The organism is Chromohalobacter sp. 48-RD10, from assembly GCF_029889785.1.
Taxonomy (GTDB): domain Bacteria; phylum Pseudomonadota; class Gammaproteobacteria; order Pseudomonadales; family Halomonadaceae; genus Chromohalobacter.
Genome location: NZ_JARANX010000001.1, coordinates 230,686 through 346,028 on the forward strand (window position 1 = coordinate 230,686; position 115,343 = coordinate 346,028).

Sequence of the window (115,343 nt, forward strand, 5' to 3'; positions counted from 1 at the left end):
ACGGCACCCATCGATCACGGCTGGCAACGCTTGATGCAGTGGCGTGCGCCCTTGCTCAGTGGCTTCGGCCTGCTCGCGGCGCAGGGCGTACGACGGCCAAGGTCCACACGCGCCTGGATGCGTCGCGGACTCTCGACCCTCTTGTTGGTCAATCGAGCGCGCGCCTTGTACCGCCTCGCACGCCGTTAGCCCCGCGATAGCCATGAAGCCCCCATTTGGGGGCTTTTTCATATTCAATGGGTCAGCCAGCCAGTCAGCTCGGCATCGATATCCTCATCGTCCGGCGACAGCCGTACACAGGGCACGCCCCACGTCGCCAACCGCTCACGCGTTTCATCGGCGAAGACAGCCAGCTCGCCCTCATGGCAATAAACCACCGCCGTCACGCCATGACGTTCCACCAGTGACGGCACCTCGCTGGGATAGTAGATGCGTATGCCCTCCACTTGCGTACCGTGATGCCAGGGGTAATCGTCAACCACCGCCAACGCCCTATAGCGTGTCGAACGTGCGAAATGCGTCAGCAATCGATAATGCGCGTATTCCAGCCCGCACACGACCACCGGTAAGCGCTCCCGCGTCGTTTTCTTGGCACGAAGCCACTGGCCTACGGCCTGCCAGAGCGCTTGCGATGCACGTCGCAGCATGGACGACTCCTCTACCTTGCTCATCGCTTGCTAGGCTATACTACATGGCCTGCCCGCAGGCCACGCCCGAGGCCCAAGCCCATTGAAAATTGAAGCCGCCCAACTGACCGGTGACATCCAACGCCTCGCCGATGAAACGCAGCGCCGGTAGCCCTTCCACGGCAAAGGTCTTGGAAGAAATCGCCTGTGTCTCGACGCCACCTAGCGTCACCTCGGCGGTCCGCCAGCCCTCGGTCCCTGCGGGTTTGAGCTGCCAGCGTTTCAGATCGTCCTCCAGGCGTGACACCTCACGATTGGAAAGCGCTCCCAGCGGCTGTTCCGTCATTCCTTGCCATTCGCACCAGGCCTGCGCCAGGCGCTTGGGAAGCCGCTCGCCCAGCCACGTGGACACATGCCGCTTGGGCACTTCGTGACGCATGGCGGTCAGTTCCCCGGCAACGTCAGTATCCGGCAGCAAGTCGATGGACAATGCCATGCCCGGTTGCCAATGGCTGGAAGCCTGCAGCATGGCCGGCCCCGAGACACCGCGATGCGTGAACAGCATGGGTTCACGATAGCGTCCTTCGCCGACCTCGACCGTCACCGGGCAGCTTATCCCCGCCAGCGACGCGGCTCTTTCCCGCCATTGCGAGGTCAATGTGAACGGCACCAACGCGGCACGCGTCTCGGTGACGCCCAAGCCAAACTGACGGGCGATGTCATAGCCGAAACCGGTGGCACCCATGGTGGGAATCGACAATCCGCCGGTGGCGATGACCACCGTACCGGCGTCGATGACACCACTCGAGGTCTTGAGACGCATGCCTTCACCGCGTCGCTCGAGGGATGTGATACATGTCTTGAGGCGTACTTCCGCGCCTGCCCACTCGCATTCGGTGAGCAACATGGACACTATCGGCTTGGCCGAATCGGCACAGAAAAGCTGCCCCGGCGCCTTCTCGACATGCTCGATGCCGTGGCGCTCGACGAGCTCGACGAAATGGCCCGGCGTATAGCGTTTGAGTGCAGAGATGCAGAAATGCGGGTTGGCGGAGAAGAAATGCTCCGGCCCCGTCGCCAGATTGGTAAAATTGCAGCGCCCGCCCCCGGACATCAAGATCTTCTTGCCCGCCTTGTTGGCATGGTCGAGCACCAGCACACGCCGCCCCTCGTAACCGGCGGTCAGTGCGCACATCAGTCCCGCCGCGCCGGCACCGATCACCACTACATCATAGGTCTGTGCCATCGTCGCGTCTCATTGCTGGCAAAGGCGAACATTCTAAGCGTTAAGCGTCACAGCGACGAACCTGTATATTCTGTATGCTCGTCATCGTCACCGACAGCACAACAACGAGACACTATGCCCGTATTCTCTCTCCCAGCCGGGAGCGCACTCGGTCGGTATACCCTCGGGCTGGCGGCATTGAGCCTGCTGGCACTGACAGGCGCAAAGGCACAGGAAGACACCGACCGCACGCAGGTCATCGCCGTGAAGGCCTCCACCGCGAGGTGGAGCGACCCTCTGGAAGCACTGGGCACGCTGCGTGCCGACGAAAGCGTGACGCTTTCCGCGACCGTGACCGAGGCCGTGGCCGAAATCAATTTCGATGACGCCCAACGCGTCACCGAGGGCGAGTTACTGATTCGCCTCGACGATAGTGCGGTACAGGCCGAACTGCGCGCCGCCCGCGCATTGCGTCAAGAACGCGAGAATGCCGTGCGGCGCGCCCGACAACTGCAGGACCGCAATGTCGGTACCCGCGCCGACTTTGAGGATGCCCGGGCTCAACTCGCCCAGGCCGACGCCCAGATCGACGAGATACAAACACGCCTCGCCGATCACCGCTTGCGCGCGCCGTTCGACGGCACCGTCGGCCAGCGCAATCTCAGCGTCGGTGCACTGGTCACACCCGGCACCGAGCTGGTCACGCTCGACAAGCTCGATTACATGAAGCTCGACTTCACTGTCCCCGCGACGGCGCTCGACATGCTCGCACCAGGGCTGCCGATCAGCGCCACCACGCCCAGCTATCCCACACGTACCTTTCATGGCGAAGTGACCAGCATCGGCACGCGTATCGACCCTGTCTCGCGCAGCGTCAGTGTACGCGCGCGCCTGCCCAATCCCGAGCGCACGCTGCGCCCCGGCATGCTGATGGTGGTCACGCTGGAACGCAATTCACGCCAGACACTGGTGGTGCCGGAGTCCGTCCTCGTGCCCAGCGGCGAGCGCCAATACGTCATGCGTATCATCCGTGATGCGGACAACCGCATCCAACGCCATCAGGTGGAGATCGGCAAACGCCACGTCGGTAGCGTCGAAATCCTCGACGGCCTCGCACCGGGCGACTGGGTCGTCAGCCACGGCACGAATAAGGTACGCGATGGCGATCACGTGGATATCCTGGCGCTCGACGATGGCAACCGCACGATCAGCGAGATTCTCAAGGCCGCGCGTGACGGCGAAGTACGCGGCGAGCAAGAACGTGACGGAGAAGATGGCTGATGCGTCTTTCCGATACCGCCATTCAGCGTCCGGTGCTGGCGACCGTCTTCGCCCTGTTGTTGATCGCCTTCGGCATCCTCGCGCTCGAACGCTTGCCGGTGCAGGAATACCCCGCCATCGACCCACCGGTGGTCAGCGTGGAAACGAACTATCCCGGCGCGTCGGCGAATATCGTGGAAACTCGCATCACCCAGGTGATCGAAGACCGCATCGCCGGTATCGAAGGCATCGATCTCATCGAGTCGACCAGCAGCGATGGCGAATCCGAGATCGACATCACCTTCAGCCTCGACCGTGATATCGAAGCGGCGGCCAACGACATTCGCGACCGGGTTTCCGGGGTCAGCGACAACCTGCCCGAGGAAGCCGATCCACCCGAAGTGGAAAAGTCCGATAGCAGCGACGACGTCATCATGTGGCTGAGCCTCACGGCAGAAGGCTACTCGGTTCCCGAACTGACCGATTACGCCAATCGCTACCTGGTCGACCGCTTCTCCACGCAAACCGGCGTCTCGCGCGTGCGCGTCGGCGGCGGCAAGGAATACTCCATGCGCGTGTGGCTGAAGCGCAACGCGCTGGCCGCCCGCGACCTGACCGTCAGTGATGTGGAAGGCGCATTGCGCGCCGAAAACGTCGAACTCCCGGCGGGCTTTCTGGAGTCCGACTCACGCCAATTCACTCTGCGACTGCCGCGCAGCTTCGAGACCGCCAGCGACTTCCGCGACCTGGTCATCGACCAGGGCAATGACGGCTACCTCACGCGACTGAGCGACGTGGCACGTGTCGAAGTGGGCTCGGTGGAGGAACGTTCTCTGTTTCGCGGCAACGGCGTACCCATGGTCGGCCTGGGCGTCATGAAGCAATCCACCGCCAACATTCTCGAGGTCTCCCAAGGCATCAAGGCAGAGATGGAACGCCTGAAATCGACCCTGCCGGATGGCATGCAACTGCGCCTCAACTTCGATTCCTCGGTATTCGTCTCCGGCGCCCTGAAGGAAGTCGTCGCCACGCTGTTCATCGCCATGGGCCTGGTCGTCATCGTGATTTTCCTGTTTCTAGGCAATGTGCGGACCACACTGGTGCCCGCGGTCACCGTGCCGATCTCGATCATCGGTACCTTCATCGCCCTGAACGCCTTCGGCTTTACACTGAACCTGCTCACGCTGCTTGCCCTGGTGCTGGCCATAGGTTTGGTCGTCGACGACGCCATCGTGGTACTCGAAAACGTCCATCGCCGCATGCAGCTCTATGGTGAAACACCGTTGGTAGCCGCCTTTCATGGCACCCGCCAGATCGGCTTCGCGGTCATCGCTACCACCCTGGTGTTGATCGCGGTGTTCGTGCCGTTGAGCTTTCTGCGTGGCGACATCGGTCGATTGTTTTCCGAATTCGCGTTGACCCTGGCCGCCGCCGTGGCGATCTCCTGCCTGCTGGCGCTGTCGTTGGCCCCCATGATGTGCTCCAAGATCCTCGACCCGAGTATGCACGAAAGCCGCATCAGCCATGCCGTACATACCTTGCTCGACGCCACCCAGCGCCTCTATCGCTACGTACTCTTCACTTTGTTACGCGTGCGCTGGCTATGCCTGGTCGTGTTCGTCGCACTGCTCGGCGCCACGGCCTGGCTGTTCACCGAGCTACCCAACGAGTACACCCCGAAGGAAGATCGTGGCAATTTCTTCATCCTCGTCAACGGCCCCGAAGGCGCCACCTTCGACTACATGCAGGACTATATGGACGAGATAGAGGCGCGCCTGCTGCCACTGGTCGACGAAGGCGAGATCCGCAACATCTCGGTGCGCGCACCGCGCGGCTACGGCAATATCGAGAACTTCAACGACGGCATGGTAATTGCCAGTCTCGCTGATTGGGGTGAGCGGCGCTCGGCCTGGGACATCATGGCCGACGTGCGACAGCGACTCGCGGGCCTCCCCGGCGTCGAGGCCGCCCCGGTGATGCGACAAGGCTTCGGCGGGCGCATTCAGAAACCGGTGCAATTCGTGATCGGCGGCGGTACCTACGAATCGCTGGTCACCTGGCGCGACCGACTGTTCGAGCGCATCCGCGAGGATGATTCAGGACTCACCGCCGTGGAGAGCGACTACAAGGAAACCCAGCCCCAACTGCGCATCGAGATCGACTACCAGCGCGCCGCCGCCCTCGGCGTAACCGTCAATACCATCGGCCGCACCCTGCAAACGTTACTCGGTGGGCGCAGTGTGACCAGCTACGTGGATGACGGCGAGGAATACGACGTGATGCTCGAAGGCGAGCGCGACACACAGCGCAGTCCCAACGCACTGGACAACATCCAGGTGCGCTCCGAACGCAGCGGCGAGTTGATTCCGCTGGCGAGTCTGGTCACTCTCAGCAACTATGCCGACGCCAGCGAGCTCAATCGCTTCAATCGCGTCCGCGCGATCACCCTGGAAGCCAATCTCGAGGACGGCACTTCCATGGGCGAGGCGCTGGGATATCTCAACGCCATCGCCGACGAGGAACTGCCCGCCGACGCCATGATCGACTACAAGGGCCCATCGCGGGACTATCAGGAATCCAGTGGCGCTACCGCCTTCCTGATGCTCATGGGTCTGCTGGTGGTCTTTCTGGTACTCGCAGCGCAGTTCGAGAGCTTCGTGCATCCGCTGGTCATCATGCTGACGGTGCCCCTGGCGATAAGCGGCGCTCTGCTCGGCCTGTGGCTGACCGGTCAGTCGCTGAATATCTACAGCCAGGTAGGCATGGTGATGCTTGTCGGGCTGGCCGCCAAGAATGGCATCCTCATTGTCGAGTTCGCCAATCAGCTCCGCGACGAAGGGCGCGCCTTCCGCGACGCCCTGATCGATGCCTCGGTGACGCGCCTACGCCCGATCCTGATGACCGCAGTGACTACCATGGCCGGCGCCGTGCCGTTGATTCTCGCCAGCGGCCCTGGCGCTGAAACACGCCTGGTCATCGGCACGGTCATCTTCAGTGGCGTGGCCGCTGCCACATTGTTCACGCTACTGGTGGTGCCCGTCGCCTACGATATCCTGGCCCGGCATACCGGCTCGCCCAGCGATGTCAGACGGCGTCTGACGCGCGAGATGGAAGGAGCGTCGTGATAAGAGGAACGTCGTGATAAAAAAGCGCCGCCGACAACATCGGCGGCATAACCAGCAGACAACGGTAAAATTCGGACGCGGCGGGTAAATAAAAACCCCGGCCGTCCTGGCCGGGAGTTTGCACGGCGTGTCCTTTGCCGCACTTTTATATTAGAGCCTGGGCAAAAATTTGCCTGTCAGATATTACTGACACGACTTGTGCGCTAAACGCATCGCGTGGGACGCCTCGTCATCAGGCGAATTCCTCAGTATCGATATCCGCCTGCTGCGCATCGCTGTAGCGTCCGCCACGCACTTGATCGGGCGTCATCATCGCGCCCAACTTTTCGAGCGAGGCAGCATCCAATCGCAACGTCTCCGCTGCCAGGTTCTCACGCATGTGTGCGACATCACGCGTGCCTGGAATGGGCACGATATCGCTCCCCTGCGCCTTTACCCACGCCAGCGCCAACTGTCCTGGCGTTATCTCCAGCTCATCGGCCAGCGCAGTGAAATCCGCCAACAGACGCTGATTGTGCGGGTAGTACTCGTCACTGAAACGGGGCATGCCACGGCGCATGTCGTTTTCTTCCAGACGCGTCGGATCCGGCACTGCATCCGCCAGAAAACCCCGGCCCAGCGGGCTGAACGCCACCAGCGTGGTACCCCGTTCGCGACATGCCTCGAGCAAGGCGATCTCGGGGTTACGCGTCCATAGCGAATATTCCGACTGCACCGCCGCCACCGGATACTCGGCATGAGCACGGCGCAGCGTCTCGGCAGAGATCTCAGACAGGCCCACCGCACGCAGCTTGCCCTCCTCGACCAACCGCCCCAATGCCCCGACACTCTCCTCGATGGGCACCTGGCGATCCATACGATGCAGGTAATAGAGATCCAGCCGGTCGGTTCGCAGGCGCTGCAAGCTCGCCTCGCACTGGCGACGCAGCGTCTCGGGGCGCCCATCGATCACCTTACGGCCCAGCGCCGGATCGATCGCCATGCCGCACTTGCTAGCCAGCAGCACCTGATCGCGCCGCCCCTCGAGCGCCTTGCCCACCAGCGACTCATTCGCCGTCGCGCCATAAAGCGTCGCAGTATCGAAATGGCGATAGCCCATCTCGAATGCCGCCTGCAACGCCCGCACGCCCTCGGCATCCGGCACCGGCGTCCCGTAGCCATGGGACAGGTTCATGCAGCCAAGTCCGACGCTCGGCGACGCAACCTCTGCAAGAAGAGACAATACATTCGGCATGGGAGAATCCTTGTAAAACGGGTAAAAGACTGAGTAGCAGCCTGGATGACAGACACACAGCTTAGCAATATAACGGCGAAAAGGGCTTCGTTATTCTTCGAACTCAGGACTCAAAGCGCCGGACGCCCCCACCTTCTGAAGCGCAGAACCTAAGAAAACTACTGGACTCAACCCCTCGGCAAAAGAAGCAGGATTTTCCCTCGAGAAGCCGCCCTCGAACACTTGCGAGGCTTTGGTCAAATAGTCATACAACGCCAATTCGCGTAAGGTGCTAATGGCTATCATGCTATTTAATTCTCGCAGACTCTCATTTCATCTTCACGAGGCGCTTCGTGACCGACCCTGCCACTTCGACATCTAACTCCGCCGAACAAACCACTTCTGCACGTGCAGTGCCAGCGCTATGGATGCTGGTGCTCATCACGCTGGCCGGCACATTGGCCATGCATATCTTCGTGCCGTCGCTACCTGTCGCCGGTGAAGCCTTGCACGCTGACAACGCCCAGATGCAGTTGACGATCAGTCTCTACATTCTAGGGCTGGCGCTCGGCCAGCTCTTCTACGGGCCGCTTTCCGATGCGCTAGGTAGAAGACCCGCGCTGATGCTGGGCATGTTGATCTATAGCGTCGCTGGCATCATCGCCTGGCAGGCTCAGAGCGTCGAAACGCTGATAACGGCCCGGTTCTTTCAAGCATTCGGCGGATGCGCAGGCCTGGCTTTAGGGCGCGCCATGATCCGCGATACTGCCGCCCCGGACCGCGCCGTACAACGGCTAGCGGTGCTCAATCTGGTGGTGGCCATCGGCCCAGCGTTGGCGCCGCTGATCGGGAGCATGCTAACCATCACGCTGGGCTGGCGTAGTGTACTCCTGGCGCTGTGTCTGATGGGGATCGGTAACCTGCTATTCGTATGGCGATTGATGCCGGAAACTGCACAAGCTACAGGTCGCGTTAACCTGCCCGGTCTAGCCCATGAGTATCACACCTTGATTCGCTCTCCCGCTTTCATCGGCTATGCAATAGGAGGCGGCTGCGCCACCACGGCCATGTTTGCCTTTGTGGCCTCGGCGCCATTCATCTTCGTCGAACAACTGGGAAAGCCAGCGAGTCACGTGGCGTATTATCTCTCGCTGCTGATTCTGAGTATCTCGTTGGGCAATTTCATCACTAATCGCACCACTCATCGTATCGGGCTGTCTCGACTGATGCTGTCGGCGAGCCTGCTGAGCCTGGCCGGAGGCATTTCGATGCTGGTCATAGTGTTCGCCGGCTGGGCATCCGTCATTACCCTCGAAGCTTCGATGCTACTTTTCACGCTGGGCGTGGGCATGACCGGACCGACGGCACTGACACTGGCTGTCAGCATCAACCCCAAGGTCGTGGGCTCGGCCGCTGGCCTCTACGGGTTTGCCCAGATGGGTATCGGTGCTCTGTGTACCGCGCTCGCCGGGCTGGGTGACAATCCGGCTCAGGCAGCGGCCATGGTGCTGGCCACAGCTGCCATTATCGGGCAGATAGCGCTGAGAGCCGCATTGCGTTTCGATCGCCAAGCAAAGAGTTGAGTCACGAACAGTGTAGGGAGACACAAGGGCTGTTCATGGTATGAGAGCAGACCAGTGAAAAAACTTTAAAATCTCTATCACTCCTGTGAGTCAAGCCCTCCCCGGGCTTCTTCACCGTCACAGGAGATATGATATGCCCCACCCTACAGGCATTATCACTCACAGCACCGCATCAATCTCGAGACGGCAGGCAAGATGGCTACAGTGAATCCAAGGTTTGGTGGCAAAATCCCAGCGCCATGGAGCTTTTCGGTACTTGAATATCGACACTGTTTCGTGACTGCTGCTACAACGGGAGAGATTAAAAAAGGAACATGGACTGGAGATCGGTCTACTGGCTAACGCCTGTCCTGACACGCACCCGCCAACGACAAAAGTGATAGATCGAATGGATGCTCTAATATCGCTCGCTCCGCCCATCGCCGCCGTCGTGCTGGCCCTGCTTACCCGCCGGGTCAACATCTCGCTCTTCTTGAGCATTTTGCTGGGCGCCTGGATCGTCGCAGGCAACCCGATTGCCGCCGTCGGCCAGACGTTCGACTGGTTCGCGGAGGTGATGACCGATGAATGGAACGCACGATTCCTCGTCCTTGTCTCCTTGCTCGGCGCTGGTGCTGCCTTCATGCATACCACCGGTGGTTCCCAGGCCTTGGCCAAGTGGCTTGCCGGCAAGGTTTCCTCCTCGAGAGGTTCTCTCCTTCTCACCTGGCTGCTGGGTGTCGTGATCTTTTTCAACGACTACGTCAATTCGGTCATCGTGGGGAATGCCTCGCGCGACCTGACGGCCAGGCACAACATCTCGAGGGAAAAGCTGGCCTGGACCATCGACGCAACGTCCGCGCCGATGGCGACCCTAGGTCCCGTCTCCGACTGGATCGGTTACCAGGTCTCGCTCATCGCTGGCGCGTTCGCCGTGCTCAGCTTGACTAGCGAACAACCTTACTGGACCTTTCTGCAATCGATTCCCTGGAATTTTTACGCCCTGCTTTGCCTCGCCTCGGTGCCCATGATCCTCATCATGGGCGACTTTGGCCCCATGAAGCGCGCCGAGCATCGCGCGCAAAAAACCGGCGAACTCGTCGCCCCCGGCGACAACCCGCTATCTAGCGTCGAAGAAGACCTGGGGGATGTACCCGAAGGCCGGGGGCGCGTCTGGAATTTCTTGATCCCGCTTGTGGTACTCATCGGCGTCGCTTGCTGGGCACTCTGGTACACAGGCGGCGGCAGCGAAGGCAAGCCGCTGATGGAGGCGATCGCGGATACCGATGTCAGTGTCTCACTCAGTTGGGCCGCTTTCGCGATGGTCGTCGTCGGGATCGTCATGGCGCTGCTTCAGCGCCAATCGCTGGAGGCCTGCGAAAACACCTTGCTGGCTGGCTTCAAGACCATGCTGCCGGCACTGGTCATCATGGTGTTGGCCTGGTCGATCGGCACCGTCACCGGCGCGCTCGAAACCGGTGATCATGTCATAGCAGCGACGGAGAGCTGGCTATCGCCGACGCTATTGCCGATCCTCATTTTCGCCATCGCCATGGTAATATCCTTCTCGACCGGCAGTTCCTGGGGTGCCATGGCGATTCTGACGCCGATCGGTGTCCCCCTGGCATACAACATCGGCGACATGACGCTCGTGAGCATGGCGATCGGCGCCATCTTCTCCGGCTCGATCTTCGGCGATCACTGCTCTCCCATCTCGGACACGACCGTGATGGCCTCGATCTTCTCCGGCTCCGACCACGTTGCACACGTCAAGACCCAGATCCCCTATGCGCTCGTTCCGGCTTCCGTGAGCGCACTGCTCTACCTGGGGACGATCATCATCGCGTCTCCCTATATCTTGTTGGCTATAGGCCTGGTCCTCCAGGCCGTGGTCATCAAGTTCTTGGCCTCGAGACGCACCTAACGCGAGCGGGCCGCCCCTGGGGCGGCCCGCCAGGCAGGCATGACGTCGATATCAAGAGCCTGATAGACTCGATTATATCGTTGCGTGACACAGGCCATTGCGTGATGCTTTGGTCTATAAACCTGTACGTCGCGCTGTAAGGTATGGCGACGACCCACATCGCACCATCGATCCGTGAAAAGCGTTGCCGGCAAGGTGGGCGAGGCGCAATACCCTCCCGCTAATTTCCGCGCGCACACAAACACAACAAGACGCTTACGAGGAACACTTCCTTGATTCGAATCGACAACGTCTCCAAGGCGTTCGGCGGCCTGCAGGCCGTGCGGGGCGTTTCCTTCGAGGTGACGCAGGGCAGTATCACCGGGCTGATCGGCCCCAACGGGGCCGGCAAGAGTACTCTGTTCAATATCGTCGCTGGACTCTTTCCCCCTTCCAGCGGCCGCGTACTGCTCGACGGCCAGGACATCACCGGCCTGCCGCCGCACACGCTATTTCACCGCGGCGTGGTACGCACGTTTCAGATCCCCCATGAATTTTCGCGCATGACGGTGCGCGAAAATCTGATGGTGGTGCCGACCGGCCAGAGCGGCGAGAACCTGTTCAAGACCTGGCTGCGCTGGGGCAAGGTCAAACAACAGGACAGTGAGGTGCTGGACCGCGTCGACGACGTACTCAAGTTTCTCGAGATCACCCACGTCGCCGACGAGCTGGCAGGCAATCTGTCGGGCGGTCAGAAGAAGCTTCTCGATCTGGGCCGCACGATGATGACCGACGCCAAGGTGGTACTTCTCGACGAACCCGGTGCCGGCGTCAACCGCACCCTGCTCGGCAAGATTCGCGAGGCGATCCTGCGCCTCAACCGCGAACGCGGCTACACCTTCTGCGTCATCGAGCACGACATGGATCTGATCTCGGCACTCTGCGAGCCGGTTCACGTGATGGCCAATGCCGAGCTTATCGCCTCCGGCTCGATGGAGGTGCTGCGCCAGGACGAGGAGGTCCGCGAAGCCTACCTCGGCGGCGGTGCCAGCGGCCGGATGGGCGAAACGACCAGCAAGCCTGCAACGGATCAAGGAGAGCCCTCATGAGCAGTCTGCTCGCAGCCAAGGGCCTCTACGGCGGCTATGGCAGTGCCGACATCCTCCAGGGCACCAATCTGCGCGTGGAGACCGACGAAATCGTGGTCATCGTCGGCCCCAACGGCGCCGGCAAGTCCACCGCCATGAAAGCGGTGTTCGGCCTGCTGCGCATCCGCGCAGGCGAAGTCCGCTACCGCGGCGAGACCATCACTAATGCCAAGCCCGAACAAATGGTACGCCGCGGTATCGCCTATGTCCCCCAGGAGAAGAACGTCTTTCCGTCGCTTACCGTGCGCGAGAATCTCGAGATGGGCGCCTACCTGATGAAAGGCGATCTGTCCAAACGTCTCGACAAGGTCTATACGCTGTTCCCCAAACTCGCCGAGCGGCGCCGCCAGCAAGCAGGGCTGATGTCCGGCGGCGAACGCCAGATGGTCGCCATGGGCCGCGCGCTGATGATCGACCCGCAGCTTTTGATGCTCGACGAACCCACCGCCGGCCTCTCGCCGCTGCTGATCGACGAGACCTTCGAACGCATCAAGGAGATCAATGCCCAGGGCATCGGTGTGCTGATGGTCGAACAGAATGCCAAACAGGCACTGTCCATCGCCAGCCGAGGCTACGTGCTGGCCACCGGTAGTAACCGCCACGAAGACACCGGTCCCAACCTGTTGGCCAACCCGGAAGTCGCCGAAATGTTCCTGGGAGGCTGAACCATGATCGATATTCTGCAACTGCTCGTCTACGGCCTGGTGCTGGGCAGTGTCCTGACCATGGGCGCGATCGGCGTGTCGATGATCTTCGGCATCCTGCGCTTCGCACATTTCGCGCATGGCGATTTCATGACCCTCGGCGCCTATCTGGGGCTGGCATTCATATCGGCGTTCGGGCTGAGTGCATGGTGGGCGCTGCCCGCGGCAATGGTCGGCATGGCCGTGGTCGCGGTATTCATCGACCAGGTGCTCTACCGGCGCATTCGCCGTACCCAGCCGGTCATCTTGCTGATCGCCTCGTTCGGCATGGCGTTGATCCTGCGCAGCCTGGTACAGCTGATCTGGGGGTCCGACAACCAGACCTACACCTCGGGCATCCAGTTTCCGTGGCAGCTCGACTGGCTGGGCGGACTGCGGCTCAAGCCCGATCATCTGTGGATCATGCTGATCTCGCTGGGCCTGGTCGCCAGCGTGCATCTGTTCCTCACACGTACTCGGCTGGGCAAGGCAATGCGCGCGATGTCCGACAACATGGATCTGGCGCTGATTTCGGGCATTCCCGCCGAGCGCGTCATCGTGGTCACCTGGGTGATCGGCGGCGCACTGGCGGCTGCGGCCGGCGTGTTCCTGGGCATCGACACACGCCTGCACCCAATGATGGGCTGGACCACGCTACTATCGGTGTTCGCAGCGGCGATTCTCGGCGGCATCGGCCGACCCTACGGCGCCATCGCCGGCGGCATGATCATCGGTGTGTCGATGGAGATGTCGACGCTGCTGATTCCCGCCGCCTATAAACCCGCCGTGGCCTTCGCGATCATGGTCGGCATGTTGATCTTGCGTCCACAGGGCATCTTCAAGGGGACCGTGTGATGGAACTCACAAACATCGCCTCATACCTGACCTCGTTTCTGACCTTCGCTGGTGTCTACGCTGTACTTGCGCTGGGCCTCAACATGCAGTGGGGATTTACCGGCCAGTTCAACATCGGTATCGCCGGCTTCTTTGCAGTCGGCGCTTATACCAGCGCGATCCTCACCACGCCGTCGAGCCCCGCCTACCTAGGCGGCTTCGGCATGCCGTTTCTGGTCGGCCTGCTCGGCGCCATCATCGCCTCGACCGTGCTCGGCTTGATCGTCGGTCTTATCACCGCGCGGCTGCGTACCGACTACCTGGCCATCGCCTCGATCGGCATCGCCGAAATGGTTCGCCTGTTCGTCAAGAACGAGGATTGGCTAACCAACGGCGTACGCGGCATCGCCGGTATCGACCGACCTCTGGCCGGCACCGTACTGGACAGTGGGTTCGCCTATTTGGTGATCGTCGCGCTATTCGTCGCCGGGGTATATTTCCTGGTCGAGCGCGCCTACGCCTCGCCCTGGGGTCGTGTGCTACGCGCCATTCGCGAGAACGAGCCAGCCACCGCGGCGGCGGGTAAATCCATCGCCGGCTTCCGGTTGCAGGCGTTCGTCCTAGGTTCGGCGATCATGGGGCTGGGCGGCGGGCTCTATGCCCACTTCTTTGGCTTCTTGAGTCCTGAGGCGTTCATGCCGCTCTACGGCACCTTCCTGGTCTGGGTGATGCTGATCGCCGGCGGCAGCGGCAACAACCGCGGCGCGATCCTCGGTGCCATCGTGGTGTGGGGCGTATGGTCGGGTACTGACCTGCTCACCGGGTTGCTACCCTCCGAGCACGCCACTCAGGCTGCGGCCCTGCGCGTCCTATTGATCGGAGTACTATTGCAGGTGATTCTGGTGCTGCGCCCCGAGGGTATCCTGCCCGAGAAGCCGCCCAAGTTGATCGCCAGAAAGCGCTGAATACCAGCGCGCCGGCGACGCACTACCGGCTTTTGCGCTGTAACGACTGCTCTGTAAAGACAACGCCCGGCATAGGCCGGGCGTTGCATGAGTACTGCTGGAAAGACCGTCACGTCACCGACCACTTAACGAGCGATCACATCTTGGGTTCGAAAATCCTGTTAGTAACCACTTCGCCATCTTTGAAGGTCCACTCGCCGAAGGTCCCCGGTACGTCGCCGTTGTCGTCGAAGTTGACCGAACCGGCAGCGCCCTCGTAATCGATCTTCTGGCCTTCCTCGAGCAAGTTGACGGCTTTCTCGAATTCACCCGGACCGACCTGCTCGCCCGGCGGATTGGCAACCGCGCGCAGCTGATCGCGAATCGCCACGCTGTCGGTGGAGCCAGCCGCCTGAGCCGCCAGCGACAACAGATAGAAGGCGTCATAAGCGGTATCCAGATAAGGCTTGGGCGGTAGCGAGCCGTATTCGCTCTCGTAGGCGCTGTTGAAGTGCTGCGCCCCCGGCGAGTCGTCGCGGGCCTGCGGCACCGTGCCCACCGAACCCTCGAGGTATTGCGCGCCCAGGTTGTCGACCAGCTCGGGAGCCTTCATGCCGTCGGTGAACACGAAGTTCTTGAAGAACCCGCCTTCCAGCGACTGACGCAGGATGGTCTGGCCGTTCTCAGGGTAGCCGACCAATACCAGCGCCTCCGCGTCGTCGCTGGCCGCCTGCTGCAGTTCACCGCGATAGGCCGCCTGGCCCTGCTCGTAGGCTACCGTCGCAGAAACGGTACCGCCCGCTTTTTCGAAAGCGCCGGTGAAGGCGTCGGCAAGCCCTTTGCCATAGTCGTTGTTGATATAGATGATGCTTACGTTGTCGTAGCCTTTCTCTTTAGTCACCTCAGAGAGCGCTACGCCCTGAAAGGCATCCGACGGCACGGTACGAAAGAGAAAATCATCGTCGTCCAGCGAAGTGATCACCGGCGAGGTCGAGGCACTGCTGATCTGCGGTATCTGCTCGGTCTTGGAGACGCTTTGTGCCACAGGAATAGTGACACCGCTTGAAAGCGCGCCGAAGATCGCATCGACACCTTCGATATTAACCAGCTTCTGAGCCGCAGCGACACCTGGCTGCGGTGAGGTCTGGGTGTCGCCACTGCTGAGCGCAACGTCTTCGCCGAGCACGCCGCCAGCGGCATTGATCTCCTTGGCGGCAAGTTGCGCTGCCTTGAGCGCGGGTTCGCCATAGCTTTGCAAATCGCCGGTCAGCGGCACCAGCACACCGATCTTGAGCGGTTCGGCAAAAGCGGAAATGCTGGTGGCCAAGGCCACGGCGGAAATGGCACCGATAAGCGGTTTCTTGACGGTCATTGCAGAGGACTCCTTTTGCAGACCTTGATTGTTCATTGTTCGGCGGGTATGACCCTGCATGCTGCTATCAACCCGACGTCCAGCATAAGCGGATCGCTGACATTAGACAAAGCACCGAGAAGAGAGAACATCGATGAGGAAATCCGAACCCAAAGATGAGAAAATGAAACATTATCGTTAATAAGAGCTTGCGCCATGTTGAGTGACTCACCCAGCCACTACGGCAGCATCACGCGATGCCTGCACTGGCTCATCGCGATTCTGGTCATCCTTCAACTGACCAGCGTGTTCTTCAATATCCTGTGGGAGGGGAACGTCTACAGTCAGGGTGTCGTGCAGTGGCATACGACCATTGGCGTCGGCATTCTCGCCTTGATGGCCATACGTACGCTATGGGCCATCTCGCAACTCAGGCACCGGCCAGAGCACCGTGGCGCACTGCAAAAGGTGGCGATATGGGGTCACGCGCTGATGTATCTGGTGCTGTTGCTAATGCCGCTGTCGGGTATGGCATCCACTTGGGGATCGGGCTACGGCATCTCTGTATTCGATACGGCGTATTGGACCGACGCCGATGTGCCCTGGGCCGCCGCATTCGGCCAAATCCATGTGCCTCTTTCCTGGTTCCTCTCCACGCTGGTGACCGGACATATCGTCATGGCGGGTTATCACCGGTTGATTAGGCGCGACGACACGCTACACCGGATGATCGGGCGCTAAACGTTCACGGTATCGTACCGTTCTATTCTCCCCTGACGGACCACCTCCCTGCCGATGCCAAATCAGCGGCCGTGCTTGGCCATCCAAATAAAAGCAAGGAAATAGCCAAAACGAGGCTCTTATTTGACTTTGGTCTTTTGGTAAGGGCAGGAAAAGTCGAGTAGTGTAAGATTGCTTATACACCAAAAACTAAACGCAGGGAGGCATCATGGACTTTAGCGAAAAGCTGTACGGCATTGCACGTCGTGGTGAGGAACAGGTCGAACACATCAAGAACGAGGAAGCGACCAAGACGGCTTTAGTGCTTCCCTTCATCAGCTCGCTTGGGTATGACCCCTTTGACACCCGAGAGGTAGTGCCAGAATTCACAGCAGATGTAGGCACCAAGAAGGGTGAAAAGGTAGATTACGCCATCCGCGCAGATGGCAACATTTCGATTCTCATGGAATGTAAGCCCTTAGGCACCAACCTCGCCAACGTTCAGTACAACCAACTCTACCGCTACTTTGCTTGCACGGATGCCAAATTCGCCATCTTGACGAACGGCTTTGAGTACCGTTTCTATTCTGATCTGGACTCCGAGAACAAGCTGGACACCCGCCCCTTTTTCACTTTCAACTTGGAAGACTTTAACGAACAGGATATCGACGAGCTTCAGAAATTCACCAAGCCCAATTTTGATGTTGATGCCATTCTGAGTACGGCCAACCGGCTCAAGTACACCAACCTTGCCAAACAGGCCATTGGTGAAGTTTTCCGAGACACCCCGGAAGAATTCGTCAAGTTCGTAGTGGGCAAGATCTACGAGGGCCGCCAGACACGGCAAGTGGTCGAAGAATTCACGCCGATAATCAAGGAAGCGGGCAAGCTCTATATCAAAGAGCAAGTCGCCCAACGACTACGTGGCGCTCTGGCCAGCAACGATACTGATGCGCCCCACCCTACCTCGACTCCCGAAAGTGCATCGCAAGAGCCCGAGCCTGATGATGATGGGATCATTACCACCCAAGAAGAGATCGACGCCTATAATATTGTTCGATCACTGCTCGCAGAACAGGTCGATGTCAGCCGTATCGCCATGCGCGATGCGAAGTCCTACTGCGCAGTGCTCCTCGACGACAACAACCGCAAGCCCATCTGCCGCTTTCACTTCAACGCGAAGTCCGTCAAACGGGTGGGCTTCTTCAGCGACAAACAAGAAAGCCGCATCGAGATAGACTCCGTCAGCGACCTCTTTCAGTACAAGGACCAACTGAAAAAGACTGTGAGCGAATATCTCGAATAAAAGGCCCATAGCCTTTCCAAAAGTCAGGCACAAAAAAGCCGCTGATGGCTCAGCGGCTTTTTAAATTCTGGCGGAGGGGGAGGGATTCGAACCCTCGAAGCCTTTCGACTTACACGCTTTCCAGGCGCGCTCCTTCGACCACTCGGACACCCCTCCGCAAATTGTCGTTCCGCCGAATGGCGTCGGCCTTGTCCGTCAGAACGGCGCACATACTATCGAGCTAAGTGCTGTTTTGCAAGCGATTTTCCGTCTCGGCGGGGAATCACTTGAGTACCGCGTAGCGGCCTTGAGCTTCCATGCAGAGGGTGTCACCACAGTAGACACGCTGTACGAGCTTGATCCGCCCTCGCCCCTTCTCGGTGAGCGCGGTATCAAGCCTGGCAATGCCGTCGGCTTCGAGGGGAAAGCACTGCATATAGTAGTCAGTCGTCACGGGGGCGAGAAATCGTTGCTGGCCTTCGGCGATCACCACGTCTTGCACCCTGCCCCGGGTACGTAGCCATAGTGTGGTCCAGCACCAGCCAAGCAAGGTGGTTTCGCCGGCAAGCGCGCCGCCGAAGCCGGTGCCTTTATCGTTGAGGTTGTCAGCCAGCGCTACCCGCCAACTGAGTGTTGAATCATTCCAGGCGGGCTGTTGGATGCCGTAATGCGCGACTTGGGGAATCGCCTCGCGCAACCAGGCGAAAAAAGTTTCGAGGTCTTCCCCGTCGCTTGCCTCAGGCAACGGCAAGCGGGGATGCATTACCCCCGGCTGACGCACTGTCTCGCTCACGACCAACGCTCGACGAACTCTTCGGGATCGCGCTCGGGCAGTGGCTTGTGGCGTCCACCCATCTGGCCGAGGTACAGAAAGCCGACCAGTTCGTCGTCATCGGCGAGACCGAGGCCTTCACGTACGGTGGGATCGAAGGCGTAGTGGCCGGTGCGCCACATGGCGCCCAGGCCTTGCGCCTGCGCGGCAAGCAGGATGCCATACGCCGCACAGCCTGCGGAAAGCACCTGTTCGATACGCGGCACCTTGGGGTGATCGGGCATGACCTTGGCGATCACCGCGATCAACAACGGCGCACGTTTGGGCTTCTTGCGCGCGGCGTCGAGATGTCCGTCGTCGATGTGCGGATTGAGACGCTGCTCGGCCTTGGCGTAAAGCTCGCCCAGCCGGTCGAGTCCTTCACCGGAGAATTCGATGAACCGCCAAGGCGTCAAGGTGTCATGGTCGGGCGCTCGCAAGGCGGCGCGATACAGTGCGTCCAGTTGATCGCGATCAGGGGCAGGCGCGGCCAGTTTTCCCATCGAGCTGCGCTCGTGCAGTAAGGTCATGGCATCCATGAGCATCTCCTTGGCCGTCTGAATAGGGTAATAATGTGCGGTCGAAGCCGCCTGTGTTCAATGCATGGCGTCGGGTTGCATGCTCACTGACGAGCCAGTCGGAGTGGCAAGGGCGGCCGCTCGCCGGGCGTACCCCGCCAGGGGCTGATATCCAGCCCACCGCGCCTCACGTAGCGCGCCATGACCAGCAGTCGTTCCGGGTTGGCCCGCGCCATCAGATCGACGAACAGGTGCTCGACGCAGTGCTCGTGAAAGTCCTGATGCTGTCGATAGGAGATCAAATACTTGAGCAAGGCCTGGCGCTCCAGCCTGGGGCCACGATACCGAATCAGCACGCTTCCCCAGTCGGGCTGGCCCGTCACCGGGCAGTTGGACTTGAGCAAATGCGAGTGCAGCGTTTCTTCGACGATCTCTTCGCCCGCTTCGATCAGATCAGGCGTCGGCGTGTAGTGCTCGATGCTCACGTCGAGATCGTCCAGGCACTCGCCGGGCAGCGCACGCGGGATCAGCGCCTCGTCTTCGACGCCGAACAAGGCCACCGAGACCGGCGCGCCCGCCGCCTGCGCCAGGTCACGCTCGAGCGTGTCGGCCACCGCCGCGCGACTGTCAAAACGTGTCTGGTTGAAGCTGTTGAGATACAGCTTCCAGGACTTCGATTCGATCAGCGAGGGCGAATCGGCGGGCAGTCGAAACCGGGCCACGGCGACATGCGGCTTGCCCTTTGCATCCAACCAGGACAGCTCGAAGGCGTGCCATTCATCCGCGCCCTCGAACGGCAGCGCGGCATCATCGAGCCCCAGCGGCGTACGATTAGCCTGCCGGGGAATCGGAAACAGAAAGCCGGCATCGTAGTGCTCGGGATACGCGGACTCACGCCCCAGCGGTGCATGCTCGAGAGTATCGGCGCATTCGCTCATGTCAGCTACGAATCCCCTTGCCGCGATCGAGCATCCATAGACCCGCCATGAAAAACACGACGATGAACACGGCGATGGCCACCAGCGCCCCGCCAACCGGAATGTCCGAGACACCGAGAATGCCGTAACGGAAGGCGTTCACCATGTACAGGATGGGGTTGATCATCGACACGCCTTGCCAGAAATTCGGCAGCATGTGGATCGAATAGAACACCCCGCCCAGATACGTCAGCGGCGTCAGCACGAAGATCGGCACGATCGATATGTCGTCGAACTTGTTTGCCACCAGCGCATTGATGAAGCCGCCGATGGAGAACAGCAACGCCGTCATGATCACCACGGCGATCGTCACTAGGGGATGGTGGATCGAGAGGTCGGTGAAGAACATTGACACCACGGTGACGATCAAGCCCACCGCTAGACCGCGCGAAGCCCCGCCGACCACGAAACCGGAGAGGATCACCCAGTTGGGCATCGGCGAGACCATCATCTCCTCGACACTGCGCTGGAACTTGTTGGAGAAGAAGCTCGAGGCCACGTTGGAATAGCTGTTGGTGATCACCGCCATCATGATCAGCCCGGGGACGATGTAATCGATGTAGTCGATATCGTCCATGGGCCCGATGCGCGAGCCGATCAGGTTGCCGAAGATGATGAAGTACATGGTCATGGTGATCGACGGCGGCAGCAGCGTCTGCGGCCAGATACGCATGTAGCGGCGCACTTCCTTGGTCACCAGCGTCCACAAGGCGATCCATGTCTGCCAGGCATTCATGAACGCACCTCCACCTTGTCGGTGGATCGGCCGCTTTCGGCATTGGCATGTTCGACCATCGACACGAACATCTCCTCCAGACGGTTGGCACGGTTGCGCATCGAGACGATTTCGAAGCCCTGCGCGGAGAGTTGCGCGAAGGCGTCGTTGAGCCGCTGCCCACGCGCGACGGAAAGCGCCAGTTGCGTGGCATCGACACGCTCCACGCTGAAGCCTTCAAGCGTCGGCGCGGTCTCGACCGGATGCGCCAGATCGAGCAGGAAGGTCTCGGTATTGAGCTGGGCCAGCAGGTCACGCACGCTGGTGTTCTGGACGATATCGCCATGATTGATGATGGCGATGTTACGGCACAGGCTCTCGGCCTCTTCCAGATAGTGTGTGGTGAGGATGATGGTGGTGCCTTCACGATTGATGCGCTTCATGAATTCCCACATGCTGCGACGCAGTTCGATATCCACCCCGGCGGTGGGCTCATCGAGAATCAACAGGCGCGGGCGATGGATCAAGGCACGCGCGATCATTAGGCGGCGCTTCATGCCGCCGGAAAGCATGCGCGCGCTGCCCTTGCGCTTGTCCCACAGGCCAAGATCGCGCAGTAACTGCTCGGCGCGAGGCTTGGCCTCGCGCATCGGCATGCCGTAGTAGCCCGCCTGGGTCAGGACGATGTCCTCGACCTTCTCGAACTGATTGAAGTTGAATTCCTGCGGCACTACGCCGAGGTGATACTTGGCCTTGGCGAAGTCGCGGTCGATATCGATACCGAACACGCGCACGCTACCACCGGTCTTCTGCACCAGGGACGACACGACCCCTAGCGTGGAGGACTTGCCCGCCCCGTTAGGGCCAAGCAAGGCAAAAAAGTCGCCTTCGGCGACATCGAGATCGATGCCCTTGAGGGCATGGAAGCCATTACCGTAGACCTTGGTCAGCCCGCGGATGGACAGTGCTGGTTCTGCCATCTGGCGCACCCAAATTCTTGATATTCGAAAAAACCTTGCAAAGACAGCAGACAATGCGGGCACATCGAGAAAAATCAATGTCTCGAACGATGCACTGAGTGGCAAGGCAGATTATAAAAACACGAAGTGGTGTCCCATAGGGGGTTTGAACCCCTGTTACTGCCGTGAAAGGGCAGTGTCCTGGACCACTAGACGAATGGGACGTATCGAGATAGGAGGAGTGATGCTTGGCTACCAAAATTTGGAGCGGGAAAGGAGATTCGAACTCCCGACCCTCGCCTTGGCAAGGCGATGCTCTACCGCTGAGCTATTCCCGCATCACAAATACTACTGATGCTACAACCACAAGCTGGAAGTGGCGTCCCATAGGGGGTTTGAACCCCTGTTACTGCCGTGAAAGGGCAGTGTCCTGGACCACTAGACGAATGGGACGCATTTTGGAGCGGAAGGAGATTCGACTGGGCTGGCACACCAGCTCCCGACCCTCGCTTACCATTTAGCTACTACCAAAATTTGGAGCGGAAAAGGAGATTCGAACTCCCGACCCTCGCCTTGGCAAGGCGATGCTCTACCGCTGAGCTATTTCCGCATTTCCAGCCACACGAGGTGAGTTGGCGTCCCATAGGGGGTTCGAACCCCTGTTACTGCCGTGAAAGGGCAGTGTCCTAGGCCACTAGACGAATGGGACGTGTCATCACTCGCCTCGTCGAGGTGCGGCGTATATTACTGGGCACCCCCAAAGGTGTCAACCCTCTGTCATGACGCCCTTTTCTCATGGTCACTTTACCCCCATATTATTGACTAAGTAGCGCCCGCTGCCGACATGGCTCACACCGTCTTTCGCATCCTTCAAGGGCCTTGGCATGGCGTATCACAGCACCCGCAACGCAGGAGGCGACAATGAGCGAGAAAACGCACAAAAGCGAGCAAGAGTGGCGGCAGCAGTTAACGTCCGAGCAGTATCGCGTGACGCGCGAGAAAGGCACCGAGCGTCCTTTCACCGGCGATCATCAGGTCTCATCCGTACAAGGCATTTATCACTGCATCTGTTGCGGCGCTCCACTCTTCGAGAATGAGCACAAGTTCGATTCCGGATGCGGCTGGCCGAGCTTCGACCGTCCGCTCGCGGATGCCGGCGTAGAAGAACACTTGGACACATCCCACGGCATGCGTCGCGTCGAGGTCACGTGCCGACGCTGCGACGCACACCTGGGGCATGTGTTCCCCGACGGCCCGCAGGAGACCACCGGGCAGCGTTATTGCATCAATTCGGTATCGCTCGACTTTCACCCCGGCGAGTAATTCATCTGGAGAGCCTTTTATCCAGGTCACCCTTCATCTGAAAAGAGATTCGTCACGGCCGCCGCTCTGCTAAGGGTCTTCGCTCTGCTACCATAAGCGGCCGTTTGTTCGAGCTGGAGTAAAGACGATGCTGGGTTGGTATCCCGGACACATGCACAAAGCCCGCCGTCAGATCACGGAGGCGCTACCGGAAATAGACGTGGTACTCGAAGTCCTCGATGCCCGCCTGCCCTACTCCAGCGCCAATCCCATGCTGGCCGAGTTGACCGAGCACAAACCGGTGCTCAAGGTGCTCTCGCGTGCCGATCTCGCCGACCCCGAGCAGACCGAGCGCTGGGTGGAACACTTCAACGCCCAGCCCGATATCCGCGCGCTGGCGGTGACCACGACCCAATCGCGTGAATTGAAGCGCATCTCCGCGCTGTGCCACGAGCTCGCCGGCCATGTGCGCACCGACCGCGACGTGCGGGTGATGGTGATGGGCATTCCCAATGTCGGCAAGTCAACGCTGATCAACGGCCTGGCCGGCAAGAAGCTCGCCAAGACCGGTAACGAACCGGCGGTCACCAAGCGCCAGCAAAAAATTCGCCTGGAGGGGGGCGTCGCGCTGATCGATACGCCTGGTGTTCTATGGCCGAAGATCGAGGATCAGGCCAGTGCCTATCGCCTGGCAGCCAGCGGCGCGATCCGCGATACCGCGATGGAGTACAGCGATGTCGCCATCGTTGCCGCCGCCGAACTGGCCAAACGCTATCCGGAGGCGCTCAAGGCACGCTACAAGCTCAAAACGTTGCCCGCTTACACGCCCAACCCGGAAGCTGATAGCGTTGAGGCCGATGGACCACCGCACCGCGACCTGCTCGCTCTCACCGGTTTCGATGGTCAAGCCATCGTTGAGGCCATCGCCGGCAAGCGGGGCGGCTTACGCGCCGGCGGCGTCGTCGACATGCACCGCGGCGCCGAAGTGCTGCTGCACGAGCTACGCGATGGCAAGCTCGGGCGCCTGACGCTGGAGACGCCGGACGACATCCCTGCGCACGAGGAAAGCGATCCCTCACTGGACGAGTCACCCTCCACGGCCTAAACAACCAGGCTTTTACTCTTCTACTTCAATCGCCTATTCCGATGCGGGCCATTTGCGTGGCTCGCGCGCCACGGTATGCTAGGCAGCGGCGCGGCAGCCCGCCCCGACCGGTACGGAAACACCGCCTCCACCCCACCGGCTGCGCAGCAAACGGAAGCCCCATGGATACCGACACGCCCATTCGGAAATCGCACAAGCTCGACAACGTCTGTTACGACATTCGCGGCCCGGTACTCGACCACGCCAAGCGGCTCGAAGACGAAGGTCAGCGCATCCTCAAGCTCAACATCGGCAACCCCGCATCCTTCGGTTTCGAAGCCCCCGAAGAGATTCTTCAGGATGTAATGCGCAACCTGCCGACGGCCCAAGGCTACTGCGATTCCAAGGGGCTTTATTCGGCGCGCAAGGCGATCATGCAGGAATGTCAGCGCAAGAGCATTCCCGACGTCAGCGTCGAAGATGTGTTCGTCGGTAACGGCGTCTCCGAATTGATCGCCATGGCCATGCAAGCGCTGCTCGATGACGGTGACGAGGTGTTGATTCCCGCGCCCGACTATCCACTGTGGACGGCATCGGCCAACCTATCCGGCGGGAAACCGGTTCACTACTTATGTGACGAGCAGGCCGACTGGGCGCCGGACTTGAACGATGTACGCGACAAGATCACCGCGCGCACCAAAGCGATCGTCATTATCAACCCCAACAACCCCACCGGCGCCGTCTATCCGCCGGAAGTGGTCAAGGAGTTGCTGGCCATCGCACGGCGTAACGGCCTGGTAGTATTCTCCGACGAAATCTACGACAAGATCCTCTACGACGACGTCGAGCATGTTTCCACCGGCGCACTGGCCGACGACGACCAGCTCGTGGTGACGCTCAATGGACTGTCCAAGAGCTATCGCTGCGCCGGATTTCGCAGCGGCTGGATGATTCTCTCCGGGAATCGCGGCAAGCAGCGCGCCGATGACTTCATTCAGGGGCTCAACATGCTGGCCTCGATGCGCCTGTGCGCAAACGTGCCCGCCCAGCACGCCATCCAGACGGCGCTCGGCGGCTATCAGTCAATCAACGATCTGGTTCTGCCCGGTGGGCGTCTGCTCGCCCAGCGCGACATCACCTATGACAAGCTCAACGCCATTCCCGGCGTCAGTTGCGTCAAGCCCAAGGGGGCGCTGTACGCTTTCCCGCGCCTCGACCCCGAGGTCTTCAACATTCAGGACGACCAGAAGCTAGTGCTCGATTTGCTCTTGCAGGAAAAAATCCTGCTGGTCCAGGGCACGGCCTTCAACTGGCCGACCCCCGATCATGTGCGCATCGTCACCCTGCCCTGGGCCGATCAGCTCGACGATGCCCTCGACCGCTTCGCCAACTTCTTGTCACGCTACCGGCAATGACACGCTACCGCCAATGACCCACTCCTCGCCCGAGCCGTGCCCGGCTCGGGCGGGAATCATCGCACTTTCAACGATTCTCGACATTTGTCTTGAAACCCAAGACAAGACGTCGTATCTAATGCCTAACAAGAATCGACATGTTTATTGCTGTCTCACTGACTGAGGGAACTCATCGATGATGCGAATCCTGCTGTTTCTGGCGACCAACCTGGCCGTGGTGATCGTGGCCAGCATCACTCTGCGAATACTCGGGGTGGAGCCCTACCTCAACGCCAACGGGCTCAACATGAACAGCCTGTTGATCTTCTGTTTCGTGATCGGCATGGCCGGGTCGTTGGTATCGCTGTTCATCTCCAAGTGGATGGCGAAGAGGAGTACCCAGGCCAAGGTGATCGAGCAGCCCAGCAACGCGACCGAGCAATGGCTACTCGACACCGTCGGCGAGCTGGCCCGTGATGCGGGCATCAAGATGCCCGAGGTGGCGATCTTTCCTGCGCAGCAGTCCAACGCGTTCGCTACGGGCTGGAACCGGAACGATGCCTTGGTCGCGGTATCTGCCGGTCTGCTCGAGCGCATGCGCCCAGAGGAAACGCGCGCAGTGCTGGCGCACGAGATCGGCCACGTTGCCAATGGCGACATGGTGACGTTGACGCTCATCCAGGGCGTGCTCAACACCTTCGTGATGTTCTTCGCGCGCATCGTCGCGCAACTGGTGGATAGCTTCCTGCGCCGCGACGATGACGGCGGTGGCCTGGGCTTCTTCGGTTACATGGCGGTGGTCGTCGTCGCCGAGATCGTCTTCGGCCTGGTGGCCTCGGTCGTCGTCGCCTGGTTCTCGCGCTTCCGTGAATATCGCGCCGACGCCGCCGGTGCCAAGCTCGCCGGCAACGGTGCGATGATCAATGCCCTGGGGCGTCTCAAGGCCGAAACGCAGATGCAGGATCAGATGCCGGATACGCTGACGGCCTTCGCCATCACCTCCGGCCAGACACGCAAACTCATGGAACGCCTGTTTTCCAGCCACCCGCCGCTGGACGATCGCATCCGCGCCCTCAAGGAAAGCGCTTACCGCGAATGATCGCGGCACCCGACGGTGCAACGCAAAACACCCACCGGCTCTGGATCCATCAACAGGTCGGTGGGTGTTTTCGTCTCGGCACGGGCCAAAGCGCCAAGCTACTTTATTGGAAACCAAACTACTTGTTGGAAAGCTTGACCTTGAAACCGAAGCCTTCGAGCGCATCGCGCAAGCCGCCCTTGTTCTGTTTGAGCTCGACACGCAGGGTGGAGAACTCACGGCGCAACGGATATTCGGCGCGGAAGGCATCGAAGCCCGCCGCCATCCCCATGCGCCGACGGTAGCGATCGAACGCCAGCATGTCGCGGCGCACGTCGTAGCAGGCCCGCGTACATAGCGACAGCGCCTCCAGGGGCGGCGACCACGGCGTCAAGACGATCTTGCGTAGCCAGGGGTCCGGCTTTAGCTGACCGAGCTTCTTGCGCGCCGGCAAGCCAAAATGGCGCATCGCCGCCTGATAGACCAGCTCGGTACCGCGCATCTTTCCGTCGATGCTGTGCCCGGCGATATGTGGCGTGGCGATATCGACGAGATTGTAGAGGCCATGATCGATGCCCGGCTCGTTTTCCCACACGTCGAGCACCACGCGTAGGTCATTGACGCGTTCGAGGCGCTCGCGCAGGGCCTGATTGTCGAGACAGGCGCCACGTCCGGCGTTGATGAGCACGGTGCCCGGCGCCAGGGCCTCCATACGCGCGGCATCCAGCAGATGCCGGGTCGCGTGTTCCCCGTCCGACACCAGTGGCGTATGCAAGCAGACGATATCGGCACGCTCGAGCAGGCTATCCAGCGCCAGGAAATCTTCGCGGCCTTCCGCCTCGGCACGTGGCGGATCGCAGATCAGACACGTCACGTCGAGATCGTCCAGACGCTCCACCAGACGGCTACCCACGTTGCCGGCCCCGACGATGCCGATGGTCTTGCCGGCGAGATGAAAGCCATCCTCCTCGGCCAGCAATAGCAGGCTCGAGAGCACGTAGTCGACCACCGAATCAGCATTGCAGCCTGGGGCGTTGGCGAACCCGATGCCTGCTTCTCGCAGGTACTCGAGGTCGACATGGTCGGTACCAATGGTACAGGTGCCCACGAAGCGCACGCGGGAGCCATCGAGCAGCGCCGCGTTCACCGGCGTGATCGAACGCACGACCAGCAGATCCTGATCGCGGACCGCCGCCGCATCGATGTCGCGCCCGGGCAAGCGGGTGATATCGCCCAGCTCGCCGAAGAACTCGTCGGCCAGAGGAATGTTTTCATCGACCAGGATGCGCATGACCTTCTCTTTTCTCCCTTGTTCACGTCCGGCGGCCGGTTACAATACGCATGGGGCGCACTTGTCTATCCACGACCTCGCCGGAGACGGCGTTCGCCGGGATTCGATACCCGCCGGGAATGTCGATAGTAGGCCCGCGAAAGACACGTCACAAGCCCATTGCCAACCAAACGGCGCCACCAGGAGTTCTCGTGATCGTCCGCTGGGAAAGTGAACACGACTACGTTCTCGTGCATGTCCACCAAGATATGTTCGGTGACTGGATATTCAGCCGCGCCTGGGGCCAGATCGGCACCCAGTTCGGCGGCCTCAAGCATCAACTGGCCGACAGCTATGCGCAGGCCATGACATGGCTCGAGGATGTCGCGCATATCCAATCCTCGCGCGGCTTCGCCAAGGTCTTCGAGGCCAGCGATGACACCAGCCCCGAGGCTCAGAAGGCGATGCGCCAGCTATCGCTGCTCGATGGCGTCTAATCCCACCCGCGCCTGCCGACCTCAGCGATGACGGATCAGGAAGCAATGATGCAGATCCGGGCGCCGCGCGAAGTCCGGATCGAACGTCCGCGCCGAAATGTCTTCCACCGCGAAACGCTCGCCAATGGCGGCGTCGAGCGTGAAGCGCCGCTGATTGTTGGAGAACACCAAAGTACCGTCCGCTGAAAGGCGCGCCATCGCCAGTTCGATGAGCCGCGTATGATCGCGCTGCACGTCGAGTACGTCATCCATCTTCTTGGAATTGGAGAACGTCGGCGGGTCCATGAAAATCAAGTCGAACTCGCTACCTGCGGTTTCCAGCCAACGCAGGCAGTCGTCACGGATCACCCGATGCCGGCTGGGGTCGAGGCGGTTGAGCGCGAAGTTATCGCGTGCCCAGGTCAGGTAGGTATTGGAAAGATCGACGCTGACGCTGTCGCGCGCGCCCCCCAGTGCCGCCTGAACCGTCGCCGTTCCCGTATAGCAGAAAAGATTGAGAAAGCGCTTGCCGTCGGCCATGTCGCGCAACATTCGGCGTACGGGGCGATGATCCAGAAACAAGCCGGTATCCAGGTAGTCGCGCAGGTTGACCCACAACCGCGCCGGCCCTTCGCTGACCTCGAAACGTTCGCCGCTGGCCTCTTGCCTGGTGTATTGCGCCTTACCCGATTGTCGCGTGCGCTGCTTGTAGTGCACATCCTCTGGGCGTACGCCGAGCACCTGGGGGATGACCTCCAGAGCATCGAATAAACGACGCTGCGCCTGACGCGGGTCTACCGAGCGCGGTGGCGCGTATTCCTGCACGTGTACGTGGTCGCCGTAGACATCCACCGCCAGGGCGTATTCCGGCATATCCGCATCGTAAAGCCGATAGCAACGCTCGCCGGTTTGCTTGAGCCACTTCTTCAGCCGCTTGCGGTTCTTCTGCAGCCGGTTGGCGAACATCTGCGCGCTCTCATTGCGAGGCGCACCCGGCGCCTCCTGAGCGCCCTGCCCGCCTGCTGAGTCGCTCTCGTCCGAGTCCTTGCCAGAAGCCCTGCGCGAGGTACTCTCTACCACGACCGGAATCAGCAGCAACTTGCAATCCAGCGGCCCATTCTTGAACGCATACTGCTTGGTGGCCCGCAGCCCGGTGCGGTGGCCCAAGTCGGGGTTGCCGGTGAACAGCGCCAGTTGCCAGCCCTCGAACTCGGCGCGTAGACGCTCACCGAGAGCGGTATAGATGGGCACCACCTCGGGCAATTCGCCCAGGCGTTCGCCATATGGCGGATTGGTGATGACCAGCCCCGGCCCGTCGATGCCTTCAGGGCGCGTCAGTTGTGCCACCTCGGCACCTTCCAGCTCGATCAAGGCGGGAATCCCCGCACGCATGGCGTTGGCCTTGGCGGCGGCGATGGCCGGCGGGCTCTGGTCGCGACCGAACAGCTTTGACTTCACACGGCGACGCCCCACGCTGGCACGAGCTTCCGCCTCACGCTTGAGCTCCTGCCATACGCCGGGGTCATGCTCCGCCCAGGCCTCGAAGGTGAAATAGTGCCGGGCCAACTGGGGGGCGATGTCCGCCGCCATCAAGGCCGCCTCGATGAGCAGCGTACCTGCCCCGCACATAGGGTCGAGCAAGGGTTCCCCACGCCGTGCCCGCGCCGGCCAATCGGCACGCATCAGCAAGGCGGCGGCGAGATTCTCCTTGAGCGGCGCGTGGCCGGCATCGCGGCGATAGCCACGCTGATGCAGGCTACCGCCGACCAGGTCGAGCCCTAACAGCAAGCGCCCGCGATGCAGGTGTGCATAAATGCGAGTATCGGGGCTTTTGAGCTCGATCACCGGACGTTCGTGGCCGGCCGCCCGCATCGAGTCGACGATGCCATCCTTGACGCTCTGGGCCCCGAAGCGCGTATGGCGAATATGCTCGGATTGGCCATGGAAATCCACGGCCAGACTGCTTCCGGTACGCAGATGTGCATGCCAGTCGACCCGGCGGGCGGCCTCGACCAGCGACTCGGGTCGTTCGATATCCTGCTCGCGCAGAAGGCAGAGCACCACGCGATTCGCCAGGCGCGACCACAGGCAGATGCGGTAGGCCATCGTGATATCGGCCTGAACGTGGACACCCGCCACGGTCGTCCCGGTCACCTCTGTGCCGAAGCCCGCGAGCTCGTCGGCCAGCAAGCCCTCGAGGCCCTTGGGGCAGGTGACGAAGAGCGTCAAAGATGAGGATTGCACATCGGTCATAAAGTCGTCATCCCGGCGCCACGCACCGGTCATATTCCTGTGGTTTACATGGAACGTTTGGCTTATGCCAAATCGCTGGTCGACAAATCCGCTTCAAAGCACTAAACATTAAAAGTAGTAGCTACTGAAAACGCATGCGTTTCGTGTCCGGACGTTCCGGTTCATGGCGACGGTGGTTGACCCATTGTCGGCATGTACTGTCAGATCTCAACAACCGGTTCTTGATAAGAGGCCATCCGATGAAACGACAGAAACGTGATCGCTTTCAGCGTGCATATGTCCACGGATACAAAGCCGGCATGACGGGGCGCTCTCGCGATGATTGCCCCAGCCAGGACATCAACCTCCGTGAGTACTGGATGAGCGGTTGGCGTGAAGGTCGTGGGGACCAATGGGCCGGCATGACGGGGATTTCCGGCATCCATCGAAACCCCATGGTACTGTGATGATAGCCCCCTTAATGGCACCTGGATCGACACCCCATTGACAGGTCCATGACAAGGCCCGCATCGCGGGCCTTTTTACGTCAAAGCAACCTACTTATGTCAAAGCACGCTGCTTATGTAAACGTACACTACGCCAGAGCCCCAGCGCATTCGCCGACCAGCGCCGGCCCCCGATAGATGAAGCCAGTATACAGCTGCACGAGGTCGGCCCCCGCATCGCCCTTGGCACGCGCCGCATGCCCGCTATCGATACCGCCGACACCAATGATCGGCAGCGTCGGTAGATGATGGCGCAACTCGTGAATCACCCGATTGGAAGACTCGAACACCGGGCGTCCGGAAAGCCCGCCCTGCTCCTCGGCATGCACGAGCCCCGTCACCGCCTCGCGTGACACCGTGGTATTGGTAGCAATGACCGCATCGACACCGTTGGTCGCCAACGCCTGTGCAACGAGCGCGACTTCATCGTCACTCATGTCAGGGGCGATCTTTACCGCCAGAGGCACGTTCCGGCCACTGGCGTTGTCGAGGCGATGCTTTTCCTCGACTAGCGTGCCCAGTAACGCCTCCAGATGCTCGCCGAACTGTAAGTTGCGAAGTCCCGGTGTGTTTGGAGACGACAGATTCACCGTGACGTAATGCGCATGCGCATGCACCTTACGCAGACACGTCAGGTAATCATCCACCGCGTGCTCGACTGGCGTACTCAGATTCTTGCCGATGTTGATGCCAATCACGCCGTGGTAGCGACTCTTGCGTACATTGGCGACCAGCGCGTCGACACCGGCATTGTTGAACCCCATGCGATTGATGATCGCCCCTTTCGCCGGCAGCCTGAACAGCCGCGGCCTGGAGTTACCCGGCTGAGGCTTGGGCGTCACCGTTCCCACTTCGACGAAGCCGAAGCCAAGCGCCCCGAGTGCATCGAGGTGCTCGGCATTCTTGTCGAGCCCCGCCGCCAACCCCACGCGATTGGGGAACGTCAGTCCCATCAACGTGACGGGCGCCTCGACATGCGTGCCCATCCATCTGCCCAGCCCCAGGCGATGGCCGGCCTCGAGTGACGTCAATGCAACGCCGTGGGCGGTTTCAGGGTCGAGTCGAAAAAGCAGCGAACGGGCCAGGGCGTACATGGATCCTCGGACAATATAATGAGCGGCAAAACATGAAGTGGGCGCGCAGTATAGCGCAGCCACGCCCAAAAGCGCAGAGCCCCGCATTCGCGCATGGCGAAGCGGGGCTCGCATCAGGGCCGTCAGCCCCGACAATGCACCAGGCCTTACGGCTGGGTGTCGAGCTGCTGCACGCGTAGCGTGTAATTATTGACGCCGCTCATCGCACTGCCAAACTTCCGGCCCTTCACCCAGACGGTGTAACGCCCCGGTTGCAGCGTCGTTTCGATGTCGAAATCACTCTCGAAACCTTCACCTTTGTCACTGGCCACGACATCACCGCTCTCGTCGAGGATCCGCGCTTCGAGGCTATAGGTGCCCTCATTGCCGGGGAAGGTCGAGCTGGTCACCGACACGGTACCCGCTTCCACCACATCGAAACTCAATACCTTGCCCTGCTCGCGAATGGCCAGGTCGGTCACGATTTCGTCGAACGCATCCGGCAAGGCGTCTTCATCATCCTGCGTGGCTGAAGAAGCGCCGCTGCTTGACGTGGAGTCCGACGACGCATCGCTCGCTACCGACGACGTTGCGGCGGTACCCGAAGCCTCTGCAGACGCCGACTCGGTGGCGTCGGGGCGCGGCGCAGCGATGGCCGCTACCGAATCGTCATCATCGACAAAAGCTGTGGTACGACCGTCTTTACCCGGCCCACCGAACATGATGCCCCCACCGGCGTCGACACCGCTCTCCTCACTCGAAAGGCGATTGCCCTGGGCATCCAACTCATTGACGGAGACAACGAAGCTATTGCCGCCCGTCTTGGTGGTACCGAACTTCTGACCGGAGACACGCAACACGTAATCGCCGGACTCCAGGCGCTGTTCCATGGTCAAGCCATCGTTCTGGCCCAACCCCGACGCCGAGGCAATTTTATTGCCTTGAGCGTCGAGCAAGGTCGCTTCGATTCGGTAATCGTCGGAATCGCCCGGCAAGGTCGAGCTCTGGAATTGATAGCGTCCTGCTTTTTCGACGGTAAAGGGATGCGTCTGCGTCCCGCCGAAGAAAAAACTCTGGCTACGTGCATCGGAGCTCGACTGCAAGAAATCGGTAAGATCGACTTTAGCCGCCGCTTCGTGCGCCTTCTGCTGTGCAGCACTCTGAGCCATGGCCAGCGATGACGAGCCGGCCAGTCCCAGGGCCACGAGCATTGTGGTAATCACGCGATGATTCATGGGGCTTCTCTACTTGGCTTCGAACCTGAGTCGGACACAGCATATCAGAGACATAAGCGCCAATGCTTCACCTGAAAGTTCGAAGAGGAAGGAAAATCGACAATGCCCCGAGCACGAGGCTCGGAGCATTACGTGCGAACTTATCCCTCGCCATTGCTCTCGGCGAGATCGACCAGTTCGCGAATGGCCACCGCGAATAGCGGGAAGCCGCCCTGAGTGCCCAAGCGCACTTCATTGAGCAGGCCACTCCAACGTTCGACCAAGCCAGCGTGGCGATCCAGCCACTGCTCGACACGAGGCTCCACGCCACGTGGCGCCCCCTCCATCTTGAGCACGCTGACGGTCAGTGCCAGTTGCTGGCGATCGAGGTCGTCGCGGAACGTCTCGCGCGCCTGCGCCTGCCAGCTATCGCGCACTTTCAGCGCGTTGATCTGGCTGTTCATCCACGGCAGCTCCAGACGATGGCCGATATCGTAGTAGACCTCGGCGACACGTTGGATCTTCTCGTCGGTGACACGCGCCGCCTCGATGATGCCGAGCCCCGCATACAGGCTATTGGCTGCCGCAACGATACTCGCCAGGGAGGTCGGCACGCCAGCCTTCTCCAACTCGTCACGACGCGCGTCCCACGTTTCGTGATCCTCTCCGCGCAGGCGCTTGCCGACACTCTCCTGCAATTGGGTGATACGCGGTGCGAAATACTCCACTGCTTCCTGAATGCTCTGATGGGTGCGATGACGCAGGAACCAGCGTGTGGCCCGGCGCAGCAACCGCATCAGGTCGAGCATCATGCTGTACTGCACGCGGCTGTCGACTTGATGATCGAGTGCCTCGATCTGTTCCCAGAGGCCTTCGAGGTTGAAGCAATCGCGCGCGATGAGGTAAGCGCGCGTCACTTCCGCTCGCGTGGCACCGGTGGAGTCACGCAGACGCCGCACGAAGGTGACCCCCATGTGATCGACCAAGTCGTTGGCGATCTGCGTCGCGGTAATCTCGCGCTTCAAGCGATGCTGATACATCTCGTCCGGGAAGCGCTCGACCAGCGTCTGCGGGAAGGCCCGCACCATGTGCCGCTGGACATGCGGATTGTCCGGCAAATCAGAAGCGATCATGTCGGTTTTCAGCGCACTCTTGGCGTACGAGATCAGCACCGACAACTCGGGCAGCGTCAGACCTTTTTCCATATTGGCGCGTTCGGCCAACGTTTCGTCGGAGGGCAGGAATTCCAGTTCGCGATCCAGTCCTCCAGCGGCTTCCAGTTCATTGACGAAGCGCCGATACGGCCCTATACCCTGCTGACTGAGAATCTCCGACAAGGAAAGTGCCTGAGTCTGACGATAGTTATCGCGCAGTACCAGTTCACCCACTTCCTCGGTCATGCTTGCCAGCAACTCATTGCGCTGCTTGTCGGTCATGTCGCCGGCTTTGACGATATCGTCGAGCAAGATCTTGATATTGACTTCATGGTCGGAGCAATTGACCCCACCGGCGTTGTCGATGAAGTCGGTATTGACCCGCACGCCTTGCTCTGCGGCTTCCATGCGACCCAGTTGTGTCAGGCCCAGGTTGCCACCCTCGCCGACCACGCGGCAGCGCAGCTCGCCACCATCGACACGCAAGGCATCGTTGGTCTTGTCGCCCACATCGGCATGGGTTTCATCGGCGGCCTTGACGTAGGTACCGATGCCACCGTTCCAGAGCAGGTCATAACGCGCCACGAGAATCGCGCGAATCAACTCGTTAGGCGACAATTTGCCCGCCTTGATGTCGAAGGCCTTTTTCATCTGCGGCGTGATGTTGATGGACTTGGCATCGCGCGAGAACACGCCCCCACCCTCGGAGATCAAGGCGGTGTCGTAATCCTCCCAGCTCGAGCGCACCAACTCGAACATGCGCTTGCGTTCCTTGAACGAAGCCGAAGTATCTGGGTCGGGATCGACGAAGATATACCGGTGGTTGAAGGCCGCGACGAGACGAATCTTGTCGGACAACAGCATGCCGTTGCCGAACACGTCGCCCGCCATGTCGCCGATCCCTACCACGCTGAACGGCGTCTCCTGGGTATTGAGACCCATTTCGCGGAAGTGACGCTTGACCGATTCCCAGGCACCCTTGGCGGTAATGCCCATCTTCTTGTGGTCGTAGCCGTGCTCGCCACCGGAAGCGAAGGCATCGCCCAGCCAATGGCCGTATTCCAGCGAAATGGCGTTGGCGATGTCCGAGAAAGTCGCGGTGCCCTTGTCGGCGGCCACCACCAGGTAGGGGTCGGCCTCGTCGTGACGCACCACGCGCTCGGGCGGTACGGCCTCGCCACCTTCCAGGTTGTCCGTCACGTCGAGCAGTGCGCGGATGAATATCTGATAGCAGGCAATGCCTTCCTTCTGCACCGTGTCGCGGTCGGCACCGCCGGGCATGCGCTTGCAGATGAAGCCGCCCTTGGCGCCTACCGGAACGATGACGGCGTTCTTGACCTGCTGCGCCTTGGCCAGCCCCAGGATCTCGGTGCGGAAGTCCTCGTGACGATCGGACCAGCGCAGCCCGCCGCGCGCGACCTTGCCGCTGCGCAGATGAACACCCTCGACACGCGGCGAGTAGACGAATATCTCGAACATCGGCCGCGGCTTGGGCATGTCCGGAACTTGCGTCGGCTCGAGCTTGAGGGCGATATAACCCTTAGTCTCGCCATCTTCACGCCGTTGATAATAGTTGGTCCGCAATGTCGCCTGAATCAGCGCCATGTAGCGACGCAGCAATAGATCGTCATTGAGGCTGGCGACCTCATCGAGCAGACCTTCGATACGCGCCACGCATTCCTCGATCTTACTGTCGCCGGCGGTGTCATCGGGATCGAAGCGCAGTTCGAACAGCGTCACCAGCTCACGCGTGATCTCCGGATGGCTGGCAAGCGTATTGGCGATATAGTCCTGCGAGAGCCCGAAGCGCAACTGCTTGAGATAACGTGCATAGGCACGCAGAACCGCCACTTCGCGCCATGCCAGATTAGCGCCAATGACGAGTCGATTGAAGGCATCGCTTTCGGCATCGCCGGTCCAGATGCGCGTGAACGCCTCGATGAAGACATCGCGCATTTCCTGAAGATTGACGACCCCGTCGCCACGATGCTCGAGAGTAAAGTCATGAATCCAGTAGGTCTGATCAGGGCACTCGACTTCGTAGGGACGTTCGCTGATCACGCGGAGTCCCAGGTTCTCGAGCACCGGTAGCACATCGGAGAGCGGGATCGGTTGATCGGCATGGAAAAGCTTGAGGTTGACCCCGTCGATGTTTTCCTCGACCAACCGATAAAGACTCAAGCTGATCGGCGCATTCCCGCCCAACTCCCCGAGATGGTGAATATCGTAGACGGCAGTACGGGCCGAAAAGTCTTCGCGATAGCTGCTGGGAAACGCCTCGCGATAGTCTTGCATCAGGCGGTTGGCCTGTTCCTCACCGTAGCCCTCGACCATGGCTGCCTGCAGATCGTCCCGCCAGCTACGCGAGAGCGCCGTAATCTTCTTCTCCAGGCGTCGTATATCGTATTCGGCCGGGCGCTCGCCATTGAAACGCAAAATGAACTGGATCCGCGCCAGCACCGACTCGGACAGATAGGTATTGAAATCGCCGAAGGTAGCATCGAGCTCTTCGCAGAGCAGGTTCTGGATGCGCACGCGCAATTCGGTGGAGAACACATCGCGCGGCACGAACGCCAGGCACGAATAGAACTGGCCGAAACGGTCCTCGCGAATGAACAGCCGCACCTTGCGCCGTTCGCGAATATTGAGAATACCGAAGGCGGTTTGCGCCAACTCGTCGGTATCGATCTGGAACAGATCGTCACGCGGATAGACCTCGAGGATCTGTGTCAGCTGTTTGCCGTTATGCCCCTTGGGATTGACGCCCGCGGCCTTGATGACGGCTTCGATCTTCTTGCGCAGCACCGGCACATTGCGCGGCGATTCGTTGTAGACCGTCGAGGTATAGAGCCCCAGGAAGCGCCGCTCGCCGATGACGCGACCGTCTTCGTCATAACGATCGATGGAGATATAATCCGGGTAGGCGGGGCGATGCACGCGCGCGTGATAGGCGCTCTTGGCAAAGGACAGAAGTTCCGGCACCAGCACATACTGATCGTCTTCGACGCCCTCGTCGGTACTGATGCGCTCGCGGTAACGCGGCTCGTCGAGCTTGAAAACGCCCAACTCGCTCTTGGGTATCTGACGCAGGCGGTCCTGGTTGTCTTCCTGCAAGACCTCGTACTCGTCATAGCCCAGGAAAGTGAAATGATCGTCGAGCAGCCACTCGAGGAAGGAGATGGCTTCTTTATGATCGTCGGCCTTGATCTGCTTCGGGCGCTGCGCCTTGAGTTCCTTGATCGACTGGCGCACCTGCTCACGCATGGGGTCGAAATCTTCCACCGCCGCACGTACGTCGCGCAGTATTTCCTCGAGACTGTCGTGAAGGTCGTCCAGGGTCGCCGTGTCGGAATGGCGGTCGACCTCAACCAGAATGATCGACTCGCGCGATGTCGGCGCGTTCTTGGCCTCGGTCGAGGTCGCGCGCTTGAGATGATGCTTGGCATCGCGCTCTACCGCCAGAACGGCGTTATGGATCGCATGCACGGTCAGCCCGCGGCGATTGAGCTCGATACGCACCGAGTCGACGAGAAACGGCATGTCTTCGTGCAGCACGGCCACGACGGTATGCGGCGACTGCCAGCCATGTTCCTCGAAGTCGGCGTTGAAGACACGCACCTTGGCCTCGCTGGGGTCATGCGTCTGCATGAAGTGCCACGCCGACAACGTGGCGCCGTAGATATCATCCAGGCCGCGCTCGGCGGCTTCTTCGAACGGTGCCGAGGCATACAAATCCTCGGCGAAGGCAGCGATCCGCTCCACTTTTTCCTGGGGAAGCCGCTTGGCCAGTTGTTCCTTGAGCTGGGCAAGAAAATCTTCCTTGCCCTCGATCGCGACGTGTTGCATCAAGCACCTCGGCTACGACCGGCCACCCTTCATGGCGACCGATGAATGATTCTTCGGCGGCACGCACGCGTGTCGCATGCACCACCATGATGGCACGAGCTTACGCCTATCGTGCGTCAAGCCCCACCAATGTGACGCACCCTCATGGCGTATGCCGGTTGTGCATGGGCCTTGTCATGCGCTCGCTGGCGCCTCCCGGCGTTCCAGCAGCACGCCACATTCGCAGTGGTCGGTATACGGAAACTGATCGAACAATGCGAAACGGGTTACGACATGGGTTTCGCTCAATGTCTCGAGATTCGCCTCGAGCGTGTCCGGGTTACAGGAAATATAGACAATTCGCGAATAGGCCTTGAGTTGCTCGCAGCTATGCGTATCGAGCCCAGCCCGCGGCGGATCGACCAGCGCCGTGGTAAAGGCATGCTCATCGAGCGCCAGCGCCGCCACGCGCCGCCCGCTTTTCTCGCCGGACAGGGCTTCGCTGAATTCCTCGGCGGACATCCGCGCCACCACGACGTTGGTCACGCCATTGGCCTCTAGATTGACGTTGGCCGAAGCTACCGAGGTCCGCGAGATCTCAGTGGCCACGACACGGCGAAAGTTCTCGGCCAGCGCAATCGTGAAGTTGCCATTGCCGCAATAGAACTCCACCAGGTCGCCGTCGCAGCTCTCGCGAGTTACGTCCCGCGCCCACCCCAGCATCGACTGACAAATCGCCGCATTGGGCTGGGTAAAGCTGTTCTCCACCTGCTGATAGACGAGTTCACGGCCTTCGACATTCAGTCGCTCCCAGACATGATCGCGCTCGAGGACGAGACGCTGCTTACGCGCCCGGCCGATGATCGATACGTTCAGGGCTTCCTGTAACGCCCGTGCTTCCTGCTCCCAAGCTTCGTCGAGTTGGCGATGATAGATCAAGGTCACTAACGCCTCGCCACTCAGCGTGGTCAAGAACTCGACCTGGAACAACTTGCGACGCAGGGTATCGCTTGCCAACAACGCGTCACGCAAGGCGGGCATTAGCGCGTTGATGCGCTCTCCTGCCACCGGGTATTCATCTAGACGCACGACCTCCTTACGTTTGGGGTCGGCAGGATCGACCTCGAACATGGCGTAGAACAGATCGTCACCGTCATGCCAGATACGAAACTCGCAGCGCTGCCGGTAATGGCTCGGCGGCGAGGGAAACACCTCCAGCGGCGGCGGAGAGAAGCGCGCGAATTGCGCGTTGATACGCTCGCGCTTGGCATCGAGCTGAGACTCGTAACGCTCGGGGTCGACGACGGGTACGGCCACGAAAACTCCTTTCAGCAAAAACTCACGATGCCGTCGTAACGACACCGTCTCATGGAAATCAGAAGGTTGAAACAGTGGCAGGCAATGCCAAAGAGTACGGTGCACTGAAGCCATAGCCTGCCAGAGTGCGTGCCAGGCCCGCTTGTTGCGCCGCGCTGGCCCAGCTCGCATCACTCTCCGACGTATCATGCCAGGCCGGGAAAACAACCTGCGCCACGCGCCGCGCAATGGCGTCACCGGAATCGACCCACACGATGTCGCGCGGTGCATGTCGCACGAGCGCCTCGCGCAGCAGCGGAAAGTGCGTGCATCCCAGCACCACGGTATCGAGACGCGACGCTTCCCATAACGGCGCCAGGCTCGCAGTGATGACCGCATCGTCCCAAGGCATCCCGGTCAGGACGCGTTCGGCCTGCGCGACCAAACGATCGGCGGCCAGTCTCACCACCGTGCAATCCGGCGCGAACTCAGCGATCAAACGCTGCGTATAAGGGCGCGACACCGTCGCCGAGGTCGCCAGCAGCCCGAACACGCCGCTGCGTGAGGCATGGGCCGCCGGCTTGATCGCCGGCACGGTACCGATCACCGGAATACTCAGGTTCTCGCGCAAGGCCTTTAGCGCCAACGTGCTGGCCGTATTGCAGGCCACCACCAAGGCCCGCGCGCCACTCGCCGCCACCGCCGCGCGACACACCGCGACGATTCGCGCGACCAGCCAGTCATCGGGCTTGGTGCCGTACGGCAACGCGGCGTTGTCACACACATACGCCAGCGGTGCGCCGGGCAGGCGCGTGCGCAAGGCGCCCACCACCGAGAGCCCGCCAACACCGGAATCGAAGATCAGAATCGGCGCCGTCATGCGCGGGTCTCCGCGAAGTGTGCCAGCAGCGTATCCACTAAGGCCCGCAAGCGCGCGGGAATGAATTCACGCTCGGCATACAACAGGTGAACACTGATCGGCGCCACGCTGAACTCGTCCAGCACGCGGACCAGCCGCCCGGCCTCGACTTCCGGTTCACCCAGGAACGCCGGCTTGTAGACCAGTCCCATGCCGCGTATCGCCGCCTCGGTTAGGGCGCGTCCATTGTTGCAGGCCATGACCGGACGGATGCGCACCCGGTGAGGCGCTCCATCGACCTGGAAGTGCCAATAGTGACCTTCGCGCGCCAGGCTATAGTGCAGACAACGATGCCTACGCAGCTCGGCGGGATGCGTGGGCGTTCCGTGTCGCGCCAGATACTCCGGCGCGGCATAAACGTGGCGCGGCATGTCCATCAACGGTCGCGCGATCAAACTGGAGTCTTCCAGCTCGCCGATACGCACCACTAGATCGAAGTCCTCAGCCACCAGGTCGACACGGCGATCCTCGAGCACGACATCGAGCATCACCGCCGGATGTCGCTGCTCAAACGCCTGCAAGGCGGGTATCAGTGCACGTACGCCGAAATCCAGCGGCGCGGAAAGCCGTAGACGGCCGCGCACCTCGCCACGTTGTTCGCCGAGCCCGGTCTCCAGCTCCTGCAACTCATCGAGCAAGCGACTCGCCCCATTGAGATAGCGTTCGCCTTCGGCGGTCAGCTGCAAGCGCCGCGTGGTGCGCGTCAACAACCGTACCCCCAGACTGGTCTCCAGCTTGGCGATCTGCTTGCTGACCATGGCATTGGAGAGTTCCAGCTTGCGCGCACCGCCAGCGAAACTGCCGGCCTCGACCACGGCGCGAAAGATGTGCATCGCCTGCAGGCGGTCCATACGACTCCCTCGCAACGACTTCCTCGAAAACACGTGCGCTCATTCTACCTTACCCGCCCAAGGGATGAGATGGTTCGACTTGCCTCGAGGCAAAATACTGTTTATTTTTACAGTATTCGTCATTTCGTTTTCGAGGTTCCGCTATGTCCATGACGCCTATCGCTCTCGCCGCGTCGACCTCGGCGCCCGCATCGAGCGACACTCTGCCACGCGGCGCCAGCGGCTTCCCCTCCCCGGCCGACGATTACCGAGAAGCCCCGCTGGATCTACATCACCATCTGGTGCGTCGCCCGGCCTCGACGTTCTTCATGCGCCTGGAGGGCGATGACCACCACCACGCCGGCCTGTATCACGGCGACTTGCTGGTGATCGACCGCGCCATCTCACCGCGCCCCGGGCATTGGCTGGTCGCAGTCATCGACGGAGAGCTGAGCGTGTTACGCCTCGAACGCCGCGGGCCACAGCTATACCTCGCGCCGTCACGCCCCGGCCTGGCGACGCTGCCCTTCGAGGACAACGATTACCGCCTGTGGGGCGTCATCTGCTACGCCATTCATGCCTTGCCCGCCACGGGCGAGGAACCGGCCATACCGTCATGTTCGCGCTGATCGACTGCAACAACTTCTATGCCGCCTGCGAGCGTCTTTTCGAACCGCGTCTGGAGGGCGTTCCGGTGGGCGTGCTGTCCAACAACGACGGCTGTGTCATCGCGCGTTCCGAGGAATTCAAGGCACTCGACATTCCCATGGGCATCCCCACCCACAAGATCGACCCGGCACTGCGGCGTCGTGTGGTGCTGAAGTCGTCCAATTACACGCTTTATGGAGACCTCTCGGCACGCGTGCAACAGGTTCTGGCGCGCCAAGTACCGACGCTGGAGCCCTATTCCATCGACGAGTGTTTTCTCGATCTACGCGGCTTGCAGGAAGACTGGCACGCCCTGGGCGCTCGCCTGGTGCATAGCGTGGTGCGAGAAGTAGGGTTGCCGGTATCCATCGGCATCGCCCCGACGCGCACCCTGGCCAAGCTCGCCAACCGCCAGGCCAAGGCGCAGTCGACGCGCCCTCAGGTGTGTGTCTGGGCGCATGCCGACGCGCCCGAATTGAAGACGCATCTGAATCGGCTATCGCCGCACGATGTGTGGGGCGTGGGCGAACGACTCCACGCACGCCTGGCCGGCATGGGCGTGCTCACCGCCGCCGCGCTGCGCGAGACACCCGACAGCGAGTTACGACGTCGTTTCAGCGTGGTACTGGCGCGCACCGCCAGCGAACTCAACGGCCATCCCTGCCTGTCGATGAACGACCTGGAAACCCCGCGCCGTAGCATTCTCTGTTCGCGCTCTTTCGGGCGTCCCCTACGCGACCATGCCGCCCTCGCCGGCGCTTTACGTCATCACTGCCAACGCGCCGGCGAAAAGCTGCGACGCGACGCCATGCAGGCCTCGGCGATCGGTGTATATCTGCGTACCAACCCGTACCACGCCGGCACGTTTCGCCATGCCTGCGAGTGGACCGCATTGCCATTTCCCAGTGCCGACACGCAGCAACTCACCCGCGCGGCACAGCGTCTGCTCGACCAGATCTGGCAACCTGCGGCTTATCAGAAGCTCGGGATAATGCTCGCCGAACTGACGCCCCGCCAGCAAAGCCAGACGACGCTCTTCGAGGGCGCCGAACCCGCCCGGCGAGAGGCATTGATGGAGGCCTGGGACGCGATCCGTGCCCGCTACGGGCGCCAGGCACTGACCCTGGGCCCGCAGCCCGCCGATGCGCCCTGGCAAATGAATAGCGCCTATCGCTCGGCGTGCTACACCACGCGCTGGGATGAACTGCCGCGCGCCCGCGCCCGGTAATCATTATGACGTGCACGTGCCGATATAACTCAACTCAACGGCGAAGGTGCCTCACGGAACTCGGCGTAAAGCACCGGGTAAGCTTCCTGCAGACGAGCCAGCTCAGCTTCCGCGCCTTCGGGCAGGGCCTTTGCCAGCTGATCCAGGTCGTCCTCGTCGAAATGTTCGCGAATCAGCGGAAACAACTCCTCGCGCTCGCCGCGCAGATAGGCACGATGCGACTCCAGATAGGCCTTGAGGTCCTCGCTGAACTGATCCATCGGCACCACCGCGTCCATCAGGATCATGTCGAGATTCTGGGAAAGCCGGGCCAGACGGGCATTGAGTGCCCGATAATCCTCAGACAAACGCTGGCACAGCGCGTTGGCCTCCGGCGCCCGTGTGTTCAACTGTTCGGTGCACATCCGTTCGAGCGGAGCGGTGAAGCCACTCATATAATCGAGAATGTAATCCACGACCTCGCGCATCAGCTGGAAGTCGGGGCGCTCGCCTTCCGCCAGCGTTTTCTGCTTGAGCTGCAGCACGTGCAGCAGACGCGCCATGTTGGCATGGTCTTGGCGCAATTGGGTCAGCATGGGCATGTAAAAGCCTCCTTTGCAGTCGGCGCGTGGCAGCGCGGGGTATCCGGCAGCCTTATTTTCCAGTTTAGGCGAGAGTCTTCATTGACTCCCACTCTCCCGAGGGAAACACCCTACCGGGACTCGAATGTTTTACCCTAGCGTGTATGACAGGATTACGCCTGTTGGCCGAAAGTCTAGAAACGGTTTCGGCGACTCGACTCACCCACCGGTGGCATACACATGGACCTGTTCGCTTCATCCCAATCCGATAACACACCGCTGGCCTATCGCATGCGGCCTCGCCGCCTGGACGACTACGTCGGCCAGGAGGCATTGGTCGGCCCCGGCAAACCACTGAGTCGCATGGCGGAAAGTGGCGCGATACGCTCGATGATCCTGTGGGGGCCACCGGGCGTGGGCAAGACCACCTTGGCCGATATTCTCGCCGATGCTTCAGGCGCCATGCTCGAACGCCTATCGGCGGTGATGGCCGGCGTCAAGGACATCCGTGCCGCCGTGGAACGCGCCCGCGAAGGGCAGGTGCGCGGACAGCCGACGCTCTTGTTCCTCGATGAGATTCATCGTCTCAACAAGAGCCAACAGGATGCCTTGCTGCCGCACGTCGAATCCGGACTGCTGACGCTGATCGGCGCCACCACCGAGAATCCGTCATTCGAGGTCAATTCGGCGCTGCTCTCGCGGGCGCGCGTCTATGTGCTACGAAAGCTAGAGGTGGACGATCTGCTGCGTGTGCTCCATCAGGCCCTGACGGATACCCAGCGCGGCCTGGGAGAGCGCCATATCGAGGCCGACGAGGACGTGCTGGAAACGCTCGCACGCTCGGCCTCGGGTGATGCGCGACGCGCACTGGGCCTGCTGGAAACGGCCTGCGACTTCGCCGAGCCCACCGAGAACGGCGAGCGCCTGACCCTGCAGGCGCTGCATGAAGTCCTGGGGCACCAGGCCAGCGCCTTCGACAAGCAGGGCGATCATTATTACGACCTGCTCTCGGCGATCCATAAATCGATACGCTCGTCACGCAGCGATGCCGCGCTTTTGTACATCGCACAATTCGTACAAGGCGGCGGTGACCCGCTCGATGTGGTGCGCCGCCTCGCCGCCATCGCCTCGGAGGACGTCGGCAATGCCGAGCCCCGTGCCCTACCACTGGTGATGGCCGCCTGGGACGCCTACCTGCGTCTGGGCGACTACGAAGGCCAACGCGCCATCGCCCATGCCGCGCTGCATCTCGCCATCGCCCCCAAAAGCAACGCCATCGACCAGGCCTGGAACGCCGCCAAGCACTTCGTCGCCGCGAATCCCGACTTCGAAGTGCCCACCTACTTGCGCAACGCCCCCACCAAATTGATGGAATCCCTCGGGCATGGCGAAGGCTACCGATACGCGCACAACGAGCCCAACGGCTACCCCGCCGGCCGTGCGCATGACTGCTGGCCCGCGGAGCTCCCCGCGACCACCTTCTTCGCCCCCACGGAATACGGCCAGGAAAAACGCTTCAAGCAAATGCAGGCCTGGCGCGCCGAACTCGACGCCCAAGCCGATGGGACATCATGAAACGCACCGCCGCTCTCAGCGGCGGTGACAAAAAAACAATTGAGTGGACCCGTTCCTGTCGTTCATGCCAAATGCGCCAGTTGCAGGGTGACGTCGTGAATCAGGCGAAGGTCGTTGAAGTCGCTGGCGCGGCTCTCCACCTGGTGCAGGTGAAAAGCGCGCTGCTCACTACGCGGTAGGCCCTGATACTCGGCGATCACCTGGAAGAGCCAGATCTCGTCGCCCCATTCCATGTCACTGTCCTGCAGGTAGGCCAGTGCACTGATGCCCATGGGATCGGGATGGTCGATCACCGTCAGGTAGAAATTTTCCACGTCCTGCTTGAGCGCCTGTTGGCTCGCCGCCACCAGGCTTTGCTCCTCGGCCTCGGCAGGCCGTGCGGCGGCAACGGCCTGCGGCTTGTGCACCGGCGTCGGTAGCTGGAGCACGAGGTCGGTCAGCACGCGAATGTCCGGCTCATGATCCAGGGCCGGCGCGGCTGCGGCGATCAAAGGACTGGCTTGGTTGATCAGGTCAGGCACTTCGCTGCGCCGCGCATAGTTACCAGGAACGAAGTTGGGGTGCTCGCGTAGAAACGCCGCCATGCCGCTAATCAGCCGGCTACGCGATTGCTGCTGGCGAAACCGGGCCATCAGTTCGGTCAGACGGCTCTGAACTTCACGCAGGCTGGTGTAATGCTGACTGACCTGGCGCTGCAATTGACTGATCAGCAGCTTGCGCAGGGTGCCGTCGCTACCCACCAGTTCGATCAGCTCATCGAAGTCGATCAGTTGCAGGCCATCCAGCAGGCGCACGATCTGCTTCTGGGCACGATCGTTTTCGCGGATCTTGTCGTTCAGGCGGCTCACGAAACCGAAGTCGCTGTTGAGGCGCTGCCAGAGACTATCGATGGCGTCGGCAAAACGCCCATTGAGATCATCGACGGCCTGGCGCAGGCGCAGCAACTGCTGCTCCTGGTGCCAGTATTCACTCTGGTTCTGAGCCTCGCGGTAGCTCTGCACCAACGTGCGCACCAGTTCCAGGGTTTCGCCCACATCGGTATTGACCTGGCGGCGGGTTTCGTCGGCCAGCATCTCGGCGATCAACTCGCGCACCCGGGGCGCCAGCTTGACGCCCCCCTGATCGTCGGGCCGCCAGACGATACGCGCGGCCAACAGCCGCCGCAATGCGCTATCGCTCAAGGCCTCCAGCGGCACTTCATCGCGACTGTAGCCCTGCATCAGGGCGTCGGCGTGCTTGCCGAGCAGCGCCAGACGCTCCACGCCGGTGCCGATCAGGCGACTTTCCAGCGCATGCTCGTCGCTCACAGCAAGCTCCTTCATAACAAGCTTTCCTGCGCCTGCGGGCTCTCATCGTCGACGGGCAGGTTTTCTTCGTCACGGATGAGCCGTACCAGATCGACGAGGTAATCGATCTTGCCGGTCACCAGATAGACCTGGCGGTCGGCATGCGGCTGCAGCAGATAACCGTGCTCCTTGAGGCGCTTGAAGACCTGCTTCATCTGGGCGTCGAGCTGCTCGCTCTGGGAGCCGAAGAAGCTGTCACCGGCGAGGCGTTCGAGCTGCTCACGCAGGCTCTGATTGTCCTCGCAGCGGGCGCTGAGCTCGGCGGGCTTGAGCACATCGCCCGGTGCCACCAGGGCGTCATGGCCCATCGCTTCCTGCATCAGTTGCAGCCATTCGAGCATCGGCATCAGGCTATGCAGCACCTCGCCGAGCTGCCGCGATAACTGCTCCCGGGCCTCGTCGTTGAGCTGTCGCCAGGCCAGGAAGTAGACACTGCCCTCGGCGTTGGTGGCCAGACGGCGATTGAGCGGTCGCAGGTAGGTGTCGATCTGCTCGCGCACCTCCTCATCCTCGAGGCGGCGGAAGGCCCTGTCATCGCTCACGGCGCAGACGAACTCGCCGGCCAGCAAACGCTCCAGCAACGGACCATGTTCGATCATGACGAGACCTCCTCGGTGGTGCGTTCCTGCAGGCGCTCGGCCAAGCGGCTCAGACGCGGTTCGATGCGCTTCAGGCGGCGGCGACTCGATTGTTCGGCATCACGGTCGATCAGATAGCGATTACGGAATAACAGCAAGACGTCGGACTCGGGATTGGGAAACGCCCCGACGATATGAATACGATTGCTATCGCAGGCATCGAACAACGTCTCGACGTTGTGATAGGCCAGCGTGCCGATCTCATCGATGGGCCAGTGAATGGCGATCTCCGAAGAGCCGCGCAACAGTCGCGTGAAGGCGAGCAGGAACTTGCACAGGATCAAGTAAGCCATGCCGTGGCTCGAGGACTCGAGCAACTGGCGATCGCTTTTGATCACCAGGTCGGTGCCGCCCTCGTTCAAGTGCAACTCGAGGCGCAGCAAGCTTTCGAAACTGTATTGCTGGTCGTGGCGCAGCAAGTCGACGACATCGGCCAGCGCATCCAGATAATCATCACTGGGGAGCGTCTGGCTGGAGCTCTCCCAGTCACGATAAAGCTGAGCGAAGCGCTTGAGTGGCTCCCAGAAGCCCAGCTCGTCGATGGTCGACTGAATGCGTACCTCCGCCTTGTTGATACCCTCGAGGCGCAGGTCATCGGCCACCTCTTCGGACAAGCGGCGGCTCTGGGCGCTGATGCGTCGATTGAGGTCACGGAAGACGGTGAAGAACTTGTCCAGATCGGCGCCCAGGTTGCGCCCCTGCTGGATCAATTGCTGCTGCTGATCTTCGAGCAATTGCAGCATGCCCCGCAGAAGCGGTAGCTGACGACGCGGATCGATACCCTGCTCGCCTGTCCCGCTGCCCGAGCCACTGAACAGCTTGGCGCGCTCGGCTTCCAAGGTCTCGACGAAGCCCTGACTGGCGCCCTTGATCAGCTCACTCTCGACCTGCTCGCAGCCCTTGCGCAGGGTTTCCACTTCCCTGCTCCGGTTACTCAGCGCCTGGCGCGTGCGCTCGATGCGCTCATGCACATCGCCTGGCGCTTCTCGAGGCGACTCGCCGGCGGCACTCGACGTTGACGCAAGCCCTAGTCCGTCGACCTGACCGAGCAATGGCTTGAGGGCGTCGATGACCTCGCGTTCGCCATTGCAGCTTGCCTTGAGCGTCTTGTCAGCTTGCTGGTGCGCCACCTTGGCGGCCTGAAAATCATTACGGCATTGATCGCGTTGGTGCTCGGCGGCCTGCTTGTCACGTGTCAGCGTCGCTTCGCGGTCAACCAGTTGCGGCTTGCGCTCGCCCCATTCAACACGCATGAAGCGCGTGTAAGCATCGAGTTCTTCGCGGCGACTTTCGGTGACGCGAATGCGCTCCTGCAGATCACTGATACGCTGGCGCGTCGAGCGCAGGGTTTCGGGATCACCGCCCTGGTCCTGAAGCTCCTGATCGAAAGCAGCTTCCAATTCCTGGCGTTGACGCTGGTGCTCGGTTTTGAGGTCTTCGAGTTGTTGCTTGTACTGATCGATACGCGTGTCGAAGCTGGCCAACTGGCTCTGGCCATCGGCCTTGAGTTCCAGGAGTTGCGCTTGATGGGTCTCATCGAGCGTGCTCAGAGCCTCGCGCTTTTCATCGCGTAGCGCCTTGTCGGCAGCCTGCTGGCTGGCCAGCGCTTCTTCGGCGGCCTGGCGGCGCTCTTTCTGCTGCCGAGCGTGGCGCTCCTGAAGTTGATGCCGGGCATCCAGGGCATATTCGACTTCGTCATCGGCATGCTTGAGGGCGAGCCGCGCCTGGCTGAGAGGCTCCTCGGCCCCCTGCACTCGGTCATGGCAAGCTTTGAGTTGCTTCTCTGCGGCCTGAAGATCGGTGTCGGCGCGCGCTTGTTCGGCTTCGGCGGCGTCGATGGCGGCATTGAGACTCGCCTCGTCGCGGGCATGATCGGGCAGCTCGATGGCGGCAAGGTCGAGCGCCACGCCGAACAGGTCGTCGTGCTCGTTGTCACCAAGCTGTGGTGAAAGGTCGCGACGCTCGAGCAGTTCGGGCGCAATGACCTTGCCCAGGTGATGCTCCCAGCCAGGACGGTGATAACGCATGAAATAGCGCAGACTGCCCTCGGCGGGATCGCGCTGACGCTGGAGTTCCTGAGAGCGCTGGTTCGCCCGATTGAGTTGTTGTTTGGCACTTTCTCGCTGCTGCTCTGCCGTGTCGCGCTCACGGCGCAGGGTTTCGTGTTCACGGCGCAAACCTTCGAGACGACTGGCGGCAGCGTTGCGGTCGCTCTGGGCCTGATCGACCCTGGACTGGGCGAGCTCCGCTTCCTGAACCTCTTCGGGCACCTGGCCGGTCGAGGCGAGTTGCGCCTTGAGATCGGCCAAGCGTTCGATGCCTTGCTCGAGCCGTGTCTGGTAGGCGCCATCCAGTTCGCTGCGCTGCGTGTGGTACTGGGCTTCCAGTTCACGCTCGGAGGCCCACTGCTGCTCCTGGCGCGCCGACTTCTCGTCGCCCAGTTCATTGATGAGCGCCTGAATCTCATCGGTGCGCCGCGAGAGGTTATCGGCCAGCTCGCGCAGGCGCCCGTCAAGGCGTGAGCGGTTGGCCGCAGAGGCCTCCTGCATCACCGCCAGATGCTCCTGCAACTGCTGGGCCTGTTCACGCCATTGCGGCAGTTCGGCCAGATCCCGCTCTAGGGCGGGCATATCGGCCTCGGCATACTGCTCGTATTGCTGCTGCAGATCGTTCAGGCTGCGCTGGGTACGGTCCAGTTCACTGGCAAGCTCACTGATGCGGTCGTTGAACGTGTCGCGGGCCTGCTCGTATTCCTGCTCGCGCGCCTGAAAGGCTTCCTGCTGTGTGTTCAGCTCGGCCTCGGTATCGGCCAGCACACGCTCCGCCCGATGGCGGTCGGCATCCAACTGTGGCTTGAGCTGCCAGAGTGTCGATTCAAGATCGACGATATCGCGATCGACGTCGGCTAGTTCCGCCAGCGACTTTTGCAGCGGTTCCAGACGCATCGACTGGCGCATCTGCGCGATCCAGTCACGCGCTTTGGTGTTGCGGATACGGGTGACCGGCAGTTCGACGCCGTCTTCTTCGAAGATCGCCGCCAGCATGGTCTTGAGGGTATCCATCTTGCCCTCTTTGGCATGCACCGCCGAAATCAGTTTTTCCATGTGACGAATGCGTCGCTCGGGCTTGACCAGGCTGAACTTCGCGGCGGTCTGGCGCAGCTTCAACGCTTCGCGCCGATTACCCTGCTGCTGGGTGAAGTCATTCTGGATCACCGCGCGGTATTCGGAGGTCGCCCCGTACTTGGCCGAGAAGTCGATGCCAGCACGGCGCAACCCAGCCAGCCAGTCGCCGTACTCCAGCGCCACGACACCCTCCTGGCTTTCCACCAGATAATCCTCGGGTTGGTACGGCGCAGCGACGAAACGATATTCCAGTCCGCCCTCTTTCTTGCGTGTCAGCACGGCCTGGCAGACATTACCGGCTTCACGACGGTATTCGTAGATCAGATAGCTGTTGCGATGCGGCAGGTAGAAAGCATCGAACTTCATCCGTGTCTTGGGGACGACCTTGTTGGGCAGTTCGCCATAGAAGACCGGCACCAGTCGCTGCAGCGTGGTCTTGCCCGAGGCGTTGGTGCCGCAAATATTGGTATGGCCATCGACATCCAGTTCGACGACGCCTTCCAGATGACCGTGAATCATCACGATACGTAACAAATGGGCCATGCCGCGTCCTTGGTAGTTTGCGCTTTTTTTCAAAAAACCATTCTACCCACCGCCGGCATGCACAACCAAGTTGGCACCTCATCCATGCCATCCATTGCAAAGAACACACCATGCAGTGAAGCTAATCCAGCACCTCGATGGCCACAGGGTGTAAGATATCGCCCTCAGATCGTGGCAAGGAGCACCGCATGGCCGACATCGACGACACCCTGCAACGCGTCTTCGGCTACGCCGACTTTCGCCCCGGCCAACGCCAGGTGGTCGAGGCCGTGACCCAGGGACGCTCGGCGGCGGCGATCTTTCCCACCGGGTCCGGCAAATCGCTGTGCTATCAATTGCCAGCCCTGCATCTGCCTCACCTGACGCTGGTGGTCTCACCGCTGCTCGCGCTGATGCAGGATCAGCTCGACTTCCTGGCGCGTCATGGCATCGCCGCCGCAAGTCTCGATTCACGCCAGAGCCGTGAGGAAGCCTCCGCCGTGATGCGTGGCGTCAAGCAGGGCGAGATCCGCATCCTCATGGTCTCGGTGGAGCGACTCAAGAACGAACGTTTTCGTCACTTCCTGCGTCAGGTGCCGGTGTCGCTGCTGGTCGTCGACGAGGCGCACTGTCTCTCCGAATGGGGCCACAACTTTCGCCCCGATTACCTCAAGCTGCCCGCCTATCAGCGCGAATTCGCCATTCCTCAGGCGCTGCTGCTCACTGCTACGGCAACGCCCCGCGTCATCGAAGATATGCGTGAGAACTTCGCCATCGCCGCTGATGACGTCGCCGCCACCGGATTCTATCGTCCTAATCTCGACTTGCAGGTGCAGCCCACCGCCGCCGATCAACGTTCTCGCACCCTGGCCGAGTGGCTCGGCCCGCGCCTGGCGCAGACACCGGCACAACCAAGCATCGTGTATGTCACTTTGCAGAAGACCGCCGAGCGACTGGCCGCTTATCTCGGCAAGGCGGGCATCGACGCGCGGGCGTATCACGCCGGCCTCGACAGCGAGACCCGCGATACGCTGCAACAGGCCTTCATGCGCGGCGAGATAAATTGCATCGTCGCCACCATCGCCTTCGGCATGGGCATCGACAAGGCCGATATCCGCAACGTAGTGCATTTCGACTTGCCCAAGTCGATCGAGAACTACAGCCAGGAGATCGGTCGCGCCGGGCGCGATAACCAACCGTCCCAGTGCCTGATGCTCGGCGGACGCGACGCCCTCGGGGCGCTGGAAAATTTCGTCTACGGCGATACGCCGGAACGCGACGGTATCGAACGAGTGCTGCGCGACATCAATGACGCCGCGCCCCACGGTCAGTGGGAAGTCCGTTTAAATGCACTCTCGCAGCACAGCAACATTCGGCCACTACCACTCAAGACGCTATTGGTGCAGCTCGAACTCGAAGGCATCATCGCGCCGCGCTATGCCTATTTCGCCGAGTACCGTTTCAAGTATCTGCTCGATCCGTCGGCGCTGATCGAGCGTTTCAGCGGCGAGCGTCGCGACTTCGTCGCCGCGTTGATTGACGCCTCACCGCGCGCGCGGACCTGGTGCGAGCTGGATCAAAATGCACTGGCGACTCTCGGCGCCGAGCGCGGACTCGATACCTCGCGAAGCCGCGTCATCAGTGCGCTGGAGTATTTCAACGACCAAGGGTTCATTCAGCTCGAAAGCAAGCAGATGACCGAGGTCTACGCCGTGCTCGCCCCCGAGATCGATATTGCCGCGCTGGCCGAGCGGCTTACGACGTACTTCCAACGCAAGGAGCGCGCCGAGATCGAGCGCCTGCAGGCCATGCTGGCGCTATTCGAGTCGACGACCTGTCTCAGCCGGCGCCTGGCCGACTATTTCGGTGACGCCAATGCGCCCGAGCACTGCGGTCATTGCTCGGTGTGTCGCGGCCATATCGCGCAGTGGCCCACGGAGACGCCACGTGCACCGCTCGAGCCGCACCAGGTGGCCGCGCTATGTGCGCCTTTGCATGAACGACTGACCGCCTTATCCGATGCACCGCCGCCCAGCGACGCGCTATTCACACGCTTTCTCGCGGGGCTCACCAATCCCGTGCTGACGCGACTCAAGGCACGTCAGCTCGAAGGGTTCGCAGCGCTGGAAGACTGGCCCTACCCGGAGATCCACGCGGCCGTGAAGGCCATATCTTCGAGCGAAGCGTAAATCACGCGCCGTTGCGGTAGGCCTGCCCCGGCGCTGGCTTCTACACTGATAGAAATCACTCGAAGGAGGCGAAGAACACCATGAGCGAGCTTGCCGAACTGAAATGCGAAGCCTGCAGCGCCGACGCCCCCATCGTCAGCGAAGGGGAAATGCATAGTCTCGGCGCCGAGATTCCCGAGTGGCGGATCGTGGAGCGCGATGGCATCATGCAATTGGAACGTGAGTTCACGTTCCGCAACTTCAAGCAGGCCCTGGCGTTCACCAATCAGGTGGGCGATATCGCCGAGGCAGAAGGTCATCACCCGGCGCTGACCACCGAATGGGGCAAGGTCACCGTTACCTGGTGGTCGCACAAGATCAAGGGCTTGCACCAAAACGATTTCATCATGGCCGCCAGAACCGACGAGGTAGCGCAGTCCAATGTTCGAGCAGATTGAACGCGTACCCGGGGATGCCATCCTCGGACTTATTGAAGCCTTCAAGAAGGATCCCAACCCCCAGAAAGTCGACCTGGGGGTCGGCGTTTACCGTGACGCGCACGGCAATACGCCCGTCATGCGGGCCGTCAAGGAGGCCGAGGAGCGGCTGCTGAACAACGAGACGACCAAGAGCTATATCGGCTCACACGGCGATCCGCGTTACGGCCAGGCGGTACTCGAACTGGTCCTGGGGACAGCTTCACCGGTACTGGCCGCTAACCGCGCCAGTGCCACGCAATCTCCCGGCGGCACGGGGGCATTGCGCCTGGCGGCGGACTTCATCAAGTCGCAACTGCCCGGCAAGAGCATCTGGGTCTCCGATCCGACATGGCCCAACCACCTGGGCATCTTTCACGCGGCAGGCGTCGAGCTGAAGAAGTATCCGTACGTGGACGCCGATAACCGTCTCGATTTCGACGGTATGCTGGGCGCCCTGCAGCAGATTCCCGAAGGCGATGTGGTACTGCTGCATGCCTGCTGTCACAATCCCTCGGGCTTCGATCTGTCACGCGAGCAATGGCAACGCGTGCTGGAAGTCGTGCGCGAGCGGCGTCTACTGCCACTGGTCGACTTTGCCTATCAAGGCTTCGGCGATGGCCTCGATGCCGACGCCTACGGCCCGCGCCTGCTGGCCGAAAACCTCGATGAAGTGATGATCACCAGCTCCTGCTCCAAGAACTTCGGGGTCTATCGCGAACGTACCGGCTGCATGATCATGATCGCCCGCGATGGCGAGCAGATGGAAAACGTCCGCTCGCAGATGGCCATCGTCGCCCGCGAAAACTACTCCAACCCGCCGGCCCATGGCGGCGCAGTGGTCGCCGAGATTCTCAACGACGAGGCACTTGCCAACATGTGGCGTGAGGAACTCACCGAGATGCGTGACCGCATCAACGGGCTACGGCAAGATTTCGTGGAAGCGCTCAAGCCTTATGGACTGGACGAGCGGTTCGCCTTCATCGCCGAGCAGCGTGGCATGTTCTCCTATACTGGACTGAATCCGGCACAGGTCGACCGTCTGCGCGACGAGTTCGGCATCTACATGGTGCGCTCCGGTCGGGCCAACGTTGCCGGTCTGGCGCAGGAAAATCTGCCCTACGTGGCCAAGGCCATCGCCACCGTCGTCGGCTGATAAAAGGCCCTGACACGCACAACGCATAAACGCCCGCCATGCTCACGCATGACGGGCGTTTTATTTTGCGCTTACTTCTTTACGCTCACTAATCCTGAGCGTCGGGTAGCGTGTCCGAGCCGACTTCATCGCGGAATGCCTCCCGCGTCACCTCGCCCTCATCGCTCTCGAGTCGTTGAAAGAGCTCGAGTCGGTCGGCCTGACGTGCCTCTTCTTCACTGAGCATGCCATCCTCATCGACATCCAACTGATCGAAGGTCACCGCGTTACGGCGCTGATCGAGCGGCGTTTGCGCACCTCCCTGACCAAAGCTGGCATCCTCATCGCTGACGCCTGTTGCCTTCTCACTGACCTCGCCCGCCTCGGTCGCTTGGCCTTTCTGGTCCTCGGGCGGCGCAGCCTCGTCCTGGGCGAGTACCGACCCACTCACTAGCACAGAACCGCTCAATAACAACGCCAACATGCCGGCGCTCCCGACACGCCAGCCAGCGCGAATCGTCATCGCTGTCTCCTCAATGGCTCTCATTACATTCCAGGGCACCCGCCGCCCGCGGCGGACCGGGTCTGATGCGAGCATTGGACAAGCGATGCACGCGGGGATTCCCTACCTACTTAGGATCACTCAGCGTAACGCGCCACACCCAACCCCTGGGTATCGTTTTCCGGGCGACAGCCAGCCCAGAACTCAGCCTTGGCCATACCGCCACCTTCCGGCAAGATATCACGCATCACCATGCTGATAGTCCCGCGGCGTTTTCAAGTATTGCCATTGACCGCCATGCGCTGCGTCAGGGAACGCCGGAAAATGCCCCAGGCAAGACCGCCTGCCAGCACGTTGCCCAACGCGGCTCCCCAGGCGACACCCAAAATGCCCGACAGCCAGGCCCCCACCGCTAGGCATGGCAAGTAACACACGAACAAGCGCATGAAGGACAGCAGCATGGCGCGTACCGGCCAGCCAAGGGCATTGGAGGCGGATACCACCAGCATGCAAAGGCCCAGCAAGCTATAGCTGGGTAGCAGCCAGCGTATCAAGGTCGCGAGTTCATCGCGTATTTCCGGATTGCCCGACAGAGCGACCGCCACCCAGGGTGCCGCCAGTGCCATGACACACCCCAGCCCCAGTTGCCAGACCACCGCCGTACGCGCCGCCAGCTTCATCAAGGCATCGATGCGCAACCAATCGCCGGCGCCGTAACAACGCCCCAGCCAGGGCGGCAGTGACATAGTCAGCGCCAGCACCACCATCAACGAAAGCGTTTCCAGGCGACTCGCCAATCCCCAGGCCGCGACAGCCGTCTCCCCCAGATCGGCCACGATCGAGGTCGCCAGCATCGCCGAGAGTGGCGGCATCAACTGACTGATCATCGCAGGCCCGGCGATCGTCATGAACGGCACGGCCGAGGCACGCATTTCGACGCGCAACCCATGCCGCGCCAGCCAGTCGTGGGCACGTAGACGTGTCACCAAGAACCAGATGCCGATGGCAAACGCCAACGCTGTCGCCCAGGCCGCACCAGGCAGCCCCCAGCCCGACCAGTCGCCAATGCCAAAAATCAACAGCGGATCGAGGACCAGATTGATCAGGCTGGTCAGTACCATGAGTTTTCCGGGCAAGCGCGTGTCGCCATGTGCCCGGAACAGGCTATAGCCGAAATACAGCACCGCCCCCAGCCAGTTGGCCACCAACTGCGGCCCCCAGTAGGCGCGAATCAGCTCACGCGTGGGGGCATCAGCCCCCAGCAGCGTGAAGATCGGCGTCTGCGCGGCCCACATGATCAGCATCAGCAGGGCCATCAATGCGCTTCCACCGACCAGCACAAGGCTGCCCATACGCCTGGCACGCGCTGTATCGCCAGCGCCCAGAGTGCGTGAAATCAGCGCCGCGATGGCAATCCCCAGACCTACCTGCACGCCGATGATCAGAAACGACAGTGGGAAGGTGAAGGATTGTGCCGCGAGCGGCTGAGTGCCCAAACGGGCGATGAAAGCACTATCGACGAGCTGGAAGCCCAGCAGCGAGAGCACGCCGATAGCCATGGGCCAGGTCTGCTGCCACAGTTGGCGACGTAGCGAGGACATGGATTCCGTCACGGAAACCTCATTGCGAATCAACGATCAAGATATCAAATAGGGCGCCCCCGGCATCGGTCGATACCGAGGGCGACTAGATTAGCAGAAAGCGCCTTCATGGGTGATGACGCTTCAGGCGTCCCACTGGGGAGCAAAATCCGGATTGGCGATACGTTCGCCGCGATCGAGCGCATCGATACGCGCCATCTCGTCGGCACTCAGTGTGATCTGCATGGCGTCGAGGTTCGATTGCTGGTGCCCGGGCTTCGTGGACGACGGGATCACCACGATGTCGCGCGCCACCACCCACGCCAGCGCGATCTGCGCCGGACTCACCCCGTGCGCCTCGGCAATTTCCTTGAGCACGGGCTCGTCCATCACCTTGCCCACCGCTAGCGGCATATAACCGGTAACCTGCAAGCCCTGCGCCTGGCAATACGCAACCACGGTGCGGTTGGCCAGGAAGGGATGCACTTCGATCTGGTTGGTGATCAGGTACTCGCCTCCGGGCACCGAGAGCGCCAGGTCGAGCTGCGCCACCGTGAAGTTGGAGACGCCAATCTCACGCGTAAGGCCTTTCTCGCGCGCCTGGTTCAAGGCGCCGATATAATCGGCCATCGGGACCTCGTCGTCGGGCGACGGCCAATGCACCAAAGCCAGGTCGACGTATTCAACGCCGAGCTTCCGGCAGCTCTCTTCGAAGCTTTCCAGCAATGCCTGCGGCTGCAATCGATCCCACCACACCTTGGTGGTCAGGAAGATCTCGTCGCGGGGAACATCGCTTTGCTTGAGCGCCTCGCCCACGGCGCGTTCGTTATCGTAGAACTGAGCGGTATCGATATGCCGGTAACCGAGTGACAGCGCTGACATGACCGAGTCGATAACGTCTTGGTCCTTGAGACGAAAGGTGCCCAGACCAATGCGGGGCAACGTGCGTTGGTTCAGCATGGTGACTCCTTGTCAGATGGCAAAAGACAGCAAAGACCTAGTTACAAGATGAAACATGGTGCCAGGCAATCTGTCCTACTCCTGCATGAATTGGGGACCGTTAAATTGACTTTCAACACCTTCCTCACGCTAGATCGCCGTTGAGATTGGCCATTGCCTCCCCTTATTACCAACCTCGACTCAACGTGAATCGCCCCGCACGAGGCGGGGCGATTCAGGCTGTCCGAGCATGCGTGACGAATTACTGGCGGATACCTTCAACCACCAGGTGCATGTCAACGGTGGAAGCCGTCGGACCCAACTTGCTGGTATCGATACCGAAGTCAGACAACGTCAACGTCGTTTCCCCTTCGAAACCATTGCGATATCCGCCCCAGGGATCGTCACCACCGCCGATATGGTCGACCTCGATGGTAATCGGCTGCGTTTCGCCATGCAGCGTCAGGTTGCCGGACAGTTCGCCCTCACCGTCACCGGTCGATTCGAATCCCGTGGACTCGAACGTCGCGGTGGGATACTCCGAGGCGTTGAGGAAGTCGTCGCTCAAGATGTGCTTGTCGCGTTCGGCATGCGCCGTATGGAGACTGCTCACGTCTACCTCGACATTGGCGCTGGAAGCTTCTGGGGCGTCGGGGTCATAACTGAACGTCCCCGTGAAATCATCGAAGGTGCCCAGCACATAGGAATAGCCCAAATGGCTGATCTTGAACTCAATGAAGGCATGCTGCCCTTCGCTATCGATCTTGTAATCGGCAGCGTTGGCCTGGGCCATGGGCAACAGTACGGCAGCGCCGAGAGCAGCACTGGTAGCGGTCTTGAGTAGCGATTTCGAGAACATCGTCATCTCCTGGGATGAAGGATTTAAGTACTTAAGTGGCGGCAAATCGCCACGGATGTAAAACTCATTGGCGTCGAGAGCCTCCGGGCCACCACATGCGACGCAACGTGTCCCGGCGATCGAGAATATGATGCTTGAGCGCAACCAGCGTGTGGCCCACGACCAGCACGACCAGTGCCCAAGCTGCGTACCAGTGCACCTCCCCCGCCAGGGTCGCCTGTCGGGGCAAATCGCTGAGCAGTGCCGGCACTTCGAAGGCACCGAACACACTGATACCTTGGCCTTCGGCAGTGGAGATCAAGTAGCCACTGACCATCACCGTCAACAGCAAGACGTAGAGGAGCCCATGGCCGGCATGCGCCAACACCCGCTCCCAAGACACGCCATGTGCCTCGGGCGTGGGCTGCATCAAGCGCCATGCCAACCGCAGCAGCGTCAAACCCAGTAGCGTCAGGCCCAGTGACTTGTGCCACCATGGCCCCAATTGATACCAGCGATCATAATAACCAAGACCGGTCATCCACCAGCCAAGTACGAAGAGTGACACGACCAGCACGGCACTCAGCCAATGCAGGAGAATGCTGGGCAACCCCCAGCCGTGTACCGAATTACGCCACATGCGTTTCTCTCCACCCATCATGCCTTCAGCATAATGGCTATCGCGCATCACGCCAGGACGTATCGAGGAAAGGCATCATTAACCAAAAAGAAATAATGGCTCGCCAAGGCGAGCCATTATAAGAGAAGTGTGCAAGGCTCGAGGGTCGTGTCAGCCTGTCAGTGCCTCCAGCAGCAATTGAGCCGTCGGCGCGCTGGAGGCCGGATTCTGACCGGTGATCAACAGGCCATCGCGCAGTTGGAAAGCGTCGAAATCCGCGTCGGCGCGCTCATAGTGGCCACCCTTTGCCTTCAAGGCGTCTTCCACTAGCAACGGCACGACATCGGTCAGCCCCACGGCGTCTTCTTCGCTGTTCGAGAACCCAGTGACACGATGACCCTTGACCACAGACTGGCCATCGGGACTTTGTGCATGCACCAACACGGCGGGTGCATGGCAGACTGCGCTGACAGGCTTATGGGCCACGAGGAAGTCGTGGATCAACTGCTGGGAATGGCGATCTTGCGTCAAATCCCACAGCGGGCCATGGCCCCCGGGGTAGAAAACAGCATCGTAGTCATCGGCACGCACCTCGGCCAGCTTACGCGTATTAGCCAACTGCGCCTTGGCCTCGCTATCCGCCTCGAAGCGGCGCGTTTCCTCGGTCAGCGCATCGGGCTGCGTGGAGGTGGGATCAATGGGCGGCTGACCACCCTGCGGCGAGGCCAGCGTCACCTCGACACCCGCATCCTTGAACACGTAGTACGGCGCGACGAACTCTTCGAGCCAGAAGCCGGTGGCATGGCCGGTATCGCCCATGCGATCGTGCGACGTCAGCACCATCAGAATCTTCATGCGAACCTCCTTGGGTAAGCGACGTTCATGTCGATACCCATGACGTGGAGACATCCAGGCGGACTTCAAGACGTCGCCGCACCAAGTGCCCTACTCGATCGCCACCTCTACCTCATAGCCACCAAACTTGCGCAGATTGATGACACCGGTATCGAAGATCAGGTACTGCCCCTTGAGTCCCATCAAACGGCCGCTGACCTCAGGGGACTTATCGAAATTGTGCGACACTACCTTGCCGGGAAATTCCAGGACGGGATAGTGCAACTCGACCGGGGTCGCCGCCAGCGTGCCAATCGCCTGCTCGCCAACGCGTTGTTTGAGTGCCGCCAGCTCCTGATCGAGCACTTCCAGGAGGCGGTCTCGTTCGGCGAGCAAGTCTAGCAGCGCCACGTCACCTTTCAGCATTGCACGCCAATTGGTGCGATCGCCCACCACCTGCTTGAACAAGGTTTCGACCAACCCCGACTGCAAACGGTTGTCGACCTCGAGAATCGGCAGCGCCTGCATCGCCCCTTGATCGAGCCAGCGTGTAGGCAATTGCGTCTTGCGCGTGATGCCGACCTTGAGCCCCGACGAATTGGCCAGGTAGACCACGTGCGGCTGAAAACAATGCTGCTCGCCCCATGCCGGTTCGCGACACGTACCCGCATGATAGTGGCAGGTTTCCGGCTTGACGATGCAGGTGTCACACTGGGCAAGCGACTTGAAACAAGGGTAGCAATAGCCTTGGGCAAAACTCTTGCGCGTGGCGCGTCCACAATGCACGCAGTGGATGGCGCCGGTATGCACGAGTCGCAACGAGGCGCCCAGATGCGCATTGAGACCAACGCGCTGCTCGCCGGCCCGCAGGGTGTATTGCGCCGGTGTCTGCGCATCGCTGGGCGCAATCTCCATCTTGCGCAGGGGTCCGCGCGCGGCACTGACATCCGCCACGCTGAACAGATCGCTCATCGGTTCATCCACTTGATGGTATCGGACTCGCCGGCTCCATCGTCAGTGCCGCCACCGCCGCGCTCGATATAGCCCACACGCTCGTTCTCGGGGATATCGTGGGCGACTTCGTATTTCATCACCGCCTCGAGACACAGCTCGGTCTGCTCTTCGCTCAGGCGCTGTCCATCCGGCCATTTACGCAGTGCGACCGCCTGCTTGAAGCTGTCGTACATGGCGGGTGTCATCTGCGCCACCATCTTGTCGAAGGTCATGTCACTCACTAACGCTCTCCTCTTGCGGCACGTCCACCGGCCCACCATCCACCGACCAGCCCGACCAACAGACCGCCCAGGTGCGCCTCATTGGCGACGTTGCCGAATCCAAACAAGCTCGCCATGTCGGTCATGGTGAAGACCATCCAGGCAAGCATGAACACCACCAGCATTTGGGGCACGAAAAATCCGCTTCCCGGGGCCCGACGGGCCATCAGCCAGACATATCCCAGCAAGGCATAATCGACCCCGGACATGCCGCCGAACAGCACGGTCCCCGTGGCGTATTGCGCCAGGTTGGAGACGAGTGCCGCCACGACGGCGAGCATGATAAGGCGTACGGGGCCTTGCAGGGCTTCGACCTGGCGCCCGAAATACCATAACCACAGCATGTTGAAGACCAGATGCATCCAGCCGAAATGCATCAACGCCGGCGACAGAAAGCGCCATACCTGACCGCTTGCCAGGGAATCGCCCAGGGTGCTGACCGTCAAGCTTCCGGACACGGCATCGACGGGCACGAAGGTCAGCGCAGCGACCACACGGTCACCGAACAATGCCATCAAGGCGAAGACCACCACACACAATGCCATCAAGGCAGCCGCCAGCGGTGCCTGAGTAAAGGCACTGCCAAGCATGCCGGGCGATCGGCTTTTCGTGGCCTGAGAGGGACGCTCGACCAACTCGCCACGATGCCATTGCTCGATCAAGTGTGCCGCCTCATCACGCTGACGCGGATCGGCCAGCCACAGCACCTGATTCGTCTCCTCCTCGGTCACCTGATGGCCGATACGATGCGCCCACAACGCTCGACGCAGTGCGACGATATCCTGTTGACGAGGCAATTCCAGCAGTTTGTACATGGGCGGGGTCCCTTTCAGTACCGCAGACGAGCGCACAAAAGAAAAAGTCCGGCGGAGGGGGCCGCCGGACAAGAGCAAGGGATCATTCAAGGGAACACTTACTCTGACGACGCCCCACCGCGATGAGTTCCCGGTGCAACGAAATTTTTTTCAACTTTTTTTGCCCCTCATGCCAGCGCGATGTCATCGGGCGCCGGAGGAGCCGACCCCTCACGCGCCACATCGACCCACACGAAGCGATTGGCATCCAGGCGCTGCTCACCTTCCCAGCGATAGGCCACCAGACGCCCGTATTTCACGGCACTGTAATCGAGACAGGCAATGTTCGGCGCCGGTAGCGCCGGAACCCCCTCGCACCAATAGTGGCCAATGAACAGCGGCGGCTCCTCCGGTCCGTAATACGGCAGTCGCTGTCGCTCCTCAGCGCTCAAGGGCTGGTTCTCGAGATCGTCGGGAAGGTTATCGGGCTGGAAGACCACATCGCCATAGGTCAACGGCTCACGTGCCCAGAAATGAGCACGGAAGGTGGTGCGCGTGAAACCATCGCCGGAATGGATTCGCAAGCCCGCCGGAAGCGGCAGTGAGGGACCTCGCGTCAGCCGATCCATGACGCGAAAGGCGAATGTTCCCGGGCACGCCGAATCGTAAAAGAAATCCTCGCTCATGCGACCATCGGGACACTGCGCCAGAAATGGCGTGATGAGGTCGCGGTCCCAGCAGGCATGCACGGCCCGTAGTCCATCACGTTCGAGGCACAACGGCATCGTCATGAACCAGTCCAGATGTGACTGCCACTCCTGAGGATGATCGCGAAACTGGGCCAGCGTCTCATTGATGACGCGATTGTGTCGCGGCGAATGCTCGCGTAGCCACTCTCCCGCCCATTCCAGCGGCGCCCGGCGACTATACGCCAGGGCATTGTATTCGTGATTGCCCATCACGATATCCGCCTCGCCCGCCTCGACCATGTCACGCGCGATATTCAGCGCCAGTCGAATGCGCGGGCCGCGATCGATCAAATCGCCCAGAAAGATGACTCGACGACGCGGATGACGATACACGCCTTCTCGGTAGCGATAGCCAAGCTTCTCCAGCAACACCGCCAGCGAGGCGCCACACCCATGCACATCGCCGATCAAATCGTAGCCATCGAGGTCGTTGCGAGCCAGTGTCATGTCACTCCCCCATCCGGCTGCTCCAGCCGAGCTTGGTGCGACAGGCCTCGAAATAGTTGTGCCCATGCGGATGAAGGAGCGTCAGCCGTTCTCGCTTGCGGCGCACGACCAGGCGGTCACCGGGCTTGGAAACCACCTGGGTCTGGCCGTCACAACTGACATGCGGATACGCGTGGTTGGTTTCTCCGATATGCACCGTGATCTCGCTGGCCGCATCGATGACGATCGGCCGGCTCGACAACGTATGCGGAAACATCGGCACCAGCGTGATGGCCTCGAGCCTGGGATGCACGATCGGACCGCCTCCCGACAAGGCATAAGCGGTGGAGCCGGTCGGCGTGGCGATGATCAACCCATCGCTACGTTGGCTGTAGACGAACTGGCCGTCGATGAACAGCTCGAATTCGATCATCCGCGCGGCCTTGCCGGGATGGATGACGACATCGTTGAGTCCCGAGGCCATGCCGACCCGTTCGCCGGCGCGAAACACTTCCGCCTCCAACAGGAAGCGGCGCTCGCTCTCGAAGTGCCCATCGAGCACTTCGCCGATTCGCTCTTCGACTTCATCCGGCGAGATATCGGTGAGAAAGCCCAGCCTTCCCCGATTGATGCCCACTACCGGCGTCCCCGTGTCGCACAACGTCCGCGCGGCGCCCAACAGACTGCCATCACCGCCAACCACGATCGCCAAGTCACAGCGCTCACCCAGTTGGCGACGGCTCGCCTCGGGATAACCATGATCGGGCAAGACCGTGGCGGTGCGTTCCTCGACGATCACATGGAGTTGGCGAGCGTCGAGAAAGCGGAGCAACCGCTTGAGCGTCTCTACCGCGTTGGGATTGCCCAATCGCCCGATCAGGCCAATGGTCTTGAATGGCTGCATGTGAAGCGTCTCGTTGCCGGCGTCGCGGCCCGTCATTATGCGGACTGGCGAGCAGCGGAGCAAACCGTGGCTGGGTCAGACGTTTGCGACATTAGCGGCAGACACTCATTTCTTGGGGTCGTTGTACTGGTCCGACTCGGGCGTCTGTACAGGGTGCAACTCCCACCAGTAGAGATACAGGGCCACGGGCGAGGCGAAGATCGTATTCAAGACCATGAAGGTCACCAACGCCGCCTGCCCCTGCCGATCGACCTCACCGTAATAGAGCATCATGAAGGCAATGCCGGCGATGCCCACGATCACGTTGATCACGATGATGGCTGCGAAGAATTTGAATATCGCTTTACGTTTACGCGACATCGGCTTTTTACTCATGGTATCTCTCCTTGCTGAAATTCATCTATCGAGTGGCCCATATTCCAGCTGCCGGGCAATCAGGCGCCCAAGAATTTCCATGCCTGTCTGCATGCGCTCATCCCAGGGATGGCCATAGTTCAAACGCAGGCAGTGTCGAAAACACTCGTGCGAAGAAAAGATACTGCCCGGCGCGATACTAATACCTTCGGCCAGCGCCATCTGGTGTAACTGCGAAGTATCCACACATTCCGGCAACTCGACCCATAAAAAGTATCCTCCGGCGGGGTATGTTGTCCGCGTACCATCAGGGAAATACTTCGTGATCGCGTGCAGCATGCAGTTACGCTGCCATTCAAACTGGTGCCTAAGTGTTCGCAAATGTCGATCAAACCCACTTCGTGACAGATAGGCCGATAGCGCTACCTGAGCCGGCGCTGATGCCGATAAGGAAAGTGAAAGTTTGTCGCGCATGATGTGTTGGGTGTAGCGTCCTCCTGCCACCCAACCGACACGCCAGCCAGGAGCCAAACTCTTGGAAAACGAACTGCAGTGCATGATCAAGCCTTCTTGGTCGAAGGCTTTGGCAGGTAGCGGACGGCGGCTATCGAAATAAAGCTCACCATAGACATCATCCTCGATCATCGGCACCGCATAGCGTTGCAATAGCGCGACAAGATCACGTTTTTTGTCTTCTGGCATCAGGCTACCCAACGGGTTCTGGAAATTGGTCATCAACCAACATGCCGCCGGCTTATGCCGCTTTATCGCTCGTTCCATCGCCTCCAGATCAATACCATCACGTGGGTGTGTTGATACCTCGATTGCCCGTAAGTGATACCGCTCCAGAGCTTGGAGCGACGCATAGAAGGTAGGGGACTCTACAATAACCGCGTCCCCAGGCTGGGTGACGACACCCAGGCAGATATTGAGCGCTTCCAATGCGCCATTGGTCACTACAAGGTCATCCGCGTGAATTTGCATACCATCCGCGTGATAGCGCAGTGAAATAGCATGACGCAGTTGAGCACTACCGGGGCTCAAATCATCTACTGTATGCCAAACATCCAGCTTGGGTAGTGTAGATGCCATGACCTGAGCCAGCCTCGGGATCGGGTAGAGCTCAGGACTCGGCAGCGCAGACCCCAAAGGCACTAGGTCGCGGCGCATAGTGGCGCCCAACACCTGGAGAACACGGTCGCTGACATCGACATTGAAGACACGCTCGTCAGGCGCGCTGGTCATCTCGATTTCCGGCGGACGGGTGCCTTTCGGTCCAACGACATAGAAACCTGATCGATCACGTGCCCGGATAAGTCCTTTGGCTTCCAGCAGATAATAAGCCTTGAAAACAGTGGTGGGACTGACGTTACGGCTAATGCTGGCAGCGCGAATCGAAGGCAGACGGTCCCCAGCATGCAACGCACCGGAGAGAATAGAGGCCTCCAGTGCTTCGGCCAGATGTTGATAAAGCTTCATGCCCACCTCCGACAACACTCCATGCCTGTCTAAGCGCAATAGCAACGGGTTCGCATTGTCTTGCAACTGGAGATATTGTCAGGGTGATATCATGAAGAGTACAGATTCAGATAGGCATGAAAAAAGCATATCAGTTAAAGATGGGCACCCAATTGGCGGCTCACCCATGACGCAAGTACTGTTCGATGCTACCACGCCCGCGCTGGAAGACGAGTGGGCATCGCTTCATCACCCTTGGGTGCGTGATCTCGCCTGGCTATTGCATGCTCCGGATATCATCGAAAGCGATTATCCGGGCCGGCCGACCCTCGAGGCACTCGGGCTTGGCGACGCCGCGTGCAGAAAGGCTTGGCTGCATGCGTTCGACGCCGAGCCGCAACGGCTCGTGCCTTATATCGGCGCAACGCCTCCGCGACGTCTGGGGCATTACCATGAGCGTCTCTGGCACGCCCTGCTCGACCTCGCCCCAGCGACACGCCTACTGGCCACTAATATCGCGATTCACGAGGCCAACCGCACCCTCGGTGAGCTGGATGTCATCTATGCCGATGCTCAGGGACGCCACACCCATCTAGAACTGGCCATCAAGTATTATCTGGGCCTGCGCCAAGGACCCGGCGACGAACGCCATCCGGCACGCTGGATCGGCCCCGGCTGCGCCGACTCATTGGCACGCAAGCATTACCATACGCGGCATCACCAGTTGCCCCTGGCCCATCACCCGCGCTCGATGGCACGCTTGAACTCGCTAGGCATCGACCCAAGCTTACTTCAACAGCGTGCAGCCATGCTCGGGATGCTGTTTTACCCTTGGTCCGTCACGCTAGCGGCGCCGCATCCGGCACGTATCACCGCCGCTCATGGCGATTGGCTGACATGGCAAGACTGGCCGATACTGCGTGACCACTTGCCGACAGGAACCATGGGCGCCCCGCTTCACAAGCCGCATTGGCTCGCACTACCCGGAGGCGAGACATATCGCACGTTGGAGAGACTGGAAGCCGAGCTCGAGGCGCACTTCACGGACACCGGCACGCCACGGCAATATCATCTGCAAGCGCCCGACGGCACCCAGAGACGTTTTTTCATCGTGCCCGATGACTGGCCACGTCGCCTGCCACTGCCACCCATTACCCCCACCCCAGGGAGGAAGTCCCACCATGTTGAGGATCGGAGAACTGGCCGAGCGTAGCGGCGTCAGCGTCGACACGCTGCGCTATTACGAGAAGGAAGGATTGCTCCCGGATGCCCAACGCGGCGACAACGGCTATCGCTACTACGCTGCGGACAACCTCGAGCGCCTGCATTTCATCCTGCGCGCCAAACGCCTGGGCTTCACCCTGGCCGACATTCGCGAGTTGCTCTCGCTGCAGGTCGACGCCGATGCGCACACTTGCGAGGAGGTCAAGCGCGTCGCCGAGGACAAACTTGCCGCCATCGATGCGCGCCTGGCGGAGCTGCATCACATGCGCCAGGCGCTGGCCCACCTGACCGATGCCTGCTGCGGCGGTCCGCACGCGGCCACGCAATGCACGATCCTGACCGCCTTCGCCCATGGCAAGACCGCCCCCGAGCCGCACCAGCACCGTCATGACGGCTGAAAGGCCCTCTACGCGGCCGTCGCCCCACTCGGCGCATCAGCCAACTGCATGGGGGCGAAGCTCTTGGCCTGCGCCATGCGCCAGATACGACCATAGAACGGGCGCTGACTGGGATCGCGCAACAACTCGCCCGGCTCCAGAAACGGATGTAGATGAGAGAATAGCTTCACTTCGTTTTCCGAGACCCGGTGCACGAGGTGGTCCGGGGTGATCTGCCAGGGGCGCGTCAGCCCCGCCGCCGCGATCATCTCCGCCATAGCATGCAGGGTATTGTGATGGAAGTGATACACCTGCTCGGCCTTGTCGCCGACCACCAACGACTTCTGACGTAGCGGATCCTGAGTGGCCACGCCCGTCGGGCAGCGGTTGGTGTGGCAACTTTGCGATTGTATGCAGCCCAGCGCAAACATGTAGCCGCGTGCGGCATTGACCCAATCGGCCCCCATGGCCATGACCCGAGCGATATCGAAAGCACTGATGACCTTGCCGCTCGCTCCGAGGCAAATCTTCTCACGCAGTCCCACGCCGACCAGCGTGTTATGCACGAACAAGAGCCCTTCACGCAGCGGCGCGCCCAGATGATCGGAAAACTCCACCGGGGCCGCGCCCGTCCCCCCTTCACTGCCATCGACGACGATGAAATCGGGCACGACCTCGGTTTCGAGCATCGCCTTGACGATGGCCATGAATTGCCAGGGCTGGCCGAGACACAGCTTGAAGCCCACCGGCTTGCCACCAGACAGCTCACGCAATTGTGCAATGAAGTCGAGCATCTCGAGCGGCGTCGAGAATGCTGGATGGCTGGCCGGCGATAGACAATCTTCGCCTTGGGGGATCTCCCGCGTCTGGGCGATTTCCGGGGTAATCTTGCCCGCCGGAAGCAGCCCACCGTGACCGGGCTTGGCACCCTGGCTGAGCTTGATCTCGATCATCTTGACCTGCGCATCACTGGCCTGCTCGGCGAAGCGCTTGGGGTCGAACTCGCCTTCCGGCGTACGGCAGCCGAAATAACCGCTACCTAGTTCCCAGATCAGATCACCGCCATGCTCGCGATGGTACGGACTGATGCCCCCTTCCCCGGTGTCATGTGCAAAGCGTCCAAGCCAAGCGCCCTTGTTGAGGGCACGAATTGCATTGGCGCTCAGCGCACCAAAGCTCATCGCCGAGATATTGAATAGCGAAATCTCATAAGGTTGGGCGCACTGGCCATTCCCGATGGTCAGACGGAAATCGTCCGGCTCCGCCACAGGCGCCGTTTCCATCGAATGGCCGATGTACTCATAGGCATTGGCATAGACATCGCGCAGTGTGCCGAAGGGCTTGGCATCGTTATGCTGACGCGCTCGCTGGTAGACTAGGCCACGCTGCACATGGGAAAACGGCAACTGCTCGGTATCGGCCTCGAAGAGATACTGACGCAGCTCCGGGCGTAATGCCTGAAAGACATAACGCAAGTTGCCAATGACGGGGTAATTGCGACGTACCGCATATCCGCGCTGCGAGAGATCGGCAATACCCACGAGCACCAGCGCGCCACTCACCAGCGGCACCAGCCATCCGCCATGCCACTGTATGGCCATGAGCGTCGTCACCAGCGTGATCACACAGCACACCGCGAAAAAACCGTAACGCGATAACAGAGAATGTTTCATGAAGATATCCTGAACGAAAGGCGTCATCACCATGAAAACACGAAACGTGCTCCGGGTTTAGAGCCGCCTGGCCCAACAGGCGGCCGCAACGCTATCACGCAATACCGAGCGATGCCTGATGGCGCCGGCGCCACCAGGTATTGATCAGCAACGAGGCCAGCAATATTCCCGCGCCCAACACCAGACGCGGTACGTCAGCGTCGCGGTTCCAGATCAGCAGATTGACCATCAACCCGGCGGGCACCAGAGCATTGTTCATGATCGCCAGCGTTCCAGCATCGACTCGACAAGCCCCCTTGTTCCAGAGGAAATAACCAAGCCCCGACGCGACGACACCCAGCCATACCAGAATGCCCCACTGCAGCGAGGTCGTCGGCAACGCTGTGACATCGCCGAACAGCCAGAACGCCGGTAGCGCCACGCACAACGCGCCCAGGTAGAACCAGCCGAAGACATGGCGATGCGCTATCTCCTGAGGCAAGCGCGGCGCTAAATGACGGTAAGCGACCTGCCCAACGGCGAAGCATAGATTCGAACTCTGTACCACTAAGAAGCCGGCCCAATAGGCGTCGCTGATGTCGGCGTAACGGATAACCGCCGCCCCGAGCACGGCAAGCGCAGCGGTGAGCAGATAGAATGGCGTGAAGTGTCCCTTTAATATGTCGTCGATCAAGGTGATGTAGAGTGGTGTGAAGATCGTGAACAGTAAGACTTCCGGTACGCTCAACAACGCAAACGACTGATAGAAACCGATATACATCGCCCCCAGCTGTACAGCGCCAATGGCCATCAATCCCAGTGCGTGCCCGAGCGGCAAACGTCGCGGACGTAGCCAGATCAGAAAGATCAGCGCCGCCAACCCAATACGGGTCAGCACCGCGAAATAACTATCGACCTGGCTGGAGAGGTAGACGCCGATCAGGCTGAAGGAAAATGCCCAGAGCGTCGTAACGCCAATCAAATATCCCATTTACAGTTAACCTGAGGATCTAAAAAGTTGACTGCCATTATACGCCTGGCACGCCTTTTGCCTAGTATTCACCGACTGAGTTTCACGTCTCACTCAGGACATACCTCCGAGGTGGCCTGGTCCGGCCAAGGTGAAGGAATAGTGGCGCCCGACACACACACCGACTGGGTGCGCTTCATCGAACAAGGCCATTTCCTGCCTCAAGGCCAATCCCGTAAAGTAGCGTTTCGTAATGTCTATCGCTGGGACCTTCATCCTGAGCATATCGCGCTCTATCACGAGCGCCGAGGCCCCGACGCGGCGGTCTGGCTATTCGATCTCGTCGCCGACTCGGCGACCACATTGACCAGCAAGTCACCACATCTCTGCGGTGCCGATACCTACCAGGCTCGACTTACCTTCGAGCCTTACGGCTTTCAACTCGAATGGCATATCGCGGGACCGCGCAAGGATGAGCGACTCGTCTACCATTATCGGCAGCCAGACGATTAACGCAGCGCAGCGACACGTCTTCGTCGCCAGCACTGGCCGGCATCTTCACAACGCGCTAGAATAGTTTGGGAACGCTGTTTTAAAACAGCATGACAAGCAACGGAGGTCGCATGAAAGTACTACTTCCTTTAGCACTCATCGGGTCATTGGCCCTCGTCGGCTGTGCCAACACCTCGCCTTATTCCGGCGATGTCTATCGCAGCGGGCAAGCCGAAACCGCGCAGTCGGTGACTTACGGCACTATCACGTCAGTGCGTCCGGTGCAGATTCAAGCTGGCGATCAGAACGAAGGCGTTTTGGGTGGCCTAGGCGGTGCCGTACTGGGTGGCTTGCTCGGGAACCAGGTCGGCGGGGGCTCCGGAAGCACCATCGCTGCGGCGGTCGGCGCCATCGGCGGTAGCGTCGCCGGCAGCAAGGTCGAAGATTCCGCCAATCGTACCCAGGCCTGGGAGATAGAAATCCGGCGCGATAGCGGCGATTCTGTCGTCGTGGTTCAGAAAGCTGACCGCAACTGGCAAGTCGGACAACAAGTGCGCATGGTCGGCAGTGGAGCCAATCTGAGTGTCGCGCCTTACTGAGTCGAGATCGCAAGGCTCATGCCGCCAGTAATGGCATGAGCCATCGAAAGCACGCTAATTTTTCCTGTCCGAACCTGTTTACATACGCTATCGTATGTAGCGTGATACGCTACGGATGTGGGAAACTAGCCTCATGAACACAGGACGCACGCTCGGTTGCCTCGCTTCGACCCTCGCCTTTGCGATCTTCTCAAGTCCCGTGCTGGCCGACGGAATGCTGACGATCAAGAGCGAGAATGATCTTTTCGCCAGCGGCGAAGACGGACATTACACCAATGGATTGGAAGTAAACTGGTCATTCACGCCCGACGCAGCGCACTGGACGCGACGTCTCGCCGACGCCGTACCCGGCTGGTCAAGCGCAGAGCTCGACGGTGTGGCTTATCGTGCCGGTCAGCAGATCTACACGCCCAACGATATCGACCGCTCGGACCTCATCGAAAACGACCGACCTTATGCGGGCCTGCTCTATGCTGGCGTATCACTCTTCGATGACCGCCAGTACAGCGGCTGGCGCCAGGCGGACGATCTCCACTTCGACGCCGGCATCGTGGGGCCTGCATCGGGAGGAAAAGCCATCCAGAAGAACTTTCATCACCTGATCGGTAGCGACGAACCCAAAGGCTGGTCGCACCAGCTTCATAACGAACCGGTGCTCAACCTGACCTACAAGCGCAGTTGGTGGCTGCAAGACTCGTTCGGCAATCTGGACATGGAATACGGCCCCAATGCCGGCTTTGCCCTCGGCAACCTGTATACGTATGCCGCAGGTGGCGTGGGCCTGCGTATTGGCGATGATCTACACAATAGCGCCGGTATGCCTGCCGTCGCCCCCGCTCAAAGCGGGCGCAACTACTTCGAACCCGATCAGGGGTTCGGCTGGTATGCGTTCGCGAGCCTCGAGGGCCGCTTCATGGCTCATAACCTGCTGCTGGATGGCAATACCTTCGAGGACAGCCATTCAGTGGATAGCCGTCAGTGGGTCAGCGACGCGCTGGCCGGTATCGCCTTGACGTGGGACAGCTGGCAGCTCACCTACACCAGCGTCTGGCGAACCGATGAGTTCAAAGCCCAAGACGAAAATGACCAATTTGGCTCATTGACACTTTCGCTGTGGCTGTGACGCCCTCAACGACAATGCCCCGCATCAGCGGGGCATTGCTCGAGCTAAAACAGCTTTTCGTCAGTGTAATTTGACGCGGCGCATCAACCAGCACCCCACGCGCTTGGCGATCCAGTAAAACAGCGCCAGGATAATCAACGTCAGTAACATCGAGATCGGGTTGACGATGAAAGTGGCGCCCAACACGGCCAAGGCAATACTCCACACCCAACGATCGTCACCGCCCAGCTGCAACGCCGCCGGAATGCGGCGCATGATCATCTTTCCGAGAGAACCGTCCCACGCGCGCAGCGCCAGGAAAAGAATCACGGCGAAAGCGATCAGCCAGATCAGCGTTACGGTCATGTTGGCCTCCTGATAGGCAACGTCGGTAATCTTTCAATTGCACCAAGCTCGGCAGGGTACCGTCACCCCCAGCACCGCGCAACCGGCGCGACGCCCTGACGCAGGACGCTGCTCAAGAGACCGTTCGGCGACAAATTCGTTCCCGATGCACCTTGAAGTGTCATCATGCAACTCAAAAGGGATATGAAAACCCCGAGAGGCCCCTGACACACTTGGGTGAGCGCGTTACCATGGATGGCGACATACACCCAGAAAGGTCTTCAACATGCAGATTGCCCAGAATTCCGTGGTTTCCTTCCACTACACCCTCACCAATAACGAGGGTGAAGTGCTGGACAGCTCGGAAGGCCGCGATCCTCTGACTTACCTGCACGGCGCGGGCAACATCATTCCAGGGCTGGAAAAGGAACTGGAAGGCCGTCAGAGCGGCGAGAACCTCAAAGTCACCGTCGAGCCGGCAGAAGGCTACGGTGAAACTCAGCCCGGCCTGATGCAAGAAGTGCCGCGCGATGCCTTCCAGGGTGTCGATGACATTCAACCGGGCATGCAGTTCCAAGCGCAGACCCAGGGTGGACCGCTCATGGTCACGGTCACCCAAGTCGAAGGCGACACTGTCACCGTCGATGGCAACCATCCGTTGGCCGGTCAGACTCTGAATTTCGATGTCGGGATCGCTGAAGTGCGTGAAGCGACTGCGGAAGAAGCCGAACACGGTCACGTGCACGGTGAAGGCGAGCAAGAACAGGAGCACTAAGACGCTCCTTCGCAACACCTGACGTGAAAACGGGCGGCCTGCGGGCCGCCCGTTTCATGTCTACGTCCTGCCTACCGTGGTTCGCTTTTTGATGCCCCCGTACCTTTCTCGAACCATCCTGCGGATGCTCCTTCAGCCTTGGCCAAGGCACGATAGCCTCCCACGACACGCATCGCTGTCGTGAGCAGACACACCAACGCGAAGAAGATCGCCCACCAAGGGAAATACGCCGGCCACAAGCAGAACACGACGAAGGCCATGATCGTCTCGGTACCCTCGGTCAAGCCCTCCAGGTAGTAAAACGCTTTGTGCTCAAAATGCGGCCGCTCCAAACCATGGCGTGTCGCGGCAATCGCAAAGGCCAGAAACGACGCACCGGTCCCCATAAACGCGAAGAGCAAAAAGGCGGCGGGCAAGGCATTTTGCCCCGGATCGGCCAGAGCGAATCCCACTACCACGGCGGCATAGAAGACGAAGTCCAGGACAATATCGAGAAATCCGCCGGCATCGCTTTGACATTGCAGATGACGCGCCAAGGCGCCGTCCAGACCATCACACACGCGGTTGAGGACAATCGCCACCAGGGCCAGGCCATAAGATTGATAGGCCAATAACGGCAACGCCAGCATGCCGATTGCAAAACCGCCCACCGTCAGTTGAGTCGGCGTCACACCGCGACGTCCCAAGCCAACGGCGCAGCGCGTAAGTACCGGCGCAACCCAGGCGTTCGTCCATTTATCCAACATGTGGGCTCCCGCTATTTTTCAAGTAGACTTGCGGTATATCAATCACATCAGCATGACATGATAACCCGATAATCAGGAGTCGCCCGATGCGCTTTCCAGTGATCGCGTTCGCACTACTCGCAACGCTCGCATTCGTTCCCATTTCCCAGGCCCATGCCGCGCAGCGCGAAGCCATCTTCGCCGGTGGCTGTTTCTGGTGCATGGAGCCGCCTTACGACAAACTCGAGGGCGTCGTCTCGACAACCTCCGGCTACATCGGCGGTGATAGCGAGCGCCCCACCTACGAACAAGTCAGCAGCGGCAATACCGGCCATGCCGAGGCGGTCAAGGTCGTCTACGATGACGAGGTCGTCGACTACGACACGCTGCTCGACGTGTTCTGGCACAATATCGATCCCTTCGCCGAGGGACGCCAATTCTGCGATGTCGGTAGCCAATACCGTAGCGCCATCTTTCCCCTCGACCAGCGTCAGCGACGCCTCGCCGAAGCCTCCAAGGAAGCCGTTGAAACGCGCTTCGAGCGCAACGTCAAGACGCGCGTCGAAGCGAAAGCGCCCTTCTGGGACGCCGAGGAATACCATCAAAATTTCTACAAGAAAAACCCCGTGCGCTACCGCTTCTACCGTGCCGGTTGCGGCCGTGACGACCGCCTCGAAACCGTGTGGGGCGATGACGCCGGCAAGCCTTGAAAGTACGCGCTCAGGTCGCCTCTGGCATATCAACCATCCACCGCTCACGACGCCACAACCAAGCTGCCACGCTGAAGGTTCCCAGCAACACCAGCAGCGAGGCAGCGATCACGCCGCTCCATTGCCAGCGCGCCCAGAACGGCTCCAGATAGAAGCCACCGAGGCTGGCGCCCAGATAGTAGAACACCAGATACAGCGACGACGCACTGCCCCGCGCGCGCTGTGCGTGCCGCCCCACCCAGCTCGAGGCCATCGAATGCGCCAGGAAGAATCCCACGGCATTGATCGTCAGACCAGCGATGATCGTGATCAAGGAAGGCATCAACGTAAGTAGCGAGCCGCTCATCAGGATGCCGATACCCAGCATCATGCATGTCGGCTGCGACAAGCGCTGCGCGATACGCCCGGACAGCGCCGAGCCCACGGTACCACCGAGATAGGTCAGGAATATCAGGCCCAACCATTGCGAGGTGAGAGAAAACGGCGCCTCGCTGAGCCGAAACGTCACATAGCTGTATTGATTGATGAAGATGAAAAAGTTGAACCCGCCGATAAGATAGGCGGCAATCAACCGGGGATCGCGCAAATGCCCCTGCATATCCCGCGCGGCCTGTCCCACGCGCAACGGCGAAGGGCGGAACTGTCGGGCAGGCGGCAAGGCGCGCCAGAATATCCAGGTGCATGCCAGGCTCAGACACGCGATCGCCACGAAGCTACTATGCCATCCCCAATGTTCAGCGACCGTACCGCCGATGACGCGTCCACCGATCCCCCCCAGCGTGTTACCGCTGATATAGAGCCCGACGGCCAGCAACAGCGCCGGCTTGTTGAACTCATCACCCATCCAAGCGATTGCCACTGCAGGCAAACCGCCCAGCAAGAACCCTTGCAAAGCACGCAGGGCCAGTAGACTCGCGAAGTTGGGAGCAAATGCCATGACCAAGGTACAAACGCTGGCGAGTACCAGCGTGACACGCATGATGGCGGTTCGGCCGATGGCATCGGAAAGCGGTCCGTAGAACAGCAGCGACAATGCCAGCGTCAACATGCTGACCGAAATCGCACTGCCCGCCGCCAGCGTCGAGACCTCGAAACTCTCGCGAATGGCCGGCAGCAGCGGCTGGGCGACATACAAGTTGATGAAGACGGTGAAGGAGCCCAGGCACAATGCCAGGGTTGCGCGCCACCAGGCACGGGTACGCGGTTCGATCATGACGTCCTCCATGAATGCATCATGATTTCGCCGGACGCAACATTATACGAACGAGACACGAGAAACCTCTCGACCTGGCATGCCGACACCTGCGAGCCGCTCATCCTTCGTGGGGCTGGCGATCGAGACGCGCCGCCAACTGCGTTCTGTCCATGGGCCGCCGTGACTGCCAGTAGTGGCGATTCCAGTAGACATTGTCGAGGCGTGACAACTTGACGCCCTGTGACGTCGAAGCATGCAGAAAATAACCGTCGTCGACATAGACGCCGACATGGTTGTACGGGCCGGGGGAATGGAAGAAGACCAAGTCGCCGGCTTCAAGATCGCTGCGCGGCACCCGACGCCCCTCTTGCATTTGTTGCTCGGTGGTACGCGGTAGGGAGAGATGGAACGCATCGCTGTAGACATGCTGCATCAACGCCGAGCAATCGATGCCGCGTTGCGTGGTCCCACCGAGACGATACGGTGTCCCCACCCAGCGCTGGTGCTCGGATAGTAGTGCCTCACGAATACGCGCCGGTGATACCAGCGCCCGCTGAACGTCGCTGGCGCGAAAAGTAGCCAACGGAGACTCACGACCCGCGTCGGAGAGCGCGCCTTCACCGGCCTTGGCGGCCGCGGACAGGGAAGACGATTGTGGAGCGGTATGTTGCGGGCTTTGCGTGGCACAGCCACCCAACAGAGCAGCCAATACCCATCCCAATGCCATGGTTCGAAGCATCCAAGCGACCTCATCACACGTATTCAACCTCGCGGATGCCTCGGGGCGCTTGCATGAATGCAAGACGACGCCCTACCTTGCTAGGCACTACCTGGCGAGGGGGTCGCTGTGGTGGTGGCGCGCATCGCAGGTGCCACCGCCAGAGCGGCCTAGACTCGACTCGTTAACATGCCGTGTGCCCGCTGGAGGGCATCAAGACCGATACGATGATAGAGAAACTCCCGCCTTTTGACGAGAGCTCTCGAAAGCGGGATACGAAATGTTTCATCCCGACGCCCTGCCCGATCAGTGCAACGTCCGCGCATCGCCCGGCAAGGTATCGATATGCAGAGGCGCCCAGTGACGTGCGGTTGAGCCCGGAAAATCAAGACTCGCCCAGCTACCGGCCAGCGGCGGTGCGGCCGTCAACCAAGCGGTCAGTGCCTCGCCGAATCCCTGCAGGAACGCCTCACGCTCATCGGTCTCGCCCATGAAGAAGGAAAACCCCGCGTAAAGCCCACGGGCATAATCGTACCAACTCGCATAGTGCGATTGCGCCAAATGAGCGGCACGCTCCACCAGGGTGTCGAACTCCACCGCCGACAGCCAGTCCATCTGTCGCCCGGCAATGGCGAGATCGACGGCCTGCGCCACATCCCAGGCGGCCATGTCGTACTCGTTGCATCCCGAGGCGTTGCTCTCGACGCGGCGCAGACGCAGTAGATGATTGCGATCATCCTCGCTGCACTCGCCGGACTCGATGATCGCGACCTCCTCACGCAAGCGCGCGGCATTGAGCGTGTAAGGCGCATAGTTGATCTGATATTCCTGACGATCTCCCGCCTCGATCAAGAAATTCAGGAACTCCTTGAGTGCCTCCGCCGACAACAACCCATAGTGACTATCAAGCCATTCGCGCAGCGCCTCTCGCTCGCTGCCAACTTCAGGGCCCGGAGCACTCCAGACAGGGGCATTGAGAGGCCCGACCAATGCCAGAGCCGTGAAGCGTGGCAACGACAAGCGCTCGCCGGGCTCAAGCCAGGTAGCATGGTGCCAATCGAGCCAATGCAAGGGGCTTCCGGCGTCATCGCGATGCCAACGGATTTCCGCCACCAGGGGCGGATCTTCCGCCTCGGGCAACGCCGCCTCCCATGCCGCCCACGCCTCGATCAGCGCCTTGGGTCCATTATAAAAGCGGCTCAACACGCCGCGCAGTGACTCTGCCAACGTCTCGAGCTCGCGGCGGTCGTAATCACCGCTGTCGGCACACATCATCAGATAGAAGGCGTATTTTTCCGCCATGAAAATCGTCGCCGCATGACGGGTGCAGTGCTTGAGGCCATTGCGTAGCCGCACGGCCTCCGACATCGCGTGCCCAAAGGGCGTTGTCGCCGCAGGCAATGCACCGTGGGCAGCATCGGCAGCCAGTTGATTGAGATGATGCACCTGCCCGGGCAGCCACAGGCTGGCCAGACCGGCCGTGCCCATGGCAGGTTCGAGACCCAGCGTGTCACGCAGATAACGACGCGCCTCGTCGCGCTGCTGCGCATCTGGGGCGCGATCGATGCCCTGCCGATACAACAGATCGGGTTCACGCATCGCCGCCAACGCCAGGACCCAGTGCCACGCCGGCGCGCGCCAACCGCGTATCGCCTGCCGCGAAGCCTCGCGCTGGGCGTCATCCAGCAGCGCCTCGAGCGTCACCTGCCAGGGGCTCGACCGTGAACGCAACAAGACGTCCCAGTCACGCGCGAAATCCGCACGCCGATCGGTCCCCTCGAAAAGGCTACGCCCGCGCTGGTACGCCTTGGCCACGCTCGTCCAGTCACGATACCGGCGCATCAGCAAATCGCCCGCGTGTGCGGCAAATGCTTCGGCTTCCTGCGCGTCGAGCCAGCCCGCATTCCAGCCCGCATAGGCGAGATCCGCCAACCGCAGCCAATCCCACGCCGCCCATTCCAGGGGCTCTCCGCTGTCGAGGAATGTCAGCATCACATGGCCATAGTCACTCGCCTCACCGAGCGATTCCCACCACTGACGTCGAGTACTTCCACCCTGGGGGGTCAAACGCGCGGCATCGAGATCCCATGTATAACGATGCCCTTGCCCGCCCAGCCACAGCAGCATGCGAATCAATTCATCGCGCCCGTCAATGCGCCAGACATCGGCCAACCAACGCTCTACCTCCGGCCAGTCCAAGCGCGCATCGCACGTCGCGTCCAGCACGGGGGCGAAGACCGCACGCAGACGCCATACGCCACTATTTTGATCGATCGGCCACGGTAGCTGGCGAGGCCGATCGGATAGCCACTCGGCGAGTGCCTCCCAAGTGACGCCAGCCGCTTCGCGCTCGAGTTGCGACAGGGCTTCGCAGGCCTCGAGAAAGCCGTCATCGTCGTGGGTCCAGTCGATTTGTCCTCGCTCGTGACGCAACGCCGACAGCCATGCGTCCAGCGAGGCATGATGCGCCTGGATGTCGGCGGCAATCCACTCCGCCCAGGCGTGAGCCCGGGGAGCGTCCAGCCAGCCGGCAGCGCCCGACAACGCCAGCAGTTCAAATGCCTGTAGCTGGCGCAAGGCCTCGCCCTGCCCCGGCATGCACGCTTCGGCCAAGCGCCAGCCAAGCTCTCCCCGTTCGCGCACGTCCAACAACGCCAGGCGTGCCTGCGCCGTCTCGGGCGGCACACTCAACGGTTCGGGATCAAACGCCCAGCCGCACAGCACCAACTGCTGTGCCCACCAGGCGTTAAGAGGATCGATCAAGACGCACCTCACTCATGAACTCGGCATTCATACAACGGCGCCATAGTGTACCGGAAAGAGGCTGGTGTCGCCGATACGCAAGGCGCGATAACCTGCCCAGGCAAGATACGAAAAATCGCTGGACGCCACCTGGGTCAGGTGTTTTAAATAATGCACACACCGTCAAACAATAGGCGTTGAATCACGCTTCACCCGGAGGCTTCCATGAGTCAGCCAACACCCAATATCCTGATCGACCGCGCCTACATCGGCGGCGAATGGCGCGATAGCGAGCACCGTTTCGCGGTCACCGACCCGGCCACGGGCGAATGCCTGGCGCAGGTCCCCGACCTGGGCGCCGGCGAGGCACACGATGCCATCGCCGCCGCCGAAGCCGCGTGGCCGCAATGGCGGCGACGCCCCGCCAAGGAGCGCGCCTCCTTGTTGCGCGCCTGGTTCGAGCGTGTCATGGCCCATCGCGAGGCACTGGCGCAACTCATGACCCTGGAACAAGGCAAGCCGCTCGCCGAATCGCGGGGCGAGGTCGCCTACGGGGCGAGCTTCATCGAATACTACGCCGAGGAAGCCAAGCGCATCGCGGGCGAGACCTTGCCCAGCCACGGCGCTGACAAGCGCATTCTCGTCATGCGCGAGCCAATCGGCGTGGTCGCCGCCATTACGCCTTGGAACTTCCCGCTGGCAATGATCACCCGTAAATGTGCCCCGGCCTTGGCGGCCGGCTGCCCGGTGGTGATCAAGCCCGCAGAAGCCACACCGCTGACCGCCCTGGCGTTGGCCAAGCTCGCCGAGGATGCCGGGCTCCCCGCCGGCGTCGTCAACGTGCTTACCGCCGAGAAACCTGCCGAGATAGGCGAGGTACTAACCACCGATCCGCGCGTGCGCAAGGTCTCGTTCACGGGCTCGACAGCGGTCGGCAAGCGCTTGCTGACGCAGTGCGCGGAGACGGTCAAGAAAGCCTCCATGGAACTGGGCGGCAATGCGCCCTTCGTGGTTTTCGACGATGCCGACCTGGATGCCGCCGTGGAGGGCGCCATCGCCTCTAAATTCCGCAATTCCGGGCAGACCTGTGTGTGCACCAACCGTTTTCTGGTGCAGGATGGCGTGTACGATGAGTTCATCGCCAAGTTTGCCGCGCGTATCGAGGCGCTTCAGGTCGGCAACGGACTCGACGAAGATGTAACGCTAGGGCCCCTGATCAACGCCAGCGCACTCGAAAAGGTCGAGGCACACATTGCCGATGCCCGCTCCAAGGGCGCACGCTTGGTATGTGGCGGCAAACCGCACGCGTTGGGCGGTACGTTCTTCCAACCGACCCTGCTCGCCGACGTTACCGACGACATGCATGTCGCCCGCGAAGAGACATTCGGCCCCGTGGCGCCGGTCTTTCGTTTCACCGACGAGGCACAAGCCATCGCCATGGCCAACGCCACCGAATTCGGCCTTGCCGCCTACGTCTATGCGCGCGACTATCGGCGTATATGGCAAGTGATGGAGGGCCTCGAATACGGCATGGTTGCCATCAACGAAGGGCTTCTATCGACCGAGCTGGCGCCTTTCGGCGGCATCAAGGAGTCCGGGCTGGGACGCGAAGGCTCTCACCACGGTCTCGAGGAATATACCGAGCTAAAATACGTCTGCATGGGCGGACTTTGACAAGGAGGCAAGCATGAACAACGCACAGCTCAATGAACTCAAGACACGTTACGTCGCCAGCGGCGCCGCGAGCCCGGCGACCCAGTTTGCCGAACGTGCCGAGAACGCTTTGATCTGGGATGCCGACGGCAATCGCATCATCGACTTCGCCGGCGGTATCGGCGTGCTCAACGTCGGCCACCGTCATCCCAAGGTGGTGCAGGCGGTCAAGGACCAACTCGACAAGGTGATGCACACCTGCCAGACGGTGATGCCCTATGAAGGCTACGTGAAGGTCGCCGAGAAGCTCAGCCAGCTCACCCCGGTACGCGGCCACGGCAAGGTCATGCTCGCCAATTCCGGCGCCGAGGCGCTGGAAAACGCCGTCAAGGTGGCCCGCGCGGCGACAGGACGCGACAACGTCATCTGCTTCACCGGCGGCTATCATGGCCGGACCTTCATGACCATGGCCATGAACGGCAAGGTCGCACCCTACGCCACCGACTTCGGTAGCATGCCGGGTAACGTCTTCCGTGCGCCCTACCCGGTGCCCTATCACGGGGTGAGCGAGGAAGACGCGCTAAATGGCCTGAAGATGACGCTCAAGACCGATGCCAATCCCCGCGATACTGCCGCCATCGTGCTCGAGCCGGTACTCGGTGAAGGCGGCTTCTACGCAGCCTCGCCCAGCTTCCTCGAGGCAGTCCGCGAGATCTGCGACGAGCACGGTATTCTGCTGATAGTCGACGAGGTACAGTCCGGCTTTGGACGCACCGGCAAGCTGTTCGCCATCGAACACAGCGGCGTCGAGCCCGACATCATCACCATGGCCAAGAGCATGGCCGACGGCATGCCAATCTCCGCCGTGGTCGGCACCGACAAGGCCATGGACGCCTCCGGCGGCAATTCGCTGGGCGGCACCTACACCGGCAGCCCGGTCTCCTGCGCCGCGACCCTTGCGGTACTGGAAGTCTTCGAGGAAGAGAAAATCCTCGAGAAGAGCCAGGCGCTGGGCGACAAGCTGGGTGAGCGCTTCGCCAAATGGCAACAGGACTTCGCCTGCGTCGACAATGTCCGCCACCTGGGGGCCATGGCCGCCTTCGACGTGGTCGCCGACAAGGCCAATCACACGCCGGATGCGGAGCTGACCGGGGCACTCTGCAAGAAGGCGCGCGAGAAAGGACTGATTCTGCTGTCCTGCGGTCTCTACGGCAACACCCTACGCTTCTTGATGCCGGTCACCATCGAGGACGATGTACTCCAGGAAGGCCTGGACATCATCGAAGCCTGCCTAAAGGAACTGAGCCACGCGTAAACGACTCGCGCGTGCCAGCATGATACGAAGGGGCGCCATACCGATGGCGCCCCTTCGTCGTTAAGGCCAGTGTATTCGAGCCAAGCAGCAACGTCAGCGCGCCACTTTCTCGGTATGCGACGGCGGCGAAACCAGCCTCGGCAGCAACCAACGCTGCATTGCATTGCGAACGCGCAACACAAACTGCTCCTGAAACATCACGCAGAACAGCACCGTCAGCAAGAGAAACAGCGGATAGAACACCAGCGAGCTGTCACCGGCGGCATCGAAACAGGCACGAAATCCATTCACGCAGAGTGCCGGCTCGCCGGCAATCACTCGCTCGATTCGTGTAAAGATCACGAACAGCGGGACGTGCAGCGCAAACATCGGCAACGACGCCCCACCCAGCCGGCTCGCCAAGCGACGCACACGGCGACTCTCAGGCATACGCCATTGCGTGGCCAGCAGAATCAATGCCAACTGCGCGGGTAGCAACAAGCCATTATGCAGCAGGTAATACCAGGCATGCCCCTGGCCCAGCAACCAGACCGCCACTACGACACAACTCGCCACGAATGCCGCCAGCATCAGGCGCTGCCTGCCGCTCAGCCAGCCACCTGCCGCGCGGTAGCGGGTATACCATACACACAGTAGTATCCCTGCCACGAACTCAGGCAAACGAATCAGCGGATTGCGGTGCATGATTCCCGTTTCGGGCATACCGAAGTCGGTCACGGCGATGACCACCAACGGGGGAATCAGGTATAGCAGATTGTTCAAGATCAAAGCCCGTCCCACGCGGCGGAGCCGAAACAAGCGCGGCGCTATCCACGGGAAGACCAGATAAAAGCCCATCAGCGCCGAAATCGACCAGGACGGAGGATTGAAGGTCAGGTAATAAGGATTCCAGGCATGCAGTAGCCCGACATTGAGCACTAGGTTGAGCGCAAGCTCTCCGTTGCCCATGAAATGTTCCAGGGCCTCCGGGGTCACCTGTCCAAGGTCATTGTTGACGTCGTAGATAACGAAACGCCACGACATCCCGGCGTCTTCCGGTGAAATCGCCAAATATCCAATCAAGGCCGACATGCTGACCGCCAGCACCAATGATCCGATATGTATCGGATACAAGTTCGAGAAGCGTTTGATCCAAAAGCTGCGCGCTGGCTCACGTAGTTGGCGACGCTCATCGAGGTACACATGGGTCAGCAAGAAGCCCGACAACACGAAGAACGTACTCGTCGAGAAGAAGCCTATATCCGTCACGTAATGCGACCAGGCACTGATCGACGGGTAAGTATGCAGAGTGTGGAAGATCACGATATAAAGCCCGAGCACGAAGCGTAACCACTCCAGGCCGATAAAACGTTCCTTCTGGCCCGTCTGTTGTGTCTTGTCCATAAGCGCGCATCTCACAGCAGTCCCGAAGGCACGATACCCACGAAAAGCCCCGACCTCTCAAAGGGCCGGGGCAAGGAATCATTCGTTTTCCATATTCAACGGACACTTTTCAGGGCGTCGGTAATCCACGACGCGCTAGGATTTCCGAAGCTTGGCCACGACCCACAGCAGTACCACGGCACCAATCACGGCCATGATCAACGAGCCGATGATATTGGTCTGCGCAAGTCCCAGTAGACTGAAGAGGAAACCGCCGATCACCGCGCCCACAATGCCGACACCGATATTGCCGAGGATACCGAAGCCGCCACCGCGCATGATCTTGCCTGCAATCCAGCCAGCCAGACCCCCGATGATCAACCACAAGATGATGCTCATTCCTTTATCTCCTTCTCTCCTTGAATGCGACGCGACACGAAAGACGACTCACAGATACCGTTTCCAGCATAGCAGTTAGACCGGCGACGATACCTGCGTAGTCCCTCGTCTCATCCCGGCACCCGCCATGAGACAGGCGTCGGCGTACCGAGTTCGCGCCAGTCCGGGTGTGCGTCGGGCGATGTCCATGCCCAGTGATGCAGCATCGACAGCAGCACGGGATCATCGAGAAAGTTCAACTGGGTCGCCGGCTTCACCTTGATGGGATTTTCGGTGACGACCGCCCTGACCCGTTCTTCTCGACGCCGCCGCAGAAGCGCCGATGCGCCATGTCGGCTCGTGGCCAGTGCACACCCTAGCGCATTGGCCATGGGATCGACGACCACCTGCACGAAGGTCGGCGCCGCCGCCTGCTGGGCGCGCATGCGCTTCAGATGACGCACCATGCGCCGCAGCACACGCGGGGGATGCGTCTCCTCGGGAATACGAAACAGGCGAGCATGCTGACACCAGCGCCCCAGCGACACGCGGCTGGAAAACACCGAAACCGGGATCGACACCATCAAGGCACCCACGATGGGCGCCAGCCACCAGAGAAAGGTCGGCTCCATGTAATACACGCCCACGGCCCACACTGCCCCGATGAGCGTCTGGACGCCATGGTGACGTACAGCATCACCCCACGGCGTATCGCTGTTGTCACGCGACGGAGAGCGCCACTGTATGGCGCGCCCCAGAAGCGCTGTCAGTACGAAGCGTGTATGGAAGAGCATTCGCACCGGCGCCATCAGCATGGAGAACAGCGATTCCAAGACCATGCCCGCACATAGCCGCAAGCTGCCACCGAACTCCTTGGACCCTTGCGCAATGACCAGGATCACGCTGAGAACCTTGGGCAGGAACAACAACGTTGCCGTGGCCGAGAACAAGCCCACCGCCATGGTAGGATTCCATTGCGGCCAGACAGGGAACATCATGCCCGGCTCAGGGAAATACTGTGGCGTACTCAACGTATGCACCGCCAGCAAGGCAGTCGACAAGATCAGGAACAAGCACCACAGAGGCGCCGATATGTACGACATCACTCCGGTTAGGAAGACCGCACGGTGCACGGGATGAATGCCTTTAGCCAGAAACAGGCGAAAGTTCATCAAGTTACCGTGACACCAACGACGATCGCGATTGAGCTCGTCGAGGAGGTTGGGCGGCATTTCCTCGTAACTGCCATCCAGGTTGTAGGCGATCCACACCCCCCATTCCGCTCGGCGCATCAACGCCGCTTCGACGAAATCGTGAGACAGAATTTCCCCGGAAAGCGACCCCTTTCCCGGCAGCGGCGCCAGCATGCAGTGACGCATGAAGGGAGCCAGGCGAAGGATCGCGTTATGCCCCCAGTAATGCGATTCGCCCAATTGCCAGAAATGCAACCCCGCCGTGAATAGCGGTCCATAGACACGCGTCGCGAACTGCTGCATGCGTGCATAGAGATTCAAACGGCCGGAGGCACGCGGCGCGGACTGGATAATCCCTGCCTTGGGATGCGCTTCCATCAACCGCACCAGACGCGTCAAGCAAGCACCACTCATGACGCTGTCAGCATCCAACACCACCATGTAGCGGTAATTGGCACCCCAACGGCGGCAGAAGTCGTCGATATTGCCGCTCTTGCGCTTCATGCGGCGCTGGCGGCGTCGATAGAAGACTCGGTCGAAGGCATCCAGCTCACGACACAACGCCAGCCAGGCATGCGTCTCTGCGATCGCCAGTTCGGGATCGAAGGTATCGCTCAGAATAAACAGGTCAAAGTGGCGTTCCTGGCCGCTATCGCGCAGCGACTCGAGCGTGGCCCGCACACCGGCAAAAACCCGCGCCACATCCTCATTGCAGATGGGCACCACCAGCGCCGTGCGCGCCGTTTCGTCGATCGGCGCATCTTCCTGCACGTCACGGGCATCGATCGCGTAGCGATCGCGGCCGCGCAAAAGCTGGAAGAACCCCATGAGGGCCGTCCAGAATCCCGCCGAGACCCAACAAAACAACAGCACGAAAAGCGCCAAAATGGCGACTTCAAGTGCCTGCTTGCCTTGATAGGGCAACACCGAGCGCATGTATTCCGCCGCCACCAGGCTTTGCCCCACGACCAGGATCAACAAGATCCTGCGTCGCAGCATGCCGACTTTCTGCCAACGCGGTGTCGAGGCAGCGTCCGATTTGGCCTTATGCCGGCGCCGAAAGCCACGATCGATCCACTTCCGCAGGCGTTGCGCATAGCGAACGAATGGATTGGTCGCCCATGACTCCGGCGCAAGGGGCGTGCGCGTTATCGGCGGCGTGGTACAAAGCCGCGTGATGCCTTGCGCGTCAGTCGTCAGCACGGTGGGCGGCGCCAGCGGACGGGCGCTATACGCCAGCGATAAGCGCGCGCCCACCGAGATCGCCGCCGGGTCATACTCCGAGACCTCGCGTTCCCCGAGGCTCGAGTGCAAGGCTTCCAGACCTTGTTCATCGAGGCGACTAGCGAGTAGCTCACGGCGCGCGCCTCGGGAGTCCGTTTCCTGTGCCAAGCACTCGAGATAATCGCCAGTCACTGTATCAACTTGTGTATCAACCATTAGCAGGGAGCCGGTAATACCAGGTTTCCGAAAGCCGCTTATCCCCATCCTTCAGGTAGGCACGAATATCCAGGGGTTGACTGTCATCGCTACGCTTGACGCGCACGAACATCCGCCAACCACTTTCGGCCTCATTGGGAACGACACGGCTTTCGATCAGTTCGCCGTTGTCTCCGACGGAGGCATCGACTTGCATGCTGGCACCGTCCTTGATCGATTCCAGCCCCGGCCCCTTGAAATCGACGATGAACGCTAGCGAACCATCGGTCTCACGCACCAAATTGTCTTTACGTACTTCGCCTTGCGAGCGACGCGTCTGGTCAGCCCAAGATAAGTCGGGGCTATGGAACTTGGCCTCGTGCGTCGTCCAGTACATGCGATAATTGAAGTCGAGTTCATCGCCCGCTTGCGGCGCTTCGTCAGGCTTCCACAAGGTGACGATATTATCGTTGGTCTCGTCTGGCGTGGGTATCTGGATCAATTCGATCTGGCCCTTGCCCCAGTCGCCTTGAGGCTCGATCCACACACTTGGACGACGATCATAGCGATCTTTGAGATCTTCATAATCATGAAAGTCGTGACTGCGCTGCAGCAGTCCAAAACCCTTGAGGGAATCGACATCTTGCTCATCGACCATCAACTTGTCGGGATTGGCGAGCGGGCGCCAGGTCCACTCTTCCTTGCTCGCGTCGGTGCCACCACCCGAATCATGCACCAGCAGGCCATTGGAATCGTGAATCGCCGGCCGATAATTGAGTGAATCGGTGGGCTGTCCCGGGCCATACAAGTACATACTCGTCAGAGGCGCGACCCCCAGTTTTTCCACGGCGTTACGCATGAAAAGCTGCGATGTCACATCGACGACGGTGTCTTCCCCGGGGCGGAGTACGAAACGATAAGCGCCGGCAAGGCTCGGCGAATCAAGCAATGCGAATATCGTCAGATACTGGCTATCGTTGCTTGGCTTGACGACCCAGAACTCACGAAACGCCGGAAATTCCTCACCACTGGGTAACGCCGTGTCGATCGCCAGACCACGACCGGAAGCACCATAGGTCTGATCACGCCCCAAGGTTCGGAAATAACTCGCCCCCTGAAACGCCATGACTTCATTCATGCGATCGGCGTCATTGAGCGCATTGTTAACCTTGAATCCCGCAAACCCGAGGTCCTCGAGATCTTCCTCGGGAATATCCAGATCACCGTAAGCGAAGTCGTCAGGATTGAAGGAAATATCTTCCACTTCACCATCCACCACGGTATGTATCTTTACGGAAGTGTCGTAGTGCATCCCCTCATGAAAGAAAGCAAGATTGAAGGGGAGGTCGTCGTCTTCCCACAGCGCGTGACCATCTTTGGTGTGAATCTTGGCGTAGTCCGAGTACTCCAGGTTGCTCAGCGATTCCGGCAAGCTTGTTCCCGGTGACTGGTACCCTTGCTCGGAAAGTTGCTCGGCCTTCTTGACCACATCCTCGAAGCCAAAGGCAAAACACGCCTGCGCCGCGAAGGCTAACCATACGCCCAGCATGCCCGCGAGAGGGCGCTTACAACGACGCGAGGACATTGCCGTCAAAAAATGTCGATTCGGTACACTCACATTACTACTCCCTTGCGGCATTTCAGGGGCAAGTCACCCCTTTACGTCACATTCTTCGGCTGAACACACTAGAGTGTATGCAATACACCCAACACAGATGAAAGTTTCAGAGGCGACGCAGATTGATGAGACGAGAAGACCTCCATGCTCCCGATACAAGAGCTTAGCATCACGCAGGGCATGAAGGGAGCCCACCAGCCGCGTTGTCGTCACATTGCGTTCATCCACGCTTTCTCCACACCAACGAAGGGAACCTGATGCCGTTACCGTCAATTCCGACTCCCTCACGCACGTCGAGACCCGATTGCTGGCAATGGATGGGAGCCTTCATTGGTCTTGTGCTGGCCACTTATCCGATCGTGGCCGCCGATCGCCTCTATCGCGACGATATCTGGCGCAGCATGCATGGCGAACCTGGCTGGACCTCGAATGCGCGCCCTCTTGCCGATGTCGTCATGCTCGCGCTCAATCAGGGCTCGCGTGTCGTCGAGCTGGCTCCACTTCCTTTATGGCTGGGATTGGCCAGCGTCGCGACCATGCTCGTTGCGCTACGTCAGGCCTTTGTAGAATTTAGCGACGGCCATGCCTGGCTTGCGATGATGCTGTTGGTGCTGCAACCCTTCTTCTTGCAGAACCTTTCCTATCAGTTCGATGCTTTGCCCATGGCGCTTGCCGTCAGTTGCGCCGGTCTAGCCCTCGCTGTCGGCCTAAAAGCGTCACCAGGCAAGGGCATCATGCTATCAGTCATCGGCTTATTCACCAGTCTATGCTTCTACCAGGCGGCCGTGAGCGTTTACTTCGTATTACTCGCGTTTCATATGCTGCTCCACCTGGCCACTCATGGCACGCTGCAATGGCGACGCCATGCCGGCGTACTAGCCGCTGGCGCTGTCACGCTCCTAGGGTACAAGATAATCTCGGGTTGGTGGCTGGCTGGCGGTTATAGCCTGTCACATAGCCAGATAGCCGCTCCAGCGACATTGCCCATGCATATCTTGGACAACACCCTGACCTTCTGGCGCTATGCGGCCAGGACACTCGCTGGCGCGCCTGGATGGGGCCTATCAGCCACGGCCCTGATCGCACTGACCGGTCTGATCCTGGGCACCCTCCGTCCTGCACAGGCCAAGCGCCCCCTTGCATGTCCATGGCGGCTCTTGCTCATGTTGGTCATCTTGCTGCTGCTACCGCTTGGCGCGCTGGGTATCATGGCGGCGCTGGAAGACCCTCTCTGGCGTCCGCGCACCTTCATCGGGTTCGGCGCCTTGTGCGCCGGCTCACTGTTCTGTGCAGTGGCTACTTGTGAGCACTACGGATGGCGCCGCTTAGGCGTGTCAATCCTCATTCTCGTGCTGGGAGGCGCCACGGTAATCGCCTATGCCTATGGCAATGCTCAGGGCAGCCAGCAAGCGTTCGAGGAAAGCGTGTCGCGCCAGCTGGTCGACGACCTGCGACGACTCGAGGCGAAAGGTCCCCTCGTCGTCTTCGGCACTCTCCCGCTCAGTAACAGCGCCGACAACACCGTGCATGCATTCCCCGTACTCAAGAAGCTCATGGGAAGCTATCTCGACAATGACTACTGGTGGGGATATCAAAACCTCTACCGCCTAGGCTTACCCCAACGTTACGAGTTCAATGGCGATCAGGCGCTGCGCGACGCTTTCGCCAACCACTGCACCGCCCTCGAGCCTCTTCTCGAACGTGGCTGGTACACGCTGTACCAATGGCAAGACGCAATCTTCGTGTCCCTGGACGGAGCCTGTCGCCAGGAGACTCGCGACTCATGAGTCGAGTTACACAGACATTGCTTGAGCAATGTCAGACAAATGGAGGATGGTAGTTTACTGTTCGCCGGCTAAAATTCGTCCTCACGATGTAATGTTATCGACGCGCCCGTGCGCGTGAAGACTGACGATATGCCAAGTGCATGTCGACGGCCTTCACTCGACACGGCCATGATCCATGAAAGTCCAAGGATGCCCATTCCATGCATGCCCTGACGCTGATCTCGTTTTTGTTCTTCACGGGACTCGTCGCACTGATCACCTGGCTGATCACGCGCCGAGACGACCTACGCAGCACCCGCGGCTATTTCTTGGCCGGCCGTAGCCTGACCTTTCCGCTGATCGCCGGCTCACTGTTGATGACCAACCTCTCCACCGAACAAATGGTGGGGCTCAACGGCTCCGCCTTCACCGATGGCCTGAGTGTCATGGCATGGGAGGTCGTTGCGGTCGTTGCCCTGGTGCTGCTGGCACTCTTCTTTCTGCCCCGCTTCCTGCGTAGCGGGATCGCAACGGTGCCGCAATTGCTGGAGATCCGCTTCGATCACGGCACGCAATTGATCTGTAACATCATCTTCCTGATCGCCTATGCGGTGATCCTGCTTCCTATCGTGCTGTACTCCGGGGCGATCGGCTTGCAAGGTATGCTCGACCTCCCGGGCCTGACAGGCATCGAATCGAGCAGCTTCCTGCTGTGGGCGACCGTATGGATCGTGGGCCTGATCGGCGCCGTGTATGCGCTCTTCGGGGGGCTGCGGACGGTGGCCGTCTCCGATACACTCAATGGGGTCGGGCTTCTCATCGGCGGTCTCTTGATCGTGTTCTTCGCGCTCAATGCCGTCAGCGATGGCGGAGGCATCCTGGCCGGCTGGGATATCCTCAACGAACAACACCCCGAAATGTTCAATTCGATGGGGCGCGAGGATCAGGCCGTACCGTTCGCCACGCTTTTCACCGGCGTCTTCCTGATCAACCTGTTCTACTGGACCACCAACCAGCAGATCATTCAGCGCACCTTCGGTGCCAAGACCCTTGCCGAAGGCCAGAAAGGCGTTCTGTTGACCGGTTTCTTCAAGCTCCTCGGCCCTCTGTACCTCGTACTTCCGGGCATCATCGCGTACCACATGTATGCCGACCAGGGCGTCAAGGCCGATGAAGCCTACGGCCACCTGGTATTCGACGTCCTGCCTCCTTACCTGACCGGCTTTTTCGCTGCCGTGATGGTCGGCGCCATCTTGTCGTCGTTCAACTCGGCGCTCAACAGCACCACGACGCTGTTTAGCCTGGGCATCTACAAAGGCGTCATCAAGAAAGATGCAACGGAAGCGCAGGTGGTTAAATCAGGTAAGATCTTCGGCTGGATCATGGCCATTGCCGCCATGGTCATCGCGCCGCTTCTCGCGGGTCAGGAAAGCCTGTTCGGCTACTTGCAGACGATGAACGCCATTTACTTCATTCCCATCCTGGCCGTGGTCCTAGTGGGGCTGCTCACCAAGCGCGTTCCCGCGATTGCCGCCAAGATAGTCTTGGTCGCAGGCTGCTTGTTGATAGCCGCAGGGTATTTCATACCGCCCTTCAACAAGATTCTCGACGTCACGAGTCAGTACCATTTCGTCGCAGGCGTCTTCGTGCTGCTGATCGCCATCATGCTGATCATCGGCAAGGTCTGCCCACGCGAAACCAAGTGGGTGCACCAGGATGCGGGTGAAGTCGATCTGACGCCCTGGAAAGGCGCCTGGCCCGTCGGCTTGGTGCTCGTCCTGTGCGTCATTGCCATCTATGCTGCATTTGCCGGCTAGACGATCCGGCATCACGCAAAAGGCCCGCGCCGTTGATTGATGAGCGCGGGCCTTTTCATGGCCGAGGGACAACAGCATCCTCCAAAACGTAGCGCCGTCATGAAAACGCCCGATCGGTATTGAAGCCGATCGAGCGCCACTCACATGAGGCTGACCAACGCCCCAGGTCTAGTCAGAGAACGGGTTGCGCAGCACGATGGTCTCGTTGCGATCAGGCCCCGTCGAAATGATATCGATCGGCACTCCCGTCTGTTCCTCGAGAAAGCTGATATAAGCGCGTGCATTATTGGGCAGGTCCTCGATGCGCTTGATCCCCAACGTCGACTCACTCCAGCCGGGTAGGTCCTGATAAAGCGGTTCGATGACCTCATAGCCTTCGGAGTCGACGGGGTTATCGATAGTGGCGCCATCCTTGCTGCGATACCCCACGCAAACCCGAATGTTTTCCAGGCCATCGAGCACATCTAGCTTGGTCAGACAGAGCCCGGAGACCGAATTGATCTGTACCGCGTGGCGTAGCGCTACGGCATCGAACCAGCCACAGCGTCGCGCGCGGCCCGTCGTGGCACCGAACTCATGACCTTTCTCCGCCAAGTGGCGGCCGAATTCGTCGAAGATCTCGGTGGGAAACGGCCCCGACCCGACACGCGTGGTGTAGGCCTTGGTAATCCCCAGCACGTAATCAAGATATAGCGGTCCTACGCCCGAGCCCGTCGCCGTACCGCCTGCCGTGGTATTGGAGCTGGTCACATACGGGTAAGTGCCGTGGTCGATATCCAGCAACGACCCCTGTGCCCCTTCGAACAGGATATTGTCGCCGTCCTTACGCATCCGATGTACCAGCGACACGGTATCGCAGACCATCGGGCGCAGTTCCTCGGCCATTGCCATTGCCTGGTCGAGTACCTGCTGAAAGTCCACCGGTGGCTCGTTGTGATACTGCGTCAACACAAAATTGTGGTAGTCGAGCACCTCACCCAGCTTCGACGCGAAACGCTCGCGGTGCAGGATATCGCCGAGACGCAGCCCACGCCGCGCGACCTTGTCCTCGTAGGCCGGCCCGATTCCTCGGCCGGTCGTGCCGATCTTGGCAACACCACGCGCTTTTTCGCGCGCCTGATCGAGACGCACGTGATACGGCAGAATCAGCGGGCAGGCTGGCGACAGACGCAGGCGCTCACGCGCCGGAACGCCCTTGGCTTCCAGCTCGCGGATTTCTTCCATCAGCGCTTCCGGCGAAAGCACTACCCCATTGCCGATCACACAGGTTTTATCGGCACGCAACACCCCGGAGGGGATCAGGTGCAGGACGGTTTTCTCGCCATCGATCACAAGCGTATGGCCGGCATTGTGTCCTCCCTGAAAGCGGACCACCGTGGCGGCGGATTCCGTCAACAGGTCGACAACCTTGCCCTTGCCTTCGTCACCCCACTGGGTGCCCAATACGACTACGTTCTTGCCCATTGCTTTCGTCTCTCGATCAAAGGATCCGCCGATTTACGCGAGCGGTTCGACCCGCCATTCGCCGTTGGTTTCCACTAGCTGCCGATCACAACGCTGTTCACGAGGCCCCACACGCTGCCCTGGCAATGCCTGAATGACGCGCTCACCAGCGGCACGCAGATGCGCAACAGCCTGGGTGAGCGTGGCACGATCATCGGCAGGCGCCCAGATGGCATCACCGCGCGGGCCGCTCTCGGTGAGCGAGGCCAACAGCTTGAGATCCATGGAAAACCCCGTCGCCGGGCGCGCCCGACCGAAGGCGCGTCCTGTGTCGTCGTAGCGACCACCCTTGGCCAAAGCCTGACCGTAACCCGGCACATAAGCCGCAAACACCATCCCCGTGTGGTATTGATACCCGCGTAACTCGGCCAGGTCGATATACACCTCGGCCTGTGGATGATTGTCCGTGACGGCACGGCACAACGCCTGAAGCTCATCCAGTGCCGCCGCGACTGCAGGAGGTGCCCCCGCAAAGACCTCGCGGGCCTGGTCAAGCATTTCCTGGCCCCCGTAAAGACGCGGCAATGTTTGCAGCATCTCGGCCAGCGCGGGGTCACGCACATCCCGCGCGACCAAGGCATCGACGTCGTTGAAGGCCTTGCGCTCGATGGCTTCGAAAAGCGCATACTCGCTTTCCGCATTCAATGCCGACGCGTGCACCAAGGCACGATAGATACCGATATGGCTGAGCGCCAGGTGAGTCTCGCCCGCCCCAGCGACTTCCAGCCCCGTGAGCGCCAGCCGCAAGACCTCAATATCTGCATCCAACCCCGCATGGCCGAAAAGCTCCACCCCCACCTGAGTCGGGCTGCGCCCTCCCTGGTGTTGATCGGCCTTGGCACGCAACACGGTCGAGCAATAGCAAAGTCGTGCCGGCCCATTGCGCTTCAATGAATGCGCATCCATACGCGCCACCTGCGGCGTCACATCCGCGCTGGCGCCCATCATCCGTCCGGAGAGCTGGTCGGTCAGCTTGAACGTCTGCAGATCGAGATCGGTCCCCGTGCCAGTCAAAAGCGAATCGAGAAACTCGACCGTCGGAGGAATCACCAGGTCATAGCCCCAGCGATCATAGAGATCGAGCAACGCACGACGCAGTTGTTCCATGCGCGTCGCCTGAGGCGGAAGTACTTCATCCATGCCGTCGGGAAGCAGCCAGCGGTCAGCGATGGTCATTTTTCGGTCCTGCCAGAAATGAGTGGCGTATTGGCATCGTCGGCTGAGGGCGAGACGACACGAACGCTGACACGTCATGTCGGAGTCGCATACCGAACCCGTCGCGAATTGCCGTAGAGGCATCCATATCCGCTGACAGGCCACAAAAAAACCGGGCAACGCCCGGTGTCAAGAGTCTATCACGTTTGGCCTCCGGATGTACCCCGGACGGATGTACCCCGAACAGCAGTTCCCCCGGAGGCCAGATCGTGACTTATTCGCCGTTGCTACTCGCCTCGCCGTTCGGCGACCGGAAATAACGGAAGAACTCGCTATCCGGGCTCAACAACAACATATCGTCGCCCTTGTCGAAGCTGTTCCGATACGCCTGCAGGGAACGATAGAACTCAAAGAAGTCTTCATCCTGCTGATAAGCATTGGCGTAGATCTCTGCCGCCTTGGCATCGCCTTCACCACGCAGTGTCTCGGCCTTCTGGCGAGCGTTAGCTAGCGTCACCTGACGCTCACGATCGGCGCGGGCGCGAATGCGCTCGGCCTGCTCCTGCCCCTGGGCGCGATACTGACGCGCTTCGGCATTACGCTCGGTGCGCATACGCTGGAAAACCGCCTGCTGAACTTCCTGAGGCAGTTCGACACGCTTGAGGCGAATATCCAATATCGAGACGCCCACTTCCTCGCGCAGTCGTTTATCCAACTGCTTCTGAGGCTCCTCGAGCATCTCGTTACGTTCTTCGCTGATGATCTTGTCCACTTCGCGGCTACCGAAGGCATTGCGCAAGCTTTCATCGACGCGCGGTGCAATGAGGTCCTCGGCACGCGATACCTCACCTCGTGTGGACTGATAATACAGGCTGGGATCGACGACCTGCCACTTGACGTAGGAGTCGACGATCAAGGCATTGCGACGTGCTGTCAGGAAGCGACTTTCGGTGCTTTCCAGCATCTGCACGCGCGCATCGAAGAAGCGCACGGTGTTGAGCACCGGCCACTTCACATGCAGGCCAGGTTCGATATCGGCCTGTACTACCTCACCGAAGCGTAACTTGATGGCACGCTGTTTCTCCGTCACCACATACAGGCTGGAACTGGCGATCCAGGCTCCTACGGCCAGCAATGCGACGATACCCAAGGCACGATTGTTGACCATGATTAACGACCCTCCCGCGAAATTCCGCTCGACTGGCGCTGACCACTGCTATTGTCGCTACCAGAAAGTGGTTCGTTTTGAACCTGCTGGGAGACCGACTCAAGTTCACGTATATCTGGCGAGTCAGCGTCGCTACCGCTACCACTACCGTCGGCGCGAGGCTTACCCAGCTGATCGAGCGGTAGATAAATCATCGAGTTGTTCTGAGAACCAACATCGATCAATGCCTTGCGGTTGTTACCCAACACCTCGCTCACCGTATCCAGGTAGAGACGTTGACGTGTCACGTCCGGCGCCTGCTGGTATTCGCCCAATACGGCCAGGAAGCGGCTGGTCTCACCTTCGGCATCCGATACCACGGTATTACGATAACCAGTGGCTTCCTCGATAAAGCGCTGCGCTTCCCCTTCGGTGCGGGGCTGCAGAGCGTTCTCGTAGGCCCGAGCTTCGTTGATCAAGCGCTGGCGATCTTCTCGTGAGCGAATCACGTCATCCACGGCATCTTGAACCTGCTCCGGTGCCTGAGTGCTTTCCAAGTTGACGGTCTGCAAACGTAACCCTAGCCCATAGGCATCCAGCGATTCCTGAAGCCGCTTGGCAACCTCGGGACCAAGCTCCTCACGACCACTGAGCAAAGAATCCGGGACCGGCGGCGTCATGGTGACCACCGGCAATTCGCTGGGATCCTCCACGGTTTCCGGCATATCCGGCACCTGACCGTCTTCATCAATCTGTTTGACTTCTTTGACCTCAGTGGTACTGGTCAATACGTTCTGCATGCCACTCGCACCCACGACATGACGCAACGTAGAGTCGAGCGCGTTGTGCAGACTCTGTTCGGGATCACGCACGTTCAGAACATAATCGCGAGGATTGGCGACCTGATACTGAGCGGAGAGACGCACCGTCACGATATTGGTGTCGCTCGTCAGCATCGAGGCATCCTGCCGGAACGAACGCACCTCAGTAACGTTCACCCTCGTCACTTGATCGACGAAAGTCGGGCTCCAGTGCAGACCGGGATTCACCGTATCGTGATACTTGCCGAAGCGCAGCACCACACCGCGTTCAGACTGATCGATCACATAGAAGCCGGACCCGGCCCAGATGACCAATACGATGATCACCAGCACACCCGGCAGTATGAAGGGATTCCCCTTGCCGCCCGATCCACTGTTGTTGCCATCGCTGCCACGCTTGCCGCGCTTACCCATCAAGCGCCTAAGCTTGTCCTGAAACTTCTTCAGCACCTCGTCGAGATCCGGTGGACCTTGGTTGTTACCACCATTGCCCCCACCGTTACCGCTGCCGCGACGGCCACCGCCGCCGCTCCACGGGTCTTGCTGATTTCCACCACCAGGCTCGTTCCAAGCCATACGTTTTCTCCACTGCATTGATTGCGATGCATCTCGCCAGGGACACCAGTGACGGGCACTGTCAATGGCGCTCCCATTCCGGGCGATCGAGGACTCCCGGCGGCAAATAATGTGCTGCCTTCTCGCCGAGACGGGCCATCAACTGAAAGAAATCGCGTCTGGGCAGACGGATATCCAGCAGGATTCGGCCCTGCTCGTCAAATTGTTCTTGCTGCACGGCATTCAACGCATGCAGCGATGCCCGCAATCTTCCCTGATCGGGCTCCAGCGTCAGACTCGTCTCGAGTAGCTCTCCAGCCAGCAGCTCGCCGAGTGCTTGATGCAGCAACTCAAAGCCACGTGCATCACGCGCCGATAGCCACACGATCTGCGGACGCCCGTGTCCGTCACGCTCAAGACGTGGGGCGCTGTCCAATATGTCGATCTTGTTCATGACCAGCAGCTGCGGCACCTCGGAGGCCCCGATTTCTTCGAGCACTTCATCGACCTGCGCCGCGTTGAAATCGCGATCCGGATCAGCCGCATCGATGATATGTACCAACAACGAGGCTTCTGTCGCTTCTTGCAAGGTGGCACGGAATGCCTCCACAAGCTTGTGCGGCAGATGGCGGATGAAACCCACGGTATCAGCCATGACCACCGGCCCGACATCTTCTACATCGATACGACGCAGCGTCGGGTCGAGCGTGGCGAAAAGCTGGTCGGCGGCGTACACATCTGACTGGGTCAAGCCATTGAAAAGCGTCGACTTGCCGGCATTGGTATAACCCACCAGGGAAACGCTGGGGATCTCAGCACGCGCCCGCGCACGGCGATTCTGATCGCGCTGTGTGCGAACTTTCTCCAACCGCTTGTGAATCGCCTTGATACGCCCACCCAACAAGCGGCGGTCGGTCTCGAGCTGCGTTTCCCCCGGGCCGCGCAATCCGATCCCGCCCCTCTGGCGCTCCAGGTGGGTCCAGCCACGCACCAGGCGCGTCGACATGTACTCCAGCTGTGCCAACTCGACCTGAAGCTTACCTTCATGCGTACGCGCGCGTTGCGCGAATATATCCAGAATCAAACCTATGCGATCCAGCACGCGACTTTTCAGGGCGCGCTCCAGATTGCGCTCCTGCGAAGGCGACAAGGCATGGTTGAACATGACGACTTCGGCGCCGTGCAGTTCGCGTATCTCGCGAATCTCCTCCAGCTTGCCGCTGCCGATAAATGTCTTGGGATCGGGGCGACGCCGGCTACCCTCGATGAGGGTCGCCGGTGTCACACCCGAGGAACGCACCAGCTCCAGGAATTCTCCCGGGTCTTCACGCTCCTGTTCGTCGTGGAAATCCACATGGACGAGAACCGCCGTTTCACCGGCGTCGGGACGTTCGAAAAACAATCAGCGCCTCTCGATCAAACGTCTTCTTCCGCCGGAGCATTCGGATCCTGGACGGGAAGACGCACGCTGCGGGATGGCACGACAGTGGAAATGGCGTGCTTGTACACCATCTGGCTGACGGTATTGCGCAGCAGGATGACGAATTGATCGAAAGACTCGACCTGCCCCTGCAATTTAATACCGTTCACCAAAAAGATGGAGACCGGAATGCGCTCCTTGCGCAGAATGTTCAAGTACGGATCTTGAAGGGACTGTCCTTTGGACATTTTGCTCTCCCTAACTTCTCGCTGTGGTTTATGGTCGTTTTCGAAGGGTCACAGCCGCCATTCGCGTTGCCACCGCCGTTCGCGGCGCTACTCGCCAGGCGTTGTCGTGACCGGTCATCTTACGCTAAGTGCCGCTTCCGCGCACGATTTTCAATACCTGCTCGTGAATATCGCTTGACTCGCTATCGACCCACCGCACGCCCTGCCAATTGCGCAGCCAGGTCAACTGGCGCTTGGCGAGTTGCCGCGTCGCTGCCATGCCTCGTTCGCGCATCGTGATCTCATCGGTCTCGCCATCCAGATGCTCCCACATCTGACGGTAGCCGACACAGCGAATTGCGGGGAACCCGCGATGCAAATCGCCACGCGCCCTGAGAGCGGCGACTTCCTCGCGGAAACCTCCCGCCAACATGCCTTCGAAGCGCTGCGCGATACGTTCATGCAGCACCCGGCGTTCGGTAGGCGCCAGCGCTATGGACACGAGACGCCAGGGAAAGGTTTCACGGGGCTGCTCGGCCCAGAGTTCGCCTAGTGCCCGACCGGTGAGGCGATATACCTCTAGCGCCCGCAACAGGCGCTGCCGGTTGTGCGGGTGGATAGCGCTTGCGGCAATCGGGTCGACCTGCGCGAGCTCTGCATGCAGCACCTCCAGCCCTTCGCGCTCGGCACGCAGGGCCAGCTCATCACGCAACGCAACGTCGCGAGCAGGCAGTTCCGCTACGCCATCGATCAAACGCTTGATGTACATCATGGTGCCACCCACGAGGATGGGTATACGCCCCTGCGACGAGATGTCGCGCATTTCAGCCAAGGCGTCCTCGCGGAATTCAGCGGCGGAGTACGTGTCGGCGGGATCGCGAATGTCGATCAGACGATGCGGTGCACGCGCCAACTCCTCCGCCGAAGGTTTCGCGGTACCGATGTCCATGCCGCGATAGATCATCGCCGAGTCGACACTGATCAGTTCGCCACCCAGGCGCTCGCGCAAGGCGATGGCCGAATCGGTCTTGCCGGCCGCCGTCGGGCCCATCAAGAGGATGGCCAGTGGCCGCGTATCGTTCATCGAAAATCCTGAAAACGGTCAATGACCACTTACTGGCCACGAAGGAAGAGCTTATCGAGCTCGTGCATCGACATCTCGGTCCAGGTCGGTCGCCCATGATTGCACTGCCCGCTACGCTCAGTACGTTCCATGTCGCGTAGCAAGGCATTCATCTCGGGCACTGTCAGCCGGCGATTGGCCCGCACGCTGCCATGGCAAGACATGCTAGCAAGCAATTCATTGATATGCGCTTCGACTCTGTCCGACTGCCCGAAACGCTCAAGATCACCCAGCATGCCATGAATCAGCGATTCGACATCGGCATCGTCGAGCAGCACAGGCACCCGGCGCACGAGGAGTGTTTCCGGACCGGCGACGTCCAGCTCCACGCCCAGGCGCTCGAACGTCTCATGCTCGCGCTCGGCGGTTTCCACCTCGCGCGTGCTGACCGCCAGCGATATCGGCACCAACAGCGGCTGTGTCTGCAACTGCCCCAGGGCCTGCCCATCACCATGCACTTGCTGCTTCATGCGCTCGTAGGTAATGCGCTCGTGCGCGGCATGCATGTCGACCACGACCAGTCCACGTGCAGTCTGCGAGAGGATATAGACACCATGCAACTGCGCCACCGCATACCCCAATGGCGGTGCTTGGGTCGCATCGGCCTCGGGCATCACCCGCGCCTGGACGTCGGGCTCATGTGTCGCCGGCACCTCGGGCTCGGTGCGCTGCGACTGCGGCGTCAGCAGCTGTTCTTCATGCTCGGGATGCAGTGCCTGGTAACCGGCCATGAACTCGCGCACGCGATGGGCCGCGGGACGTTCCTGATCGGCGCCGAGCGCCATGCCCTGCTGTTGCCAGCGCGGCTGCTCGTCGACCGCAGCCGCCGATGCTCCCGATGCCGGCGCTTCGGCTCCAGCGCTCGCGGTGACCGCGCCTGGCGAAGTAGTCGCGTCTGGCGAGGCGGCCTCGTTGGGACGAACATCGGCCAGCGCACGGTGCAGGCTCGAAAACAGGAAATCGTGCACCAAGCGCCCATCACGAAAGCGGACTTCATGCTTGGTGGGATGCACGTTGACATCGACCACGTGCGGATCGAGCTCCAGATAGAGCACGAAAACCGGGTGACGACCGTGAAACAGCACATCGCGATAGGCCTGACGCACGGCATGAGCGACCAGACGATCACGCACCACGCGGCCATTGACGAAGAAGTACTGCTGGTCCGCCTGCGCCCGGGAATGCGTCGGCAGCCCGACCCAGCCCCACAGGCGCAAACCAGTCGCCTCGATATCCACGTGCAAAGCATTCTCGAGGAAATTGCGACCCAGTAACGCCCCGACGCGCTTCTCCATCGCCGCCGGCTCATCGCCCGCTCGCAACTGATGCACGACCTTCTGATTGTGGCGCAGCACCCAGGCGATATCGTAGCGTGATAGCACCAGCCGCCGAAACGTCTCTTCGACATGGCCGAACTCTGTCTTCTCGGTACGCAGAAACTTGCGGCGCGCAGGGGTGTTGAAGAACAGGTCGCGCACCACGACCGAGCTACCACGCGGATGTGGCGCAGGACTTACCCGGGGCTCCATCTGGCGACCTTCGGCGACCACGCGCCAGCCCTCGCTCGGCTCATCCTGCGTATTGGACACCAACTCGAGCCGCGAGACCGAGCTGATCGAGGCCAGTGCCTCGCCGCGAAAGCCGAGGCTATCCACGCCTTCGAGATCGTCCAGTGAGGCGATTTTGCTGGTGGCATGCCGCGACAGCGCCAGCGGTAGATCTTCCTCGGCGATGCCCCGCCCATCGTCACGCACCCGAATCAAGCGAGCGCCGCCGGCCTCGAGATCAATTTCGATGCGCTGGCTGCCGGCATCGATGGCGTTCTCGGCCAGCTCCTTCAATACCGAAGCCGGTCGCTCGACGACCTCGCCGGCCGCAATCTGGTTGGAGAGCCGGGGGTCAAGGATATGAATGCGTCGGGATTCAGTCATAATCACCATTATGCCTCGCGCATAGGAGGCACGTCATGTCCACGCTCACGAATGAGGTATCTTCAACACTTGACCCACGCGCAGGATATCGCCGCTAAGATCATTGGCCCGCTTGAGAGCCAACATCGTCACATCATGACGTGCCGCCACCTGAGACAAGGTATCGCCCTTTTGCACGCGATATTCGCCGGGCCCACCGCCACGCCCTTGGTCACGCTGCCAGGCCAACAGGCTGCTGGGCGGTGGATGGTGGCGAAAATGCGCGATGATGCCATCGCCGATGGCATCCGCAACCTGCTCTTGAAACGCCGACGAGCGCAGCTTCTTTTCTTCGCTTGGATTGGAGATAAACCCGGTTTCGACCAGCAATGACGGGATATCAGGTGATTTTAGCACCACGAAGCCCGCCTGCTCGACTTGCGAGCGATGCAGATGATTGATACGCCCCAGTTTATCGAGCACCTGTCCGCCGACACTTAGTGAATCATTCATCGTCGCGGTCATGGTCAAGTCGAGCAATACACCGCGCAGCACCTCGTCCTTGTCAGATAGATCGAGATTACCATCGACACCGCCAATCAGGTCGGAACGGTTTTCTGTCTCGGCCAGCCACCGCGCACTCTCCGAGGTAGCCCCATTCTTGGACAACGCATAGACGGAGCTGCCAGTGGGCCCTCGGCTCTTGACGGCATCAGCGTGCACCGAGACGAAGAAATCGGCTTTCTGCTCGCGTGCCAGCAACGTCCTCTTGCGAAGGCCCACATAGTAATCGCTGTCGCGTGTCAAGAAGGCCTTGAAGCCTGGCGTGGCATCAAAGTGTGCCTTGACCTTGCGTGCAATGGCCAATACGACATCCTTCTCGCGTGTGCCGCTCGGCCCGGTCGCGCCCGGGTCCTCGCCCCCGTGACCGGGATCAACGGCCACGATGATATCGCGCTTGGGATGAGGTTTCGCCTGGCTGTCGCGCTTGGCCAACGCCGCGCTGGGCGACCTCCCTTCGGCCTCGGCCTGCCTCAGCTCTCGCTCGGCATCCATCTCCTGGTCGCGGATCATGGCCGCAATGGGATCGACGGGCTCGTCCAGAGCGCCCTCGCCCGGGTAGTCGAGATCGACCACGAGGCGATAGCCATACTGATCGGTGGGCGGCAACAAGAAGTGGTGGGGCTCTATCTTCCGATTGAGATCGAAGACCACACGCAGGTCATCGCCATTGCGCCTCCCGGTGCGCAACGCATCTATCGCACTGTCTCCCGGATCGACATCGTCCGGGTCGAAGGCCAGTTGCGTATCTTTCAAATCAACGACCAGTCGGCGTGGACCGTCGAGCTTGAACACGGAGCTTTCCACTTCGTCGGACAAATCGAAGACCACGCGCACATGATCGGGCGCCGCCCAGAGACGGATATTGTCGACGTCGGCGGCCTGCGCAGGCACCACATGCCATATCGCGAGCATCACCAGCACGACAAGGCTGATGAGATGCCGGACGGCATTCACATGGCATCGCGTCTGCCAGGGCTTTTCATAAAACGGCATCAAGCGTCGTCTTCCTTGTCCTGACGAGTGGCGTTTAGTGCGGCGGTGACGGCCTGGCCATGCGAGGTAAGCCCTTCGAGCGTGACGTGGCGGCCTTCGCCTTCCAGGGCCAGGCGTACCACGAGATCGGCCCGAGGCAGCCATCCAGTGCCTCGGGAAGGCCATTCGATGAGGCTCAAGCCGTCCTCACCAAGCATATCGCGTGCGCCCATGAATTCGAGCTCTTCGGGATCGCCCAACCGGTAGAGATCGAAATGATAGAGACAACGCCCGTCCAGCATGTATGGCTCTACCAATGTATAAGTGGGGCTCTTGACGGCCCCCTCGTGGCCATAAGCACGCAAGATGCCGCGCGTCAGCGTCGTCTTGCCGGCACCCAACTCACCCTCGAGGTGTACTTGGCCGTGACCATTCAGGGCATGCCCTAGCGCTTCACCGAAAGCGACATGAGCTGTTTCGTTGGGCAGAAAGCGTTGCATCTCTCGTGGTATCTCGCGTTATCGCTGGGCATCAAAGGGGCGTGGATTGGCAATCGCGCGCACATAGGATGCCAGATCCGTGGCAACCAGACCACGCTCGCCCCCATCTTGCGCCGCCGCATCAGCGGCCAGGGCATGCAGCAGAACACCATGCCGCGCCGCTTCGCCCGATGTATGGCCCTGTGCCAACAACGCCCCGATGATCCCGGCGAGCACATCGCCCATTCCGCCACTCGCCATCCCGGGATTACCGTACGGACACACGGCGATGCCGTTCACGTCGGCGACCAGGGTACCCGCCCCTTTGAGCACCACACTCCCGCCATAGCGCTCATGCAACGCCAATGCCGCCGCACGCCGGTCGGCCTGAATCTCGGCGCCGGACACTCCCAGCAAACGTGCGGCTTCACCGGGATGCGGGGTCAGTACCCAGTCATCTCGGCGTTTGGTCGCTTCTTCGGCCAACCAGTTGAGTGCATCAGCGTCGAGCACGCTGGGTACGCCTGCGGCGAGCGCCGCTTGCCACAGTGCGTGCCCCCAAGCCTGACGCCCGAGACCCGGTCCGACCACCAAGGCATTGGCTTGGTCGAGCAGCTCGCGGATATCTTCGGCCTTTTCCACGCCACGCGCCATGACCTCCGGGCTGCGCACCAGGCTTGCCGCAACATGCGAGGTATCGGTCGCCAAACTGACCTTTCCCGCCCCGCTACGCAGCGCGGCCTCGCTGGCCATCAACGCCGCGCCCCCAAAACCGGCGCTACCGCCGATCATCAGCACATGCCCCAAGTCGCCCTTGTGGCTACCTCGTGGCCGAGGCGGGAAAGCCTGTTGCAGCATGTCGGCCGCCTGTAGCTCGCCCAGTGGCACGAGATCATCATGTCCTTGAGGCGTTATTCCAAGCGTCTCGACATGCAGCTCGCCGACATGATCCGCGCTAGCGCCAGTATGCAAGCCAAATTTATCGGCGATGAAGGTGACGGTCAGACTGGCTTTTACCGCCACACCACCGATACTCCCGGTCTGTGCCGATAGCCCCGAAGGCACATCCACCGCTAGTACCGGACGTGGCGATGCATTGAGCGTCTCGATGGCACTACGCAGCGGTTCGCGTACCTCACCGGTCGCGCCGGTTCCCAATAGCGCGTCGATCACAACATCGCCGTTGATCACCGTCTCGGGCCGCCATTCGATGACATCCAGCCCCGCCTGCCAGGCCATTTCGTAAGCACGCGCCGCGTCGCCGCTCAGCGTCGCGGAATCGCGCAAGGCGATGAGCTGCACGTCGAGGCCGTCGCCCGCCGCCAGCGCCGCCATCACATAGCCATCGCCGGCGTTATTGCCACTGCCACACAAGATGCTCAAACGATGCGCTTCCGGCCAGCGCGAGCGCAGGGCAGCATAAGCTGCCTGCGCGGCGCACTGCATCAATTCGAACCCAGCCACCCCCTCGGCCATGAGGCGCCGGTCCAGCGCCTGAACCTGATCGGCACCATACAAGGGATGCGGCGCTCTGCATGTCGTTATCATGACTCTCTCCTGTCTCCTGCTCGCCGACGACAAGCATTTATTCCACGTAACGATTGCGCTAGGGTGGCGCCCTCGCTTCACGAGGGTCTCGTCATGTCCTCATCTTCGCCCATCGATTACGCCGCGCTGGCCGACCGCATCCATACGTGGGGACGCGAACTCGGCTTCCAGCAGGTCGGCATCACCGACACCGACCTCGAGGCGCATGAGCGCTATCTCGAGCGTTGGCTCGCGGCCGGCTACCACGGCGAAATGCACTTCATGGCCAAACACGGCCACAAGCGCACGCGGCCTGAAGAACTCATACCCGGCACCATGCGCGTCATCAGCGTGCGCATGGACTACCTGCCCCCCGAGGTGGAAACCACCAAGGTGCTCGGACAACCCGAGCGCGCCTATGTTTCACGCTATGCGCTGGGACGCGATTACCACAAGCTGATTCGTAAGCGTCTAGCCACCCTGGCCAAATACATAGAGGACGAAGTCGGCGCGTACGGCTACCGGGCCTTCGTCGATTCGGCCCCGGTCATGGAACGTGCCCTGGCGCAGAAAGCCGGCCTCGGCTGGTTCGGCAAGAATGCCATGCTGCTCAACCCCCAGGCCGGTTCACTGTTCTTTCTCGGCGAGCTATACACCGACCTGCCGCTACCGATGGACGCTCCCTTCGAGAGCGAGCATTGCGGGAAGTGCTCACGCTGTCAGACGGCTTGTCCGACAGGCGCCATTGTCGACGACAAGGTCATCGACTCGCGGCGCTGCATCTCGTATCTAACCATCGAGCTCGCCGGTTCGATTCCCGAAGAATACCGCAAAGCGATGGGCAACCGAGTCTACGGCTGCGACGACTGCCAACTGGTGTGTCCCTTTACAAGTTTCACGCGCGCCTCGCAGGAAGAAGACTTCGCGCCACGCCATGACCTCGACCGCGCCTCACTGATCCGACTCTTCGCCTGGAGCGAGGAAGAGTTCCTGATGCGCACCGAAGGTAGCGCGATTCGTCGCATCGGCTATGAGCGCTGGCTGCGCAATCTGGCCGTCGGTCTGGGCAACGCACCCTGGAGCGAGCGCGTCGAGGGCGCCTTGCGTGCGCGCCTGGCCTACCCTTCCGATCTGGTCCGCGAACACGTGCGCTGGGGACTCGAGCAGCAGCGCCAAAAGCGCGAGCAATTGATCGTCAGTCAGGTCGAGGTCTAGCTAGCAGCCTGCTCAGACGCGCAGAAATGTCTTGCGATAATGCGCCAGCTCGGCCAGCGATTCGCGGATGTCATCCAGCGCCTGGTGCGTATTGTGCTTCTCGAAGCCTGCCAGGGCCTGCGGGTTCCAGCGTTTGGCCAGTTCCTTGAGCGTCGACACATCGAGATTGCGGTAGTGGAAGAACTCGGCCAGTTCGGGCATTTCCCGCCGCATGAAACGACGATCCTGGTGCACGCTGTTGCCGCACATGGGTGAGCTGTTGGGCGTCACATACGCCTTGAGAAACGCCAGCGTCTGGCGCTCGGCCTCGGCGGTATCGATGCGACTCTCGCGGACGCGTTGCGTCAGCCCCGAGTCGCCATGCGTGCGTGTATTCCACTCGTCCATCGCGTCGAGCAGATTGTCCGGCTGATGCACCGCGAGCACCGGCCCTTCGGCAATCAGGTTCAGATCGCTATCGGTGATCAAAGTTGCCACCTCGATGATGCGCTCACGAGCAGGGTCGAGCCCGGTCATTTCCAGGTCGATCCAGATCAGCAGGTCGTTACGCGGAGCTTGCGGTGTGTCACTTGCCATAGGGGTCTCCATCGGGGCGCCATTGCCTAAGCCCAGGCCTAGGGACAGCATGGCGCTATGAACGCTATAATGACTGCCATTGTACCCTGTCCCGAGAGCGCATGAGCAAACGCAAACTCAGCCGCCAGCAACGTTGGCGGGTCGAAAAGATTCAAGCCCAGCGCGCCGAGCGTGCCCAACGCCGAACCCAGCGCGACGACACCGCACTCGAGGCCGGCGATTATGGCCCTGAGCTCTTGGGACGTGTCACCGCACATTTCGGACGCACGCTGGAAGTGGAGGCCGAGGGCGAACACGGCGGTCTTCAGCGTCACCGTTGCCATCTGCGCGCCAACCTCGAGGGCCTGGTCACCGGCGACAACGTGGTATGGCGTACAGCGAGCGACGGCAGTGGCGTGGTCGTGGCGCGCCAGCCGCGTCATAGCGTGCTCGAGCGTCCCGACGCGCGTGGCCAGCTCAAGCCCGTGGCCGCCAATATCGCGCAGATCCTGATCGTCTTCGCCGTGGAGCCCGCTCCCCACCCCAATCTCATCGATCGCTATCTCGTCGCCGCCGAGGCCACTAGTATTGCCCCGGTGCTGGTGCTCAACAAGACCGATCTGCTGCCCGACGAGGGCGGTGAATTGCGCACGTTGCTGGCACGCTATCGCGGGCTAGGATATCGCGTGGTCAGCGCCTCCACGCAGTGCGAGGACGGTCTCGAGACCCTGCATGCCTGTCTCACCGAACGTACCTCAGTGTTCGTGGGCCAGAGCGGGGTTGGCAAGTCATCCTTGATCGACCGCCTGCTGCCCGATAGGCAACTGCGCGTCGGTGCACTCTCGGTAGATTCACGCAAGGGCACACACACCACGACCACGGCCACGCTCTATCATCTACCGGCGGGCGGCGAACTGATCGACTCGCCGGGCATTCGCGAATTCGGACTCAGCCATCTTGACGAGCGCGACGTGGAACGCGGGTTCATCGAATTTCAGCCCTACCTGGGCCACTGCCGTTTCCGCGATTGTCATCATCGCCAGGAGCCGGGATGTGCCTTGCGTGAAGCCGTGGAACGCGGCGATATTCTCGCTTCACGGTTCGATAGCTACCGACACATCGTCGATAGCCTGGAACTCGACCGCTCTCCATGAAGAACGCCTCATGAAGAACGCCTCGCCCCCAAAAGGGGCGAGGCGTCATGCATACGACGTTACCTAGTGAATCGACAAACCTGGATGCAGCTCAGCCAAGCGTATCGAGTCCGCGGCGGATATCGCGCTTGAGATCATCCAGCGCTTCCAGGCCCACGGCGATGCGCACCAAACCTTCACTAATCCCCGCAGCGACCTTCTGCTCATCGCCCAAGCGTGCGTGGGTCGTCGTCGCCGGATGCGTGACGGTCGTTTTCACATCACCCAGGTTGCCGGTGATCGACATCAGGCGAGAATGATCGATGAGTGCCCAGGCACCGTCGCGACCGCCTTTCACCTCAACGCCCAGCACGGCGCCGAAGCCGCGTTGCTGCTGCTTGGCCAGCGCATGCTGCGGGTGACTTTCCAGACCGCTGTAATGCACGTGGGCGATTTCCGGCTGCACCTCCAGCCACTCCGCCAGGGCCAGAGTATTCTCACAATGCGCCTTCATGCGCAGCCCCAGCGTTTCCAGCCCCTTGAGGAAGATCCACGCATTGAAAGGACTCATGCACGGGCCACAGGTGCGCACGACGCCCACCAATTCCTTGAGCATTTCCTCGGGCCCCACCACGGCACCACCGATGGCCCGCCCTTGACCATCCAGGTACTTGGTCGCCGAGTGGATCACCAGATCGGCGCCCAGGTCGAGCGGACGCTGCAAGACCGGGGTCAAAAAACAGTTGTCGATGGCGAGCCAGGCGTCATGGCGATGCGCCAAGTCAGCCAATGCGGCGATATCCACCACCTCGGACAGCGGATTGGAAGGCGTCTCGGCGAACAATAAGCGCGTCTGCGGCGTAATCGCGGCCTGCCAGGCATCCAGGTCGCCCAGTTCCACGTAGCGGGTCACGATCCCCAGCTTGCCGAGATACTTGTCGAACAGGCTGACCGTGGAACCAAACAATGAACGCGAGGCGACGATTTCATCACCGGCCTGCAAGAACGCCAGCGCCGTGGCGAGAATCGCCGCCATGCCGGAACTGGTCGCCACGCAACGCTCACCGCCTTCAAGCGCCGCCAGGCGTTTCTCGAAGGTGTGCACCGTGGGGTTGGTGAAACGCGAATAGATGTTGCCCGGTTCTTCGCCGGAGAACTTGCGCGCCGCCTCGGCGGCGCTGCCGTAGACGAAGCTCGACGTGGGGAAGATCGGCTCGCCATGTTCCTGCTCGTGCGTGCGGTCGTGGCCGGCACGGATCGCCAGCGTGTCGAGCGCGAAGGCGTCGTCATGATCCTCATGCATGTCCCACCTCCTCAGTCTTCTTCGACATCGTTATGCAGGTCGACCACGGCATGCACCGTATTGTCCTGATGTTTGGCCATGTCGCTACGCGCGGCCTCGAGATCGGCCAGATAGGCGGCATCGATATCGCCGGTCACGTACTCGCCATCGAACACCGAGCAATCGAACTCCTCGAGCGAAGGATTGACGTCGCGACATGCCGCCTTGAGGTCCTCGAGTTTCTGATAGACGATACGATCGGCGCCAATCAGCTCCCCGACTTCCTCTTCACTGCGGCCATGTGCGATCAATTCCGATGCCACCGGCATGTCGATGCCGTAAACATTGGGATAACGCACCGGCGGCGCGGCGGAGGCGAAATAGACCTTGCGCGCTCCTGCCTCACGGGCCATCTGGATGATCTGTTTACACGTGGTACCGCGCACGATGGAATCGTCGACCAGTAGCACGTTCTTGCCGGCGAACTCGACGTCGATGGCATTGAGCTTCTGACGCACCGATTTCTTGCGCTGCGTCTGCCCCGGCATGATAAAGGTCCGCCCGATATAGCGATTCTTCATGAAGCCTTCGCGGTACGTCACGCCCAGATGCTGCGCCATTTCCAGCGCCGAGGTTCGCGAGGTATCGGGGATCGGAATCACTACGTCGATGTCATGTTCCGGCCAGTCACGCTGGATGCGATCGCCCAGCTTGCGCCCCATTTCCATGCGCGTGCCATAGACATAGGCGCCATCGAGGATCGAGTCGGGGCGCGCCAGATAGACATGTTCAAAGATACACGGCGTCAGCTGTGGGCGGTCAGCACACTGCTGGGTGTGCACTCGATTGCCCTCGGTTTCGATGAAGATCGCCTCGCCCGGTGCCAGATCGCGACACAGCTCGAAGCCACCGACATCCAGCGCCACCGACTCAGAGGCAATCATCACCTCCTGCCCTTCTTCCGTGTCGCGGGTACCGTAGACCACCGGCCGAATCCCGTGAGGATCACGAAACGCCACCATGCCAAAGCCATTGATGAACGCAACCGCCGCATAAGCGCCCTGACAGCGACGATGAACGCGACGTACGGCATCGAAAATGTCATCTGGGGAGAGATCGTGCCCTTGCTTGCCCAGCTCGTGCGCGAACACGTTGAGCAGGACTTCAGAGTCGGAGCTGGTATTGATGTGGCGCAGATCGGAAAAGAAAAGCTCACGTTTGAGCTGTTCGGAATTGGTCAGATTGCCATTATGCGCCAGCGAAATGCCATAGGGCGAGTTGACATAAAATGGCTGCGACTCCGCTTCGCTCGACGAGCCGGCAGTCGGGTAACGAATATGCCCAATGCCCATATTACCGCGCAGGCGCGTCATGTGGCGCGTATGGAACACATCACGCACCAGGCCATTGCTCTTGCGCAGCAGAAAGCGCCCCTCATGCCATGTCATCATCCCGGCGGCATCCTGGCCACGGTGTTGGAGCACTGTCAGCGCGTCATACAGCGACTGATTGACCGCCTGATTGGCCATGAGGCCCACGATACCGCACATTGTGCCTTTCCTCGCTTGCCATGAGAGTAGCGAACGGCATGTAAGAACGCCGTTCGCGGTTGAAGCCTGTCATGTATCAAGGCGCCTTCAGGGCGCCTGCGTTTCAGATGACGCGTTCGATGCAGGTGCCTCGGGCGACGTTTCCAATACTTGGCCGGCCGCCTCGCGCCCCGTGTCACGCAAGGCACGTTCGGCACCCGAGGTGTCGATTTCCCACGCCTCCAGACGGTCCACCGACCAGTCGCGCAATTGCTCGAAGGCAGGACGCAGTTGCGCATCCTGCCATGCGGCGATCCCCGACAAGGGCGTCAACGTCAAGATGACCGTCGCCAGCACCAGGATCAAGGCGCCTCGCGCAGCACCGAACGTCGCACCGGCGACACGGTTGAAAAACCCCATGCCGACCCATTCGATAGCGGCGTTGATCATACGGATCAAGAATCCGCACAGCATGACGATAACGAAAATGACCAGCACGAAGCCCAGCACCAGGCGAATCTCGGGATGATCGATATAGGGCGCCATCATCTCGGCTACTGCCGGGGCGAACATCCGCGCGCCCAGTAATGCTGCCACCCAAGCCGCTAGCCCCAATGCTTCGCGCACCAGGCCGCGCATGAAACCGGCCAGCATGGAGACGGTCAATACCGCCAGAAAGGCCCAGTCGAGCCAGGTCAGCGTCATTACTCCTCCCGCACGCGAATCAAGAGCCCTTGGATATTGGCGTCTTCCTTGAGTTCGGTGCGTACGCGCTCACCTGCATCAGAGGTTCCAAACGGACCGACGTAGACCGTCGTCAAATCATTGTCCCGCGGACGTTGATAGGCATCGAACCCTTGTGACGTGAGCTTTTCGACGAGCCGTGTGGCATTGTCCGGTTCCCCGAAGCTACCGACCTGGACCGCCCAGCCTTCTTGCACCTCGGACGTCGATGGCGACCCACCGGTATCCCCTTGCGCTTGCGACGATGCAGACTGTTCGGCAATGGCGGCAATGGGGTCATCGCTCCCAGACCCCGTCTCACCGGATGCTGCGCCGTCATTGGACGCCGCTGACGGCGAAGACGCGGTTGGCGAAGAAGCATCGGCGTCGGATTGACCGAGCTGGGACCCGGTCGCCGGCTCGACGACCCTGTCACTGTCCGCGTCTTCCTCGAGATTGACGGGCGGCTCAGGAGAGTCGACATCGCGCTGATCCACGGGAATCGGCTGCTCGATGGTTAGTACCGGTTCGGGACGCTCGCTTCGCGGAGTCGGCTCATCGAGCAGCATAGGCAGGAAAATCACTGCCAACGCGACGAGGATGATCGCGCCACTGATGCGCTCACGCATTCCATATTTCATGACACACTCCTTGGGCTCGCCACGACCCCGAGTGATTCAAGGGTGGTCAAAGCCTCGGCGACGGTCCAGAACGAGCCGCAAACAAGCACTTCGTCGCCATTATTCATATTGGTGTGCAACCAACGTACGCCAGCATCCGGTGACGCGGCACAATGCAATACCTGAGCGCCGCACGTCTCCAGGCAGGCGGCCAGCTGCTCGGCTTCGCGCGCGCGATCACCACTCAACGATACCGGCACCCAGGCATCGATCTGAGGCGCCAGCGCCTCGATCACACCCTTGGCATCCTTGTCGGCCAACATTCCCAGCAGACAAAAGCGCCGCCCGCGCAGCGGACGCTGCGCCAAGGAAGTAGCGACATAGGCAGCGGCATGCGGATTATGGCCGACATCCAGACACCAGGGGCCCTGCCATTGCAGCCGCCCAGGCAGTACGGCTCGGCCAAAAGCTCGCTGGCATGCCGATCTCTCGAGGGAAATGCCGGCCAGCGTCAGTGCCTGCAATGCCGTCGCGGCATTGTCCAACGGCAGGTTCGGATCGGGGAGCGCACGCAGAGCCAGGGCCTCACCGGTGGCGGTTTCACCCTGCCACTGCCAGCCATCGGTTGTGGCTTGCCAGTCGAATCGCTCGCCCAGCGCGAATACCGGCGCCGCCAGGCTCTCGGCATGCTGGCGCACACTCGCCGGCAGGGCGGTACTACCCAGTACCGCCGGGCGACCCGGACGCATGATGCCGGCTTTTTCCTGGCCGATGGTTTCGAGATGAGTGCCAAGAAAGGCGGCGTGATCTTGAGCCACGGTGGTCACCACAGCCACGTCCGGATCGATGACGTTGACCGCGTCCAACCGACCACCCAGTCCCACTTCGAGCAACGCGACATCGGGTTGCTGGTGCATAATCAACCACAAGGCGGCCAAAGTGCTGACTTCGAAGTAGGTGAGGCTGATCTCTTCACTCACAAAGCGCGCCGCTTCGACGGCCTCGAAGGCCTCGACCAAGATGACATCATCGACCTCTTGGCCATCGAAGCACAGGCGTTCGTTGTAGCGCTTTAGATGCGGTGATGTATAAGCGGCGCAGCGCCAGCCATTTTCACGTGCCAGCGCATCAAGCATGGCAACAGTCGAGCCCTTGCCGTTGGTGCCGGCCACGGTAATGACGCGCCCCGCCAATGCGGTGGTCGTAAGCCCCAGGCGAACGGCGACCGTGTTGACCCGCTCGAGCCCTAGATCAATGGACACGGGGTGCTGGCGCTCTAGATGCACCAGCCAAGCCTCCAGAGTGGTCGTGTCAGACATTCAGTGATCGGCCTGGGAGAACTCGTCCAATGTGCTCTGGGTCGGCGTTTCGTCGGCCTGATTATCCTGGCCGAGACGCGGCTGATGCGTCAGCTTACGCATGACGCCGCCCAACTGCTCACGCATATCATGACGATGCACGATCATGTCCACGGTGCCGTGCTCGAGCAGGAATTCGCTGCGCTGGAAGCCTTCCGGCAATTGCTCGCGCACGGTCTGCTCAATGACACGCGGCCCAGCGAACCCGATCAAGGCATTGGGCTCGGCGATATTGAGATCACCCAGCATCGCCAGTGACGCGGACACTCCGCCGAAGACAGGGTCGGTCAACACCGACATGTAGGGCACGCCCGCCTGCTTGAGCTTTTCCAAGACTGCAGATGTCTTGGCCATCTGCATCAACGAGAAAAGCGCCTCCTGCATGCGGGCACCGCCAGATGCGGCGAAGCAGACCAGCGGTACGCCTTCTTCCAGCGCCTGGGTCGCGGCACGCACGAACTTCTCGCCTACCACGGCCCCCATGGAACCACCCATGAAGCTGAATTCAAACGCCACCGCAACCACCGGTAAGCCATCGAGCTTACCGCGCATGGCAATCAAGGCATCGTTTTCGTCGGTAGCTTTCTGGGCCGCCGCCAAACGATCCTTGTACTTTTTGGAGTCGCGGAACTTGAGTCGATCGCTGGGTTGCAGGTCGGTGGCGATCTCCTCGCGACCTTCCGTATCCAGAAACCAGTTGAGTCGTTTGCGTGCCGTCAGGCGCAGATGGTGATCGCACTTGGGGCACACGCTTTGATGGCGCTCCAACTCGGGAAGATAGAGCACCGCCTCGCAATTGGGGCACTTACGCCACAGGCCATCCGGCACGCTTTTCCGGCGATCGGTTCGCTGGGTACGGCTCATCGACGGCACAATTTTGTCTAGCCAGCTCATGGTTCCGAGACGCTTCCGTGTTGCTTGTCTGACGCATCGAGCCACATCCGTGGCCCAATACAGCGAATAATAGGGGCCCGCATGACCATCTCAGCGATCCAGCGCATCACGCATGTCGCCAAGCACAGCCTTGAGCGCCGCCGGTATGACCTCGGGACGTTCCGCATTTTCGGCGATACGCGACACCAGTGCACTACCGACGATGACACCATCGGCTACCTGGCCGACCGCCGCAGCGGTCTCGCCATCGCGAATGCCGAAGCCGACACATAACGGCAAA

At 60.7% G+C, this 115,343-nt stretch carries 100 protein-coding genes and 6 tRNA genes (2 of these 106 only partly in view); 36 read left to right on the top strand and 70 right to left on the bottom strand.

What is annotated here, in order from left to right; translation table 11 throughout:
- Positions 1–189, top strand: the 3' portion of a protein-coding gene (locus tag OP496_RS01020) for a YqjK-like family protein (RefSeq protein WP_280561469.1). Its footprint begins 102 nt before the window's first position; 189 of the gene's 291 nt are visible here — the last part of the coding sequence; its start codon lies beyond the left edge, outside the window; its stop codon occupies positions 187–189.
- 44 nt (positions 190–233) lie between these two features.
- On the opposite strand, the gene OP496_RS01025 is transcribed toward OP496_RS01020, so the two are convergent.
- Positions 234–647, bottom strand: coding sequence for a hypothetical protein (locus OP496_RS01025; protein WP_280561470.1), 414 nt, complete (start codon positions 645–647; stop codon positions 234–236).
- 40 nt (positions 648–687) lie between these two features.
- A complete protein-coding gene (locus tag OP496_RS01030; RefSeq protein ID WP_280561471.1) occupies positions 688–1,872 on the bottom strand; it encodes an NAD(P)/FAD-dependent oxidoreductase in 1,185 nt (394 codons plus the stop codon).
- 114 nt (positions 1,873–1,986) lie between these two features.
- Between OP496_RS01030 and OP496_RS01035 the strand changes: the two genes are divergently transcribed.
- The gene (locus tag OP496_RS01035; protein ID WP_280561472.1) at positions 1,987–3,132 is read left to right on the top strand and encodes an efflux RND transporter periplasmic adaptor subunit; all 1,146 of its coding nucleotides are present in this window, start codon (positions 1,987–1,989) and stop codon (positions 3,130–3,132) included.
- On the top strand, positions 3,132–6,236 hold the full coding sequence (locus tag OP496_RS01040) for an efflux RND transporter permease subunit (protein ID WP_280561473.1): 3,105 nt from the start codon (positions 3,132–3,134) through the stop codon (positions 6,234–6,236). The genes OP496_RS01035 and OP496_RS01040 overlap by 1 nt, the downstream gene beginning before the upstream one ends.
- A 232-nt stretch (positions 6,237–6,468) precedes the next feature.
- Here the strand turns inward: OP496_RS01040 and OP496_RS01045 are convergent, their stop codons facing one another.
- Positions 6,469–7,470, bottom strand: coding sequence for an aldo/keto reductase (locus OP496_RS01045; protein ID WP_280561474.1), 1,002 nt, complete (start codon positions 7,468–7,470; stop codon positions 6,469–6,471).
- A 332-nt stretch (positions 7,471–7,802) separates the two neighbouring features.
- Here OP496_RS01045 and OP496_RS01050 point away from each other — a divergent pair, with 332 nt between their 5' ends.
- The 6 genes from OP496_RS01050 (at position 7,803) to OP496_RS01075 (ending at position 14,544) form a co-directional block, all read left to right on the top strand.
- A complete protein-coding gene (locus tag OP496_RS01050) occupies positions 7,803–9,032 on the top strand; it encodes a multidrug effflux MFS transporter (RefSeq protein WP_280561475.1) in 1,230 nt (409 codons plus the stop codon).
- A 388-nt stretch (positions 9,033–9,420) separates the two neighbouring features.
- Positions 9,421–10,935, top strand: a complete 1,515-nt coding sequence (locus OP496_RS01055) for a Na+/H+ antiporter NhaC family protein (RefSeq protein ID WP_280561476.1) — start codon at positions 9,421–9,423, stop codon at positions 10,933–10,935.
- A 272-nt stretch (positions 10,936–11,207) separates the two neighbouring features.
- Complete coding sequence (locus tag OP496_RS01060) at positions 11,208–12,023, top strand: ABC transporter ATP-binding protein (protein WP_280561477.1); 816 nt, start codon at positions 11,208–11,210, stop codon at positions 12,021–12,023.
- Positions 12,020–12,727 carry an ABC transporter ATP-binding protein gene (locus OP496_RS01065; protein WP_280561478.1) on the top strand — a complete coding sequence of 236 codons (708 nt, stop codon included), beginning with the start codon at positions 12,020–12,022 and terminating at the stop codon, positions 12,725–12,727. The genes OP496_RS01060 and OP496_RS01065 overlap by 4 nt, the downstream gene beginning before the upstream one ends.
- A gap of 3 nt (positions 12,728–12,730) precedes the next feature.
- Entirely contained in the window at positions 12,731–13,600 is an 870-nt protein-coding gene (locus OP496_RS01070; RefSeq protein ID WP_280561479.1) for a branched-chain amino acid ABC transporter permease, read from the top strand.
- A complete protein-coding gene (locus OP496_RS01075; RefSeq protein WP_280561480.1) occupies positions 13,600–14,544 on the top strand; it encodes a branched-chain amino acid ABC transporter permease in 945 nt (314 codons plus the stop codon). Before OP496_RS01070 ends, OP496_RS01075 begins: the two co-directional genes overlap by 1 nt.
- Before the next feature lie 136 nt (positions 14,545–14,680).
- On the opposite strand, the gene OP496_RS01080 is transcribed toward OP496_RS01075, so the two are convergent.
- On the bottom strand, positions 14,681–15,895 hold the full coding sequence (locus tag OP496_RS01080; RefSeq protein WP_280561481.1) for an ABC transporter substrate-binding protein: 1,215 nt from the start codon (positions 15,893–15,895) through the stop codon (positions 14,681–14,683).
- Positions 15,896–16,090: 195 nt separating this feature from the next.
- On the opposite strand from OP496_RS01080, the gene OP496_RS01085 reads away from it, so the two are divergent.
- Together OP496_RS01085 and OP496_RS01090 are read left to right on the top strand one after the other, a co-directional pair.
- Positions 16,091–16,615, top strand: a complete 525-nt coding sequence (locus OP496_RS01085) for a cytochrome b/b6 domain-containing protein (protein ID WP_280561482.1) — start codon at positions 16,091–16,093, stop codon at positions 16,613–16,615.
- A 208-nt stretch (positions 16,616–16,823) separates the two neighbouring features.
- The gene (locus tag OP496_RS01090) at positions 16,824–17,900 is read left to right on the top strand and encodes a type I restriction endonuclease (RefSeq protein ID WP_280561483.1); all 1,077 of its coding nucleotides are present in this window, start codon (positions 16,824–16,826) and stop codon (positions 17,898–17,900) included.
- Positions 17,901–17,968: 68 nt separating this feature from the next.
- Here the strand turns inward: OP496_RS01090 and OP496_RS01095 are convergent.
- The 11 genes from OP496_RS01095 to OP496_RS01145 form a co-directional block, all read right to left on the bottom strand.
- Positions 17,969–18,056 (bottom strand) — tRNA-Ser (locus OP496_RS01095).
- Positions 18,057–18,162: 106 nt separating this feature from the next.
- Complete coding sequence (locus OP496_RS01100; RefSeq protein WP_280561884.1) at positions 18,163–18,642, bottom strand: YiiD C-terminal domain-containing protein; 480 nt, start codon at positions 18,640–18,642, stop codon at positions 18,163–18,165.
- 26 nt (positions 18,643–18,668) lie between these two features.
- Complete coding sequence (locus OP496_RS01105; RefSeq protein WP_280561484.1) at positions 18,669–19,229, bottom strand: nitroreductase family protein; 561 nt, start codon at positions 19,227–19,229, stop codon at positions 18,669–18,671.
- 83 nt (positions 19,230–19,312) lie between these two features.
- Positions 19,313–20,146: an NADPH-dependent 7-cyano-7-deazaguanine reductase QueF gene (queF, locus tag OP496_RS01110; protein ID WP_280561485.1), complete on the bottom strand. Its 834-nt coding sequence runs from the start codon at positions 20,144–20,146 to the stop codon at positions 19,313–19,315.
- Position 20,147: 1 nt separating this feature from the next.
- Positions 20,148–20,921 (bottom strand): ABC transporter permease, encoded by a 774-nt coding sequence (locus tag OP496_RS01115; RefSeq protein ID WP_280561486.1) that lies wholly within the window; start codon positions 20,919–20,921, stop codon positions 20,148–20,150.
- On the bottom strand, positions 20,918–21,880 hold the full coding sequence (locus OP496_RS01120; RefSeq protein WP_280561487.1) for an ABC transporter ATP-binding protein: 963 nt from the start codon (positions 21,878–21,880) through the stop codon (positions 20,918–20,920). The genes OP496_RS01115 and OP496_RS01120 overlap by 4 nt, the downstream gene beginning before the upstream one ends.
- A gap of 127 nt (positions 21,881–22,007) precedes the next feature.
- Positions 22,008–22,083: transfer RNA gene (locus OP496_RS01125), tRNA-Glu, on the bottom strand.
- Between the two features lie 39 nt (positions 22,084–22,122).
- Positions 22,123–22,197: transfer RNA gene (locus OP496_RS01130), tRNA-Gly, on the bottom strand.
- 39 nt (positions 22,198–22,236) lie between these two features.
- Positions 22,237–22,312 (bottom strand) — tRNA-Glu (locus tag OP496_RS01135).
- An 82-nt stretch (positions 22,313–22,394) separates the two neighbouring features.
- A tRNA-Gly gene (locus OP496_RS01140) sits at positions 22,395–22,469 on the bottom strand.
- A gap of 23 nt (positions 22,470–22,492) precedes the next feature.
- Positions 22,493–22,568, bottom strand: a tRNA-Glu gene (locus tag OP496_RS01145).
- A 212-nt stretch (positions 22,569–22,780) separates the two neighbouring features.
- Between OP496_RS01145 and msrB the strand changes: the two genes are divergently transcribed.
- From msrB to htpX, 4 genes are all read left to right on the top strand, one after another.
- Entirely contained in the window at positions 22,781–23,182 is a 402-nt protein-coding gene (msrB, locus tag OP496_RS01150; RefSeq protein WP_280561488.1) for a peptide-methionine (R)-S-oxide reductase MsrB, read from the top strand.
- A gap of 127 nt (positions 23,183–23,309) precedes the next feature.
- The gene (gene ylqF / locus OP496_RS01155) at positions 23,310–24,266 is read left to right on the top strand and encodes a ribosome biogenesis GTPase YlqF (RefSeq protein WP_280561489.1); all 957 of its coding nucleotides are present in this window, start codon (positions 23,310–23,312) and stop codon (positions 24,264–24,266) included.
- A gap of 161 nt (positions 24,267–24,427) precedes the next feature.
- A complete protein-coding gene (locus OP496_RS01160) occupies positions 24,428–25,660 on the top strand; it encodes a pyridoxal phosphate-dependent aminotransferase (RefSeq protein ID WP_280561490.1) in 1,233 nt (410 codons plus the stop codon).
- Positions 25,661–25,835: 175 nt separating this feature from the next.
- Complete coding sequence (gene htpX / locus OP496_RS01165; RefSeq protein ID WP_280561491.1) at positions 25,836–26,738, top strand: protease HtpX; 903 nt, start codon at positions 25,836–25,838, stop codon at positions 26,736–26,738.
- Between the two features lie 118 nt (positions 26,739–26,856).
- Here the strand turns inward: htpX and pdxB are convergent, their stop codons facing one another.
- Positions 26,857–28,008, bottom strand: coding sequence for a 4-phosphoerythronate dehydrogenase PdxB (gene pdxB / locus OP496_RS01170; protein WP_280561492.1), 1,152 nt, complete (start codon positions 28,006–28,008; stop codon positions 26,857–26,859).
- Positions 28,009–28,199: 191 nt separating this feature from the next.
- Here pdxB and OP496_RS01175 point away from each other — a divergent pair, with 191 nt between their 5' ends.
- Positions 28,200–28,484, top strand: a complete 285-nt coding sequence (locus OP496_RS01175) for a hypothetical protein (RefSeq protein WP_280561493.1) — start codon at positions 28,200–28,202, stop codon at positions 28,482–28,484.
- 21 nt (positions 28,485–28,505) lie between these two features.
- Here the strand turns inward: OP496_RS01175 and rlmKL are convergent, their stop codons facing one another.
- Positions 28,506–30,716: a bifunctional 23S rRNA (guanine(2069)-N(7))-methyltransferase RlmK/23S rRNA (guanine(2445)-N(2))-methyltransferase RlmL gene (gene rlmKL, locus OP496_RS01180; protein ID WP_280561494.1), complete on the bottom strand. Its 2,211-nt coding sequence runs from the start codon at positions 30,714–30,716 to the stop codon at positions 28,506–28,508.
- 239 nt (positions 30,717–30,955) lie between these two features.
- On the opposite strand from rlmKL, the gene rmf reads away from it, so the two are divergent.
- A complete protein-coding gene (rmf, locus tag OP496_RS01185) occupies positions 30,956–31,162 on the top strand; it encodes a ribosome modulation factor (protein ID WP_040243900.1) in 207 nt (68 codons plus the stop codon).
- Between the two features lie 128 nt (positions 31,163–31,290).
- Here rmf and OP496_RS01190 read toward each other — a convergent pair whose 3' ends face one another.
- From OP496_RS01190 to OP496_RS01215, 6 genes are all read right to left on the bottom strand, one after another.
- Complete coding sequence (locus OP496_RS01190) at positions 31,291–32,295, bottom strand: quinone-dependent dihydroorotate dehydrogenase (RefSeq protein ID WP_280561495.1); 1,005 nt, start codon at positions 32,293–32,295, stop codon at positions 31,291–31,293.
- Between the two features lie 146 nt (positions 32,296–32,441).
- Positions 32,442–33,509, bottom strand: a complete 1,068-nt coding sequence (locus OP496_RS01195) for a hypothetical protein (RefSeq protein ID WP_280561498.1) — start codon at positions 33,507–33,509, stop codon at positions 32,442–32,444.
- A 140-nt stretch (positions 33,510–33,649) separates the two neighbouring features.
- Positions 33,650–38,488, bottom strand: coding sequence for an NAD-glutamate dehydrogenase (locus OP496_RS01200; RefSeq protein WP_280561499.1), 4,839 nt, complete (start codon positions 38,486–38,488; stop codon positions 33,650–33,652).
- A gap of 174 nt (positions 38,489–38,662) precedes the next feature.
- Entirely contained in the window at positions 38,663–39,784 is a 1,122-nt protein-coding gene (gene trmA / locus OP496_RS01205; RefSeq protein WP_280561500.1) for a tRNA (uridine(54)-C5)-methyltransferase TrmA, read from the bottom strand.
- Between the two features lie 58 nt (positions 39,785–39,842).
- Positions 39,843–40,643, bottom strand: coding sequence for a glutamate racemase (murI, locus tag OP496_RS01210; RefSeq protein ID WP_280561501.1), 801 nt, complete (start codon positions 40,641–40,643; stop codon positions 39,843–39,845).
- A complete protein-coding gene (locus tag OP496_RS01215; protein WP_280561502.1) occupies positions 40,640–41,533 on the bottom strand; it encodes a LysR family transcriptional regulator in 894 nt (297 codons plus the stop codon). Before OP496_RS01215 ends, murI begins: the two co-directional genes overlap by 4 nt.
- Before the next feature lie 143 nt (positions 41,534–41,676).
- Here OP496_RS01215 and OP496_RS01220 point away from each other — a divergent pair, with 143 nt between their 5' ends.
- Together OP496_RS01220 and OP496_RS01225 are read left to right on the top strand one after the other, a co-directional pair.
- On the top strand, positions 41,677–42,141 hold the full coding sequence (locus OP496_RS01220; protein ID WP_280561504.1) for a S24 family peptidase: 465 nt from the start codon (positions 41,677–41,679) through the stop codon (positions 42,139–42,141).
- Complete coding sequence (locus tag OP496_RS01225; RefSeq protein WP_280561505.1) at positions 42,129–43,388, top strand: Y-family DNA polymerase; 1,260 nt, start codon at positions 42,129–42,131, stop codon at positions 43,386–43,388. Before OP496_RS01220 ends, OP496_RS01225 begins: the two co-directional genes overlap by 13 nt.
- Before the next feature lie 29 nt (positions 43,389–43,417).
- Here OP496_RS01225 and OP496_RS01230 read toward each other — a convergent pair whose 3' ends face one another.
- Positions 43,418–43,963, bottom strand: a complete 546-nt coding sequence (locus OP496_RS01230) for a hemerythrin domain-containing protein (protein ID WP_280561885.1) — start codon at positions 43,961–43,963, stop codon at positions 43,418–43,420.
- 225 nt (positions 43,964–44,188) lie between these two features.
- Between OP496_RS01230 and OP496_RS01235 the strand changes: the two genes are divergently transcribed.
- On the top strand, positions 44,189–45,523 hold the full coding sequence (locus OP496_RS01235) for a replication-associated recombination protein A (RefSeq protein WP_280561506.1): 1,335 nt from the start codon (positions 44,189–44,191) through the stop codon (positions 45,521–45,523).
- 62 nt (positions 45,524–45,585) lie between these two features.
- Here OP496_RS01235 and OP496_RS01240 read toward each other — a convergent pair whose 3' ends face one another.
- Genes OP496_RS01240 through OP496_RS01250 form a run of 3 tightly spaced genes read right to left on the bottom strand, consistent with a single transcriptional unit; the run spans position 45,586 to position 51,175 of the window.
- Positions 45,586–46,845 (bottom strand): hypothetical protein, encoded by a 1,260-nt coding sequence (locus OP496_RS01240; RefSeq protein WP_280561507.1) that lies wholly within the window; start codon positions 46,843–46,845, stop codon positions 45,586–45,588.
- A complete protein-coding gene (locus tag OP496_RS01245) occupies positions 46,842–47,468 on the bottom strand; it encodes a hypothetical protein (RefSeq protein ID WP_280561508.1) in 627 nt (208 codons plus the stop codon). The genes OP496_RS01240 and OP496_RS01245 overlap by 4 nt, the downstream gene beginning before the upstream one ends.
- Positions 47,465–51,175 (bottom strand): ATP-binding protein, encoded by a 3,711-nt coding sequence (locus tag OP496_RS01250; RefSeq protein ID WP_280561509.1) that lies wholly within the window; start codon positions 51,173–51,175, stop codon positions 47,465–47,467. The genes OP496_RS01245 and OP496_RS01250 overlap by 4 nt, the downstream gene beginning before the upstream one ends.
- A 188-nt stretch (positions 51,176–51,363) precedes the next feature.
- Here OP496_RS01250 and OP496_RS01255 point away from each other — a divergent pair, with 188 nt between their 5' ends.
- The 3 genes from OP496_RS01255 (at position 51,364) to OP496_RS01265 (ending at position 54,954) form a co-directional block, all read left to right on the top strand.
- Positions 51,364–53,343: an ATP-dependent DNA helicase RecQ gene (locus OP496_RS01255; protein ID WP_280561510.1), complete on the top strand. Its 1,980-nt coding sequence runs from the start codon at positions 51,364–51,366 to the stop codon at positions 53,341–53,343.
- Positions 53,344–53,423: 80 nt separating this feature from the next.
- The gene (locus OP496_RS01260) at positions 53,424–53,780 is read left to right on the top strand and encodes a 4a-hydroxytetrahydrobiopterin dehydratase (protein WP_280561511.1); all 357 of its coding nucleotides are present in this window, start codon (positions 53,424–53,426) and stop codon (positions 53,778–53,780) included.
- Entirely contained in the window at positions 53,764–54,954 is a 1,191-nt protein-coding gene (locus OP496_RS01265) for an amino acid aminotransferase (protein ID WP_280561512.1), read from the top strand. Before OP496_RS01260 ends, OP496_RS01265 begins: the two co-directional genes overlap by 17 nt.
- An 88-nt stretch (positions 54,955–55,042) precedes the next feature.
- Here OP496_RS01265 and OP496_RS01270 read toward each other — a convergent pair whose 3' ends face one another.
- The 13 genes from OP496_RS01270 to OP496_RS01330 all read right to left on the bottom strand — a co-directional run bounded on the left by OP496_RS01270 (position 55,043) and on the right by OP496_RS01330 (position 66,225).
- Entirely contained in the window at positions 55,043–55,456 is a 414-nt protein-coding gene (locus OP496_RS01270) for a hypothetical protein (protein WP_280561513.1), read from the bottom strand.
- A gap of 254 nt (positions 55,457–55,710) precedes the next feature.
- Positions 55,711–57,036 (bottom strand): MATE family efflux transporter, encoded by a 1,326-nt coding sequence (locus OP496_RS01275; RefSeq protein ID WP_280561886.1) that lies wholly within the window; start codon positions 57,034–57,036, stop codon positions 55,711–55,713.
- A 123-nt stretch (positions 57,037–57,159) separates the two neighbouring features.
- Positions 57,160–57,975 carry a 2,5-didehydrogluconate reductase DkgB gene (dkgB, locus tag OP496_RS01280; RefSeq protein WP_280561514.1) on the bottom strand — a complete coding sequence of 272 codons (816 nt, stop codon included), beginning with the start codon at positions 57,973–57,975 and terminating at the stop codon, positions 57,160–57,162.
- Between the two features lie 241 nt (positions 57,976–58,216).
- Positions 58,217–58,813, bottom strand: a complete 597-nt coding sequence (locus OP496_RS01285; protein WP_280561516.1) for a YceI family protein — start codon at positions 58,811–58,813, stop codon at positions 58,217–58,219.
- A gap of 64 nt (positions 58,814–58,877) precedes the next feature.
- Positions 58,878–59,432 carry a cytochrome b gene (locus OP496_RS01290; protein ID WP_280561517.1) on the bottom strand — a complete coding sequence of 185 codons (555 nt, stop codon included), beginning with the start codon at positions 59,430–59,432 and terminating at the stop codon, positions 58,878–58,880.
- A 150-nt stretch (positions 59,433–59,582) separates the two neighbouring features.
- A complete protein-coding gene (locus tag OP496_RS01295) occupies positions 59,583–60,266 on the bottom strand; it encodes a type 1 glutamine amidotransferase domain-containing protein (protein WP_280561518.1) in 684 nt (227 codons plus the stop codon).
- Positions 60,267–60,356: 90 nt separating this feature from the next.
- Positions 60,357–61,217 (bottom strand): DUF2797 domain-containing protein, encoded by an 861-nt coding sequence (locus OP496_RS01300; RefSeq protein ID WP_280561520.1) that lies wholly within the window; start codon positions 61,215–61,217, stop codon positions 60,357–60,359.
- The gene (locus OP496_RS01305; protein WP_280561521.1) at positions 61,214–61,480 is read right to left on the bottom strand and encodes a DUF1315 family protein; all 267 of its coding nucleotides are present in this window, start codon (positions 61,478–61,480) and stop codon (positions 61,214–61,216) included. Before OP496_RS01305 ends, OP496_RS01300 begins: the two co-directional genes overlap by 4 nt.
- The gene (locus OP496_RS01310; protein ID WP_280561523.1) at positions 61,480–62,334 is read right to left on the bottom strand and encodes a rhomboid family intramembrane serine protease; all 855 of its coding nucleotides are present in this window, start codon (positions 62,332–62,334) and stop codon (positions 61,480–61,482) included. Before OP496_RS01310 ends, OP496_RS01305 begins: the two co-directional genes overlap by 1 nt.
- Positions 62,335–62,501: 167 nt before the next feature.
- The gene (locus OP496_RS01315; RefSeq protein ID WP_280561524.1) at positions 62,502–63,509 is read right to left on the bottom strand and encodes a metallophosphoesterase; all 1,008 of its coding nucleotides are present in this window, start codon (positions 63,507–63,509) and stop codon (positions 62,502–62,504) included.
- A gap of 1 nt (position 63,510) precedes the next feature.
- Positions 63,511–64,392, bottom strand: coding sequence for an NAD(+) kinase (locus OP496_RS01320; protein WP_280561525.1), 882 nt, complete (start codon positions 64,390–64,392; stop codon positions 63,511–63,513).
- Between the two features lie 105 nt (positions 64,393–64,497).
- Entirely contained in the window at positions 64,498–64,767 is a 270-nt protein-coding gene (locus OP496_RS01325; protein ID WP_280561526.1) for a hypothetical protein, read from the bottom strand.
- A gap of 21 nt (positions 64,768–64,788) precedes the next feature.
- Positions 64,789–66,225 carry a PLP-dependent aminotransferase family protein gene (locus OP496_RS01330; protein WP_280561527.1) on the bottom strand — a complete coding sequence of 479 codons (1,437 nt, stop codon included), beginning with the start codon at positions 66,223–66,225 and terminating at the stop codon, positions 64,789–64,791.
- Between the two features lie 166 nt (positions 66,226–66,391).
- Between OP496_RS01330 and OP496_RS01335 the strand changes: the two genes are divergently transcribed.
- Positions 66,392–67,417 (top strand): DUF1853 family protein, encoded by a 1,026-nt coding sequence (locus tag OP496_RS01335; protein ID WP_280561528.1) that lies wholly within the window; start codon positions 66,392–66,394, stop codon positions 67,415–67,417.
- On the top strand, positions 67,386–67,826 hold the full coding sequence (gene zntR, locus OP496_RS01340; RefSeq protein ID WP_280561529.1) for a Zn(2+)-responsive transcriptional regulator: 441 nt from the start codon (positions 67,386–67,388) through the stop codon (positions 67,824–67,826). Before OP496_RS01335 ends, zntR begins: the two co-directional genes overlap by 32 nt.
- A gap of 8 nt (positions 67,827–67,834) precedes the next feature.
- Here zntR and OP496_RS01345 read toward each other — a convergent pair whose 3' ends face one another.
- Positions 67,835–69,478 (bottom strand): FMN-binding glutamate synthase family protein, encoded by a 1,644-nt coding sequence (locus tag OP496_RS01345; RefSeq protein WP_280561530.1) that lies wholly within the window; start codon positions 69,476–69,478, stop codon positions 67,835–67,837.
- Between the two features lie 94 nt (positions 69,479–69,572).
- Entirely contained in the window at positions 69,573–70,448 is an 876-nt protein-coding gene (locus tag OP496_RS01350) for a carboxylate/amino acid/amine transporter (RefSeq protein WP_280561531.1), read from the bottom strand.
- Between the two features lie 111 nt (positions 70,449–70,559).
- Here OP496_RS01350 and OP496_RS01355 point away from each other — a divergent pair, with 111 nt between their 5' ends.
- The 3 genes from OP496_RS01355 (at position 70,560) to OP496_RS01365 (ending at position 72,641) form a co-directional block, all read left to right on the top strand.
- Positions 70,560–70,940, top strand: coding sequence for a DUF6314 family protein (locus OP496_RS01355; RefSeq protein WP_280561887.1), 381 nt, complete (start codon positions 70,560–70,562; stop codon positions 70,938–70,940).
- A gap of 110 nt (positions 70,941–71,050) precedes the next feature.
- Positions 71,051–71,518: a glycine zipper 2TM domain-containing protein gene (locus OP496_RS01360; protein ID WP_280561532.1), complete on the top strand. Its 468-nt coding sequence runs from the start codon at positions 71,051–71,053 to the stop codon at positions 71,516–71,518.
- A gap of 133 nt (positions 71,519–71,651) precedes the next feature.
- On the top strand, positions 71,652–72,641 hold the full coding sequence (locus OP496_RS01365; RefSeq protein ID WP_280561533.1) for a lipid A deacylase LpxR family protein: 990 nt from the start codon (positions 71,652–71,654) through the stop codon (positions 72,639–72,641).
- Positions 72,642–72,701: 60 nt separating this feature from the next.
- On the opposite strand, the gene OP496_RS01370 is transcribed toward OP496_RS01365, so the two are convergent.
- Positions 72,702–72,986 (bottom strand): hypothetical protein, encoded by a 285-nt coding sequence (locus tag OP496_RS01370; protein WP_247619819.1) that lies wholly within the window; start codon positions 72,984–72,986, stop codon positions 72,702–72,704.
- 265 nt (positions 72,987–73,251) lie between these two features.
- Between OP496_RS01370 and OP496_RS01375 the strand changes: the two genes are divergently transcribed.
- The gene (locus OP496_RS01375; RefSeq protein WP_280561534.1) at positions 73,252–73,740 is read left to right on the top strand and encodes a peptidylprolyl isomerase; all 489 of its coding nucleotides are present in this window, start codon (positions 73,252–73,254) and stop codon (positions 73,738–73,740) included.
- 71 nt (positions 73,741–73,811) lie between these two features.
- On the opposite strand, the gene OP496_RS01380 is transcribed toward OP496_RS01375, so the two are convergent.
- Entirely contained in the window at positions 73,812–74,486 is a 675-nt protein-coding gene (locus tag OP496_RS01380; RefSeq protein WP_280561535.1) for a CDP-alcohol phosphatidyltransferase family protein, read from the bottom strand.
- 86 nt (positions 74,487–74,572) lie between these two features.
- Here OP496_RS01380 and msrA point away from each other — a divergent pair, with 86 nt between their 5' ends.
- Positions 74,573–75,175 carry a peptide-methionine (S)-S-oxide reductase MsrA gene (gene msrA / locus OP496_RS01385; RefSeq protein ID WP_280561536.1) on the top strand — a complete coding sequence of 201 codons (603 nt, stop codon included), beginning with the start codon at positions 74,573–74,575 and terminating at the stop codon, positions 75,173–75,175.
- A 10-nt stretch (positions 75,176–75,185) separates the two neighbouring features.
- On the opposite strand, the gene OP496_RS01390 is transcribed toward msrA, so the two are convergent.
- The 3 genes from OP496_RS01390 to OP496_RS01400 all read right to left on the bottom strand — a co-directional run bounded on the left by OP496_RS01390 (position 75,186) and on the right by OP496_RS01400 (position 79,851).
- Positions 75,186–76,388, bottom strand: a complete 1,203-nt coding sequence (locus OP496_RS01390) for an MFS transporter (RefSeq protein WP_280561537.1) — start codon at positions 76,386–76,388, stop codon at positions 75,186–75,188.
- Positions 76,389–76,488: 100 nt separating this feature from the next.
- Entirely contained in the window at positions 76,489–77,109 is a 621-nt protein-coding gene (locus OP496_RS01395) for an NlpC/P60 family protein (RefSeq protein ID WP_280561538.1), read from the bottom strand.
- Positions 77,110–77,394: 285 nt separating this feature from the next.
- Positions 77,395–79,851 (bottom strand): YbeU/YbeR family protein, encoded by a 2,457-nt coding sequence (locus tag OP496_RS01400; protein WP_280561540.1) that lies wholly within the window; start codon positions 79,849–79,851, stop codon positions 77,395–77,397.
- Positions 79,852–80,055: 204 nt separating this feature from the next.
- Between OP496_RS01400 and OP496_RS01405 the strand changes: the two genes are divergently transcribed.
- Positions 80,056–81,504, top strand: a complete 1,449-nt coding sequence (locus OP496_RS01405) for an NAD-dependent succinate-semialdehyde dehydrogenase (RefSeq protein WP_280561541.1) — start codon at positions 80,056–80,058, stop codon at positions 81,502–81,504.
- Between the two features lie 13 nt (positions 81,505–81,517).
- Complete coding sequence (gene gabT, locus OP496_RS01410; protein WP_280561542.1) at positions 81,518–82,798, top strand: 4-aminobutyrate--2-oxoglutarate transaminase; 1,281 nt, start codon at positions 81,518–81,520, stop codon at positions 82,796–82,798.
- Positions 82,799–82,891: 93 nt separating this feature from the next.
- On the opposite strand, the gene OP496_RS01415 is transcribed toward gabT, so the two are convergent.
- The 4 genes from OP496_RS01415 to OP496_RS01430 all read right to left on the bottom strand — a co-directional run bounded on the left by OP496_RS01415 (position 82,892) and on the right by OP496_RS01430 (position 88,768).
- Complete coding sequence (locus tag OP496_RS01415; RefSeq protein ID WP_280561544.1) at positions 82,892–84,181, bottom strand: acyltransferase; 1,290 nt, start codon at positions 84,179–84,181, stop codon at positions 82,892–82,894.
- Between the two features lie 135 nt (positions 84,182–84,316).
- Complete coding sequence (locus OP496_RS01420) at positions 84,317–84,559, bottom strand: GlsB/YeaQ/YmgE family stress response membrane protein (RefSeq protein WP_280561545.1); 243 nt, start codon at positions 84,557–84,559, stop codon at positions 84,317–84,319.
- A gap of 110 nt (positions 84,560–84,669) precedes the next feature.
- Positions 84,670–87,171, bottom strand: coding sequence for a glucans biosynthesis glucosyltransferase MdoH (gene mdoH / locus OP496_RS01425; protein WP_280561546.1), 2,502 nt, complete (start codon positions 87,169–87,171; stop codon positions 84,670–84,672).
- Positions 87,164–88,768 carry a glucan biosynthesis protein G gene (locus OP496_RS01430; protein WP_280561547.1) on the bottom strand — a complete coding sequence of 535 codons (1,605 nt, stop codon included), beginning with the start codon at positions 88,766–88,768 and terminating at the stop codon, positions 87,164–87,166. The genes mdoH and OP496_RS01430 overlap by 8 nt, the downstream gene beginning before the upstream one ends.
- 257 nt (positions 88,769–89,025) lie before the next feature.
- Here OP496_RS01430 and OP496_RS01435 point away from each other — a divergent pair, with 257 nt between their 5' ends.
- Complete coding sequence (locus OP496_RS01435) at positions 89,026–90,555, top strand: glucosyltransferase domain-containing protein (RefSeq protein ID WP_280561548.1); 1,530 nt, start codon at positions 89,026–89,028, stop codon at positions 90,553–90,555.
- A 200-nt stretch (positions 90,556–90,755) separates the two neighbouring features.
- Positions 90,756–92,351 carry a solute:sodium symporter family transporter gene (locus OP496_RS01440; RefSeq protein ID WP_280561549.1) on the top strand — a complete coding sequence of 532 codons (1,596 nt, stop codon included), beginning with the start codon at positions 90,756–90,758 and terminating at the stop codon, positions 92,349–92,351.
- 168 nt (positions 92,352–92,519) lie between these two features.
- Here OP496_RS01440 and OP496_RS01445 read toward each other — a convergent pair whose 3' ends face one another.
- The 11 genes from OP496_RS01445 to OP496_RS01495 form a co-directional block, all read right to left on the bottom strand.
- Positions 92,520–93,815, bottom strand: a complete 1,296-nt coding sequence (locus tag OP496_RS01445; RefSeq protein ID WP_280561550.1) for an adenylosuccinate synthase — start codon at positions 93,813–93,815, stop codon at positions 92,520–92,522.
- Positions 93,816–93,848: 33 nt separating this feature from the next.
- Positions 93,849–95,030: an ATP phosphoribosyltransferase regulatory subunit gene (locus OP496_RS01450; RefSeq protein ID WP_280561551.1), complete on the bottom strand. Its 1,182-nt coding sequence runs from the start codon at positions 95,028–95,030 to the stop codon at positions 93,849–93,851.
- A gap of 253 nt (positions 95,031–95,283) precedes the next feature.
- Complete coding sequence (hflC, locus tag OP496_RS01455) at positions 95,284–96,177, bottom strand: protease modulator HflC (RefSeq protein WP_280561552.1); 894 nt, start codon at positions 96,175–96,177, stop codon at positions 95,284–95,286.
- A 2-nt stretch (positions 96,178–96,179) separates the two neighbouring features.
- Positions 96,180–97,553, bottom strand: a complete 1,374-nt coding sequence (gene hflK / locus OP496_RS01460; protein WP_280561554.1) for an FtsH protease activity modulator HflK — start codon at positions 97,551–97,553, stop codon at positions 96,180–96,182.
- A gap of 61 nt (positions 97,554–97,614) precedes the next feature.
- The gene (gene hflX, locus OP496_RS01465) at positions 97,615–98,934 is read right to left on the bottom strand and encodes a ribosome rescue GTPase HflX (RefSeq protein WP_280561556.1); all 1,320 of its coding nucleotides are present in this window, start codon (positions 98,932–98,934) and stop codon (positions 97,615–97,617) included.
- 14 nt (positions 98,935–98,948) lie between these two features.
- The gene (gene hfq / locus OP496_RS01470) at positions 98,949–99,200 is read right to left on the bottom strand and encodes an RNA chaperone Hfq (protein WP_280561557.1); all 252 of its coding nucleotides are present in this window, start codon (positions 99,198–99,200) and stop codon (positions 98,949–98,951) included.
- A gap of 124 nt (positions 99,201–99,324) precedes the next feature.
- The gene (gene miaA, locus OP496_RS01475) at positions 99,325–100,263 is read right to left on the bottom strand and encodes a tRNA (adenosine(37)-N6)-dimethylallyltransferase MiaA (RefSeq protein WP_280561558.1); all 939 of its coding nucleotides are present in this window, start codon (positions 100,261–100,263) and stop codon (positions 99,325–99,327) included.
- Positions 100,264–100,292: 29 nt separating this feature from the next.
- On the bottom strand, positions 100,293–102,233 hold the full coding sequence (mutL, locus tag OP496_RS01480; RefSeq protein WP_280561888.1) for a DNA mismatch repair endonuclease MutL: 1,941 nt from the start codon (positions 102,231–102,233) through the stop codon (positions 100,293–100,295).
- Positions 102,234–102,278: 45 nt separating this feature from the next.
- Positions 102,279–103,688, bottom strand: coding sequence for an N-acetylmuramoyl-L-alanine amidase (locus tag OP496_RS01485; RefSeq protein WP_280561890.1), 1,410 nt, complete (start codon positions 103,686–103,688; stop codon positions 102,279–102,281).
- An 80-nt stretch (positions 103,689–103,768) separates the two neighbouring features.
- Complete coding sequence (tsaE, locus tag OP496_RS01490) at positions 103,769–104,248, bottom strand: tRNA (adenosine(37)-N6)-threonylcarbamoyltransferase complex ATPase subunit type 1 TsaE (RefSeq protein WP_280561559.1); 480 nt, start codon at positions 104,246–104,248, stop codon at positions 103,769–103,771.
- An 18-nt stretch (positions 104,249–104,266) separates the two neighbouring features.
- Complete coding sequence (locus OP496_RS01495) at positions 104,267–105,775, bottom strand: NAD(P)H-hydrate dehydratase (RefSeq protein ID WP_280561560.1); 1,509 nt, start codon at positions 105,773–105,775, stop codon at positions 104,267–104,269.
- Positions 105,776–105,868: 93 nt separating this feature from the next.
- On the opposite strand from OP496_RS01495, the gene queG reads away from it, so the two are divergent.
- Positions 105,869–106,969, top strand: coding sequence for a tRNA epoxyqueuosine(34) reductase QueG (queG, locus tag OP496_RS01500; RefSeq protein ID WP_280561561.1), 1,101 nt, complete (start codon positions 105,869–105,871; stop codon positions 106,967–106,969).
- Positions 106,970–106,981: 12 nt separating this feature from the next.
- Here queG and orn read toward each other — a convergent pair whose 3' ends face one another.
- Positions 106,982–107,545, bottom strand: a complete 564-nt coding sequence (orn, locus tag OP496_RS01505; RefSeq protein ID WP_280561562.1) for an oligoribonuclease — start codon at positions 107,543–107,545, stop codon at positions 106,982–106,984.
- Between the two features lie 101 nt (positions 107,546–107,646).
- Between orn and rsgA the strand changes: the two genes are divergently transcribed.
- On the top strand, positions 107,647–108,678 hold the full coding sequence (gene rsgA / locus OP496_RS01510; protein WP_280561563.1) for a small ribosomal subunit biogenesis GTPase RsgA: 1,032 nt from the start codon (positions 107,647–107,649) through the stop codon (positions 108,676–108,678).
- Between the two features lie 91 nt (positions 108,679–108,769).
- On the opposite strand, the gene OP496_RS01515 is transcribed toward rsgA, so the two are convergent.
- The 7 genes from OP496_RS01515 to trpA form a co-directional block, all read right to left on the bottom strand.
- On the bottom strand, positions 108,770–109,960 hold the full coding sequence (locus tag OP496_RS01515) for an O-succinylhomoserine sulfhydrylase (RefSeq protein WP_280561564.1): 1,191 nt from the start codon (positions 109,958–109,960) through the stop codon (positions 108,770–108,772).
- Positions 109,961–109,971: 11 nt separating this feature from the next.
- Positions 109,972–111,489 carry an amidophosphoribosyltransferase gene (gene purF, locus OP496_RS01520; protein WP_280561565.1) on the bottom strand — a complete coding sequence of 506 codons (1,518 nt, stop codon included), beginning with the start codon at positions 111,487–111,489 and terminating at the stop codon, positions 109,972–109,974.
- A gap of 87 nt (positions 111,490–111,576) precedes the next feature.
- Positions 111,577–112,173: a CvpA family protein gene (locus OP496_RS01525; RefSeq protein ID WP_280561567.1), complete on the bottom strand. Its 597-nt coding sequence runs from the start codon at positions 112,171–112,173 to the stop codon at positions 111,577–111,579.
- Positions 112,173–112,832, bottom strand: a complete 660-nt coding sequence (locus tag OP496_RS01530; RefSeq protein WP_280561569.1) for an SPOR domain-containing protein — start codon at positions 112,830–112,832, stop codon at positions 112,173–112,175. The genes OP496_RS01525 and OP496_RS01530 overlap by 1 nt, the downstream gene beginning before the upstream one ends.
- Positions 112,829–114,130, bottom strand: coding sequence for a bifunctional tetrahydrofolate synthase/dihydrofolate synthase (gene folC, locus OP496_RS01535; RefSeq protein ID WP_280561570.1), 1,302 nt, complete (start codon positions 114,128–114,130; stop codon positions 112,829–112,831). The genes OP496_RS01530 and folC overlap by 4 nt, the downstream gene beginning before the upstream one ends.
- Entirely contained in the window at positions 114,131–115,063 is a 933-nt protein-coding gene (gene accD / locus OP496_RS01540) for an acetyl-CoA carboxylase, carboxyltransferase subunit beta (RefSeq protein WP_280561573.1), read from the bottom strand.
- Between the two features lie 90 nt (positions 115,064–115,153).
- Positions 115,154–115,343, bottom strand: the end of a protein-coding gene (trpA, locus tag OP496_RS01545; protein ID WP_280561897.1) for a tryptophan synthase subunit alpha. 614 nt of this gene lie beyond the right edge of the window; 190 of the gene's 804 nt are visible here — the last part of the coding sequence; its start codon lies beyond the right edge, outside the window; it ends in the stop codon at positions 115,154–115,156.

Excerpts from the sequence above, each read along its gene's own strand:
- msrB (WP_280561488.1), top strand. The coding sequence starts at position 22,781 with ATGAGCGAGAAAACGCACAAAAGCGAGCAAGAGTGGCGGCAGCAGTTA.
- OP496_RS01445 (WP_280561550.1), bottom strand. The coding sequence starts at position 93,815 with ATGGGCAAGAACGTAGTCGTATTGGGCACCCAGTGGGGTGACGAAGGC.
- OP496_RS01375 (WP_280561534.1), top strand. The coding sequence starts at position 73,252 with ATGCAGATTGCCCAGAATTCCGTGGTTTCCTTCCACTACACCCTCACC.
- OP496_RS01315 (WP_280561524.1), bottom strand. The coding sequence starts at position 63,509 with ATGACACTGGCTCGCAACGACCTCGATGGCTACGATTTGATCGGCGAT.
- rsgA (WP_280561563.1), top strand. The coding sequence starts at position 107,647 with ATGAGCAAACGCAAACTCAGCCGCCAGCAACGTTGGCGGGTCGAAAAG.
- dkgB (WP_280561514.1), bottom strand. The coding sequence starts at position 57,975 with ATGCTGAACCAACGCACGTTGCCCCGCATTGGTCTGGGCACCTTTCGT.
- OP496_RS01235 (WP_280561506.1), top strand. The coding sequence starts at position 44,189 with ATGGACCTGTTCGCTTCATCCCAATCCGATAACACACCGCTGGCCTAT.
- OP496_RS01055 (WP_280561476.1), top strand. The coding sequence starts at position 9,421 with ATGGATGCTCTAATATCGCTCGCTCCGCCCATCGCCGCCGTCGTGCTG.
- mutL (WP_280561888.1), bottom strand. The coding sequence starts at position 102,233 with ATGACTGAATCCCGACGCATTCATATCCTTGACCCCCGGCTCTCCAAC.
- OP496_RS01230 (WP_280561885.1), bottom strand. The coding sequence starts at position 43,963 with ATGCTGACCCAATTGCGCCAAGACCATGCCAACATGGCGCGTCTGCTG.
- OP496_RS01420 (WP_280561545.1), bottom strand. The coding sequence starts at position 84,559 with ATGAGCATCATCTTGTGGTTGATCATCGGGGGTCTGGCTGGCTGGATT.
- OP496_RS01390 (WP_280561537.1), bottom strand. The coding sequence starts at position 76,388 with ATGATCGAACCGCGTACCCGTGCCTGGTGGCGCGCAACCCTGGCATTG.
- OP496_RS01335 (WP_280561528.1), top strand. The coding sequence starts at position 66,392 with ATGACGCAAGTACTGTTCGATGCTACCACGCCCGCGCTGGAAGACGAG.
- OP496_RS01075 (WP_280561480.1), top strand. The coding sequence starts at position 13,600 with ATGGAACTCACAAACATCGCCTCATACCTGACCTCGTTTCTGACCTTC.
- hflC (WP_280561552.1), bottom strand. The coding sequence starts at position 96,177 with ATGGTCAACAATCGTGCCTTGGGTATCGTCGCATTGCTGGCCGTAGGA.
- OP496_RS01485 (WP_280561890.1), bottom strand. The coding sequence starts at position 103,688 with ATGCTCGCGATATGGCATGTGGTGCCTGCGCAGGCCGCCGACGTCGAC.
- msrA (WP_280561536.1), top strand. The coding sequence starts at position 74,573 with ATGCGCTTTCCAGTGATCGCGTTCGCACTACTCGCAACGCTCGCATTC.
- OP496_RS01045 (WP_280561474.1), bottom strand. The coding sequence starts at position 7,470 with ATGCCGAATGTATTGTCTCTTCTTGCAGAGGTTGCGTCGCCGAGCGTC.
- queG (WP_280561561.1), top strand. The coding sequence starts at position 105,869 with ATGTCCTCATCTTCGCCCATCGATTACGCCGCGCTGGCCGACCGCATC.
- OP496_RS01270 (WP_280561513.1), bottom strand. The coding sequence starts at position 55,456 with ATGACGATTCGCGCTGGCTGGCGTGTCGGGAGCGCCGGCATGTTGGCG.
- rlmKL (WP_280561494.1), bottom strand. The coding sequence starts at position 30,716 with ATGACCGATGTGCAATCCTCATCTTTGACGCTCTTCGTCACCTGCCCC.
- OP496_RS01290 (WP_280561517.1), bottom strand. The coding sequence starts at position 59,432 with ATGTGGCGTAATTCGGTACACGGCTGGGGGTTGCCCAGCATTCTCCTG.
- OP496_RS01225 (WP_280561505.1), top strand. The coding sequence starts at position 42,129 with ATGTTCGCGCTGATCGACTGCAACAACTTCTATGCCGCCTGCGAGCGT.
- OP496_RS01200 (WP_280561499.1), bottom strand. The coding sequence starts at position 38,488 with ATGCAACACGTCGCGATCGAGGGCAAGGAAGATTTTCTTGCCCAGCTC.
- rmf (WP_040243900.1), top strand. The coding sequence starts at position 30,956 with ATGAAACGACAGAAACGTGATCGCTTTCAGCGTGCATATGTCCACGGA.
- OP496_RS01310 (WP_280561523.1), bottom strand. The coding sequence starts at position 62,334 with ATGTACAAACTGCTGGAATTGCCTCGTCAACAGGATATCGTCGCACTG.
- hfq (WP_280561557.1), bottom strand. The coding sequence starts at position 99,200 with ATGTCCAAAGGACAGTCCCTTCAAGATCCGTACTTGAACATTCTGCGC.
- OP496_RS01215 (WP_280561502.1), bottom strand. The coding sequence starts at position 41,533 with ATGGACCGCCTGCAGGCGATGCACATCTTTCGCGCCGTGGTCGAGGCC.
- OP496_RS01265 (WP_280561512.1), top strand. The coding sequence starts at position 53,764 with ATGTTCGAGCAGATTGAACGCGTACCCGGGGATGCCATCCTCGGACTT.
- OP496_RS01360 (WP_280561532.1), top strand. The coding sequence starts at position 71,051 with ATGAAAGTACTACTTCCTTTAGCACTCATCGGGTCATTGGCCCTCGTC.
- OP496_RS01040 (WP_280561473.1), top strand. The coding sequence starts at position 3,132 with ATGCGTCTTTCCGATACCGCCATTCAGCGTCCGGTGCTGGCGACCGTC.
- OP496_RS01115 (WP_280561486.1), bottom strand. The coding sequence starts at position 20,921 with ATGAATGCCTGGCAGACATGGATCGCCTTGTGGACGCTGGTGACCAAG.
- gabT (WP_280561542.1), top strand. The coding sequence starts at position 81,518 with ATGAACAACGCACAGCTCAATGAACTCAAGACACGTTACGTCGCCAGC.
- OP496_RS01070 (WP_280561479.1), top strand. The coding sequence starts at position 12,731 with ATGATCGATATTCTGCAACTGCTCGTCTACGGCCTGGTGCTGGGCAGT.
- OP496_RS01275 (WP_280561886.1), bottom strand. The coding sequence starts at position 57,036 with ATGTCCTCGCTACGTCGCCAACTGTGGCAGCAGACCTGGCCCATGGCT.
- OP496_RS01415 (WP_280561544.1), bottom strand. The coding sequence starts at position 84,181 with ATGGACAAGACACAACAGACGGGCCAGAAGGAACGTTTTATCGGCCTG.
- OP496_RS01030 (WP_280561471.1), bottom strand. The coding sequence starts at position 1,872 with ATGGCACAGACCTATGATGTAGTGGTGATCGGTGCCGGCGCGGCGGGA.
- OP496_RS01295 (WP_280561518.1), bottom strand. The coding sequence starts at position 60,266 with ATGAAGATTCTGATGGTGCTGACGTCGCACGATCGCATGGGCGATACC.
- OP496_RS01255 (WP_280561510.1), top strand. The coding sequence starts at position 51,364 with ATGGCCGACATCGACGACACCCTGCAACGCGTCTTCGGCTACGCCGAC.
- OP496_RS01190 (WP_280561495.1), bottom strand. The coding sequence starts at position 32,295 with ATGTACGCCCTGGCCCGTTCGCTGCTTTTTCGACTCGACCCTGAAACC.
- folC (WP_280561570.1), bottom strand. The coding sequence starts at position 114,130 with ATGTCTGACACGACCACTCTGGAGGCTTGGCTGGTGCATCTAGAGCGC.
- OP496_RS01525 (WP_280561567.1), bottom strand. The coding sequence starts at position 112,173 with ATGACGCTGACCTGGCTCGACTGGGCCTTTCTGGCGGTATTGACCGTC.
- OP496_RS01320 (WP_280561525.1), bottom strand. The coding sequence starts at position 64,392 with ATGCAGCCATTCAAGACCATTGGCCTGATCGGGCGATTGGGCAATCCC.
- OP496_RS01240 (WP_280561507.1), bottom strand. The coding sequence starts at position 46,845 with ATGAAGGAGCTTGCTGTGAGCGACGAGCATGCGCTGGAAAGTCGCCTG.
- OP496_RS01245 (WP_280561508.1), bottom strand. The coding sequence starts at position 47,468 with ATGATCGAACATGGTCCGTTGCTGGAGCGTTTGCTGGCCGGCGAGTTC.
- OP496_RS01085 (WP_280561482.1), top strand. The coding sequence starts at position 16,091 with ATGTTGAGTGACTCACCCAGCCACTACGGCAGCATCACGCGATGCCTG.
- OP496_RS01220 (WP_280561504.1), top strand. The coding sequence starts at position 41,677 with ATGTCCATGACGCCTATCGCTCTCGCCGCGTCGACCTCGGCGCCCGCA.
- OP496_RS01435 (WP_280561548.1), top strand. The coding sequence starts at position 89,026 with ATGCCGTTACCGTCAATTCCGACTCCCTCACGCACGTCGAGACCCGAT.
- ylqF (WP_280561489.1), top strand. The coding sequence starts at position 23,310 with ATGCTGGGTTGGTATCCCGGACACATGCACAAAGCCCGCCGTCAGATC.
- OP496_RS01195 (WP_280561498.1), bottom strand. The coding sequence starts at position 33,509 with ATGAATCATCGCGTGATTACCACAATGCTCGTGGCCCTGGGACTGGCC.
- OP496_RS01330 (WP_280561527.1), bottom strand. The coding sequence starts at position 66,225 with ATGAAGCTTTATCAACATCTGGCCGAAGCACTGGAGGCCTCTATTCTC.
- htpX (WP_280561491.1), top strand. The coding sequence starts at position 25,836 with ATGATGCGAATCCTGCTGTTTCTGGCGACCAACCTGGCCGTGGTGATC.
- OP496_RS01100 (WP_280561884.1), bottom strand. The coding sequence starts at position 18,642 with ATGCATCCCCGCTTGCCGTTGCCTGAGGCAAGCGACGGGGAAGACCTC.
- OP496_RS01450 (WP_280561551.1), bottom strand. The coding sequence starts at position 95,030 with ATGACCATCGCTGACCGCTGGCTGCTTCCCGACGGCATGGATGAAGTA.
- purF (WP_280561565.1), bottom strand. The coding sequence starts at position 111,489 with ATGTGCGGTATCGTGGGCCTCATGGCCAATCAGGCGGTCAATCAGTCG.
- orn (WP_280561562.1), bottom strand. The coding sequence starts at position 107,545 with ATGGCAAGTGACACACCGCAAGCTCCGCGTAACGACCTGCTGATCTGG.
- zntR (WP_280561529.1), top strand. The coding sequence starts at position 67,386 with ATGTTGAGGATCGGAGAACTGGCCGAGCGTAGCGGCGTCAGCGTCGAC.
- OP496_RS01080 (WP_280561481.1), bottom strand. The coding sequence starts at position 15,895 with ATGACCGTCAAGAAACCGCTTATCGGTGCCATTTCCGCCGTGGCCTTG.
- OP496_RS01380 (WP_280561535.1), bottom strand. The coding sequence starts at position 74,486 with ATGTTGGATAAATGGACGAACGCCTGGGTTGCGCCGGTACTTACGCGC.
- OP496_RS01090 (WP_280561483.1), top strand. The coding sequence starts at position 16,824 with ATGGACTTTAGCGAAAAGCTGTACGGCATTGCACGTCGTGGTGAGGAA.
- OP496_RS01370 (WP_247619819.1), bottom strand. The coding sequence starts at position 72,986 with ATGACCGTAACGCTGATCTGGCTGATCGCTTTCGCCGTGATTCTTTTC.
- queF (WP_280561485.1), bottom strand. The coding sequence starts at position 20,146 with ATGAGCGAATGCGCCGATACTCTCGAGCATGCACCGCTGGGGCGTGAG.
- OP496_RS01105 (WP_280561484.1), bottom strand. The coding sequence starts at position 19,229 with ATGGATGCCATGACCTTACTGCACGAGCGCAGCTCGATGGGAAAACTG.
- accD (WP_280561573.1), bottom strand. The coding sequence starts at position 115,063 with ATGAGCTGGCTAGACAAAATTGTGCCGTCGATGAGCCGTACCCAGCGA.
- OP496_RS01440 (WP_280561549.1), top strand. The coding sequence starts at position 90,756 with ATGCATGCCCTGACGCTGATCTCGTTTTTGTTCTTCACGGGACTCGTC.
- OP496_RS01515 (WP_280561564.1), bottom strand. The coding sequence starts at position 109,960 with ATGCATGAGGATCATGACGACGCCTTCGCGCTCGACACGCTGGCGATC.
- tsaE (WP_280561559.1), bottom strand. The coding sequence starts at position 104,248 with ATGCAACGCTTTCTGCCCAACGAAACAGCTCATGTCGCTTTCGGTGAA.
- OP496_RS01160 (WP_280561490.1), top strand. The coding sequence starts at position 24,428 with ATGGATACCGACACGCCCATTCGGAAATCGCACAAGCTCGACAACGTC.
- pdxB (WP_280561492.1), bottom strand. The coding sequence starts at position 28,008 with ATGCGCATCCTGGTCGATGAAAACATTCCTCTGGCCGACGAGTTCTTC.
- OP496_RS01300 (WP_280561520.1), bottom strand. The coding sequence starts at position 61,217 with ATGAGCGATCTGTTCAGCGTGGCGGATGTCAGTGCCGCGCGCGGACCC.
- OP496_RS01350 (WP_280561531.1), bottom strand. The coding sequence starts at position 70,448 with ATGGGATATTTGATTGGCGTTACGACGCTCTGGGCATTTTCCTTCAGC.
- hflK (WP_280561554.1), bottom strand. The coding sequence starts at position 97,553 with ATGGCTTGGAACGAGCCTGGTGGTGGAAATCAGCAAGACCCGTGGAGC.
- OP496_RS01365 (WP_280561533.1), top strand. The coding sequence starts at position 71,652 with ATGAACACAGGACGCACGCTCGGTTGCCTCGCTTCGACCCTCGCCTTT.
- OP496_RS01065 (WP_280561478.1), top strand. The coding sequence starts at position 12,020 with ATGAGCAGTCTGCTCGCAGCCAAGGGCCTCTACGGCGGCTATGGCAGT.
- OP496_RS01025 (WP_280561470.1), bottom strand. The coding sequence starts at position 647 with ATGCTGCGACGTGCATCGCAAGCGCTCTGGCAGGCCGTAGGCCAGTGG.
- OP496_RS01530 (WP_280561569.1), bottom strand. The coding sequence starts at position 112,832 with ATGAAATATGGAATGCGTGAGCGCATCAGTGGCGCGATCATCCTCGTC.
- OP496_RS01260 (WP_280561511.1), top strand. The coding sequence starts at position 53,424 with ATGAGCGAGCTTGCCGAACTGAAATGCGAAGCCTGCAGCGCCGACGCC.
- OP496_RS01120 (WP_280561487.1), bottom strand. The coding sequence starts at position 21,880 with ATGGCAGAACCAGCACTGTCCATCCGCGGGCTGACCAAGGTCTACGGT.
- OP496_RS01395 (WP_280561538.1), bottom strand. The coding sequence starts at position 77,109 with ATGCTTCGAACCATGGCATTGGGATGGGTATTGGCTGCTCTGTTGGGT.
- mdoH (WP_280561546.1), bottom strand. The coding sequence starts at position 87,171 with ATGGTTGATACACAAGTTGATACAGTGACTGGCGATTATCTCGAGTGC.
- OP496_RS01325 (WP_280561526.1), bottom strand. The coding sequence starts at position 64,767 with ATGAGTAAAAAGCCGATGTCGCGTAAACGTAAAGCGATATTCAAATTC.
- murI (WP_280561501.1), bottom strand. The coding sequence starts at position 40,643 with ATGACGGCGCCGATTCTGATCTTCGATTCCGGTGTTGGCGGGCTCTCG.
- OP496_RS01345 (WP_280561530.1), bottom strand. The coding sequence starts at position 69,478 with ATGAAACATTCTCTGTTATCGCGTTACGGTTTTTTCGCGGTGTGCTGT.
- OP496_RS01035 (WP_280561472.1), top strand. The coding sequence starts at position 1,987 with ATGCCCGTATTCTCTCTCCCAGCCGGGAGCGCACTCGGTCGGTATACC.
- OP496_RS01250 (WP_280561509.1), bottom strand. The coding sequence starts at position 51,175 with ATGGCCCATTTGTTACGTATCGTGATGATTCACGGTCATCTGGAAGGC.
- miaA (WP_280561558.1), bottom strand. The coding sequence starts at position 100,263 with ATGAACGATACGCGGCCACTGGCCATCCTCTTGATGGGCCCGACGGCG.
- OP496_RS01405 (WP_280561541.1), top strand. The coding sequence starts at position 80,056 with ATGAGTCAGCCAACACCCAATATCCTGATCGACCGCGCCTACATCGGC.
- OP496_RS01495 (WP_280561560.1), bottom strand. The coding sequence starts at position 105,775 with ATGATAACGACATGCAGAGCGCCGCATCCCTTGTATGGTGCCGATCAG.
- OP496_RS01285 (WP_280561516.1), bottom strand. The coding sequence starts at position 58,813 with ATGTTCTCGAAATCGCTACTCAAGACCGCTACCAGTGCTGCTCTCGGC.